The sequence below is a fragment of the Shimia sp. FJ5 genome, assembly GCF_032918335.1.
Classification (GTDB): domain Bacteria; phylum Pseudomonadota; class Alphaproteobacteria; order Rhodobacterales; family Rhodobacteraceae; genus Shimia; species Shimia aestuarii_A.
On the sequence record NZ_JAWJUV010000002.1, the window covers coordinates 452050 to 562519 of the forward strand.

Genomic DNA, 110470 nt, shown 5'->3' on the forward strand with positions numbered 1-110470 from the left:
TGCGTCGAGGGCGGAAAGGATCGTGTCGATCTCGCCTTCCGAAATGGTCAGGGGCGGTGACATCAGGATGTTGTGCATGCCGAGCCGCACCATGGCGCCCGCCTCGTAGGCGGTTTGATGGATGCGGGCCATGGTTGCGCCGTCCATCGGGGTCTTGGCGGGTTTGTCCGAGACGATCTCGATCCCGGTCATCAGCCCGTGGCCACCGCGCACATCGCCGATGATGTCGTGTTTTTCGGCGAGTTTCAGCACGCCTTCGTAAAGCTGGGTGCCGCGGGCGGCGGCGTTGCTCTTGAGGTCGAGGCGCTTGGTCTCGGCGAGGGTGGCGATCACGGCGGCGGCGCCGACCGGGTGGGCCGAATAGGTGTAGCCGTGATAGATGCCCGCTTCGCCGCTATTGTCCTTTTCAAAGACTTCGGCCACGGCCTCGCTGATTAGGCAGGCGCCGACGGGGAAGTAGCCCGAGGTGATGCCCTTGGCGGTTGTCATCAGGTCGGGTTGGACGCCCCAGTGGCGCGCGCCGGACCAGTCGCCTGTGCGGCCAAAGCCGGTGATGACCTCGTCGGAGATCATCAGGATGCCGTGGCGGTCGCAGATTTCGCGCATCAGGCCCATGAAGGAGGCGTCGGGTACGATCACGCCGCCTGCGCCCTGAATCGGTTCCATGATGAAGGCGGCGATGGTGTTCGCGCCTTGGAAGGCGATCTCGTCCTCAAAGGCGGCGGCGATATTCTGGGCAAGCTGCGCCGGGTCGGTCTCGTTGAACGGGTTGCGATAGGTGTAGGGCGAGGGCAGGTGGAAACAGCCCGGCAGGAGCGGTTCGTAGTTGATGCGGAAGCGGTTGTTGCCATTGACCGAGGCACCGCCGAAATGCGTGCCGTGATAGCCCTTCTTGAGCGAGATGAATTTCGTCCGGGTCGGTTCGCCGCGCAGGCGGTGATACTGGCGCGCGAGGCGCAGGGCGGTTTCGACGCTGTCGCTGCCGCCGGAGGTAAAGAAGACCCGGCCCATGCCGTCCTCGGCAAAGAATTCGCGCACCGCATAAGAGGCCTCGATCGCGGGCGGGTTCGAGGTGCCTGCGAAGGCGGAATAATAGGGCAGGTCGTAGAGCTGTTTCGCAATCGCCTCTTTCACCACGTCGTTGGAATAGCCGAGGTTCACGCACCAGAGGCCACCCACGGCGTCGACCGTGCTATGGCCGTCGATGTCGGTGATCGAGACACCGGAGGCACCGGTGATGATTTTTGGCGTGTTGGATTGTAGGTCGCCGGGGGCGCCCATCGGGTGCCAGAGGTGGCGGGCATTGTTTTCCTTGAGGAAGTTTTCGTCTTTCATGGCGTGTCCTGACTCTCGGCCCTGATTCTCGGGATTTGTGAATTTGATCAAATCCTACGCCTCTTGTTTGTCCTGTCCAGAGTGAAGGCGAAAACGCTGCGAAAACGGCGCGGATCGCTGTGGCAGAATCGGGAGTGCGCGTGCTAGGTTTTGGGCTATGCCTCAAACTGACCCCAAGATAAGCGAAAACCGCCCGGTAATTCGGCAATTGGACGATGCTGCGATCAATCGGATCGCGGCGGGCGAAGTCGTGGAGCGTCCGGCCTCTGCGGTCAAGGAACTTGTGGAGAATGCGCTCGACGCAGGCGCGCGGCGGATCGAGGTCGCCTATGGCGATGGTGGCAAGACATTGATCCGGGTGACGGATGACGGTTGCGGCATCGCGCCGGGGGATTTGCCGCTGGCGCTTGCGCGCCATGCCACGTCGAAGATCGATGGCAGCGACCTTCTTGATATTCACACCTTCGGGTTTCGGGGCGAGGCCTTGCCGTCGCTTGGTGCGGTGGGGCGGCTTAGGATCACCTCGCGGGCTGCGGGCGAGGACGCCGCCGAGATCGTGGTCGAAGGCGGCCGCATGGGGGCGGTGAAACCGGCGGCGTTGAGCAAGGGTACGCGGGTCGAGTTGCGGGATCTGTTTTATGCGACGCCGGCGCGGCTCAAGTTCATGCGCTCGGACCGGGCCGAGGCGCAGGCGATCACGGATGTGGTCAAGCGGCTGGCCATGGCAGAGCCGTTCGTGGGCTTCACGTTGCGCGATGTGACGGGCGGCGGCGAGGGGCGCGTGACCTTCCGCACGGAGCCAGAAAGCGGCGATCTTTTCGACGCGCTACACGGGCGGCTTGCAGGCATCATTGGCAAAGAGTTCGCAGAAAACGCGCTCCGGATTGATGCCGAGCGCGAGGGGCTGCACCTTGTGGGCTATGCCGCCCTGCCGACCTATTCGCGGGGATCGGCGGTCGCGCAGTATCTTTTCGTCAACGGGCGGCCTGTGAAGGACAAGCTTCTCGTTGGGGCGCTTCGGGGGGCGTATTTCGATTTCCTCAGCCGCGACCGGCATCCGGCGGCGGCGTTGTTCATTGATTGCGATCCGCATCTTGTCGACGTGAACGTGCATCCGGCGAAATCGGAGGTGCGGTTCCGCGATCCGGGGATGGCGCGGGGGCTGATCGTGTCGGCACTACGCCATGCGTTGGCGGAGGCGGGGCACCGGGCCTCGACCACCGTGGCGGGCGCGACGCTCGGGGCGTTCAGGCCCGAACCTATGGGAGATAGCCCCGCGCGGGTCTATCAGATGGATCGCCCGTCGTTTGGCGCGCGCACGACAGCCTATGCAGCGCAGGCGCCGCACGCCACGCCGGGCTTTGCCGAGTTTTCGGACGCCTATAGCGCGCGGGTCGAGCCGGTTGTCGAAGAGACGGCGCCGGAGGAGGGCGCACCCCGGCTCGAGGCGCTGCCGCTAGGGGCGGCGCGGGCGCAGGTGCATGAGAATTACATCGTCGCCCAGACAGAGACGGGCATGGTCCTTGTCGATCAGCACGCGGCGCATGAACGACTTGTCTATGAAAAGCTGAAACACCAGATGGCCGAGAACGGGGTTGCGGCGCAGGCGTTGCTCATCCCCGAGATTGTCGAATTGTCCGAGGGCGATTGCGCGCGGCTCCTCGCGGTGGCGGAGGAGTTGACGACGCTTGGCCTCACCATTGAGCCGTTTGGCGGCGGGGCGGTCGCGGTGCGCGAGACCCCGGCGATTCTTGGTGAGGTCAATGCGCGGGCGATGGTGCTCGATATTCTTGACGAGTTGGACGATCAGGGCGAGAGCCTGTTGGTGCGGGCCAAGATCGAGGCAATCCTGAGCCGGGTGGCCTGTCACGGGTCGATCCGGTCGGGGCGGCGGATGCGGGCGGATGAGATGAACGCGCTTTTGCGCGAGATGGAAGCGACGCCGCATTCGGGCCAATGCAACCACGGGCGGCCGACTTACGTTGAGTTGAAACTAAGCGATATCGAGAGGCTGTTCGGGCGGACATGATCCAGGTCGGTGAGTATCTTTTGGGGCCGGTGGAAGTAATCGGTCTGGGCGCAGTGGCGCTTGTGATCCTGTTGTTGATCCTCGCGATCCGGGCGGCGGGGCGGTCGGCGCGGGTTGCCGAGCCGCTTGCGCATCAGATCGGGGCGTTGGGGCAGCGGGTCGAAACCCTCTCGGCGGGGCAGCAGCAGTTGTCGGGGGGCCTCACCCATGTGGCCGAGTCGCAGGCGGCGGCGCAGGCGAACCTTTTGCAGCACATGGAAAAGCGGCTTCAGCAGGTGAACCAACAGATGACCGAGAACCTGCAAGGCTCGTCCCGGCGCACGGCGCATAGCTTGGGCGAGTTGCAGGAGCGGCTTAAGACCATCGACAAGGCGCAGGAAAACATCACCAAGCTATCGGGCGATGTGCTGTCGTTGCAGGATATCCTGTCGAACAAGCAGACGCGCGGGGCGTTCGGGGAGATTCAGCTCAACGACATTGTCGGCAAGGCGCTCCCGAAGGATTCCTATGCGCTTCAGCAGACGCTTTCGAACGGGAAGCGGGCGGATTGCCTGATCCATCTGCCGAACCCGCCGGGGCCGATTGTCATCGACTCAAAATTCCCGCTCGAACCTTATGAGGCCTTGCGCCGGGCCGAGACGCAGGGGCAGCTGAACGAGGCGGCGCGGATGCTTCGGACGGCGGTGCGAGCGCATATCAAGGCGATCTCGGAGAAATACATCCTTGAGGGCGAGACGGCGGATGGGGCGTTGATGTTCCTGCCATCAGAGGCCGTCTATGCCGAGCTACACGCGAATTTCCCCGAGCTTGTGCGCGAGGGGTTTGCGGCGCGGGTCTGGATCGTGTCGCCGACGACCTGCATGGCGACACTGAACACGATGCGCGCGATCCTCAAGGACGCACGGATGCGGGAACAGGCGGGCGCGATCCGGCGCGAGCTTGGCCTGCTTTATGCGGATGTGGAGCGGCTTGGGACGCGGGTCGAGAACCTTGATCGGCATTTCGGACAGGCGGCGAAGGACCTTTCGGACATCAAGATCAGCGCCGACAAGGCGGGCCGTCGGGCACGGCGTCTCGACAATTTCGACTTTGAGGAACTGGCGCCCGAAAGCGAAGAAGCGATCCCGCTTGCCAAGCCCGAAGGCTAAAGGCGACTCCGACGTTCAGAAGTGTGCTATCCTGCCCGCCAGTGCGGGACGAGGATATGAGGTTACCCTGAAAACACATTAAGAACGGGAAGGACGGGACATGCGCGGAGTCTCACTTTGGTTTTTCGGGCTGGCGGTTGTCAGCGCACTCTGTGGCATGGTGTGGGGCATCCAGATGTCTGCCAGCCACAATCATTCATTGTCCCCGGCTCATGCTCATCTCAATCTCATCGGTTGGGCCGGGTTTGCGATTATCGGGATCTACTATCACCTCATCCCCTCGGCGGCGGAGTCGATCATGGCGAAGGTGCATTTCGCGGTGGCGGCGGTGGGGCTTGTTCTCATTGTGCCGGGCATTGTTCAGGCGCTGCGCCAGACGGGTGAGACGCTTGCCAAGGCCGGCTCGATCCTGACGCTTTTGGGGATGGTGATCTTTGCAATCACCGTCTGGCGCAACCGGGGTTGAGAAAGACCGCACCGCGATGAATTGATTTGCGTAAGATCAAGGACCGGGTGCATGATAGCCGGGCAAGATGCGGACCAGGACAATGTCAGGAGGCGCCAAAATGCTCGAGATTACACCGTGGAAAGTTGCCCAAGTGGTGCTTATGGGGCGCGAGTTGGACCGCGCCGAAGGCGAGTTGCGCGCGTTCATTGAACGTCTGAACGAGGATGAACAGGCGAGCCTTGTCGCTGTGATGTGGATCGGGCGCGAAAGTTTTACGGCCGATGAGCTTGGCGAGGCGATTGCCACGGCCAAGGCCGAGGCGACGGCGCCAACAGCGGATTACCTGCTCGGTTCGCCGCATATGTCGGATCACCTTGAGAACGGCATGGATGAGCTTGGCATGTCGCTTGCCGACGAGGAAGACGACCTCGTGCGCGGCGGTTAAGCAGCGATCTTCCGGAATTGAAAAAGAGACGGCGGAGGCGACAAACCTCCGCCGTTCTTCGTATCAAGCCAGATGGTCCACGATCTCGAGGTGCTGGGCCAGTGTGTCGATCTCGCCAAGCCAACGGGTGAACAGCTTGGGATCGCTTGGTGCCGCGGAGACGCCCGCGGGAATCTCGCGGTTCAGCACGGATTCGACGGCGAGGGAGACCGGGATCGAGACGAGGCGCGACATGGCGGTGCCGCGGTCGTCGCCCCAAGCGTCCATGACATAGGTCTTGTGCCAGACCTCGGCCCCGTCTTTCTCGGCGGTGAGGCCGACGCAGAGCACGACGCGGTCCGCTTCGCCTTCGTCATAGGCGTTTTCGTCCCAGAACTGGTCCGACATGTCCTTGAGCCGCGCTTCGCCCTCGGGTCCGGAGAGGGTTTCGATTTCCTTGAACACGTGGTCCCAAGCTTCGGTCCAGCCGTTGAGGCGCAGGGTGCCCCGCACAAACTCTTTGACCGACCAGTTGGGATCGAACTTGTAATCCTTCATGAAGGGGATCGAGTCGCGGTTCGGGTAGACCTCGAAGCTTTCCGGGGTCGGTAGCGGCGCGTCGTAGGAGGAGATCGCATCCCAAGGGCGGGCCACGTCGAGCGGCGCGAAATCACGGATCGAGCGGGAGGGCGAGCGCAGGGCCTTCAAGACGCCGAGCGGCGACCAGCTAAACTTGTAGCGGAAGGGGTTCGGCTCTTTCGGGATGCCGCCGCAATAGGAGATGAAGGAGAGCGTATTCCCCGCATCATAGGCCTTTGAGGCGCGATAATCGGCGATCAGCGCATGGGCCATCAGGTGGTCGATGCCCGGATCGAGGCCCACCTCGTTGACGCAGGCGACACCGGCGGCGCGAGCCTTGTCGTCAAGCGCCTTCATCTCGGGCGCGATATAGGAGGAGGAGACGAAATGTGCCTCTTTGGAAATGCAGAGCTCGGCCAGTGGCACATGCCAGTCGCCAGGCAGCATGGAGACCACCACATCGCCCTTGGCCAGTTCGGCGCCGAGCGTGTCGATGTCGAAGGCTTTGATCTTGTCGGTCAGGTCGCCCACAGCCTCGCGGGCCTTGTCGGTCGTCCGGTTCCAGACGGTGATCTCGTGGCCTGCCTCGAGCAGGCGGCGCAGGCCGGGGATGGCGGAGAGGCCGGTGCCACACCAGTGAATCGTCATCGTTTGGGTCCTTTCATCCGTATTTCAGTTTTGCGGTGACGATGGCAATCATCACCAAGGTGCCGACGGTGTTGGCGAGGATAATGGGCCAGTCCATCAGCAGAAGGCCATAGGCGAGCCATAGCATCACGTTCACGAGGAACAGGCCATTGGCGAGGAGCGACAGGTCGCGGGTATCGCCGGTGCGCCAGACGCGTACCGCTTGCGGTGCCCAACTGATCGCGCCCAGCACGGCGGCGGCGTAGCCGATCACCGGGGTCAATGTCGCCGACATGGGTCAGACCTTTGCCACATGGGTTTGGAAATCGGCCTCGGCGCGGGTCCAGACGCCACCCGAGAGGTCATCCACCGAGAGCAAGGTCGGCAGAAGCTGGGCGGCGTAGTCCTCGGAGGATTCCAGCGGCAGGAGAGAGGGCAGGTTGTCGATCGCCATCACATCGAGCGGCGGATTCTCGTGGACGCGCAGGGCCGGGGCATCCCATGTGGTCGCCTCCGCATAGACCGGGACGGGGTTATAGTCGCTGTCGGGATCGCAGGCGACATCGCCGATGGCCGAGAGGGTGCGGGGGGCGGACTTGGCGCTTGCAGGGACGAACACAGGCGTGCCGGGGCGCGCGAAGATGCAGTTCATGAAGATGTCATGGTCGAGAAGCTCTGGGAAAGGGCCGCCCGAGGCGGTCTCGGCCATGTCCCATTTGGTCACCGAGATGCCCATGGTCTCGAGCATGTCAGAGGCCCCGGTGCCGACACGGCCCAGAGCGCCGATGACGATCGCCGTCGGCATGTCGCGGTCGAGTGTGTCGAGTCCGGCGCCGATATCGTCAAGCATGGCGTCCTTGTTGGGATAGCTCGAGACCGGGCCGCAAAGGCCGCCCGCCTGCTGTTCGATCCAGGCCTTGAGGGTCACGGCGGCACCGGCATAGCCCGCCCAATAGCCGAAGGCGGCAACGCGGCGTCCGTCTTCGTCGACGAGATACTCGAGGTCAAAGAGGGTGCCGCCCCCGGCCTTGAAGCGGCGCAGGAGGGCAGCGCCGGAGTGTTGGCCCTTGTAGGCGTGGCCGAACATGATGTGGCGATGCGGCAGGGGCGTGCCGTCTTCGGGGAGTTCCTTCAGACCGAAAATGATCGCGTCCTGCGGGGCGGTGGGCCAGCTATTCTCGGGTGCGATGTCGCAGCCTGCGGCGCGGTAGCCGTCAATCGGGATCGCGCGCACCGAGCTATCCTCGACTGTGACGCGGATGCCCTTGTCCAGAAGCGCTTTTGCGCCCTCCGGTGTCAGCCCGACGCGGTCTTCGTTTGGCCTCTGTTCGGCCCGCACCCAGAGATGTGTCATGTCCGTTCCCTCGCTTTTGTCCGAATGGTAAATCAGCCCTCGCGGGGAATGACAAGCGGTTGGCGTGATCCAGCGGCGCGCCGCCGGGGCGGCGCACAGGATATGCGCCTTTGGCGCGGGGGAGGGGCCAGCCCCTCTTGGCCGCAGGGCGGCCAATTCACCCCGGGATATTGTGAGCAAGAGGAAGAGTGGGGTGGGGGGTTAGCGGCGGCCTTCGCGCAGCCAGCCAAGCAGGATCAGGGAGGCGGACATGAGCAGCGTGAGCCAAGGTGGCAGGAGCGCCGTGCGGGCGATGTCGAGGGTTTCAAAGGCGCCGCGTGGCGTTATCCCCATCCAGCCGCGCCCGGCGGCGGGGCGGCCTTCGCGCACGGCGCGCAGGGTCGGCAGGCCGTCTTCGAGCGCGAAGCTGCCGCCTTGGCGGGTCTCGATCAAGGGGGCGAGCACCGTGTCGGTGACGATGGTGCGTTCGAATTCGCGTGGGGCGGCGGGACCGAGGCCGATCACCGCTTCATGGTCGTCATTGGCGAGGCGGTAGAGGCCGATCTCGGGGCCGGTGTAGCGGGTTTCGAACTGACCGGGGCGTGTCTCCTGCATGGGGCGTGTCTCCGTCGCGCCGGAGGGGGTCGTGATGGTCACGTCGCCCACGGTGTCGGAGAGGGAGCGGCGGATAATGCGCATGGTGCGGCCCGTGGCCTCGGCCCAGAGCGCCTCTTCCTCGAGGTCGGGTTCTCCCATCATCCAATGGGCGAGACGGCGCAGCAATTCGAGCTGTGGCCCGCCGCCCTCATAGCCGCGTGCCCAGAGCCAGGCGTGGTCGGAGGCGAGAAGCGCGACACGGCCTTCGCCAACCCGTTCGAGGACGAGGAGCGGCAGGTCGTCATGGCCGGTCATCAGCACGTTGCCCGCGCCCGGTTCGACCTCGATCTGGCGCAGCCAGCGGCCCCAGTCGCCGTCCTGTGGCAAGTCGTTTGTCACCGGGTGGCGCGCGCCGAGATCGGAGACCTTGGGCGCAAAGGGCGCGTCGATCACCCGCGCGGTGGGGCGGGCGGGGAGCACCTCGCCGAGAGGTGAGCGGAAGATGGAGTCGGCGCTCGCAAAGTCCGGCCCGGCGGCGACCAGCACCGCGCCGCCGGTCTGGACATACATCGCCACGTTCTCGAGGTAGAGCGAGGGCAGGATGCCGCGACGTTGGTAACGGTCGAAGATGATGAGGTCGAAATCCTCGATCTTGTCCATGAACAGTTCGCGCGTCGGAAAGGCGATGAGCGAGAGTTCAGAGACCGGCACGCCGTCCTGTTTCTCGGGTGGGCGCAGGATGGTGAAATGCACGAGGTCCACGGAGGCGTCGGATTTCAGAAGGTTGCGCCATGTGCGGCCGCCGGGATGCGGTTCGCCCGAGACAAGCAGGACGCGCAGGCGGTCGCGCACGCCGTTGATTTGCACCACGGCGCTATTGTTGCGGTCGGTGAGTTCGCCGGGGGCGGTCGGCACGGTGATCTGGATCACGTTGCGCCCGCCATGGGTCAGGGTCAGGGGCAGTTCTGCGGTGACGCCGACACGCAGGTCAAAGCGTTGCGGCGGCGCGCCGTCGATGGAAATCTCGAGCGGGGCGGTGCCGGTCTCGGAGGCAGGCACGGCGCCACTATCCTCGATGCGCAGTGTCAGGCGGATTTCCTCGTCGAGGATAGCGAAGGCGGGGGCGCCGGTGACGGTCAGGCGGCGATCCCAGTCGGTTTCGCGTCCGGTATGGAGGAGGTGCAGGGGCGCTGGAAGGTCGGGCGCGCGGGTCATGTCGTGCACATGGCCATCGCTCAGGGCGAAGATACCAGCAATGCGGGCGCGAGGTTCTTCGGCCAGCGCTTCGGAGAGCGCGGTCATCATTTCGGTGCCTGCGTTCTCTGCGCCGTCGGGCACTGTGATGCGGCGCAGCTCGGTATTGGGGCGCGCGGTGATGCGGGCGGCCAGCGCCTCGGCGGCGGTTTCGGTTGTGGCGGCACGATCGGCGAGGCGTTGGCTCGCGCTTTGGTCCTCGAGCATGAGGACGATATCGCTCAGGGGCGCGCGGTTCTCGCGTTGCAGCACCGGGCCTGCGAGCGCGGCGAGGATGACCAGCGCGGCGAGGCCCCGGAAGGCCCAGCCGGAGAGGCGGCGCCAGAAGGCCCAACCGACAAAGACCAACGCCAGCGCGGCGAGAAGCCCAAGTGCCCAGAGGGGCAGGAGGGGATCGAAGAGCACGTGTCCGGTCATTGGCCGAGCCTGTCGAGAAGGGCGGGGACATGGACCTGATCGGATTTATAGTTGCCGGTCAGCACATGCATCACGAGGTTGACGCCGAAGCGGTAGGCCAATTCGCGCTGGCGTTCGCCGCTGCGGCCCCGGCCCACGGGGTAGAGCGCGTTGCCGTTGCGATCCATGGCCCAAGCGGCGGCCCAGTCGTTGCCGCCGATGACCACAGGCGTCACACCATCGTTGAGATTGCGGAAGGGCATGCCTTCGATCTTTTCGGCATCGGCGGGGGCGGCTTCGACCCAGACATCACGGCTCGTATAGCGGCCGGGGAAGTCCTGAAGGAGGTAGAAGGTCCGGGTCAGCACGTGGTCGCCAGGCACGGGTTCGAGTGGCGGGATGTCGAGCGGTGCGGCGAGGCGTTGGAGCTTGCGCCCATTGGGGCTTGCCGAGCCAAAGCGGGCAACATCGGCGTCGCGGGTGTCAAACAAGATCATGCCGCCCGCGCGCAGGTAAGCGTTGAGCTTGGCATAGGCTTCGTCGGAGGGGATCGGCTGGTCCGGGGTGATGGGCCAGTAGAGGAGCGGGTAGAGGGCGATCTCGTCGGTTTCGAGGTTGATCGCAGCAGGCTCGGTCGGCTCCACCGAGGTTCGGAAGAAGAGGGTTTCCGACAGGCCGAGGAGGCCCGCATGGGCGGTGTCGTCGATCCGGGCGGTGCCGGTCAGGACATGGGCGAGCACCACTTCGCGGGTATCGGCAATGGCGCGGCGTTCGTCGGCACGCGCCTCGGGAATGGGCAGGGCGAGCAGCAGGACAATGCTTGTCGCTGCGCGGGCGCCACGCAGGCGACCGGACACGGCGAGAGAGGCAAGAATGTCGAGCAGCAATAGCGCAAGGGCGCCCGCGAGGAGCGGACCGGCAAGCGGGCGTTCGGGCGCGGCTTCGAAGCCGGTGATGACGGTGCCTGCGGGCCAGTTCGCGGGGAGGAGCTCGGTCTCGCTGGAGATCACGTTGCGGGCGACAAGCCGGGCGCCGGAGCGGTAAAGGCCGGGACGGAGCGCCGGGCCGAGGGGGGCGGTCGCAAGGTCTTCGCCGGAGACGCCCACGAGGGTGGGGTCGTCCTGTAGGCGGCCAAAGCCATCGAGGACGCGCACGGGCTGCCATGTGGTGCCGGCGAGGCGCTCTTCGTCCGAGAGTGTCGTCGCGCTCAGGATAGCGAGGCGGTCGAGCATGCGCACGAAGAGGCCGGAAAGCGGCAGGCCGGACCATTCGGCATTGGCGGTCACGTGGAAGAGGACGACCTGTCCTTCGCCGAGGCGCTTGCGGGTGACGAGGGGCGTGCCGTCGGAGAGCTCGGCGATGACGCGGGAGGCGAGGTTGGGGTCGGGCTGGGCCATGACCTGTGCCTCGATGCGAACCTCGTCAGGGACGGGGAGGCCGTGGAACGGGCTTTCGGCGGGGAAGGGGGCGAGGGCCTTCGGCTCGCCCCAGCTCATTGCGCCACCAACGCTACGGCCTCCGGCGCGCAGGCGCACGGGCAGGAGCGGGTCTTCGGAGGTGCCGCCCGCGCTGGCTGCGGCGAGGCGCGGTCCGGCAAAACGCAGCAGAAGGCCGCCCTCGGCGATCCAGTCGGAGAGATCGGCGGTTTCTCCGTCCGAGAGTGTTGCCACGTCGGCCAACACGATCACATCCGGGTTCGCGGGCAGGACAACGGAGAGCGCGCCTTCGAGGATGTCGGCATTGGGGCTCAAGGCTTGGCGCAGGTAGTGCAGCGGCGACAGGAGTTCGAGCCCTTCGCGGGATTCGCGCCCGGCGATCAGGGCGACTTCGCGGCGGCGCAGGGAGTCATCAGAGAGGGAAACGGCGGCGGCGGAGCGTTGGCCCGCGATCTCAAACCGGGAGATTCGCGCCCGCAATTCGGCAGGCAGGGAGAGGTCGGTTGATGCGGTGGCATCGCCGGGTGCGAAGGAGAGCGGCGCGGTGGCAAGGACACGGGCGGCGCCGGAGGGATCGAGGCCGTGGGCTTCGACGGTGATATCGCGCGCGAGGGGCGTGGCGGCGCGGCGGGCCTCGATGGTCAGGATACCTTCGGAGACCTCGGTCGGGGCGAGGGCGAGAGCCGCGCGGCTGCCTTCGACGATCTCGACCCGGCCCTTGTCTTCGAGCGCGGCAAGCAGCGTGCGGCGTTCGGAGTTCTCAAGGCCGTCGGACATCCAGAGCGTATCGAAACCGGTGTCGGGAAGGGCGTCGGCGAGGGTTGTGAGGGTGTCGGGCAGGGGTTGCCATGGGGATGGCGAAATCCCTGCGAGCTGTGCCTGCCACGTGGCTGCGGGCTGGAAGCGTGGAGTCTCGGCGGCGGTCAGTTGCACCAGCGCAACCTCGCGGCCCGCGCGGTGGGCTTCGTCGAGGCGGGTGTCGAGCATGGCCATTTGCGCACGCCAGTTCGCCGCCGCGCCCCAGCCGCCGTCGAGCAGGACCAAGAGGCGGTCTTGGCGGGCGGTGTCGGTTTGCTCGGGATTGAGGACAGGGCCAGCGAGCCCAAGGATGAGCGCGGCAATGGCAAGTGCACGCAAGAGCAAGAGCCACCACGGGGTGCGGTCGGTGACGGTATCCTCGTCCGTGAGGCCGATAAGAAGGGCGACGCCGGGAAAGCGGCGCACGATCGGCGCGGGCGGGATGGCGCGCAGGAGAATCCACAAAACAGGCAGCGCCAGCAGTGCATAAAGCAGCCAGGGTGTCGTGAAGCCTATGGAAAGCGCCCCCATCATGGGCGACGTTCCAGCGCGCGATAGAGCCAGAGAAGCGCCGATTGCGCCGATTGCGTCGTGTCATGCGGCGCGAATTGCCAGCCCGTTGTTGCCGCAAGCGCCTTGAGCCGGGCGCGGCGTTCGATCAGCCGCTCCATGTAGCGGTCGCGCAGGTCGGAGGCCTTGCGGGTCTCGTGGCTGAGGCTTGCGCCCATACTCTCAAAGACGGCGCGACCGTGGAAGGGAAAGCTCTCTTCGGCGGGGTCGAGCACCTGCATCATGACGCCGCGAATGCCCCGGTCGGCGGCTTTGAAGAGGGCGGCCTCGACGGCGTCGAAATCACCAAGGAAATCCGAGATAAAGAGCGCGCGGGCATGGGGCAGCATGGCGCGAGCTTCGGGAGTTCCGAAATCCTCGCCGCTTGGCCCGAGAAGCATCTCGGTCAGGCGCAGGATCTGGCCTTCGCCCCGGCGCGGGGGCAGGGCGGTGCCTGTGAGGCCGACGCGTTCTCCGGCACGGATCAGGAGGATCGCCACCGCAAGCGCGAGGGTGCGGGCGCGGTCGCCCTTGGTCATGCCTGTCTTGAGGCTGGTGAAGTCCATCGAGGCAGAGCGGTCCACCCAGAGCATCACCGATTGCGCCACCTGCCATTCACGCTGACGCACGAATTGCGCGTCCGAGCGCGCCGAGCGGCGCCAGTCGATCATGCGCAGGGAATCACCGGGTTGGATCGGGCGGTATTGCCAGAAATCATCTCCCAAACCTGCGCGACGCCGCCCGTGTTCACCCAAGAGCACCGTCCCGGCGAGGTGTTCGGCCTCGGCAAGGAGCGGCGGCAGGCGGGCGGCCTCGGTCTCGGCGCGCGTGCGAAGATGGGCGGTGTCCGTCACGCGGCGGCTCCGATCCCGTCCATCCCGGCGAGGGTCTCGGCGATCAGGTCGGACACGGTCTCGCCCCGGGCGCGGGCCGCGAAAGTCAGCGCCATGCGGTGCGACAGGACCGGCACAGCCATCGCGGTCACGTCTTCGGCGGAGGGCACGAGGCGGCCATGTAGGAGCGCCTGCGCGCGTACCGTCAGCATCAGGGCCTGTGCGGCGCGGGGACCGGGCCCCCATGCAACGGTCTCGCGCACCGCTTCGGAGGCGGAGGGATCTTCGGGCCGGAAAGCGCGCACGAGGTCGAGGATCATTTCCACCACGCTTTCGCCGACGGGCATGCGTCGCAGAAGAGTCTGGGCGGCGATGAGGTCGGCGGCGGTAAAGACGGCGTGCGCTTCTTCCTCTTCGACGCCTGTCGTCGCGAGGAGAATGTCGCGTTCGGTGTCGCGGTCGGGATAGGGCACGTCGATCTGCACGAGGAAGCGGTCAAGCTGGGCCTCGGGGAGGGGGTAGGTGCCTTCCTGTTCGATGGGGTTTTGCGTTGCAAGCACGTGGAAGGGCGCATCGAGGGGGCGATCCTCGCCCGCGACGGTTACCTTTTTCTCCTGCATCGCTTGAAGGAGGGCGGATTGGGTTCGGGGGCTGGCGCGGTTGATCTCGTCCGCCATCAGGAGCTGACAGAAGATCGGGCCGGGGACAAAACGAAACTCGCGCGTGCCGCCCTTGCCTTTCTCGAGCACCTCAGAGCCGAGAATGTCGGCAGGCATGAGATCGGGCGTGAACTGCACCCGGTTGCCATTGAGGCCCATCACGGTCGAAAGGGTTTCGACGAGGCGCGTCTTACCAAGGCCGGGAAGGCCGATCAGCAGGGCATGTCCCCCACACAAGAGCGCCGAAAGCGTCAGGTCGACGACGCGCTCCTGACCGATGAACCGCTTGGTGATGGCGGTTTTGGCGGCTGCGAGCTGCCCGGTCAGCGCCTCGATATCCGCGACAAGATCGGCGTCTTGGGCCATGACAAGTCCTCCGCTAGGTTTATATCCTAAGAGAAACCATATCGCGGGGAACGGAAATGGCAAAAGCAATGAGCGGACAAATTCCCGTGACATCCTCGTTTGAGGGGATCGCGGAGGCGGCGCGTGATGCGGGAAAAGGCAAGACGCTCCCGCCTGTGCATCTCTGGAATCCGCCGCTTTCGGGCGATATCGACATTCGGATCGCCAAAGACGGGCGTTGGTATCACGAAGGTGGCGAAATCCGGCGCGCACCGCTGGTGCGGGTGTTCTCGACGATTCTCAAACGGGAGGGCGACGAGACCTTTCTTGTCACGCCGGTTGAGAAATGGCGGATCACGGTCGAGGACGCGGCCTTTGTCGCCGTCGATGTCGAGGCCGAGGGGCGCGGAGAGACGCAAGTCTTGCGGTTTGTGACCAATGTCGGCGACGTCGTCGAGGCTGGTGCGGAGACCCCCATCCGCGTTGAGGGTGGAGAGGAAGATCCCGCGCCTTATGTCATGGTGCGCGGTGGGCTTGAGGCGCGGATCGACCGCAAGAGTTTCTATCGCATGGTTGAGATGGGCGAGGAGGCCGAGATCGATGGCGCGCGCCATTTTGGCATCTGGTCGGGCGGCACGTTCTTTCCGCTTATCGCGGCTGAGGCGTTGGGTTAGGCCGCGACGCGGCGGGTCTCGCCGCGCTGGGCGATGATGACACCGAGGATGACGATGCCTGCGCCACAGGCCTTGGTCCAGTTCCAGCCGTCCCCGAGCGCGAGCATCAGGAGCATGACGTAGAACGGCGCGACGTTGATATGAAACGAGGCGACGGCGATGCCGAGGCGACCGACCGAGGCAATCCACATCACCTGACTGAGTGCGCCGGCGGCGAGGGCATAGATCGCAAGCATGGTGATTTGGTGGGTGTCGATCACCGCGCGGGGCAGCACGTCTGCACCGATCGCATAGGCGACGAGGAAGATCGTCGCGTTGAAGACGAGCCCACCTGCAAGCGTGATCGTCGTGCGTCCGACCGGGGAAAGGTCGGAGAAGTCGCGCACGGTAAAGTGGCTTCCGAGCGCGAAGAGGAAACAGGACCCGAGCGCCGCGAGGACGCCCGCGCCGAGGGTTTCAACGCCTGTGCCGCCTGTGGCGATCACGCCGCCCGCGACGGAGGCGATCATGCCAAGAACGAAGGCCGTGTTGAGGCGTCGCCCACCGCTCCACATTTCGATCAGGGTTGCGGCGATGGGGGTGCCTGTGGCGATGATGGCGACGGTGACGGCGTCGGTCAGGGATTGCGCGAGCAAAAGAAGGTAGGTGCCGAGGCCAAAGGTTAACCCGCCAATGAGCGTGCCGCGCCCCCAACGCGCCGAGGCAACGGCGCGGGGGCCATCAACGAGGAGCCAAAGCACCATCAGCATCGTCACAGCGAGCGCGAAACGTGCGGTGATGAGGGCCAGCGTCGGCCAGGTCTCAAGCAGCACCTCGGCCGCCGGGAAGCCACAGGCCCAGGCGAACATGGAGGCCACGCCAAGGGCGTTTCCGGACAGAGTCCGGCGGGCGCCGCCGGCCGCGATGGGCCGCACGGGATTGGGGCTTGTCGAGGACATGCCACACCTCTCCTGCAAGGTCGAAACTGATTTTGAAATGCCGCCCGGCGTTGCGGGCTGACCCTTCGTCCCTCGCGTGATTCGGGATGGGTTTCTTGTTCATTTTCGACAGTGTGTCGTTTTCGGACCTTGTCTTGGGTGCGGGTCGAGGCAAGGGTGAGAGTCATGATCCGCTCTGCCGCCAATATCAGCATGCTGTTTGATGAGATGCCGTTTCTCGAAAGGTTCACGGCTGCGAAGGCGGCGGGGTTTGATGCGGTCGAGATTTTGTTTCCCTATGAGACGCCGATCGAAAGGCTTTGCGCCGCGAAGGCGGCGGCGGGGCTACCTGTCGTGCTGATCAACACGCCGCCCACGGATTGGGATGCGGGCGCGCGGGGATGGGCCGCCGTGCCGCGGCAGGAGCGGCGGTTCCGCGAGGATTTCGAGCAGGCGCTTCGCTATGCGCGGGCGCTTGATGCGGGGATCATTCACGTGATGTCAGGCGTTGCCGAGGGCGACGCGGCGCGCGCCACTCTGGTTGAGAACCTGCGCTGGGCCACGGCAATGGCACCGGAGCAGAGGCTCAGCATCGAACCGCTCAACCCGGTGAGTATGCCGGGGTATTTCCTCAACGACTATGCGCTTGCGGTCGAGGTTATCGATGCGGTGGGGGCGGAAAACCTGACCCTGCAATACGATGCGTTTCATGCGCAGATGTTGACCGGGGATGCGCTTGCCGTGTGGCGCGCGTATGGGGCGCGGGCCGGGCATGTGCAGGTCTCTGATGTGCCGGGGCGCGTTGCGCCGGGGCTTGGTGGTGCGGTCGATTTCGACGCGCTTTTCGCGGCGTTGCGGGGGGATGGGTATGACGGGTACGTCAGCGCAGAATATCTTCCGGGCGAGGCGGGCACCGTGGCAGAGCTTGGCTGGATGAGCCGTTTTTAGTGGCCGATCCGCGCAGCGTCGGCACAGCTTTCCTCGGCGGTCTCCATCTCGATCATGCCGTGGTGGATGCCGAAACGATCAGAGAGCATCTGGCGCAGGGTCGCGCGCAATTCGGCGGGGGCTTTGCTGCCGTCAATCACCACATGGGCGTCGAGCGAGACCTCGTGTTCCTGCATGCGCCAGAGATGGACGTGGTGGATTGAGGCGACGCCGGGCATGCCTTCAAGCGCGGCGAGCACCTCTTCAAGGGGCGGATCATCAGGGCTTGCCAGCATGAGGATGCGGATCACGGGGCGCAGGCCGGTGGCGGAATGCCAGAGGATATAGCCCGCGATGACGAGGGTCAGGATCGGGTCGATCAGGCGCCAATCGTAGAGCAGGATCAGCACGCCCGCGACGATCACGGCGATGGAGCCGAGTGCGTCGGCGATATTGTGCAGAAAGGCGGCGCGCATGTTCACGCTGTCGCGTGACAGGCGCATGATGAGAAGCGCGGTGACGGCATCGACGACGAAGGCGATCCCGGCGACGATGACGACGATCCAGCCCTCGACTTCGATCGGGTTGAACAGGCGGCCGATGCCTTCTGAGACAAGATAGAGCGCGATGACGATCAGTGTCGTGTAGTTCACCAGCGCCGCCACGACCTCGGCACGACCATAGCCAAAGGTCATGTCGGCATCGGCAGGTCGCCGTGCGATCCGGCGGGCGAAGAAGGCGATGATGAGGGAGAGGGCGTCGGAGAGGTTGTGGATCGCATCGGCGATCATGGCGAGCGAGCCAGAGATCACTCCGGCAACGATCTGCGCCAGCGTCAGTGCGACATTGACGATCACAGCCCAGAGGACGCGTGTGTCTCCGGTATCGGGTAGGGCGTGGTGGTGGTGATCGTGGGGCATCGGCACTCCTTGGACAGAGGGTGCGCCATGGGTGTGAGGGAGGCAAGGGGCTGTGCGCTTAGGTCGCTTGTGCAGGCGTGCACAGGGGGGTGCGCGTTGCGCTATGGCGGCGAAGAAGAGACATAGAGAAAAACATTCAGGAGATTCTATATGTTTCCACCACGGTTTCAGCCCTTTCTCTTTGCCTTCTTCATGTCGGGTATGATGTCCTTCCTGATCATCGGTATCTCGACCCTGCGACTTGCCGGGTTCGTCGAAGGGTTCTTTGGCCTATGGGTCAGCGGCTGGCTCTCGGCCTGGGTCGTGGCGTTTCCGATCGTGCTTTTCGTGGCGCCGCTGGCGCGCAGGATCACGATGCGTCTTGTGAAACAGCCTGCCTAGTGCGCCTCGGCCCAGTTCGCGCCTTGCCCAGCGTCAACGATGAGCGGCACGTTCAGTCTCACCACCGGCTCGGCCGCGCCCTGCATGATGTCGCGGGCGACCGCGATTGTCTCGTCCACGGCGCTGTCTTCGACCTCGAAGATGAGTTCATCGTGCACCTGTAGGAGCATCTTGGCGGGCAGGTCGGCAATCGCCTCGGGCATGCGGATCATGGCGCGGCGAATGATGTCGGCGGCAGTCCCTTGAATCGGCGCGTTGATCGCGGCGCGGTTGGCAAAGCCCGCGCGCGGGCCTTTGGCGTTGATCTCGGGCATGTGGATTTTGCGGCCAAAGAGGGTTTGGACGTATTCGTGCTCTTTCGCAAACGCCTTGGTGTCGTCCATGTAGGCGCGGATACCGGGGAAGCGTTCGAAGTAGCGGTTGATGAAGTCCTGCGCCTCGCCACGTGGGATGCGCAGGTTGCGGGCGAGGCCAAAGCCGGAGATGCCGTAGATCACGCCGAAGTTGATCGCCTTGGCGCGCCGACGCACTTCGGGCGTCATCTCGTCCAGCGGCACGTCGAACATCTCGGACGCGGTCATGGCGTGAATGTCGAGACCGTCATGGAACGCCTGTTTCAGCGCGTCGATATCGGCGATATGGGCGAGGATGCGCAGTTCGATCTGGCTATAGTCGAGGGAGATCAGGGTCTTGCCCTCTTCGGCCACGAAAGCCTCGCGGATGCGGCGGCCCTCTTCGCTCCGGACAGGGATATTTTGCAGGTTGGGATCGGTTGAGGCGAGACGGCCCGTGTTGGCCCCGGTCTGCACATAGGAGGTATGGACGCGGCCCGTGTCGGGGTTGATGTGGTCTTGCAACGCGTCGGTGTAGGTTGATTTGAGCTTTGAAAGCTGCCGCCAGTCGAGGATACGGGCGGGCAGGTCGTGTTCCGTTGCGAGATCTTCGAGGACATCGGCGGGTGTTGAATACTTGCCGGTCTTGCCCTTCTTGCCCCCCGGAAGCGCCATTTTCTCAAACAGGATTTCACCAACTTGCGCGGGCGAGCCGACGTTGAAGCTTTCTCCGGCGAGTTCGTGAATCTCGGCCTCAAGGCCGGCCATCTTTTGGGCGAAGGCGTTGGACATGCGCGAAAGCGTGTCGCGGTCGACCTTGACCCCGTGGCGTTCCATCTGGGCCAGCACGGGCGAGAGGGGGCGTTCAAGGGTCTCGTAGACCGTTGTCACCTGTTTCTGGTGCAGTTGCGGTTTGAAGAGCTGCCAGAGGCGGAGGGTAATGTCGGCATCCTCAGCGGCGTATTTCACCGCCTCCTCAAGCGGCACCTTGTCGAAGGTGATCGCGGATTTGCCAGAACCGAGCAGGGATTTGATCGGGATCGGCGTATGCGAGAGATAGCGTTCGGCAAGCGTATCCATGCCGTGACCGTGCAGGCCCGCATGAAGCGCGTAGCTCAGGAGCATGGTGTCGTCGATGGGGGCGACGGCAATGCCATAGCGCGAGAGGATCTTGGCGTCATACTTGGCGTTCTGGAAGATCTTGAGGATCGCGGGGCTTTCCAGCACGGGCTTGAGCGCGTCGATCACCTCGTTCAGGGGCAATTGCCCCTCGGCGAGTTCGTCGCTGGCAAAGAGATCGTCCGTTCCGGCCTCTTTTTTGTGGCCAACGGGGATATAGCAGGCTTCGCCCGGCTCGACGGACAGGCAGATGCCGACGAGATCGACGACCATTTCGTCAAGCCCGGTGGTCTCGGTATCGACGGCGATATAGCCCCGCGCATGGGCCTTGGCGATCCACGCATCAAGGGCGGCGCGGTCCTTGACCCATTCATAGGCGTCCACGTCAAACGGCTTGTCCTCGGGCGCATCCGCGGCGCCGCCTTGTGCGGGACCGGTGGCGGCGGGGGCTTCGGGGATGACAGGGGCCTCGACGCCGAGATTGTCGGCGACGCGCTTGGAGAGGGTGCGGAACTCCATCTCGGAGAGGAATCCAAGGAGGGTCTCGGGTTCCGGGTCGCGCACCTCGAGATCCTCGATGGTGAAGTCGAGCGTCATGTCGCAGTCGAGCTGCACCAGCCGTTTCGACATCTCGATCTGCTCGCGTTTCTCGATCAGGGTCTGGCGGCGCTTGGGTTGCTTGATCTCTTCGGCGCGGTCGAGAAGCTCTTCGAGAGAGCCGAATTCATTGATGAGAAGCGCGGCGGTCTTGACGCCGATGCCGGGCGCGCCGGGGACGTTGTCGACGCTATCGCCTGCGAGCGCCTGCACATCGACGACGCGGTTCGGGCCGACGCCGAATTTCTCTTCGACGCCTTCGCTATCAATGCGTTTGTTTTTCATTGCGTCGAGCATTTCGACACCGCCGCCGACAAGCTGCATCAAGTCCTTGTCCGAAGAGATGATGGTCACGCGACCCCCGGCCTCGCGGGCGCGGCAAGCGAGCGTCGCGATGATGTCGTCGGCCTCGAAGCCTTCGACTTCCTTACAGGCGATGTTGAACGCTTCGGTCGCTTTGCGGGTCAGGGGGAATTGCGGCACGAGGTCTTCGGGTGCGGGGGGGCGATTGGCCTTATACAGATCGTAGAGATCGTTGCGGAAGCTCTTGCCGGAATGGTCGAAGATCACGGCGACATGGGTCGGCGCGTCGGGGCCGGTATTGGCCTCAACATAGCGGTAGAGCATGTTGCAGAAGCCCGCGACCGCCCCAATGGGAAGCCCGTCGGATTTGCGCGTCAGTGGCGGCAGGGCATGGTAGGCGCGGAAGATGAAGGCCGAGCCGTCGATCAGGTGCAAATGGCAGCCCTTGCCGAATCCGGTGTCCATGTCGCGCTCCCTTGGTGTCTTGCTATGGCCCTTGTTGTGCCATGCGGGGCAGGGGCGCGCCAGATGGAAATCGGGGCAGCAGGCGCATGGGCGGGGATCGGCAGGAAAGGGGCAAATGGTGGCAGTCAGGGAGAAAGCGGTTCACGCGGGGGGCGGCAAGGGGTAGAAGGCGCTGCAAAGAGAGATGGAGCCGTCCGATATGACCACACCGAAACCTGTCGTGCTTTGTATTCTCGACGGCTGGGGACTTAGCGAGACCACGAAGGCGAACGCGCCTGCACTGGCCAACACCCCGGTCTTCGATACGATGATGGCAGAGTGTCCCAATGCGACGTTGATCACGCACGGGCCGGATGTGGGCCTGCCGAGCGGGCAGATGGGCAATTCAGAAGTTGGCCACACCAATATCGGCGCGGGCCGCGTGGTGGCGATGGATCTTGGGCAGATTGATCTTGCGATCGAGGATGGGTCGTTCTTCGAGAACGCGGCGATCAAGGATTTCTGCGCCACGCTCAAGGCGAGCGGTGGCACGGCGCATTTCATGGGCATGATCTCGGATGGTGGCGTGCACGGCCATATCGAGCATATCCTCGCGGCGATGAAGGCAGTGACCGATGCGGGCGTGCCGGTTGCCCTGCACGCGATCACGGATGGGCGCGATGTGGCGCCGAAATCGGCCTATACCTATCTTGAGACGATGGCCGAGCGGATGCCGGAGGGGGCAAAGATCGTCACGATTTCGGGTCGCTACTTTGCGATGGACCGCGACAACCGCTGGGGCCGGGTCTCGGAAGCCTATAACGCCTGGGTCAAAGGCGAGGGCAATCATGCGGCGACAGCGGTCACGGCGGTCAGCAATGCGTATAACCGCTCGGAAAGCGACGAGTTCATCACGCCGACAGTGATCGGCGACTATGCCGGGGCACTGGATGGGGATGGGTTCTTCTGTCTCAATTTCCGGGCCGACCGGGCGCGGGAAATCCTTGCCGCCATCGGGCAGCCGGATTTCGACGGGTTCGACACTGGCAAGCGCCCGAATTGGGCCGCGCTTCTGGGTATGGTGGATTACTCGGAGGAGCACAGCACCTACATGACCACCGCCTACCCGAAACAGGAGATCGTCAACACGCTTGGCGAATGGGTGGCCAAGAAGGGGCTGCGTCAGTTCCACCTTGCCGAGACGGAGAAATATCCGCACGTCACTTTTTTCCTCAACGGCGGCAAGGAAGACCCGGAGCCGGGCGAGGATCGCTATATGGCGGCCTCGCCCAAGGTTGCGACCTATGACCTTCAGCCGGAGATGTCGGCAGAAGAAGTCACCGAGCATTTCGTGGGCGCGATCGAAGAGGGCTATGACCTTATCGTGACCAACTATGCCAACCCGGATATGGTCGGCCATACCGGCGATCTCAAGGCGGCGATGGCGGCGTGCGAAGCCGTGGATCAAGGGCTTGGCAAGGTGCGCGCGGCGCTTGAAAAGGCGGGCGGTGCGATGATCGTGACCGCCGATCACGGCAATTGCGAAACCATGGTGGACCCGGTGACGGGTGGGCCGCACACGGCGCATACGACGAACCCCGTGCCGGTGATCCTCGTGGGAGGACCGGAAGGCGCGACCTTGCGCAAGGGGCGGCTTGCCGACCTCGCGCCGTCGCTGCTTGACCTGATGGGGATCGACAAGCCCGCGGAGATGACCGGGGAGAGCCTGATCCTGCGATGAAACATCTCGCCGCCGCAGCTCTGATCGCCTTCGGGTTTGCAGGCTCTGCCACGGCAGAGGGTGGGGCGAGTCCGGCAGACGCAGCACGGGCGGCCGCGCAGAAGATCGAGACCGCATCGCTTGCCTTGCAAGAGGCGGGGGATGCACGCGATCGGGTCGCAGCCCTGACCGAGACGGTGCAGGGGTTCGAGGCCGGGTTGCAGGCAATGCGCGAAGGGTTGCGCCGGGCGGCGGCACGCGAGGCCCGGCTGCGTCGTGATCTCAAGCGCCGCGAGGGGGAGACGGCGCGTCTTCTTGGTGTGCTGCAATCGGTCGGGCGTGGCATGGGGCCGGGCGGTGGCCCGGTCATGCTTCTCCATCCGGATGGTCCGACGGGAACGGCACGGGCGGGAATGATCCTTGCCGACGTGACCCCGGCGCTCGAGGCAGGGGCGGCGCGCATTCGGGCTGACCTCGAAGAGATCGAGATTTTGCGCGCCTTGCAGGAAGACGCGGTGGAGGCCCTGCAGGATGGCCTGAGCGGTATTCAGACAGCGCGCACCGAGCTTTCGCAGGCCATCGCGGATCGCACCGATCTGCCACAGCGCTTTGCCGATGATCCGGTCAAAATCGCGCTTCTCATTGCATCGACGGAAACGCTCAATGGTTTTGCCAGCGGTCTCGTCGATATTCAGGAAACCGGAGAGAGCGCCGTGGTGCTTCCCGATCTGGATGCCCGCAAGGGCGAGCTTCCCTTGCCGGCGGAGGCGCAGGTGCTGCGCCGCGCGGGCGAAGCGGATGCGGCGGGCGTGCGCCGTCCGGGGCTTGTGCTCGCGACACGGCCCAGTGCGCTCGTGGTATCGCCGACTGCGGCGACGATCCGCTATCGCGGGCCGCTTCTCGACTATGGCAACGTGGTGATCCTCGAAGCGGAGCCGGGGCTGTTGTTCGTGCTTGCGGGCATGGAGGCGGTCTATGGCAATGCCGGTCAGGTGATCCCCGAGGGCACGCCCGTGGGTCTTATGGGCGGAAATGACCCGGAAATCGGGGCAATCCTTTCACAGGTCAGTGATGGCTCTGGTCAAGAACGGACAGAAACGCTCTATATAGAAGTCAGACAAGGCAAGACCACCGTGGACCCGGAAACGTGGTTCCGGACAGACAAGGATGAACTATAGATGAAGAAATTTGTCATTGCCGCGCTGGGTGGCACTCTCACGGGCGCGCTCTTTGCCATGCAGGTGGCCGGGCCGCTTCTTGCGCAGGAGAGCGCAAAGACCAGCAACGTCTATGAGCAGCTTGACCTGTTCGGCGATATTTTCGAGCGCATCCGTGCGCAATATGTTGAAGAGGTCGACGAAGCGGACCTGATCGAAGCGGCGATCAACGGCATGCTGACCTCGCTTGATCCGCATTCCTCCTACCTGTCGCCGGAAGATGCCGCGGATATGCGGGTGCAAACCCGTGGCGAGTTCGGCGGGCTTGGCATTGAGGTCACGCAGGAAGACGGGTTCGTGAAGGTCGTCTCTCCGATTGATGGCACCCCGGCGGATGCCGCGGGGATCGAGGCGGGAGATTTCATCACCCATGTGGATGGGGAAAGCGTTTTGGGGATGAACCTTGACGAGGCCGTCGAGTTGATGCGTGGCCCGGTGGGATCGGAGATCGTCATCACCGTTGTGCGCGAAGGCGAGGCAGAGCCGTTCGATGTGTCGATCATCCGCGACACGATCAAGCTGACCGCTGTGCGGTCGCGCACCGAGGGCGATTCGGTGGTGCTTCGGATTACCACCTTCAACGACCAGACCACGCCGAACCTCGAGTCGGGCTTTGCCGAACAGGTCGAGGCGCTTGGTGGGATGGACAACGTCAACGGCATTGTGCTCGACCTTCGCAACAACCCCGGTGGTTTGCTGACCGAGGCGATCAAGGTCTCGGATGCCTTCCTCGAGAAGGGCGAGATCGTGTCGACCCGTGGTCGCAACCCCGCCGATGGCGACCGGTTCAACGCGACGCCGGGCGATCTTTCGGATGGCAAGCCGATCGTGGTTCTCATCAATGGCGGTTCGGCCTCGGCCTCGGAGATCGTTGCCGGTGCGCTTCAGGATCATCGTCGTGCGATCGTGGTCGGGACGAAATCTTTCGGCAAGGGCTCGGTCCAGACGGTGATGCCGCTTCGGGGTGATGGGGCGATGCGCCTGACCACGGCGCGCTATTACACGCCTTCGGGCCGGTCGATCCAGGCGCTTGGCGTGTCGCCCGATATCGTCGTTGCGCAGCCGCGCCGCAAGGACGCGAGCGAGGAAGAAGAGGATACGACCAAGCGGCGTTTCCGGTCGGAAGCGGACCTGCGGGGCAGCCTCGACAATGACAGCCTGACCGAAGACCAAATCCGCCAGATCGAGGCCGACCGCGCCAAGGCCGAGAAGGCCGCGAAGCTGCGCGAAGAGGACTATCAGCTCGCCTATGCGATCGACATCCTCAAAGGCCTTTCGAAGCTCGGCCCGGAGCAGTAAGCCCTGGCCAAATTACAGGGAGAGGGCGGGGATTTCCCCGCCCTTTTCATATGGTGCAGGGGCGCTGCCCCTCTTGCCTGCCACGGCAGGCAATTCACCCCGGGATATTTTTGGCAAGAGAAAGAGAGCGTGGCGGAAAGGCGAATTGCCTGACGGGCGCGGCTTGGGTAGGTGTTGGGCTGTGCCAACCCGGAGATGTGCCATGACCCCTGAAGAGATCGCCAAACTGCCCTATCGCCGCAACGTGGGCGTGATGCTCGTCAATGCCGAGGGGCATGCCTTTGTCGGCCAGCGGCTCGATAGCGAGGTGCCGGCCTGGCAAATGCCGCAGGGTGGGATCGATAAGGGCGAAAGCCCGAAGGAGGCGGCGCTGCGCGAGTTGGAGGAAGAGACCGGGGTGTCGGCGTCGTTGGTCACGGTTGAAGGGGAAACCGAGGGGTGGATTTCCTATGACCTGCCTGCCGATATCGTGCCGCGCATCTGGAAGGGGCGCTACAAGGGGCAGGAGCAGAAATGGTTCTTGCTGCGCTTTCACGGGACGGATCAGGACGTCAATATCGAGGTCGAGCATCCCGAGTTCTCGGAGTGGCGCTGGCTCCCGGTGGACGAGTTGATCGACAATATCGTGCCGTTCAAACGTGGCGTCTATGAGCAGGTCGTGGCGGCCTTTGCAGGCCGCCTCTAGGTTTTACGCCGCAAAGAGCCGGGTCTGGTAGCACGTGTCATGCGGCACCGCGAGCCATTGCGCCTCGGGGTTGCGGGCGGCCTGTGCGGCGGAAATCTCCACATCATCAAAGCCCGCGCGCAGGGCGGCGCGGAATTGATCGACAAGGACATGGCCGCGGGCGCGGACATGCCCTTTGAAGCCGAGCGTGCGCAGGGCGGCGGCGTGGGAAAAGCCGCGCCCATCTGCTGAGCTTGCGAAGGGGATGACCACAAGCGCGAGCGTCGAGAGATGGGGCTCGAGCGCGGACGGGTTGGCATCGACAGGCAACAGCACTGCGCCGCCGCCTGTATACTCCTCAAGCGTCGGGATGTTCGTTCCGGCAAAGCGGTCTTCGACAAAGCCTTCGCGGGTGATGATCTGGGTGGTCTCGGTCATCCGGCTTTCCTTTCGATACGTCCGTCCGGGGTGATGTGAATGCCGCATTCCTGGCGGTCTTCCTGACGCCAGCGCCCGGCGCGGGAGTCTTCGCCCGGTGCCACGGGAGTGGTGCAGGGGGCGCAGCCGATGGAGGGGAAGCCCTTGGCGACAAGCGGGTGACGCGGCAGGTCGTGGCGGTCGAGATAGGCGGCGATGTCCGCCGGGGTCCAAGCCGCGAGCGGGTTCACCTTGATCAGACCGTCTGTATCCACCTCGAAGGCGCGCATGGCGGCGCGCTGGCCGGTCTGGAACCGTTTGCGGCCAGAGATCGACGCGGTGAAAGGGCCGAGCGCGTCGCGCAGCGGTACGACCTTGCGCAGGTCGCAGCAGGCGGTGCTATCGCTCTTGTTGAGCGTACCGTCAGGATCGGCCGCGGCGACGGCTTCCGGCGCTGGGGTGATCCGGCGCACATCCGTCAGGCCGAGATGCTCGGAGAGATCTTGTTGATAGGCGATGGTCTCGGGGAAGAGCATCAGCGTATCGAGCATCAGGACCGGCACGGAAGGGTCGAGTGCGGACAGCATGTGCAAGAGCACAGCGGAATCCGCCCCGAAGGAGGACACCATTGCGATCTCTCCGTCGAAGCGATCCAGCGCCACGGCGAGGATCGTTTCGGCAGAGGCGTCACCAAAGCGCGTGTTGAGCCGCGCGGTGGGCAGGGCGTCATGCGGCCTTGGCATGTGCATCTCCATAAAGGGCGTCCTTAAACGGTGCGAGACCGAGACGGCGGTAGGCAGCGAGGAAGGTTTCCTCGGGCGAGAGGCGCTGGTCGAGATAGGCCTCGATCAGGCGCTCTACGGCGGGCACGATCTCGTCATAGGCAAATCCGGGGCCGGTGCGCGTTCCGACGGCCGCCTCTTCGGTTCCGTCTCCGCCGAGCGTGATCTGGTAGTTCTCCACGCCGGCCCGGTCGAGGCCGAGAATGCCGATATGTCCGACATGGTGATGGCCACAGGCGTTGATGCAGCCCGAGATCTTGATCTTGAGCGGACCGATATCATGCTGGGCGTCGAGGTCTGAAAAGGCCTCGCCGATTTGCTGGGCGATGGGGATCGAGCGCGCGGTTGCGAGCGCGCAGTAATCCATGCCCGGGCAGGCGATGATATCCGAGATCAGCCCGACATTGGCCGTTGCCAGCCCTGCGGCGCGCAGGGCGTCATAGACGGCGGGCAGGTCGGCGCGGTGCACATGTGGCAGGATCACGTTTTGCTCGTGGCTGATGCGCAATTCGTCATAGCCGTAGGCTTCAGCGATATCCGCCAGCGCGCGCATCTGGTCCGAGGTCGCATCGCCGGGCGTGCCGCCGATGGGTTTGATCGAAACCGTGACGCTCGCATGATCGGCGCGCGCGTGGTCGCGGGCGTTGGTGTCTAGGAAGGCGCGCAAAGCGGGCGATTGCGCTTTGTTAGGGTCGAAATCAGTGTCTTTGAACGCCGGTGTCACAAAGCTCGCGCGGACGTTGGCAACGACCTCGGGGTTGAGGTCGGGTAGCAGGCGCTTCTGGGTTGCGAACTCGGTCTCGATCCGGGACTTCAGCTCTTCCAGCCCGGTCTCGTGGACGAGGATCTTGATCCGCGCTTTATACTTGTTATCGCGGCGGCCCGAGAGGTTATAGACCTTCAGGATCGCCTCGAGATAGGCGAAGAGATCGGCGCGCGGCAGGAACTCGCGCACCACCTTGCCGATCATCGGCGTGCGGCCAAGTCCACCGCCAATCACGATCTGATAGCCGACTTCGCCATCTTGTTCGCGCACGCGGATGCCGATGTCGTGAAAGCGGATCACGGCGCGGTCTTCCTCGGTGCCGGTCACGGCGAGTTTGAATTTGCGCGGGAGATAGGCGAACTCCGGGTGATCGGTCGACCATTGGCGGATCAGTTCGGCGGTGATGCGCGGATCTTCGACCTCGTCCGGCGTCGCGCCGGCGAAGTGATCGGCGGTCACGTTGCGAATGCAGTTCCCCGAGGTTTGGATTGCGTGCATATTCACATCGGCCAGCGCGTCGAGCATGTCCGGCACATCCGAAAGCTTGGGCCAGTTGAACTGAATGTTCTGGCGGGTGGTGAAGTGGCCATAGCCCTTGTCCCAACGATCTGCGATCTCGGCGAGCTTGCGCATTTGCGCCGAACGCAGGGAGCCATAGGGGATCGCCACACGCAGCATGTAAGCGTGAAGCTGCAGGTAGAGGCCGTTCATCAGGCGCAGCGGTTTGAATTCATCCTCGGTCAGAGAGCCATCTATGCGGCGCTCGACCTGATCGCGGAACTCGGCGACGCGGGCGCGCAGGAAATTGCGGTCGAAATCGGTATAGATATACATCAGTCTGCCTGCTTTCCGTGGAAGTAGTTGGAGGGGCCGCGGGTGCGGAATTCCTCGCGGAAGTGGGTTGGGATCGGGCGGCCGTCGACAAGCGCGGCGTCAGCGAGATAGACGCCAACGGTCAGGTGGGGTTCCTGCGAGGCACGCTCGAGAAGCGCGTTGGCCTCCTCCTCTGTCGTGGCGACTGCGGCATCCGTGTGTTCACGGCTCCAGCCGGGATCGGTGAAGTAGATCACGTCCCCTTCGATCAGGTGATTTGTGGTGGCGACTTTGGGGCTAAAGGGACGGGGCATCAGAGGGCCTCCTTCAAAGCGATGGCGGTGGCGTCGCGCGGGGCGAGGCCGAGCATGAGAACCGCAGGGCCGGTCACGGCGTCGAGTGCTTCGGGCAGCGACAGGAGCGTCGTCGGCAGGATGCGTTGATCCGGGCGCGAGGCGTTCTCGACGATGGTCACAGGTGTTGCGTCTTCGGCGCCGTGCATGAGCAGTCGGCCCCGGAGGTAGGTGGCGGCGGATTTGCCCATGTAGATTGCGGCAACGGCGCCGGGTTCGGCCAGCGTGCGCCAGTCCTGATCCGCATATCCCTCGGTGTCATGACCGGTGATGATGCGCAGACCGGTGTTGCGTCCGCGTTTGGTCAGGCTTGCCTTGAGGGTTGCAGCGGCGGCGACAGAAGCCGTGATGCCGGGGGTGATGGTAAACGCGATGCCCGCGGCGTCGAGCGCGTCCATCTCTTCGTCGAGGCGGCCGAAGATGCCGCTATCGCCGGACTTGAGGCGCACGACACGCGCGTTCTTGCCGCGGGCGACAAGGAGGGCGTTGATGTCCTCTTGTTTCCACGAGGGGCCAAAGGCGGTCTTGCCGGTCTCGATGATCTCGGCCGCCGGGTTGGCGAGCGCGATGATCGGCGCGGGCACGAGGCGGTCATGAATGACGACCTCGGCTTCGCTCAGGAGCGTATGGGCGCGCATGGTCAGCAGTTCGGGATCACCGGGGCCAGCGCCGATGAAGAAGACATGGCCCTGTTTGGCGTTCTGCTCGGTGCCCTGCGTGACGTCCGTGCCGATCCCGGCATCTGCGCCAATGCGTGCAGCGGCAGCGTCTCCGGCGGGATTGCCGGTTGCAAGGATCAGCCCGGCGGCCCGATTTGCGTCGGCGCGGGTCAGGGCGCGGGGGATATGCGACAGCGCACCCGCCTCGGCCCAAGCGACAATCTGCGGTGCCGGGTTGGGGCCGAAGACGCGCAGGCGCGGACCGGTGCCGACACGACCGCGCAGCGCCTTGACGGCACAGTCACCGGCCCCGGCAACGAGGATGGTCTGACCGGGGATGCCGGTGCGGTTCTGGGACTCGGTCATGGCGGGCTCCGTGGGTTGAGAATTGGAAATTCGCTCGCTTTGAAGGAAAATGTGGACGGATGTTCCGGATTTGCAATTCCGGATCCTGCTGGTATGAACAGTATTCCAAATGCCGCCTCGAGGCGGAGTGCTGTTCAGGGGGTGCCATGAGCCGGGGAACGCCAGACATCGACGATGACGACCGGAAAATCCTGCGCGAAGTGCAAAAGGATACCAACCGCTCGCTCGAGCGAATCGCGACGAAGGTCGGATTGTCCAAAACCACCGTTTGGAACCGGCTTCAGCGGATGATGCAGAACGGCACGATCCTGCGCCAGGCGGCGATCTTGGACCCGCGGAAAATCGGGCTTCGGGAGACGTTTTTCGTCAGTATCCGAACCTCGGCACATGACGCGGCGTGGCTTGATGCGTTCCGCGCTGCAATCGAAGAAATGCCCGAAATTACAGAGGCTCACAGGCTTGCCGGGACGACGGATTACATCCTCAAGGTGCAGGTCGAATCCACCGAGGCGTTCGATGCGTTTTACAAGACCTTGGTGTCGCGCGTGGCGATCTATGACGTGTCCTCGAGCCTGTCGATGGAAGAGATGAAACACGCGCTCGAACTCAAGGTCTGAGCCGCACCGCGCGCCTTTCGGAATCAATGAAAATCCCGGCTCGGGAAGAGGCGTTTGGCCTGTTCGCGGGGGTGTCTTGCGGTGGGTTTCTGGCGCGGTCTCGGGGCGTCATCGGCCTGCGGCTGGGTCAGGCCGATTGCGTCATCGAGCGGGTGGCCAAGCTCGGACAATTTGCGGGATAAATCCTCGATATGGTCGGCGATGAGATGCACGACGATGCCTTCGCGTTCGAGATGTCCCGTCACGCGCAGGAGCCGCCCGCCCATGACGCTGCGACGGAAACGCTCGTAAACCTTGGGCCAGACCACGACATTGGAGACGCCGGTTTCATCCTCGAGCGTGAGGAAGATCACGCCCGAGGCCGTGCCGGGGCGTTGCCGGGTGATGACGAGGCCGCAGACCGTGGTGCGCCGGAGCGGCGCGGTGGGCAGGCGATCATGTGGCGTCAGGCCCGGAATCGAAGGGCGCAAAAGCTCCATCGGGTGGGCGCGCAGCGTGAGGCGCAGGGCGACGTAATCCTCGACCACCTCTTCGCCCAGATGCATGCCGGGCAGGTGCATGTCCGGCTCGTGGATGCCCTCGCCATCCATCGGATCGGAGAAGAGCGGCAGCGGTTTCGGGGCGCGGATCGCACGCACCTGCCAGAGTGCGTCGCGCCGGGTCAGGCCCATGCCGATGAAGGCATCGGCCTCGGCCAGACGTTCGAGGACGGAGGGAGATACGCCCGCGCGCAGCCAGACGCTCTCGGGGTCTTGATAGCCATTGCCGCGCGCCGCGCTGATCCATCCGGCGTCTTCTTCGCGAAAGCCCTTGATCTGGCGAAAGCCGAGCCGGAGGACGAGTGCGCCATCGGCGCGGCGTTCGAGGGCATTGTCCCAGTCGGAGCGGTTGACGCAGACGGGACGCACCTCGACTCCGTGGTCACGCAGGTCGCGCACGATCTGGGCCGGGGCATAAAAACCCATCGGCTGGGAGTTCAGCAGGGCGCAGGCAAAGATCGCCGGGTGATGGCATTTGAGCCATGAGGAGACATAGGTCAGCATGGCAAAGGCGGCGGCATGGCTTTCGGGAAAGCCGTAATCGGCAAAACCTTCGATCTGGGAAAAGCAGGCCTCGGCCACGTCCCTTGCGTAGCCGTTGTCCATCATGCCCCGCACGAAACGGTCGCGGTGTTCGCCGATGGTTCCCATGCGCCGGAACGAGGCCAGAGAGCGGCGCAGCTTGTCGGCCTCTTCTGCGGTATAACCCGCGCCCACGACAGCGATCTGCATCGCTTGTTCCTGAAACAGGGGCACGCCGAGGGTCTTGCGCGTCACCTCTTCGAGAGCGGGGCCGAAGGGTTCGGGCGCCTCTAACCCCTGTCGCCGTCGGATATAGGGTTTGACCATGCCGCCTTGGATCGGGCCGGGGCGGACGATGGCGACCTCGATCACGAGGTCATAGAAGGTCGCGGGTTTCATGCGGGGCAGGAAATTCATCTGGGCCCGACTTTCGACCTGAAACACGCCCACGGCGTCGGCGCGTTGCAGCATGTCATAGGTCGCCTTGTCCTCTTGCGGCACGGTGTCGAGGGAGAGCGCGGTCTGTTCGTGCTCGGCCAGAAGCGCAAAGCTCTTGCGCAGACAGGTCAGCATCCCGAGCGAGAGGATGTCGACCTTGAGGATGCCGAGGGCGTCGATATCGTCCTTGTCCCATTCGATCACGGTGCGCCCCTCCATCGCGGCGTTCTCAATCGGGCAAAGCTCGTCGAGCCGTCCGCGGGTGATGATGAAGCCGCCGACATGCTGGCTCAGGTGGCGGGGAAAGCCGATGATCTCGCCGATGAGGGCGATGGTCTGGGCAAGGCGCTTGTCCTTGGGGTCGAGGCCAAGCTCGCGGGCGCGTTCCATGTCGGCGCCGGAATTGGTCAGCCCCCAGATATCCGCCGAAAGCCGCGCGGTGAGGTCCTGCGAGAGGCCCATGACCTTGCCGACCTCGCGGATCGCGGCGCGGGTGCGAAAATGGATCACCGTGGCGCAAAGTCCGGCGCGTTCGCGACCATATTTCTCGTAAATCCACTGGATCACCTCTTCGCGGCGTTCATGTTCGAAATCCACGTCGATATCGGGCGGCTCTCCCCGGTGGCGCGAGATGAAACGCTCGAAAACCATGCCGATTACGTCGGGGCCGACATCGGTAATGCCGAGGAGGTAGCAGAGGATGGAATTGGCCGCAGAGCCGCGCCCCTGACAGAGGATGCCGCGCGCGCGGGCCTCGGCCACGATGTCATGGACGGTGAGGAAATAGGGGGCGTAGCCAAGCTCCGCGACGAGGTTTAGTTCCTTCGTCATCAAGGCGTGGACCCGCGCCGAAGCCCCGTCCGGGTAGCGTCGCCGCAGCCCCTCGCCGGTCAGCCGCTCGAGCCGGGCCTGTGGGGTTTCGCCCTCGGACATCTCGTCGGGATATTCATAGCTCAATTCCGAGAGGTCAAAGCCACAGCGCGCCGCGATCTCAAGGCTGCGCCGGAGGGCGGCCGGGTGGCGATGGTAGAGGCGGGTCATGTCGGGCGCGCCCTTGAGGCGGCGTTCGGCATTGGGCAGGGCGCGCGTGCCGATGCGGTCGATGGTCAGCCCCTCACGCAGGCAGGTCAGCACATCGGCGAGCTTGCGGCGCTTGCCGTGATGCATCAGCACGTCGCCCACGGCCACCATTGGTGTCGAACAGCGCAAGGCGAGGGCAGCACAGGCATCGAACCACGCCTGATCCGAGCCGTCATAGCGCGGAGGGGCCCCAAGAAAGACCTGACCCGGATAGCGCCGTTGCAGCCGCTCGAGCGGGGCGCGGGCCTCGCGCAGCCTGCGCGGTGGCAGGGCGATCAGGATCATCCCGGCACAGCCCGCCTCAAGATCGGCAAGGTCGAGGTGGCACTCGGCCTTTTCCGCCCGCCGCTTGCCAAGGGTCAGGAGGCGCGAGAGGCGATGATAGGCGGCGCGGTCCGTGGGCAGGGCGATCCACTCCACCGAGCAATCGCGCAGGGCAAGACGCGCGCCGACAATGAGTTTCGGCAGGCGGGGCGTGGCCGGGGCGGGCAGGTCTTGCGGTTGCCCGTAGGCCTGACGCGAGGAGGGGTCGATCTGATGCGAGGAGCGCACGCGCAAGGATTCGGCGGCCTCGTCGCGCAGAGTCTTGAGCGCGGAATAGGCCCGCACCACCCCGGCCAGCGAATTGCGGTCGGTGATGGCAAGCGCCTCAAGTCCGAGTTCCGCCGCGCGCAGCACCAATTCCTCGGGATGGGATGCGCCGGTGAGGAAGGTAAAATTCGAGGTGATGCAAAGCTCGGCATAGCTCATGCGAATTCCCCCTGCACAAACCAGCCGGGGTTCTGCGGCGTGTAAAAGAGCCAGAGGCGACGGCCCTCGCGCGTGTCGATCTTCCAGTAATCGCGCAGCCCCGAGCGCCACGCCTCGTCCGACATCCACCATTCGGGCGCGATCCGTTCCGGCCCGATGGCGCGCCCCGTGGTGAGCGTCATGCGCCGCCAGCGAAACCGCGCGGGTGGGCGGGGGCCGGTGGCGGCAATCGCTTCCGGGGGAAAGTGGCGCAAGGGGCGTGGACGCGGTGCGGACCAGCCGTTTTGTGGCGCGCTGAAGGCGGCGGGGGCGATGGAGAAGGCGCGCTCGGGGATATGGCTATCGGCGGGGAGGTAGCGTTGGACATTCTCCAGCCCGATGCGGGTTCCGATCCGCGTGATGAGATCGTTGAGTTGGTCGGGGGCGGCTTGGGCGCTGCCGATCTGCTGCACGGCGAGGGGTTCGACCTGCGTCGCCTCGAGGCGGATCTGGTCAATGCCAAAGCCCGCGTCGACCGCGTCCACGCCACGCCGGAACAGGGGCAATATCCGGTTTGGATCGCGCATCGGGGCGGCGAGGTGCAGTTCGACCTGCTGGCTCCCCTGATCGACGCGGCGCAGGGTCAGGCAGAGTTGGCGCGCGCCGGTCTCTTGGGTCATGAGCTTGTCGCAGAGCGGGGCGAGCAGGCGGGCGCAGACCCCCATGACATCTTCGGCAAGGCCGATCGGTTCGGGCAGGCTCATGCGGACGGCGTAATGCGGCGGCTCTTTCTCGGGGGTAACGGGTTCGGGGAGGAGCCCTGTCGCTTGGTCCAGCCGCTCCATCAGGGCGGGGCCAAAGCGCCGGGCAAGCGGGGCGCGGGCGGCGGTGGTCAGGTCGCCGATGCGGCGCAGGCCGAGGCGTTGCAGGCCGGTCACCGTTTTGTCGTCAAGGCGCAGGGCGGCGACGGGCAGGTCTTCGAGCCTGTCCTGCCCCGTGCCGAAATGCGCGAATGCCCATGCTGCGCCACGGTTGTCTGCGATCCCGAGGCGCAGGGTCAGCCCCGCACGGGTTGCGCGTGCCTGCATATCCGCGAGCATCTCCTCCTCGCCGCCCCAAAGATGGGTCGCGCCGGTGACGTCGAGGGCCAATCCGTCCACCCCTTCATGTCCGACCCATGGGCAATAGCGCAGCGCCCATCGGCGCAGGGCGGTGAGGAACTGCGCGTCGAGGTCGGGGCGCGCCGGTTGGCTTAGCAGGTCGGGACAGAAGGCGCGGGCATCGGCGAGGCTCATGCCGCGGGCAAGGTCGAGCCGTTCCGCCGCTGCGTTGAGGCAATAGAGACGGTCCGTATTGCTTTCCCTCAGGGTGAGGACGAAGGGGCCATCAACCGGGCGGGCGCGCAGAACCCGGTCGCTCGCCAGCCGGGGAAACCACATGCAGACGATGCGTTTCCTGATCCCATCGAACATTCCAGGCTCCATTTGTTCCCGATTTGTTCTTGATAATTTCCCAGCGCATCAGAGTCGAGTCTTCCCTGTGCGGATCGAAGCTCGGTGTCGCCTTCCAGCGGGTTTCGGAGGCGTTCGAACCCATGCCTTCGGGGATCAGGCAAAGCCCCGTGGCCCCGCCTGCTTTGGCCGCCAGTTGCAGCCGCCGTCCTTCGCGCAGGTCCAATGGCCGGGTGATCTCGATCACAACAAAGGGCAGCGCGCCGTCCTTTAGCGCCTCTTCTGCGACGGCGAGGCCATCGGTTTGATCCTTGGGGCGGGCAAGGAGCAGGCGAGAAGGGGCGAGGAAAGGCATCAGGCCGAGCGGGTGCAGAGTCTCGGGCAGCCAGCTCTCGCGGATCCAAAGCACCGTCCCGCGCGCGGCAATCGCCGCAAAGCTCACTGCCGCCGCGCCGCAGACCTCATGGACGCGGGCAGGACGGAGGGGAAAGGCACTGTTCAGATCGACTCGCATGGGCAAGAACGTAGAGCGAACACGCCAAAATTCCAATGACGGCACGAGACCCGTATGGACCGGTCGCAATTGTTTCAGAATGTCGAGGGAAGTTTGGTGGAGCCTAGGGGAGTCGAACCCCTGACCTCTTGCATGCCATGCAAGCGCTCTCCCAACTGAGCTAAGGCCCCAAACTTGCAGGCCTATTGGCCTGTGCGCGCTTCTTTAGGCGTATGTCGGAGCGGGATCAAGCGAAAAAACCCGCTCCGAAAAATTTAAAGCGCCGTGCATGTTTCGCCTTTATCCGGTGTTCCGGCACAAAGGCGAAATGCGTTAGCTGTCGTCGTCTTCGGAGGCGACGTCGGCGATTTCGTCGAGAGAGACGTTATCGTCATCATCGTCATCGTCGAGCACGTCATCACCGAGATCGAGATCAACCGAGTCGTCATCCTCGAGCACTTCGGCATCCTCAGCGGTGGCCGCTTTGGCCTTGAGGGTTGCGGCGTCTTCGGAGTCGGCCTCGATCATCCGGCTTTTGCCGGCTTCGATTTCAACCTTCTCGCCGGTGTAGGGCGACACGATCGGGTCTTTGTTCAGGTCGTAAAAGCGTTTACCAGTGGTCGGGCATACGCGCTTAACGCCCCATTCTTCCTTGGGCATGGGATATCCCCTTCAGTATCTCATAGTCTTGTCGACGGTTCGGGCCACCTGCCATAACAATCGCGGCGTGTCAAAGGGTATAAGCGCGCGAATCTTCAGGGAGCGTATATGACGCAACATTTCCTACCCGGACTACCGGATATCCCGGTGGTTATGCGTCGGTCGTCGCGCGCGCGGCGCATTTCTCTTCGGGTGTCGCGGCTGGATGGTCGGGTAACGTTGACTTTGCCGAAGGGCGTGCGCGAACGCGAGGGGCTCGAGTTCGTGCTCGAGAAGGCGGATTGGCTGCGCAAACAGCTTGCGGATCGCCCGGATCAGGTCCGGGTCGGGCTTGGCAGCGAGGTGCTGCTCGAGGGGCGGCGGTTGCAGGTCGTGGCCGGTACGGGGCGACAGGTCCGCGTTTCGGGCGGAGAGATTGCGGTGCCGGGCGATCCGGCCCGTGTTGGTGCGCGGGTGCAGGGTTTTCTCAAGGAGCAGGCGCGCGCGCGGCTCGTGGCGGCGTCGGATCGCTATGCAGCCCGTCTTGGGCGGCCCTATGCGCGGCTGACTTTGCGCGATACGCGGTCGCGCTGGGGGTCGTGTTCGTCCAAGGGGGCGCTGATGTATAGTTGGCGGCTGATCATGGCTCCGGCTTCGGTCCTCGAATATGTTGCTGGCCACGAGGTCGCGCATTTGCAGGAGATGAACCACAGTGATCGCTTTTGGGATCTGGTGGAAGAGATCCATGGCCCCTATGCCGCGCCGCGCCGATGGCTGCGCGATCATGGTGAAGAATTGCATCGGTATCGTTTTGCAGATTGACCAGATTGTATTTTGTGATCACATTTAAATCATGCTGACTCAGTCTCGCTCTCAAGATATCTCAAGCTCGGCCCATGACAGGGTCTACCGACGTTTGCGCACCCGGATCATGCATGGCGAGATCGGCCCCGGCGAGGCGCTTACACTGCGCGGGATCGGGCGAGAATACGAGGTCTCCATGACGCCTGCGCGCGAAGCGGTGCGGCGGCTGGTGGCAGAAGGGGCATTGTTCCTGTCAAGTTCGGGGCGTGTCTCGACGCCGGAACTGACCAGTGAGCGGATCGAGGAACTGGCCGCGCTGCGGGCGTTGATCGAGGTGGAGCTTGCGAGCCGGGCGTTGCCACGGGCGCATATGGCGCTGATAGAACGGCTTCAGACGATCAACGGCAATGTTGCCAAGGCGGTCGAGAACCGCGATGCCGTGAGCTATATCCGGCGCAACCTTGAATTCCACCGCACGCTCTATTTGCGGGCGCAGGCGCCAGCGATGCTCGCCATGGCGGAAACGGTCTGGCTTCAGCTTGGGCCGACGATGCGGGCGCTCTACGGTAAGCTCCGCAAAACAGAGCCGCCGCACTATCATCGGCTCATCATTGCGGCGTTGCGCGCCGGCGACGAGCCGGGCTTGCGGCTTGCGGTGCGGTCGGACGTGACGCAGGGCCTGAAGCTTTTGGCGCGATAGGCCTGCCGACTTAAGCGGCGAGGCCCTTGTTGCCGAGATCGAGGAACTTCTCACGACGCATGGAAACGAGCTTTTTCGGGCTCTTGCCGTCGAGGTCTTTGAGCATGGCGTTGATCGCCTTGCCGACGGCCTCGATCGTGGCCTTGCTGTCGCGATGGGCACCGCCGCGGGGTTCGTCAACGATGCGGTCCGCGACGCCGAGCTTGTAGAGGTCCTGCGCAGTCAGGCGCAGCGCCTCGGCAGCTTCGCGCATCTTGTCGGAATCCTTCCACAGGATCGACGCGCAGCCCTCGGGCGAGATCACGGAATAGACGGAATGTTCGAGCATCGCGACACGGTTCGCGGTCGCAAAGGCCACAGCCCCGCCAGAGCCGCCCTCACCGATCACGACAGAGACCAGCGGCACGCCGATCTGCAGGCATTTCTCGGTCGAGCGCGCGATGGCCTCGGACTGGCCACGTTCTTCGGCGCCCTTGCCGGGATAAGCGCCGGGGGTATCGACGAGGGTCACCACCGGGAGGCCGAACTTGTCGGCCATTTCCATCAAGCGGATCGCCTTGCGGTAGCCTTCGGGGCGGGCCATGCCGAAATTGCGCTCGATGCGGCTCTTGGTGTCGTCGCCCTTTTCGTGGCCGATCACCATCACGGCGCGTCCGTCAAGGCGCGCAAGGCCGCCCATGACCGCATGGTCATCAGCAAAGTTCCGGTCGCCTGCGAGCGGGGTATATTCGGTAAAAAGCGCGTCGATATAGTCTTTGCAATGCGGGCGCTGGGGGTGACGTGCCACCTGACATTTACGCCAGGGGGTCAGGTTGCCATAGAGTTCGTCCAGCATCTCGGACGCTTTGCGGTCCAGAGCGGCGGCCTCGTCGGCGATATCCATTTCCTCGTTTTGCCGCGCAAGGGCGCGGAGTTCTTCGGCTTTGCCTTCGATTTCGGCGAGCGGTTTTTCGAAGTCGAGGTAGTTGGTCATGGGGGTCTCCGGTCCACGTCGTCACGTCGCTATATGACGCCGGGGCACGGCAATTGCAACAATAGGGACGCGTTCGGATTGGTCTGATATGATCGGGTGGCGCGTAGTCATTGGGTTGGAGCATGGACAAGCTTGATTTCAAAAAGGTCGACAAGGCGTTCTATGGCGGCAAGCAGGGGCGGTGGGACCGGATCACGCTTCCCCAGATGACGTTCCTCGCGATTGACGGGCAGGGCGATCCGAACGGGCCGGGCTATGCGGCGGCGCTCGGGGTGCTTTATCCGCTGGCCTATGGGGTCAAGTTCGCCTGCAAGTCCGAGGGCGCGGACTACGTCGTGCCGCCGCTTGAGGCGCTCTGGTGGGCCGAGGATCCGGCGGCTTTTGTCGCGGGGAATCGGGCGGCGTGGCAATGGCGGGCGATGCTTCGGATGCCGGACCGTGTCAGCGATGAGATCGTCGAGGAGGTGCGTGAGAGCGTGCGGGTCAAGCTCTTGAAAAAAGGCGTAGATATTGAGCCGTTGGCGCAGGCTGCGCGGCGCGTTTTCGAAGAGGGCGCATGCCTTCAGACTCTCCATGTCGGCCCCTACACGGCGGAAGCACCGGTTCTTGCAGACCTGCATGAGCGGGTGATGCCGGAGGCCGGGCTGGCTTTCAACGGAGCGCATCACGAGATCTATCTCTCAGACCCAAGGCGGGTCGCGCCGGAGAAGCTCCGCACGATCCTGCGTCAGCCGGTAAAGAGCACCGGATAGAGCGAGGCGACAAGAAGCGCGGCCATGGTCCAGTTGAATGCCGTGAGGCGGGTGGGTGTGCTTAGGACATGGCGCATTTGCTGGCCGAGGAGGGTCCAGCTACTGACGCAGGGCAGGTTCACCGCGCCGAAGATCGCGGCGACGAGGAGCACGGCCATCAGGGACCGATCCGGCGCATAAAGAGCGATGGCGGTGAGCGCCATGGACCAGGCCTTGGGGTTCACCCATTGGAACAGCGCGGCCTGCAAGAAGGTCAGCGGGCGGCCCTCTCCACCGCTCTCGGAGGGGGCGCTTGCATGGGCAATTTTCCAAGCAAGATAAAGGAGATAGGCGGCGCTCAGGACTTTGAGGATGGTGTGGGCGATGGGGAAGGTATCGAAGACCTGCATGAGGCCAATGCCGACAAGGATCACCATGACCACAAAGCCGACGCCGATCCCGAGCATGTGGGGGATGCTGCGCCAGAGGCCGAAATTGGCGCCGGAGGCCATCAGCATGAGGTTGTTCGGCCCCGGCGTGATCGAGGAGACGAAGGCGAAAAGCGCGAAGGCGGCGAGAAGGTCTGGTGTCATGGGGAGAGTTTGCCGCGAAATCCGCGCTATGAAATTGCCTTTTTGTGCGGAGATGGGCTATTTTTGCAATTAATGGCGAGGATGGATCATATCGACGAGCATATATTGCGCGAACTTGGCCGCGATGGGCGGGTGAGCAACCTCGAGCTTGCCGAGCGTGTCGGGCTATCGCCCTCGGCCTGCCTGCGCCGGGTGCAGGAACTTGAGCGCAGTGGAATTATCAAGGGATACCGGGCGGTTACGGATCGTGCGGCGCTTGGCGTCGGGTTCGTGGCCTATATCACGGTGGGGCTTAACGAGCATACGAAGGCGGCGCAGGAAGGGTTCGAGCGGGCGATGCAGCGGGCGCCGGAAGTGCGCGAATGCCATAATATCACGGGGTCGGTGGAGTATCTTCTTCGGGTCGAGGCGGCGGATCTTGTGGCCTATAAACGGTTCCACACGGAGGTTCTTGGGACCGTGCCGCATGTGAACGCGATCACCTCATATGTGGTCATGGGAAGCCCGAAGGACGAGCGCGCCTGAGGCAAAAGTTAACGGCGAAAATCAACGTCGGTATTACGTCGGTATTGGGTCTGTATCGCGGTGGTGTGGATTCTTGCGCGTGGGGTTTTGTTAAGGGTTGAGGGGCGCTGCCCCTCTTGAGCCTACGGCTCAATTCACCCCGGGATATTTCGGGCAAGAGGAAGAGTGGGCGTCAGCGCGCGAGCGCGGCGCGCAGTGCGGTTTCCGGCGTGGTCAATACGGGGGTGTCGAGATCGGAGAGAAGCGCGGCGGCGGGGGCCATGCTTGCCTGTGCGAGAAGGATGCAGGCGGGCCTGGCCGTGGGCAGGGCATCGCGGATCGCCCCGGCGATGCAGGCGGCGAAGGCGTCGCGCTCATCCGATTCGAAGAGCGGCCAGAATTGCGGCAGCGGCAGGGGGATGACATCTTCGGTTTTGTCCGCTCGGGCCAAGGCCCGTTCGAGTGCGGCGCGCGAGGGGGCGGCGGTGCTCTCAAGCGCATAGGCCATGAGGATCGGCCCGCCGATCCGGGCGGCCTCGGTCATGGCGGGGCGGTCGATCACCAGCGCGCCCGCCGTCTCGGCCATGTCGCCGATGGTGGTGCAGGTGCAGAGCGCGGTGCCTTGCGCCGATTGGATGGCCTGCGTGATCTCTTTCGTCAGCGCCTCGGTCGGGCCGGAGGCGCGGGCGGTTGCGAGCCAGTCGGGGCGCACCACGTGATGCAGCACCGCGCCGGGGGCAATGCGGTCGCGCAGGGCGTCGAAGGTCGCGACATGGGCGTCGGCGGTGTGCAGGAGGGTGATTTGGGTCATGAGGGGGAGGGTAAGGGAAGGGAGGGGGGAGTGCAAAGTGGAGCGCGGCCCTTTGCGGACCCTCAAGACCACTGCGACGAAGGGCTGCTCCGAGCCCATTGCTGCATTGATTTTGGTCCTATAGCCTTCAAATTTTAACATATCGAGGTCGTGCGATGGAAAACTTGGCTATGGCTCTTGCACTTGCAGTGAAACACATTGAGACGCGCGAAGTTGAATCGGATTATGACAACGATATTAGCGTCTTGGAAGACATTGCGGCTCATCTACAGATAGCTGGCCGTAACTCACAGATTGCTGTCGCAGATGCGTTTAAGAAGCTTAAAGTGCCAGAGCTTATTGAAGGAATTGGCCTACAAATGAACGACGGCTAAGTCCACATAGCAGACCTCGGTGCAGAAATTGCCAAAGGTCAGCTTTCCATCCCCTCTACTCTTTCCGATCAGCTTCGGCTGCCTAAGGCCGAAAACCGAGGTCGGCCTGCGCAATCCGTTCCAGATCCCCCGCAACACAAAAACGCCCCCGCAGTCTCCTGCGGGGGCGTTTGTTTTCTCGCTATTCGCCGGGGTCAGCCGTTGGCGGCGATCAGTTCGGCTTGGGCGACGATGACTTCGGCTTGTTTGATCGAGGCGATGTCGACGAGGCGGCCTTTGTAGACGGTGGCGCCTTCGCCGTTGGCTTTGGCCTGTTCCATGGCGGCGAGGATTTCGCGGGCCTCGGAGACGGCTTCTTCCGACGGGGTGAAGACCTCGTTGGCCAGCGCGATTTGTTTCGGGTGAATCGCCCATTTGCCGACCATGCCGAGGGTTGCGGAGCGTTTGGCCTGGGCGATGTAGCCTTCGTCATCGGAGAAGTCGCCGAAGGGGCCATCAACGGGCAGGACGCCGTGGGTGCGGCAGGCGGCGACGATGGCGGTCTGGGCCCAGTGCCACGGGTCGGACCAGTATTTCGCGCCGTCATGCAGCATGTAATAGGCTTCCTGCGTGCCGCCGATGCCGGTCGTTTGCATGCCCATGGAGGCGGCGAAGTCGGCCGCACCCAGCGACATGGCCTGAAGGCGGGGCGAGGAGGCGGCGATGGCTTCGACATGGGCGATGCCGGCGGCCGATTCGATGATGACCTCAAACGAGATCGGCTTGGCGCGGCCCTTGGCGGCCTCGATCGCGGTCACGAGGGCGTCGACGGCATAAACGTCTTCGGCACAGCCGACCTTGGGGATCATGATCTGGTCGAGGCGGTCACCGGCCTGTTCGAGAAGGTCCACAACGTCTCGATACCAATAGGGGGTGTCGAGGCCGTTGATACGGACGGACATATACTTGTTGCCCCAATCGACGGTGTTGAGGGCCTCGATGACGTTGGCGCGGGCCATGTCCTTGTCGGTCGGCGCGACGGAATCCTCGAGGTCGAGGTTGATGACGTCGGCGGCAGAGGCGGCCATCTTGGCGAAGAGCTTGGTGTTGGAACCCGGGCCGAACAGCTGGCAGCGGTTGGGACGGGCGGGGGCGGCAGGCTGAATGCGGAAGCTCATGTCGATCCTCTCGGGTAAGGAAGTTTCGATTTTTTCACGCCATTCGGTAGAATATTGCGCATGTCTTCGCAAGCGTTGTTTTGCAGGTGCAGCAATGCGAGACTGTCCCGGCGCGCGACAGGGGCCGGAGGCTGTGGTTGGATTCGGAGTGATCTGGCCTGGAGGCGTCAAGATTTTCGCGTAGAGAGCGCTTTTTGCGGGAGGATTTCTCAAACTGTTCCGAAAAGAGCGCAGCATTTGCAAAGCATTCGTGGGGCGGCTGGGGCAAGGTGAAGGAGAAAAAGACAGGATTACTGCCATGATTCAGACACCGTATCTTCTCTTCCTGGGCGACGCGCCCGACCAACTTGCCGCGAAAGTGGCGCAAGGGATCAAGGACTGGCGTCCGGAAAACGCCGTGGGCCAGTTCCGCATGGAAGGCTGCAAGGCCGATCTTGGCCTGACCGACATGACGCTTGCCGAAGCCAAGGCGGCGGGGGCGAAAACGCTCGTCATTGGCGTGGCCAACCGGGGCGGCGTCATTTCCAAGGCGTGGAAAAAGGTCCTCGTGGCAGCGCTCGAGGAAGGGTTTGACCTGGCTTCGGGGCTGCACAACCTGTTGCGCGACGAGCCGGACCTTGTGGCCGTGGCCGAGGCGACGGGGCAGAGCTTGCATGATGTGCGTATCCCGGAGGTGGATTACCCGATCGCCAACGGCAAGAAGCGCAGCGGCAAGCGGTGCCTTGCGGTGGGCACGGATTGCTCGGTCGGCAAGATGTACACGGCGCTCGCCATGGACGCGGAGATGCGCGAGCGGGGGATGAAATCAAGCTTCCGGGCGACCGGGCAGACGGGCATTCTGATCACTGGCGACGGTGTGCCGCTTGATGCGGTGATCGCGGATTTCATGGCCGGGTCGGTGGAATGGCTCACGCCGGACAATGACGACGACCACTGGGACCTGATTGAGGGGCAGGGGAGCCTGTTCCATGTGTCCTATTCGGGCGTCACCATGGCGCTTATCCATGGCGGGCAGCCGGATGCGCTTATCCTCAGCCACGAGCCGACGCGCGAACATATGCGGGGCCTGCCGGACTATCAGCAGCCGAGCCTTGAAGAGCTGCGTGACATGGCGCTGGCGCTTGCGAAAGTGGCGAACCCGGCGTGCAAGGTTGTCGGAATCTCGGTCAACACCCAGCACATGGGTGAGGAGGAGGCGAAAGCCTACCTCGGTGGCCTCGAGGAAAGCATGGGGCTTCCGGCGACGGACCCGTATCGCTTTGGCGCGGGCAAGCTGGTGGATGCGCTGGCGGCGATGTAAGTTCGCCCGAGCAACGGGCAGGAGCGGGGGCCAGCCCCCGCACCCCCGGAGGTATTTCTACAGAGAAGAAGGAGCGGGGCATGCAGGTTTCCGTCACGCGGGACGTTTTCAAGCTGGCGCAGGTGTTCACCATTTCGCGGGGGTCACGGACCGAGGCGAAGGTGCTCACGGTGCGGATCGAGGAGAACGGTGTCACGGGATGGGGCGAATGCGTGCCCTATGCGCGTTACGATGAGACGCTCGAGAGTGTGACCGCGGAGATCGAGGGCTTGCCCGCGACGTTCGACCGGGCGGCGCTTTATGATCTTCTGCCTGCGGGCGCGGCGCGCAACGCGGTTGATTGCGCGCTTTGGGATCTCGAGGCGAAGCGTGCGGGCAAGCGCGTTTGGGAGCTTGCGGGTCTGCCAAAGCCGGGGCCGGAGATCACGGCCTATACGCTCTCGCTCGACACACCCGAAAAGATGCAGGCGCAGGCGGCGGAAAACGCGTTTCGCCCGCTCCTCAAGATCAAGCTCGGCACGCCCGATGACATGCCGCGCCTTGAGGCGGTGCGCGCGGGCGCGCCGAAATCGACCATTATTGTCGATGCCAACGAGGGGTGGAGCGCCGAGGTCTATGCCGATCTCGCGCCGCATCTTGTGCGGCTAGGTGTGGCGCTTGTGGAGCAGCCCTTGCCCGCGGGAGAGGATGACGCGCTATTGGGCATGGAGCGGCCGGTGCCGGTTTGTGCCGATGAGAGCTGTCACGACCGGGGGAGCCTTGCGTCGCTCAAGGGCAAGTATGACGTTGTGAACATCAAGCTCGACAAGACGGGCGGCCTCACCGAGGCGCTTGCGCTGCGCGCGGCGGCGCTTGCCGAGGGCTATAAGGTTATGGTCGGATGCATGGTGGGATCGTCGCTTGCGATGGCGCCGGCGACGCTTGTGGCGCAAGGCGCGATGGTGACGGACCTTGACGGGCCGCTTCTTCTCGCAGAAGACCGTCCGCAACCTTTGATTTTTGACGATTCCGGGGTGCACCCGCCTGTGGCGACGCTCTGGGGCTAAGGAGACGGAAATGACCCGCACTGTATATGTAAACGGAGAGTACCTGCCCGAGGGTGAGGCAACGGTGTCGATCTTTGACCGGGGCTTCCTCATGGCGGATGCGGTTTATGAGGTCACCTCGGTTCTTGGTGGCAAGCTCATCGACTTTGACGGCCATGCGGTGCGGCTTGAGCGGTCGCTCAAGGAGCTCGACATGCAGGCGCCGTGCTCGAAGGAGGAGCTTCTCGAGATTCACCGCAAGCTTGTTGAGTTGAACGGGATCGAAGAGGGGATGATCTATCTTCAGGTCACGCGCGGATCGGATGGCGACCGGGATTTTGTCTTCCCGTCGGAAGACACCAAGCCGACCCTCGTTCTTTTCACCCAGAACAAGCCGGGCCTTGCCAATGCGCCAGCGGCGCAGGAAGGGATCAAGGTTATCTCGATCGAGGATATCCGCTGGGGTCGTCGCGACATCAAGACGGTGCAGCTTCTTTATCCGTCGATGGGCAAGATGATGGCCAAGAAGGCGGGTGCGGATGACGCGTGGATGGTCGAGGATGGCTATGTCACGGAAGGCACGTCCAACAACGCCTATTTCGTCAAGGACGGCAAGATCGTGACCCGCCCGCTTTCGAACGACATTCTGCACGGGATCACCCGCAAGGCGGTTCTGCGGATGGCGGAAGAGGCGCAGATGGAAATCGAAGAGCGTCTATTCACTATCGAAGAGGCGAAGGACGCGGACGAGGCTTTCGTGACCTCTGCGAGTGCCTTCGTGATGCCGGTTGTGGAGATCGACGGGGCAACGGTTGGCGACGGGGTGCCGGGGCGGATCGCCAAGCGCCTGCGCGAGATTTACCTCGACGAGAGCATGAAGGCCGCGATCTAACAGGGTCGGCAAGACGGATTGGAAAGGCGCGACCGGGAAGGCCGCGCCTTTTTTCGTGTCAGTCGTCGAAGTCGATGGCGAGGCGGTAGAGGTGCCATGTGCCATGCCCAAGGACCGGAAGCACCACGATCAGCCCGAGGAAGAGCGGCAGGCTTCCCAAAAGGAGGAGCGCCGCGACCACGATGCCCCATGCGATGACGGCAAGCGGGTTCTTGCGGGCGACGCGCAGGGATGCGGCGACCGCGACGGGCAGGCCAACGGGGCGGTCGATCAGCATCGGCAGGCTTGTGAGCGTGGTCACAAGGACGATTAGGGCGAAAAGGCCACCGACGCCGATGCCGAGCCATGCGAGGGTCCAGCCTTCTGGGGTTGTCAGCACGTCCCGGGCGAAACCCATCACGCTCGTTGGCATGGCGGGGCCGAGGGTCACGTTGTAGATCGCAAGGGCCGAGGCGACCCAGAGCGTAAACAGCGCCAATAGGTAGAGGCCCATCGTCAGCACCGGGCCGATCATGTGACCGTCCAATGAGGCGAACGCGGTGCCCCAGCGCGGGGCGGGATCGGTTTCAGCGTGTCGGCTCATGGCATAGAGGCCGATGGCGGCGATGGGGCCAAGCAGCGCAAAGCCCGAAACCAGCGGGAAGAGAAGCGGCAGAAGCGCGGCGTGAAAGGCAAAGCCCGCCAGAAGCAGCCCCACGATGGGGTAGATCACCACGAGCATCAGCACGTCGCTTCGCAGGTGCAGGAAATCGCGCCAGCCGAGGCGCAGAGCAAGTCCGACCTCTCGTAGGCCGATTGTGTTCACGCGGGGCGACACGTTGGGGTCGCTGCGCATCCCCGAGGTGGCATCGGCAAGCGCGTGGCCTGTGCCGACCGCTGCCTGAGCGCCCCAACTGAGCGGGTTACCGATTGTCTGAACCATGGCGTCCTCCCTAATGGTCTAGGGCAGGCGCGTGGCACATGGGACATGAACGTGCAGAGCCCTGTGCCGAAGGCGGCGGCCTGCCGTGTCCCTTGAGAGTATCACAAATGCGCCGTCCGCGCCCTCACGATTGCGAGATGGGGGCGAGGAAGGTCACATGAGTGTCGCCGTATTTGCGGCAATCGAGAAGGTCGAAGCCCTCGGGCGCGGGCTGGGGCGCGTTTTCTTCCCAGACGATGAGGGCGTCGGGCGCGATCCAGTTTCCCGCCCGTGCGGCGGCGAGCGCGGTGGTGCCGAGGCCCTTGCTATAGGGCGGATCAAGGAAGATCAGATCATAGGGCGCGCCGGTGTTGGCGGGCAGGCGTGTGGCGTCGCGGGCAATGAGGGTCGTCGCATCCTTGCTGCGCGTCAGGCGGATGTTCTCGCGGATGAGGCTTTGGGATTTACGACCGTCATCGACGAAGGTTGTGCAGGTTGCGCCACGCGACAGCGCCTCGAGGCCAAGCGCGCCGGTGCCTGCGAAAAGGTCGAGGGTGCGCGCGCCGGTGATGGGGTCGCCGAACTTGCCGCCCATCAGGACGTTGAACAGGCTTTCGCGGACGCGGTCCGTTGTCGGGCGCAGATGCGCGCCCGCGTCGCCCTTGCCGACACTGGCCAGCGCCGTGCCGCGACATGTTCCGGCGATGATCCTCACAGCTTCATCAGGGCCTTCATGTCGGTTTCCGGGTCAGCGATGAGCGAGGGCGCAGGCGATTTGCCGCCTTCGATCAGGCGTTTGCCGATCATGTAGTCGCGGGGGGCGTTCATGGCATCGACGGCGAGGAGCGTGTCGCCCGCGTAATACCAGAAGGAAACGGAATCGCCGTCGCCCGCGCGGGTTACGACGCTGTCATAGCCGGTGTTGAGGCCCGCGATCTGGAGCTTGATGTCGTATTGATCGGACCAGAACCACGGCTTGGCGACATAGTCCTTGCCCGCGCCCATGATGTTTTCGGCAACGCATTCGGCCTGATCAATGGCGTTGGGCACGCTTTCAAGGCGGATGCGCCCCCCCTTGTAGGGGAAGGAGGCGCAATCACCCGCGGCCCAGACATGGGGGGTTGAGGTGCGGCCCTGTGCGTCGGTCTTGATGCCGTTTTCGATCTCGATCCCGGCCTCTTCGGCGAGGGTCGTGGCGGGGGTGATGCCGACGCCGACAATGACGAAATCCACGTCGATCTCGCGCCCATCGCTTAGGCGCGCACCGGTGACGCGGGTGTCGCCCACGAGGGTTTCGAGGCCCACGCCTTCGATGATCTCGACCCCATGGCGGGCGTGCATCTCGCGGAAGTAGGCGGAGGTTTCGGGCGCGGCGACCCTTTGCAGGATGCGGTCGGCCATTTCAACCAGCGTGACTTTGAGACCTCGTGAGGCGGCGACGGCGGCGGCTTCGAGGCCGATATATCCCCCGCCCACGATGAGCGCGTGGCGGCCTTCGACGAAGTCCGGCGCCATGGTGTCCACGTCGCGCAGGTCACGCACCACATGGACGCCTTCGAGCAGGCCGCCGATGGCGGGCGGCAGGCGGCGGGGGACAGAGCCGGTCGTCAAGACCAGCTCGTCATAGTCGATCCGGTGCCCGCCCGCGATCACGGCCTTGTCGGCAGTGTCGATGGATTGCACGGTTTCGTTCAGGTGCAGGTCGATGCCGTTCTCGGAATAGAAGCTTTCGGGGCGCAGATAGAGCCGTTCGAGCTCCATCTCGCCAAGCAGGTATTTCTTGGACAGTGGCGGGCGTTGATAGGGGGGCACAGGTTCCTCACCGATCAGCGTCACCTTGCCGTCGAACCCGCTATTGCGCAGCTTTGCGACGAGGGCCGAACCCGCCTGTCCTGCACCGATCACCACGACATGCGTCATGTCCTCACCTCGATATCACCTGTTTCCTTTTCAGGGATGGAGCCTATATCTGGGACTTGGGAAAACGCAATTGAACAAAGGACAAGAGATGACGATTTCTGTGGGCGATAAGCTACCCGAAGGCAACTTGATGCGTCTTGGCGAAGGCGGACCCGAGCCGGTCGCCCTTGAAGGGCTGGTGAAGGGGCGCAAGATCGCGCTTTTTGGCCTGCCGGGGGCGTTCACCTCGACCTGTTCCAACGCGCATTTGCCGAGCTTTACGCGCAATGTCGAGGCGATCAAAGCCAAGGGCGTGGACGAGATCATTTGTATTTCGGTGAATGACCCGTGGGTCGTGAAGGCGTGGGACGATGTCACGGGAGCAAGCGGCGATGGCGTCACGCTCCTGAGCGATGCGGACGCGTCGATCACGCTTGCCATGGGTCTTGAGTTCTCGGCGCCACCGGTCGGCTTCGTCAACCGCACCCGCCGCTTTGCCGCCATCGTCGAGGACGGTGAGGTCACCTGGATTCAGGAAGAAGAGAAAGCCGGCGTGTTCGAACGCACCTCCGGCGAGGAGCTGCTCGCGGCGCTTTGAGGGCGATCCGCGAGACGAAAAAACGGGCCGGTTACGGCCCGTTTTGCCTTTGTGAGAGCCTGTTTTAGAGACTATCCATCTTCCGCGCGAGTTTGGCGTCGAGGGCGCTTAGCCCGTCGACATCGTGAGTTGTCAGGGTGACGTCGACGCGGTTGTAGGTGTTGCTCCATTCCGGGTGATGGTCCCATTTCTCGGCCCAGAGCGCGGCGCGGGTCATCCAGCCGAAGGCGTCTGTGAAGCTCTCGAATTTGAACTGTTTATGGATCGCGTCGCGGCCCTCAACGAGGGTCCAGCCGGAGGCGAGAAGCGGGGCCAGAAGGGCCTCGCGGGCGGTGTCGCTTAATCTTTCGCTCATTCGTGATCCTCTCGTGTGTCTTGTCGGAACGGACCCCAGGAGGTCAGCACCTCTATTTCCTCGCTCACGGCGCGGCGTTCGGCCTCAAGATACTCTTCCACCGCGCGGGCGAAACCCTGATCCGCGATCCAGTGCAGGGAATGAGTCTCGACCGGCAGGTATCCGCGCGCGAGTTTGTGTTCGCCCTGTGCGCCCGCTTCGACGCGGGACAGGCCATGCGTGAGCGCCCAGTCCATCGCCTGATAATAGCACAGTTCGAAATGCAGGCAGGCATGGTCCTCGATGCAGCCCCAGTAGCGCCCGAAGAGCGTGTCGCGGCCGATCAGGTTCATCGCGCCGGCGATGGGCTGGCCATCTCGCTCGGCGAAGATCAGGAGGATGTCGTCGCGCATCGTCTCGTGCAGGAGGTCGAAGAAAGCGCGGGTGAGGTAGGGCGTGCCCCATTTGCGGGCGCCCGTGTCCTGATAGAACATCCACATGGCATCCCAGTGTTCGGGGCGGATTTGGTCGCCTGTGAGGGTCACGATCTCGCCGCCGAAACCTTGCGCGCGGGCGCGTTCCTTGCGGATGTTTTTGCGTTTGCGCGAGGAGAGCGAGGCGAGGAAGCCGTCGAAGGTCTCGTAGCCTTGGTCGATCCAATGGAACTGTTGCCCGGTGCGGTGCTGGAGGCCCATTTGCCGCCCGGCCTCGGCCTCTGCTTCGGTGCAGAAGGTCAGGTGGAGGGAGGAGAGGCCGTTGTCGGCGCTGATCTGCACCGCGCCCTGGATGAGGGCAGACGCGCCCGTGGTCTCAAAGCCCGGACGGGTCAGGAGGCGGCGGCCCGTGACCGGAGTAAAGGGCACGGCGATTTGCAGTTTCGGGTAGTAGCGCCCGCCCGCGCCCTCGTAGGCATGGGCCCAGCTATGGTCAAAGACGTATTCGCCCTGGCTATGGGATTTGACGTAGAGCGGGGCGCAGGCGATGACCTCGCCGTCGCGCCGGGCGGTGAGGTAACGGGGCCCCCAGCCGGTGCCGGGGCCGACCGAGCCGCTTTGTTCGAGAGCGGAAAGGAAGCGGTAGGTCGTAAAGGGATCAGCGGGGCGGGTGCCATCCGCGGCCTCAGGGCAGGCGCAGGCGTCCCAGTCGGCTTGGCCGATGCTGGAAATCGTCTCGGATAGGCTGATCTCGATCTGTGCGCCGTCCATGTGCGGCTCTCCCTCGTTCGCCTTTTGACTATGTGGGGCGCGGCGGGGGCGGATCAAGCGGGGATCGGTGCGGCGTAGCCTTCGAATGTGATGTTGTCGGCGACGCGGCGGGCTTCTGCCTCCTCGGCGGGCGAGCGCACGGTCCAGCACAGCACAGGCGTGCCGCTGGCCTTGATCTCGGCGACGCGGGGGCGGGAGAGGTCGGCTGCGCGGTGGCTTATGAAGCTTGCGCCGGTGCGGTCGAAATCGGGGATGGCGCGCAACTCGTCGCGGCGCGCGGGTGGCACGAGGGGCCAGCCCGTCTCGTCATAGGCATCCGTCACGAGGCCACGTGGCACGTGGGGCGCGAGGGAGGCCAGTGCGGCGACGGAATGGGGATTGAAGGACATGAAGGCGAGCGGGCCATCATAACCCGCGACATCGCGCGCCGCGGCCTCTTCAAGCGCGCCAATATTGGGGCCGAGTACGCCGTCCTGATCCTTGATCTCGACCAGAAGCGGCACCCGGCCCGCAACGAGGGCGAGCACCTCGGCGAATGTCGGGATGCCCTCGTCGCCGCCAAGGAGGGCGATCCCGCCGAGGGTTTTGGCGGGTTGGGTGCTTATCGTGCCCTCCTGGCCGGTTAGGCGTTTCAGGGCGTAGTCGTGAAACACCATGGCACGCCCGTCCGAGGAGGGCTGAAGGTCGATCTCGATGCCATAGCCGGCCTCAATCGCGGCACGGATGGCGGCGCGGCTGTTTTCCGGGCGGCCATCGGCCAGATCATGCAGGGCACGGTGGGCGATGGGCGCGGCGAGGAAGGCCGGGGGCAGCGGGGTCATTTGATTTCGAAGATGCCTTCGATTTCGACGGCCACGCCAAGCGGCAGCGCGGCGGCGGAGACGGCGGAACGCGCATGGCGGCCGGCCTCGCCGAGGGCTTCCACGAAGAAGTCGGAGGCTCCGTTGATGACCTTGGGTTGGTCGGTGTAATCGCTGGTCGAATTTACAAAGCCGGTCAGTTTGACCACCCGTACCAGGCGCTCGAGGTCGCCATCGCACGCTTTCTTCACTTGGGCGAGGAGGCCGATGGCACAGGTCTTGGCGGCGGCGGCACCCGCCTCGGTGTCCATGTTATCACCAAGTTTGCCAAGGATGAGACCGTCTTCGTTCATGGAAATCTGACCCGAGACATAGACGGTATTGCCGGTCTGGACATAAGGCACGTAGTTGGCGGCCGGGGCCGGGGCGTCGGGCAGCGTCACGCCGAGGTCGGCGAGGCGGGTTTCGATTGTGCTCATGGGGTCATCCTTTCCTGTGCGACTTGCCGCGACGCTAGACCGGGCCGGGCGGCAAGGAAAGGCTAAAATCGGCGTGCCGGAGGACAGGACCGGCACGCGTTTGACCAAGGGTCTTATTCGCGGAACGCCTTGACGAAATAGTCGGTCAGCGGCTTCAGCAGATAGGCGATCGGGGCATGGTCGCCGGTGCGCAGATAGGTTTCGGCGGGCATGCCGGGGACGAGGCGCGCGTTGTCCGGTAGTTTCTCGATTTCGCCATCCTGCAGGACGATCTCGGTCCGGTAATAGGAGATGCCGGTCTGTTCGTCGGTGAAGGCGTCGGCAGAGACTTTGGTCACCGCGCCGAAGAGTTCGGGGGTGTTGCGCTGATCGAGGGCGGAGAAGCGCAGGATGACCTCTTGTCCGGTAAAGACCTTATCGACGTGGATCGTCGGCACTTGGGCGGCGATCACGAGGGGGCGGTCCTGCGGCACGATGAACAGCACCGGATCGGCAGCACGGATCACAGAGCGCGGCGTAAAGACCCGCAGCCCGTAGACGATTCCGGACACGGGCGCGGTGATGTCGAGGCGGGCGAGTTGTTCGCGCAGGGCGCGGCGTTGCTCGGCCAGTTCAAGCTCGCGGTATTGCAGGTCGCGCAGGCGGGTGATGGCCTCTTCGCGGCGGCGGGTCGAGAGCTTGATAATCTCGATTTCGATCTCGGTGATGCGGCCCAAGGCCTGTGCGCGGGTCGCGGCGAGTTCTCCGACGCGACCGCTTAGCGAGGCTTCTTCGCGTTGCAAGGACAGGACGCGGCTTGCCTGTGCGAGCCCTTTGGCGAGGAGGCTACGCTGATCCACGAGTTCTTCGACGATGAGCGCAAGCTGCACTTCGAGGGCTTCCTGCTGGGCCTCGATGCCGCGCACCTGATCGGCGATCTGACCGCGGCGTTTGCCGAGTTGATCGACTTCGCGATCCATTGAGTCGAGCCGGGCGCGGAACAGACGGCGCTGGCCATCGAGGATATCCTGCACGTTGGGATTGTTGCGGGCGATCTCGAGAAGTTCGTGGTCAAAGACCACCTCAGCACTCTCGTCGCGTTCGGCGGTGAGACGTCCGCGGCGCGCCATCAGCTCATAGAGCTGTCCCTCGACGATGGCGAGGTTGGAGGCGAGAAGGGTCGAATCCAGCCGGATCAGGGTCTGTCCTGCCTCGATCAAGTCGCCTTCATCGACGAGGATCTCTTCGACCACGCCGCCATCCGGGTGTTGCACCACCTGCCGGTTCTGATCGACCTCGATGCGCCCGCTTGCGATCACCGCGCCAGAGAGTTCGGAAAACACCGACCAAGAGCCGAAGCCCCCGACCAGGATCAGGAGCGCAAGGAATCCGATGGTCAGCGGGGTGCGGGCGGACCAGGTTGTCTTGGGGTCGCTCATTGGACACCGCCTCCCTTACCGGTCGCTTGCTGAATCTGTTGATGATTGACGACCATGTTGCGCAGTACCTCATCCTTGGGTCCGAAGGCCGTGCGCAGGCCTCCGTCGATGACGAGCAAAAGATCGCATTCCTGGATCGCGGCGGGGCGGTGCGCCATGATGAGCACCGATTTGCCCGCGGCCTTCATGGCCTTGATCGCGCCGTTGAGCGCAACAGAGCCTTCGTTGTCGAGGTTGGAATTCGGTTCGTCCAGCACGAGGATCACCGGATCGGCGTAGAGGGCGCGGGCGAGGCCGATGCGCTGAATTTGACCGCCGGAGAGGCGCCCACCACCCTGCGAAATGCGGGTGTCATAGCCATCGGGAAGACGCACGATCATGTCATGTGCTGCGGCTTTCTTCGCGGCGGCGACCACCTTCTCGGCATCGGGCGTGCCCGAGAGGCGGGCGATGTTCTCGGCGATGCTACCTTCGAAGAGCTGCACGCGCTGGGGCAGGTAACCGATATATTCGCCGAGACGGTCGGGATCATACTGATCGAGCGTCGCGCCATCGAGGCGGATCTTCCCTGCGGCCGGAGGCCAGACCCCGGTCAGGGCGCGGGCCAGCGTCGATTTGCCAGCGCCGGAGGGGCCGATCACGCCAAGCGCCTGTCCGGGTTGCAGCGCGAAGGTCACGCCGCGCAAGGCCGCCTGTTTCTCGCCGGGGGGGAAGACCGTGAGCTGATGCACGTCGAGATGTGCTTTGGGGGCAGGCAGTTCGGTGCGCGCGCCTTCCGGAGGCACGGCAGACAGCAATTCGGAAAGGTTGTTCCAGCCCTGTCGTGCGCGTTGCACCGTTTGCCATTGCGCAATGGCCAGTTCGATGGGCGCCAAAGCGCGTCCGAGCAGGATTGAGCCTGCGATCATCGCGCCGGGGGTCAGTTCACCGAGAAGAACAAGATAGGCCCCGAGGCCGAGCATCGCGGATTGCAGGAAAAGGCGGAATGTCTTGGTTGTGGAGGTGAAGCCACCGCTCAGGTCGGAGGCGGCCACCTGTGCCTTGAGCGAGGCATCGCGCGCGCTCTGCCAGCGGTCAAAGGCGGCGGTGCGCATCCCCATGGCCTGCACCATTTCGGATTCAGTCCGAATCTGTTCGCCGAGCATTTCGGCCCGATGCGTGCGTGTGCTGGCTTTGAGCAGCGGAGAGCGCGTCACCGACTGGTTCAGGTAGGTCGCAGCAATCAGCAGCCCCCCGCCACCGATCGCAAGCAGGCCAAGCCAGGGGTGAAACAGGGCGATCCCGGCGAGGAAGAACGGGGTCCACGGGATGTCGAAGGCCGAGATCAGGACCGGAGAGGACATCAGCCGCTGAATCGATTCGAGATCGCGCAGGCCGGTTTGGGCGTTGGCATCGGGCGCAACGGCGGATTTGCGCAGCACTGCATCGAACACGCGTCGATCTAGGCGGGTTTGAAAGCGGGCGCCGACGCGGGCCAGAATCCGGCCGCGTGAGAAATCGAGAAGCCCCATGACCCCATAAAGAAAGGCCACCAACACCGAAAGCGCGAGCAGTGTCGCCTCGGAGCGGCTTCCGAGGACGCGATCATAGACCTGCAACATGTAAAGCGGCCCGGTGAGCATCAGAAGGTTGGCAAAGAAGCTAAACACCCCGACACCCCAGTAGAGTCGGCGGCTCTCGCGGCGCGCGGCGCGGAGTTCTTCGAGGCCTTTCTGGTTGGAGGTTTGCTTCATGGATGTTTTACCTGCCGTCTAAATCGCTTTAGTCTCGACCTGATCGCCGGGAAATGCCCGATTCTGTCGCTCCTGCGCCACAGGTGGTGATGAAAGAGGGCGAAAACGTTTCGACCCGCGCCCTGATTGGTCTAAATGACCTGATACGAAGTTCAAAGATAGAATACCAATAATAACTGGTGCCTTAATGTCTCGCCTGACTTACATCATTCGCGCGTCTTTCCTGGGGGTAGGGCTGCTGCTATCGGCCTGTGCCACGGTTGATCCGGAGGTTTCGACTCAAGGGGTCAGCGACCCGCGTGAAGCCGAGAACCGTCAAATGCACGCCTTCAACAAGGACGTGGACCGGGTGCTCTTTTCTCCGGTCGCGGACGGCTACGGGATGATCGTTCCGAAACCCGTGCGCAACAGCGTGAGTCGGTTTGCCGATCACCTGTCGCTTCCCAATGACGTGATGAACAACCTTTTGCAGGCCGATATCGGCGGTGCGATGCACAATACCTTCCGGTTCGCGGTCAACACGATCGTCGGGCTTGGCGGGTTCTTCGATCCGGCCACGGCGATGGGCGTGCAGCGCGCAGACACCGATTTCGGCGAAACGCTTCACAAGTGGGGCGCACCGGAAGGCAACTATGTCGAATTGCCGTTGTTCGGCCCGTCGACAACCCGCGATACGGTCGGGCTCGTGGTTGACCTCGTGACCGATCCGGTGACGGTCGCGCTTGAGGCGCCGGAGCGGTATCTTGGCACTGGGGCCTATGTGCTGAACAAGCTTGGCAACCGCTATGACTATGACGCGACCATCGACTCGCTCCTATATGAGAGCGCCGACAGCTATGCGCAGGCGCGCAGCATCTACATTCAGAACCGGCGCTTCGACCTCGGGATCACCTCGGGCGATGCGTATGCCGACCCCTATCTCGAACCCTAAGGAGACCCTTATGCAGAGTGAGACGACACGGCGCATGTTTCTTGGGGGCGTTGCGGCCAGCGGCCTTGTGGCCCTGACCCCCGCACGGGCCCTCGCGCTGAGCGATGCGCAGGCGACGCAGCTTGTCGACCGCGTGGTCGCCGACATTAACAAAGTCATCGCGAGCGGCGGATCCCTGTCGCAGATGATCAGCCAGTTCGAGCGTATTTTCGCCCGCTACGCTGATGTGCCGATCATTGCGCGTTCGGCGCTGGGCGTGGATGCGCGGCGGGCCTCGTCGGGCCAGCTTCGGGCCTATACCTCGGCTTTCCAAGGCTATATCGCGCGCAAATACGGCAAGCGCTTTGAGGAGTTCGTGGGCGGCGAGATCACAGTTCAGGGCACCCGCCAGGTCAAGAGCTTTCATGAGGTGCGTGCTTCGGTGAAGCTGCGCGGGCAGTCGCCTTTTCAGGTCAACTTCCTTGTTTCGGACAAGTCGGGCAAGCCGCGCTTCTTCGACATGATCATCGAAGGGATTTCGCTGCGCCTGAGCGAGAAGGAAGAGATCGGCGCGATGCTCGACCGTCGCAAGGGCAATATCGACCAGCTTGTTGCGGATCTGAAATCCGCCGGGTGAGACCCGCAGGTGTTTGGATTTGAAGGCGCGTCCCGAGCGGGGCGCGCTTTTTTCGTGGTCGGAGCTATTCAGCGGTGCGCGCCTTCGGGCGCGCGCAGGACATGCGCCCCGAGGGGCGCGGATCAGGGGCGCTGCCCCTCTTGGCCGCAGGCGGCCCATTCACCCCGGAGTATTTCCACAAAGGTGAAGGTTTGGGGGGCAGTCAGCGGCCGCCGAAGATGTCCCGGATGATCCCGTCGAGCACCCCTTCGATACCGCCACCGGGGCGACGCTTGGGGGTGTCGGGCTTGGGTTTGGGGACAAAGGCCGGGAGCGGTGTTGGGGCGATCCCGTCGTGCACGCGCACCATCGCCTCGTGCCAGATTTCGGCGGGCAGGCCGCTTCCGGTCACGCCGGTGAGGGGCGTGTTGTCATCGTAGCCCATCCAGACCCCGGCAACATATTCCGCGGTGAAGCCGATGAACCAGGCATCGCGGGCGGCCTGAGTGGTGCCGGTCTTGCCTGCCACCTGCCAGCCGTTGAGGGCGGCGCGGCGGCCTGTGCCTTCGCTCACCACCTTGGACATCATGTAGGTCAGTTCGCGCGCGGCGCTTTCTGTGATGACGCGTTCACCGATGCCGCCGCCAGTGCCCATGAGGGGATCGCTCTCGCCCTGAAGGCGCAGTTCGATGAGGCCGTAGGGTGTCACGGAGGAGCCGCCGTTGAGGATACCGGCATAGGCGCCTGTCATCTCGAGAAGCGAGCTTTCGGAAGCACCGAGGGCCAGTGCCGGGCCAGCGGCGAGATCGCTTTCGATGCCAAAGCCGCTTGCCACGGCGCGCACGTTTTCACGGCCCACCGCCTCTGAGATTTTCACCGCAGGGATGTTGAGCGAGTTCTTCAGCGCGAAGGTCAGGGGCACCTGGCCGTAGTGTTTGCCGGTATAGTTCTTCGGACACCATTCGCCAGAGCCAGGGATATTGAGACAATAGGGGGCGTCTTCGACCAGATCGTCATAGGCATAGCCGAGGTCGAGCGCGGCGGCGTAGACGAAGGGTTTGAAGGCCGAGCCGGTTTGGCGCTTGGCCTGAACGGCGCGGTTGAAAGCGCCGCTTGCCTCGACATCGCGGCCACCGACCATGGCGCGCACGGCGCCGTCGGCGCTCATCACGACGATGGCCGCCTGTGCCTTGGATCCGTCGCGGACCTTATTCTCGAAGATCTCGCGCAGACCGTCTTCGGCGGCTTTCTGGATCCGGGGATCGAGCGTGGTGCGTAGGATCACGTCCTCTGTGGTGTTGCGGGTGAAGAATTCGGGGCCGGAGGCCATGACCCAATCGGCGAAATAGCCGCCCGTGCTTGCCTTGGCGGCTTGGCTCAGGGTTGCGGGGTGTTCCTGCCAATAGGCCGTTTCTTCGTCGCTGAGGTAGTCCTGTTCATTCATCAGGCGCAGCACGGTGGCAGCGCGGTCCTGCGACCGTTTGAGGTTCGATGTCGGGGCGAGAGAGGAAGGTGCGGTCAGCAGGCCGGCGAGCATGGCGCTCTCGGCGGCGTTGACCACGGCGGCGTGTTTGCCGAAATAGCGTTGGGCTGCTGCCTCGGCGCCATAGGCCCCGCCGCCCATATAGGCCCGGTTGAGGTAGATCGAGAGGATCTCGTCCTTGGTATACTTGACCTCCATCGACAGCGCGAAGACCGCTTCCTTGGCTTTGCGCCAGAGTGTGGTGCGGCGGCAATCGCGCACGTAGTCGGCCTCGCTCTCCCATTGTTCGGGGTCATAGGCAACGCCGAGGCAGAGGAGCTTGGCGGTTTGCTGGGTGATGGTTGAGCCGCCGTGGCCGGACAGGGGGCCGCGTCCTTCGCTCAGATTGATGCGCACGGCGCTGGCGATGCCTCGGGGGCTTATGCCGAAATGGCGGTAGAAGCGTTTGTCTTCAGTGGCGACCACGGCATTGCGCAGGTCGGGCGAGACGCTTTCGGCGGTGACCACGCCGCCGAACTGATCGCCGCGCCAGGCAAAGACATCGCCGTTGCGGTCGAGGAGTGTCACCGAGCCGCGGGCCCGTCCGTCCAAGAGCTCGGCCGGGTCGGGCAGTGTCGAATAGAGATATCCGATGGCGATCGCGAGAATGAGAGCGCAGACCATGCCCGTGCGCCATGTCACGGCCCAGATCAGGCGTCCGATCCAGCGTAGAAGAGACAGCACGAGCCGGGCCAGACGGGCGAAGGGGCCGCCACTTGGGCGTTTGCCACCACGCCGGGCCTTGGGTTTCGAGCGGGACTTGGCCGCGGCTTTGCGTGTCGGCTTGGGTTTGGCCCGCGGTTTGGGTGCGGGTTTGGGTTTCCGCCCATAGCGGTTCTCCGCCACGAGGGGCGGTTTCTTACGACCTGAATCACTCATCTGCTGCTCTGCCCGGCATTCTCTGTTGCGGTCACTTTAACCGGGTTCGGTGCGAATGTTGAGCCGATCAGTCCGGGTGACGCGTTTTTGATTTGCCTAAATTTTATGCGGCAACCCTGTGATGATTAAAATTTGTGCACCAAGGACGATTTAAGCGGCGAAATCTTAGGCGGAGTCTTCGTTTTGGACCTGATTCAGGGGTTTTCTGCATCTGCACAGACGCAGGGACAAACCCTGTACCAAGAAAGGGGAAAACGGTGAAACTGATTATTGCAACGATCAAACCGTTCAAGCTCGAGGAGGTCCGCGAGGCGCTGACCGGAATCGGCGTGCGCGGCATGATGGTCACGGAAATTAAGGGCTTCGGCTCTCAGTCGGGCCACACAGAAATCTATCGCGGCGCGGAATACGCTGTGAATTTCGTGCCCAAGATCAAACTCGAAATCGTCGTTCCGGCCTCCATGGCCGATCAGGTCGCGGAAACCATCACCAAGACGGCCCAGACCGGCAAAATCGGCGACGGCAAAATCTTCGTGCTCGACGTGCAGCAAGCGATCCGCGTGCGCACCGGCGAAACAGACGCAGACGCACTCTAATCGGTGCAGGAGGACAAAAGAAATGACGAAACTTACGAAATTTGCCCTGCCCATCGCGCTTAGCGCGATGCCGGTGATGGGTCTTGCCCAGGAAGGTCCGGCTGCGGGTGTGAACCCGTCGACCGATACCGTGTTTATCCTGAACTCGCTGCTGTTCCTTGTGGGCGGCTTCCTCGTGTTCTTCATGGCAGCCGGTTTTGCCATGCTCGAAGCGGGCCTCGTGCGCTCCAAGAACGTCACCATGCAGCTCACCAAGAACATGGCGCTGTTCGGTCTCGCGTCGATCTTCTACTACCTGATCGGCTATAACCTGATGTACCCGCTCGGCACCTGGTCGGTCGAAGGCGTGCTGTCGGGTGTCTGGGGCCCCGGTGTTCTCGAAGCCGTTGGCGTGACCGCCGATGCGGCAGACGACTATTCCTATGCCTCGACTGGTTCGGACTTTTTCTTCCAGCTGATGTTCTGCGCGGCAACCGCGTCGATCGTCTCTGGTACGCTTGCTGAGCGTATCAAGCTGTGGCCGTTCCTTGTCTTCACGATCCTGCTTACCGGTATCATCTATCCGCTGACCGCGTCGTGGACCTGGGGTGGTGGCTTCGTGGGCGAAGCTGGCTTCTCGGACTTCGCTGGCTCGACCATCGTGCACTCCGTGGGTGGCTGGGCCGCTCTGACCGGCGCGATCATCCTTGGCCCGCGTATCGGCAAGTACAAAGACGGCAAGACCATCCCGATGCCGGGTTCGAACCTGACCCTCGCAACGCTGGGTACGTTCATCCTGTGGCTCGGCTGGTTCGGCTTCAACGGTGGCTCGCAGCTCGCAATGGGCTCGGTCGGTGATGTGGCTGACGTGTCGCGTATCTTCTCGAACACCAACACCGCAGCAGCAGGCGGCGCCATCGCGGCCCTGATCCTGACGCAGATCTTGTACAAGAAGCCGGACCTCACCATGGTTCTCAACGGCGCCCTGGCTGGTCTCGTGTCGATCACCGCTGAGCCGCTCACCCCGACCCTCGGCGCAGCGACGCTGATCGGTGCAGTTGGTGGTGTGATCGTGGTCTTCGCGGTTCCGTTCCTCGACAAGCTCAAGATCGACGACGTTGTCGGCGCGATCCCGGTTCACCTCATCGCAGGTATCTGGGGCACCATCGCGGTTGTCTTCACCAACGGCGACGCCTCCATCGGCACCCAGCTTTACGGTATCGTGGTCATCGGCGGCGCAACCGTGATCCTCTCGGGCATCTGCTGGTTCGTCCTCAAGGCCATCATGGGTCTGCGGGTCGATGAAGAAACCGAGATCAACGGTCTCGACATGGCAGAGCTCGGCATGGAAGCCTACCCCGAGTTCACCAACGGCTAAGCCGCTGGCACATCGAAGAAAAACAGGCCTGGGCGGAGACGCCCGGGCTTTTCTTTTGGGTCCTTGAAAAACCCGCTTGATTAATCTGACTAAAAAAGTCAGATTAAGCGCAGCCACGCCAGCGTCCCGGCCAGCCATTCGTCACATCATCGATTCGACCGCATGACCCGAAGAGGGGACCTGACATGACTATTCAAACGCCCATGACTGCCGACTCGCTGCGCAGCCTGCCCTTGCATGATGCCGAGCGCCTGACCGGTGAAAACGGCCTTGCGCATATCCGGCTGAACGATCAGCTTTACACGCTGCGCATTACGCGCGCGGGCAAGCTCATCCTGACGAAATGACCCGGCATACCGTCATTGCGCAGCGCGGCGCACGGCGGGTGGGAATCCTTGCCGATCTTAGCCCGGTGGAGCAACTTGCCGTGTCCTGTCTGCGCATCTGGTCGCTGGACCCGGCAAGTCAGACGCGCCTTCTTGCGATCTTGGCACATGGGCTTGGTGCGGTGCGTGCGCGTGCGGCGCTCGAGGTCATGAACGAGATGATGCATATCGCGAGTCGGTATGGCCGCCGTCCGTTCATACGCCACGCGCCGGATTGCGATTGCCTTGGTGCCGATGAGGCCGTGTTCGCGGGGTTGATCGAGGCAGCACTCGACGATGATCCGGATGAGGCCGGGCTTTTTGCGGCCTTGGTCGTGCGTCCGGACGTGGCGCGGCCTTTCGCCGGACTCGCTATGGAACTCGCGGTCGCCTTGTCCAGCTTGCTGCGAGACGCACCGCAGATGATGAGGCGTCAAACCCACCCGGAACCACAAACGGCGATGCACTAGATGGATTTCCCCCATCTGGGGTGATTCCGATTATTTGAAGCGGCGTTGGGCGTTGCGGTTCCATTGATCGCCGGACTTGCCGATCTCGAAGCCGAGGTCGAACAGCTTCCCCATGAATTCCGGATCAAAGACCTCTTCGGGTTCCGCGTCGAACCGCGCGGGAATGGCGAGGGTGTGGGCGTTGAAACCGTCGCGCGCGGCGAGCGAGAGGATAAAGTCCTCGTCGCCGATGCTCTGGCTCTGCAGTAGAAGATCATAGGTCCGCTTGCCCATCCTGGCGATGCCAACGCTCTGGGCCTCGAAGCGGCGTTTGATTCGTTGGTTTTGCAGAAGCCAGATTTCGTTGCGTTTGCCAGACGCGCCCATCTCGCGGAGCAGGCGGCGCATGTCGAGATTGCCGGGGTAGACGAAGATTTGGCGCGTGAGGCCGCCATCGACATGCAATTCCTCGCGTAAGAGGGTGCCATCGGTGACGGGGATGCGGACGGGTTCAAAGGCGATCGGGATTGCGGCGGAGGCGAGCAGCACGCGGCGGATCATGGCGTGGGCCTCGGGGGTGTCGACCTGCGCCATGGCACCGATATCCCAGATCACCGGGCGCTCGGCGTCGATATTCGTCGTCCCGATCAGGAGAGACCGCCCGGAGCGGGCTTCGCGGGCGATGGCGCGGATCAGGTCAGCGTCTAGTTCGCGTTCAATGGCGGCGGCGAGAGGCGCGGTCGAGGCGACGGCTCCGCGCCCTCCGAACAGGCCCGCGATATTGATCGAGAGAATGTCCTTGGTGGAGGTCTGGGTATAGAACCGCTTGAGGCGGTCGTCATAGTCGGGGCCGAGAAAGGCGAAGGGCGCGATCAGGGCGCCGGTTGAGACACCGGTGACCATGTCGAACCGGGGGCGGGTGCCGGCCTCGGTCCAGCCTGCAAGCACGCCTGCGCCGAAGGCGCCGTACTGGCCGCCGCCGGAGAGGGCGAGGATGTCGAGACCACGGCGCGACCCCGGCCAATGCGCGGCCCAGTCGCGATAAGAGCCGAGCAGGGCTTCGAGATCTTCGCCGCGGGCGTCATCATACATGCGGATCGGGCGATCAAAGCCAACCGGCTGAAATTCTTCATAGCGATCTGCCGGGGGGACGACGGCGCTACGGTCATAGAGAGCGGCGCAGCCGGAAAGGGCGAAGACCGCCGAAAGGCAGAGTGCCAGAATGGGTCTCAACATGACCGTTACCCTTGTGCCGCGCGTGTCGTTGCCGCGACCCTATACCAAGCGCGTGTCGCGCCAAAGACAAAGGCCGCCCATGTCGAGATGCGCGGCCTTCGTGTGTGTGGCTTGCCGGATCAGATGCCGGTGTCGACGATGGCCTGTGCGAGGATCGGCACCGTGGTCTTGTTCAGACCCGCAATGTTGAGGCGGCTGTCAGAGACCATGTAGATCGCATGTTCGGCGCGCAGGCGCTCGACCATATCGGGTGTGGTGCCAAGCTGTGAGAACATGCCGCGATGCTGGGCAAGGAAGCCGAAACGATCCGAGCCGGAGAGGCGCTGAAGTTCGCTCGCGAGTTGTTCTCGCAGGGCGAGCATGCCGAGGCGGGTATCCTCAAGCTCCGCCGCCCAATCCGCACGCAGGGCGGGATCGGTCAGGATCGTCGTCACGACCCGCGCGCCGTGGTCCGGCGGGAAGGAATAGTTCTGACGGTTGAGGAAGTTGAGGTTGCCTTGGGTCACGGGGGTGCCTTCGGCGGTCTTGGAGATCGCCATCAGGATGCCCGTGCGCTCGCGGTAGACGCCGAAGTTCTTGGAGCAGCTACCGGCGATGAGGCATTCGGGCACCTTCGACGCCACGAGGCGCGTGGCGGCGGCGTCCGATTCAAGGCCATCGCCAAAGCCTTGATAGGCAATGTCGATCATCGGCAGGAGGCCCTTCTCGTTCAGGAGGTCCACCACGGCCTGCCATTCGGTCAAGTTCAGGTTGGCGCCGGTCGGGTTGTGACAGCAGCCATGCAGGAGCACCACATCGCCCGGCTTGGCCTCGGCGAGATCTTCCATCATGCCGTTGAAATCGACGCTTCGGGTTTCGGCATCGAAATAACGGTAGGCGGTGTGATTCATCCCGAGGTAGTTCAGGATCGACACGTGGTTCGGCCAGGTCGGGTTCGAAACCCAGACGGTGGCGTCGGGGCTCGTGTTGCGGATCAGTTCGAATGCCTGACGCACGGCACCCGTGCCGCCCGGGGTCGCGATGGCGGCGATGCGCTCGCGCTCGACGGTCTCAGAGAGCACGAGGTCGATCATGGCGTCGGCAAAGGCCGGATCGCCGGGCAGGCCGACATAGGATTTCGTCGTCTGTTCCGCGACGAGGCGGCGCTCGGCTTCCTTGACCGCGCGCATGACGGGGGTCACGCCTTCGGCGTTCTTGTAGACGCCAACGCCAAGGTCGATCTTGGTCGGGCGCGGGTCTTCGCGATACATCGCCATGAGGGCGAGGATCTTGTCGGCGGGTTGAGCTTTGAGTTTGTCGAACATCATGCGTCTCCGGTCGCGATGGGAAGGGTCGGGAAGGCGCCCCATTCGGCCCAAGAGCCGTCGTAGAGGGCGTGATCGGTCTTGCCGATACGCTCCATGGCCATGCAGAGAATGGGCGCGGTGCCGCCCGAACCGCAGGTCGTAATGGCGGGTTTGGTGAGGTCGATCCCGGCGGCCTCGAACAGGCTGCGCAGGGTGTCGGGATCTTTCATGGTGCCGTCTTCGTTCAGGAGGTCATTCCACGGCAGGTTCTTGGAGCCGGGGATATGCCCCTTGCGCAGGCCGGGGCGGGGTTCGTCATCTTCGCCGATGAACCGGCCACGGGCGCGCACGTCGATGATCTCGTAATCGCCGAGCTTGGAGGCGGCAGCGACCTGCGTCACATCCTTCACGAGGTGGTTCTGACGGCGCACGGTCATGTGACGGTCGCGCACGATCGGGGGCATGTCCTCGGTCGGGCGGCCTTCGGCCTGCCATTTGGGGAGGCCACCGTCGAGCACGGCAATGTCGTTGAAACCCATGAGGCGGAAGGTCCACCAGACGCGGGTCGCCACTGTGGTGCCGCCGCTGTCGTAAACCACAACCTGATGGCCATCGCCGACGCCCATGGCGCGCATGCGACTCATGAACTTCTCGACCGGTGGCGCCATGTGGGGCAGATCACTGCGCAGGTCGGCGATTTCATCAATGTCGAAGAAGCGCGCGCCGGGAATGTGGGCCGCCTCGTATTCGGCCTTTGGGTCGCGATCCACCGTCGGCAGGTGCCATGACCCATCAAGAATCCGAAGATCCGGGTCTTTCATATGGGCCGCGAGCCATTCCGTCGAAACCAGCGTCTTGGGATCATCCATGCGCCAACACCCCCTTTAATTCTGCGTTCTCTGCCTACTATCGGCCTGCGGGCGACGCAATCCCCGGCCGCTGTTCAGGAGAGTGTAAATCAGTATTCCGGGGAAAAATACCACCGAGCGGCAGAGAATGGCCGGTGTGGCGCGGTCAGTCCCGGTCGCGGGGCTCGGGGACGGGATCGTAGCCTTCGCTTCCGAGAGGGTGGCATTTGCCGAGACGGCGCAGGGTCAAGAGCGTGCCCCGGATCGCCCCGTGTTTCTCGAGCGCCTCGAGCGCATAGGCCGAGCATGTCGGTTGAAAGCGGCAGTTGTGGCCGACCCAGGGCGAAAAGATCAGACGGTAGGCGCGCACGGGCAGGGCAACGATATGGGCGAGCGGCGTCATTTCTGGGCGTGGAGTTTGCGCAGGGCGTAGACGAGATCACCCTGAAGCGTCTCGAAGGGCCGCGCGGCGGTCTCGGTCGCGCGGCCGATCAGCACGTAATCCCAGCCCGGTTGGCCATGGGTCGGCAGGATCAGGCGGGCGACTTCGCGCAGGCGGCGCTTGGCGCGGTTGCGCGCCACGGCGTTGCCGACCTTCTTGGAACAGGTAAACCCGACGCGGATAGCCTCCGGCGCCGGGTTCTCACCCTCACGGCGTTTGCGAGCCTGCACCATCATCGCCTTGGTGCCCTGTTTGCGGGCGCGGGCGGCGGCTAGGAACTCGCTTCGGTTTTTCAGAACCTCAAGACAAACGGACACCGCCGGGGGCGTATCCCCTTGGGCGGCGTTGCCATCCTTGGGGGCCTCCGGCGGTGTCATGTCCGTCAGAACGGTCGCTACGCTTTATGCGCTCAGCGACTTGCGGCCGCGTGCGCGGCGTGCGTTCAGGATCTTGCGGCCAGCTTTGGTGGCCATACGCGCACGGAAGCCGTGGCGGCGCTTGCGAACCAGGTTCGAGGGTTGGTAGGTGCGTTTCATCGCTCCGTCTCCGTATCTGTCAGGGCGCCAAGCGCGGAATCGCTGGCCCATGTGCTATTCGAAGCCCGGTCTATAGGGGGGTGTTTCACATAAGTCAAACGCGGGATCGCGGTTTTGCAACAAAACCTGCGCCCGAGTGGGGCGGAAATGCCCCTCCGGCGCGGAATGTTTCAAAACAGGCCCCGGAACGGGCTGATCTTCACGGGAATCACCTGCAAGATCAAGCGCCCGTGAAGCCCCTGTTGTTTGCAGAGCACGTGGCGCATGTTGAAAGGCATGAGCACGCAAGAAGAGGACATGGGCCAGATGGCAGACCAAGAGCGCAAATCGGGGGTGGGGCGGTTCCTTCCCATCATCGCGATCCTTGTCGTGGCAGGGGTTGGGGCGCTCACGCTTGGGGATCAATTGAGCTTTGAGACGCTGCGCGAAAACCGTGAGGCGCTACTGGCGTTCCGCGATTCCCATTATGGCGCGGCGGTGCTTGTCTTCATGGCGGCCTATGTGGTGATCGTCGCCTTCTCGCTTCCGGGGGCGACGGTGGCGACGCTGACCGGCGGGTTTCTTTTCGGGATCTTTCCCGGTGCGGTGTTCAATATCACCGCCGCCACCATCGGCGCGACGGCCATTTTCCTTGCCGCGCGCTGGGGTTTTGGCGAGCGGTTGTCGGCACGTATGGACGCGTCGGAAGGCCGAGTGAAACGGATCAAGGCGGCGCTCGATGAAAACCAATGGTCGATGTTGTTCTTGATCCGCCTTGTGCCTGCGGTGCCGTTCTTTGTTGCGAACTTGTTGCCGGCTTTTGTCGGGGTGCCGTTGATGCGTTTTGTCCTGTCGACCTTTATCGGCATCATTCCCGGCGGTGTGGTCTATACATCGGTGGGCGCGGGGCTAGGTGAGGTGTTTGAACGCGGCGAAGCGCCGGATCTCGGTGTGATCTTCGAACCGCAGATTCTCTTGCCGCTTCTCGGGCTTTGCGCGCTGGCGGCGCTGCCGATTGTCATCAAGGCGCTGCGCGGCGGGAAGGAGATTTGAGCATGGAACAGATCAAGACGGATATTCTTGTCATCGGGGCCGGGTCTGGCGGGCTTTCGGTCGCAGCCGGGGCGGTGCAGATGGGGGCGGATGTTGTGCTTCTTGAAGGGCACAAGATGGGCGGCGATTGCCTCAACTATGGATGCGTCCCCTCCAAGGCTCTGCTGGCAAGCGGCAAGGCCGCCTATGCACAGGCCCATGCAGGCGGGATGGGCGTTGCGGATCATGCGCCCGAGATCGACTATGCTGCCGCCAAGGCACATGTGGCCGATGTCATCGCCCAGATTGCGCCGCATGATTCCGTAGAGAGATTCGAAGGTTTGGGCGTGCGGGTCATCTCGGAGTTCGGGCGCTTTGTGGCGCCGCGCGAGGTTGAGGCGGGCGGCTATCGCATCAAAGCGCGGCGAATCGTAATCGCGACCGGGTCGTCGCCCTTCGTGCCGCCGATTCCGGGGTTGGCGGTTGTGCCGTATCTCACCAATGAGACGCTGTTTGATCTCACCGAGCGGCCCGAGCATCTTCTCATCATCGGCGGCGGTCCCATCGGGATGGAAATGGCGCAGGCGCATTTGCGGCTTGGCTGCAAAGTTACCGTGATCGAGGGCGACAAGGTGTTCGGGCGCGACGATCCGGAAATGGCTGCGTTCGTGATCGATCAGCTGCGCGCGGAAGGGTTGCAGATCGAGGAAGGCGCGCTTGCCGAAAAGATCAGCGGCAAGGCGGGCGCAATCCGGGTCGAGGCAAAGGACGGGCGGGTGTTTGATGGGTCGCATCTTCTTGTCGCGGTGGGGCGCAAGGCGAATATCGAGCGGCTCAACCTTGAGGCGGCGGGAATCAAGACGACGAAAACGGGAATCAAGGTTGATTCGAGCCTGAAGACCAGCAATCGCAGGGTCTATGCCATTGGTGATGTGGCGGGCGGCAAGCAGTTCACCCATGTCGCGGGATATCATGCTGGTATCGTCATTCGCTCGGCCCTTTTCGGCCTTCCGGCCAAGGCGCGGGAGGATCATATCCCGCACGCGACCTATACCGACCCCGAGCTTGCACAGGTCGGCCAGACCGAGGCAGAGGCGCGCGACCTCCATGGCGAAAAGCTTGAAGTCGTGCGGTTTGACCTTGATGGCAATGACCGGCTCGTGGCCGAGCGCAAGGCACGTGGGCGGATCAAGATCATGGTGGTGAAGGGGCGCCCTGTCGGGGCCTCGATCGTCGGGCCACAAGCGGGCGAACATATCGCGCTTTGGTCGATGGCGATCGCCAATCAGCTCAAAATGAGCCAGGTCGCAGGCATGATTGCGCCATATCCGACCGTGGCGGAGATTGGCAAACGCGCCGCGGGCGCTTATTTCTCTCCTAGATTGTTTGACAATCCTCGGGTCAAGGGGATTGTCAGGCTGGTGCAGCGGTGGCTGCCCTGACAGGGGACAGATATGTTCAACACGCTCTCAGGACGCTTTCTTGTTCTGACCATTATCTTTGTGATGTTGGCAGAGGTGTTGATCTTTGTGCCTTCGGTGGCGCGATTCCGTGAAGACTATCTGCTGTCGCGGCTAGAGCGGGCGCAGATCGCGTCGCTGTCGCTTTTGGCAGATGAGGTGATTGATTCGGAGCTCGAGGCAGAGCTTCTGCGCACAGCCGAGGTTTTTAACGTCGTGCTGCGTCGCGATGAGATGCGCCAGCTTGTGCTGTCGGCGCCGATGCCGCAACCCATCGACGGGAGCTTTGATCTCCGCGATGCGGGGGCGGGCGAGTTGATCCGGGACGCGATGCTACGTCTGTTCGATAGTGAGGATCGGGTGATCCGCGTGATCGGCGCACCGGTTCTCGAGGCGGGACTCCTGATCGAGATCACCATGGAGACCGGTAGCTTGCGGAGCGCGATGATTGACTACGGGCTCAACATCCTTTGGCTGTCGCTCGTCATCTCGGCGGTGACGGCCTCGCTTTTGTTCCTCGCGGTGCGGGGGTTTCTTGTGCGGCCGATCAAGGGCGTGGTCGGATACATGCAGGCCTATGCCGCCGCGCCGGAAGATGCGCGCCGGATCATCACCCCACGCGCAAGTGTGGCCGAGTTGCGCGAAGCGGAAGAGGCGCTGCAATCGCTTCAGACCGAACTCACCGCCGCGTTGCGCCAGAAAGAACACCTTGCCCAGCTTGGCGGGGCGGTGGCGAAGGTCAGCCATGATCTTCGGAACATCCTGACGACCGCGCAGCTTTTCACCGACAGGCTCGAGCGGAGCGAAGACCCCGGTGTGCGGCGTATGGCGCCAAAGCTCGTCAATTCAATCACCCGGGCGGTCAATCTCTGCGAAAGCACGCTCGCGTTCGGGCGTGCCGAAGAACCGCCACCGCGGCTCACCCAAGTGTCCTTGGCGGAAATCGTATCGGATGTGATCGCAGGCGAACGCCTTGCGGTGGGCGAGGAAGATGTGAGCTATGGCGAGGATGTCCCGGCAGGTCTCATGCTTCGCGCAGACCCGGAACAGATTTACCGCGTGCTTTCTAACCTCTTGCGCAATGCGCGGCAGGCGATCTCGGCAAGCGGGAAACCGGGCGAGATTCTTGTCGCGGGGATCGAAGAAGATGAGGCGTGGGTCATCACTGTGTCGGACACGGGGCCGGGCCTGCCCGAGAAAGCGCGCGAACATCTCTTTACCCCGTTTCAGGGCGGTGCGCGCAAGGGTGGTTCGGGGCTCGGACTTGCGATTGCGGCGGAATTGATCCGCGGGCATGGCGGGCGATTGTCTCTCGTGCAGACAGACATGAACGGCACGCGCTTTGAAATCAGCCTGCCAAAAGGCGATTTGGCTTAGGGTCCTGACCCTCGCGCAAAAATTCTCGTTTTTTGCCCTTGCAAACCCCCGGCGCTCTCTTTAGATCACGCTTCACCGCGCTCTGGTAGCTCAGCTGGATAGAGTACTTGACTACGAATCAAGGGGTCGGGGGTTCGAATCCTCCCCAGAGCGCCATTTTCCACAATAAGCACTTGTTTTTCCTCGCAAATCTCATGCGGGAGCAAGTATTTTGTCACACATTCAGTACACAATCTGTCGTAACGGTCAGCTCTTCTACAATCGTAGAACGCCCAAAGATGCCGTTGATAGCTATGGTGCTTACATCAGAATCAAACTGCATTCCGACCATTTTGTCGCTGGTTCTCAGGCCCAGCGCCTTACAACTCTCCTAGACGATAGTTTCCGGTCTGGCCGTAAGCTTGATCTACAAACAGCCATAGATTCCATGATCCCTAAAAGGCTTAGGCTATCTGACGTGGTTGAAGAGTATCTTGACCTAAAGCCGATTGATCCGAAACCTACCAGACTCGCAGTTGAAGCGTTCTTCTCTGTCGCTGGGGACCGTGAGATTGCAGACTACACCAGAGAAGACGCCAAAGCCTTTCTTTTCCTCTTGGAGCAACGTGGGAACTCTACGGGTACCATTCGTAGGAGGATCAACAGCATCTCAGCCATTTTGAACTATGGGTTTGCTGAGCTTGATATCGACAAGAGGAATCCGTTCTCAAGGCTCGTTATCAAGGCGGAAGGGCTGGACCGAAAGAAGAGGGGCACTTTCACAACACAACAGCTACAAGAGGGCTATCAAGAGGCGCTGGGCGGTAAGAGTTCTGTCAGATTGCTCATGCCTATCCTAGGGGAGACTGGTTGCCGACTTGCTGAAATTGTAGGACTTCGTGTTGAAGACGTAGACCTAGAGGCAAAGGTTCTGCGCATACGCCCTAACGCCATGAGGAGGCTCAAGACGGCTGGGAGTGAGCGAGACTTACCCATTGTAGGCTGTGCGGAGGAGGCTCTCAGGAAGGCTCTGAGCGGCTCTGAGGATGGTTGGGTGTTTCCCAGATATATTCATGATGATGGTTGTAGGGCCACACACGCCTCCAATGCTCTGAACAAGTGGCTGAAGGGAAGGTTTGGAGGTCTGACTGCCCATAGCCTCAGGCATACTATGAGAGACCGTCTAAGAGCTGTAGAAGCGCCTCTGGAGTTGATTGACCAAGTTGGCGGTTGGTCCTCAGTTAACAATATCGGGAGCCGATACGGGCAGGGCTACAAGATAGATCAGCTGGCCGCTTGGCTGGACAGCATCAAGGTTTGTGGTGACTAAGCCGAAGAATATTTTTCCCTTGGATTCTGAGAGGACAATCGGGCGCTGGGCTGGGTTGTCTGGATTTTCTGAGGGTCCCACGAGGTGAGGACAGATGATGTAGCTGGGAAAGCGAGTGCGAAGATACCAGCGCATGATGTCTAGGTTAGATACTGACTTGAAAGCTTGTTCTGAACTTGCTCTATTTCTCGCTGAAATTGAACGTATTCTTTCGAAATAGAAAAAGAAGGAAGTCAGTCTGGGTTGTGTAGTGGCGCTATAGACGACTGACTGAAACGATGAAGAATGAGAACACTGCCGATTTAATCGAGAGCCTACTGCCAGAACTCAACACGACACTGTACTCGCCTCTAGCTTTGACGAAAGGTTACAAAGCGATTGTAGACAACATCTATCTTGAGCAAATTATGCAATTTAGCTGGTTTGCAGTAGTAGGGCGCAGTGGGACAGTTTACGCCAGAACCACTCAAGCGATGAAGGGCAAGCAAGTGACGTTGCAGTCCTATGTTTGGGGGTTGCACAGTCAAGGTCACTACAATTCATCGACTGAACAGCTGACTTTCAAGAATAAGATCACACTAGACTGTAGGTTTAGGAACATCTTACGCTACACTGGTCGCCAAAATGTAATGCGATATAGGGGGAAGCGGCCATCCGCTTCAAAATTCAAAGGCGTGAAACCTTCTCAAAGCGGTAAATTTTCTGCAAATATCTACGATGGAAATCTGCATATTAGTTTAGGTACGTATGACAGTGAGGAATTCGCAGGAAAGGTCTACGATGAAGCGGCGAGAATACTCTTTGGGGGGGCTGGTTATCTTAACTTTCCGGATAGTCCGGTAGAATTGTCGGCTATGGAAGTTGCTGCTCTTCGTATTCAAAGAGCTAGGGTCAGATCGAGACAAAAGCCATCTAACTCTTAGATAGAGGTGGTGCTTAGAGAAGCTAGGTAGCGACTGACATGAGGAATTTTGTAAACTTGCAAAGCGAATACTCAGTAGCTCGACAAGGTATGCTGTTTTCTGGCGGCAGCCAGTGTGATGCGAGAAGCTCATGGACTATCTGGCCACCAAGTTAGAGTATTCTGGAAGGGCCACAACGGAGGCGGGCAGAAGAGAAAATGACAAATCTACAGGCCATAATCATAGCCGTTGGCATCATTGTAGCTGGACTACTTAACGGCGGATTTTACGAGTTTCGAAGTGACGGAACTCAGTTTAATAAGTTCACGGGAGCCTGCAAAGGTTGCTATGAATTTTAGATATCTCGCTGCTGGCACGAGGCGCAAGCGGACTACTTCAGAGTGAGGGCTTAGACTTTCGCTTCAGATTGAGAGAGTATCCTATAAAGGCTAGCCCTTGAGATACCGACTTGCTCACAGACTTTCGTTTTCGACATGCCAGATTGAAGAAGGGACAACACTGCATCTTTCTTAAGCATAGCGCTGGGCTTTCTGCCAGTGTATTTCCCTGCTTTCTTGGCTTTGGCTATGCCCTCCTTTTGGCGTTCTAGCATCATCTCCCTCTCAAATTGCGCAACAGAGGACATGACGTTGAGCATGAGTTTCCCTGTGGCGGTCGAGGTGTCGATTTGTTGACCACCCATAGAGAGGATCACTAGCCCAGCGCCCTTGCTCTCAAGCTTCTCTAAAAGTTCGCCAAGATGCTTCACAGATCGGGCGAGGCGGTCCAGTTTGGTAACAACCAGTTTATCCCCTTTACGAAGGGACCGGATAGCAGCGTCAAGCTGTGGCCTTTCACCTATTGAAGAGACCTGCTCCGAATAGATGTTCTCAGGATCAACACCATAAGCCACAAGGTCCCGCACCTGAGCTTCTAGCCCTGCCTCTTGTTCGATTGTCGAGGTTCTCGCTACACCAACCAGCATTATATCAGCCCCTTTTCTCAATAGCCTTTAAGGATATTCTGACTATTGCCTCAATAGGGTGTGATTCGCAAGATTTTGAGACATTTTTCTCATATCTCACTGAACCGAGGTCTAACGAGACATTCGAGCCATGCTCAGTTAACATGTAGCTCGTAAATGAGGTCCTAATGTTCCGCCTGTTGATGTTGTTCATGCTGAAGAACTCGCTCACAATAGTTATTGTTGTGGGGGTTCTTATTCTCTTGAAGGGCTAGGTCCCCCTCAGTGGAAATTTAGGCACGAGAGGGCGGTTCCCGCCTCTAGAACGCCCACTCTGATTCAGGGTGAACTAAGTCAGCGCTTATAACTTAGCCAACGCTAAAATGCCTGTCATGTTAATGAAAAATCACGATAAGTCTGTTGGTTATCTGTTGTTTAAGCACACACCGGGGAAACCCCGAAATCCTGGGGCGGGAAGAGATTTCTTGACAAAAACAGTTTCTGTGGTAGAGATGGCTCTCCGTAGTTAAATCTCGGACCGTTAGCCTGTGGCTGGCAACATCAAGCTAAAATCTTAATACGCATTCCCGGCAAATCGTCGGCTCCCGCCCCTATTGTGGGCTTTTTTGCGTTCCACAACATTCAAAGAAAGGAAATTCATGCTCCAGAGCAATTTTTCGTGCTGCCCTAACAAAAGGGAAAACGAACAACATAACGCAAGCAACCTTTCCCAATGGCAAAGAGGGGCTGCCAGCCTTGTTTCAGAGGCGATTGTTCGAAAAGGAGAGGGGGAGTTCCCCGGTCCTCGGTATATTTCAATGCCTGTCGGCTCAGGTAAGACCACAGGGGCAATTGAAGGTGTAATTTCGCTCTGTGAGCAACATCCTGAGAAGACCGTGGTCTTTCTTTCGCCCTATGTGATTGGGGTCGAAAAGGTGAAGGAGCAGCTTTGCCAATCTCTGGGTAAGGATCATGTCGGGTTCTACCATGCGAAAGCTAATGTCTCGAAACTCGATGAGGTTAAGAAACAGGTTTTTGTCGGGACGCATGAGTTCGCAGCCCACAACCATTTGCCTCTTGAGGACCGGGATTTGGTGGTTGTCGATGAAGCTTTGTACGGGACCAAAGATGCGAATCTGACCACAACTCAGATTTATGCAGTTTCAGCATGAGCACGACGCAACGGTATTCTCCCTGATGAATTTCGAGCAGTGTTTGTATGTGTAGATTCCATGGCAAACAACAGGAAAGAAGGGCTGCGTTTCGAGCCGATTGGTATTGCTGGGATTGAGAGTGCCGTTGAACGGATTTCTGACTACGATTTTTCTGCACACTCCCAAACTATTGGACGGACTGAGCCTGTTCATGAGGTGCAGGTCTTGTGTCAGGGGATGTTGGCAGGGAAAGCCATTGTAGACCATGACGGCACTGATGAGACCACGTTTATGGCAGGGACCTTGAATATCCCTGCAAAGCAAAACGCTGTCATTTTAACAGCTACCGGAGGAATGGTTTACAAGGTCTCTGGTGGGTTCAAAGAAATTGACTCTGTTAAGCTTCAGTTTGTTCCCCCCAGCTATCAGAATTTGGAATTGGTTCAGCTATCAGGACCGGAGATCAAGGGAAGCTACCACACTTGGGGGGGCACACATAAGAAGGCGAAAGTTGTTGATTATGTCGAATGGGTTTTGGGTCAGGTTCCGGAGCGAAAAATCTACGTGTCGATGCCCAAGAAGGTTATCGACAAATGTTTGAAGGGTTGGTGTGGCCTTTCCGCAAGAGGCGATATCGACCTGCCCACAAAGCTTAATTGGAATGGGAAGACTGTCCATCTGTCACATCACCAAATTGGCATTGGCTCGAACGACTTTCGAAACTGTGAGGCTGTAGTTTACCTTTGGGATAACCACCTTCCCAAGGGTGTCTCTCTTATACGCAATCATGTGTTGTCGGACCAAGCAGTTGCAAAAGAGGCATTGGCACAAGCGAACTTCGGAGATTTAAAGGGCGATTACAAAGAAATCAGAGACGCCTTCTTGGTTGAGAATGTAATCCAACAAATAGGGAGGGGTAGCATTCGAAACATCGGACCCGATGGAGCTGTAGCACCAATGAAAGCTTACCTGTTTGTGAAGGAAAAGACCCGTGCAGGTGTGCTCCGTTCCCTGAGCGGTTGCTCAACTTCTACTCTTGAAGGGTATGATAAACTGCTCAAACCAACGGGCAGAATGGATAAGGTCTATCTGTATCTGGATTCAATTAAGGGTCGGAATGTTTTTGGTAGCGAGATCAAAGAGCAAACCGGTGTAACGCTTTCAAAGATTGCGGATAAACTGGAAGCTACGAAGCTTGAACAGTACGGTTACAAGTTTGTGCGTGGTCGTAGGGGGGGCGAACAACATAGCTTTGTTTGGGTTGGGCTACCTGAAGAAGTGAAGTTGTTTGAGTATGATTCAGCGGCCTGAACATGAATCCTTAGTTGGAACAACATATGCCAAATATACTAAGTATAAATATATTACTTATAGTAAATTGGTATATTTAAGATTCTTAAGATGTGTCTTAGGTTTGGATGGTTTTAATTATTATAAAAATAACCATCCAATTCTTAAGCTGAGTCTTAAGTCTTCTTCTTTATGCTGTTTAACTTCTAATTTTTCCTTGTTGCAACTGCACTAAAGGTTTGAATCTTCTCGAGCCGCAAAAGTCTTAATCTTGTTGTTTCGTGTGCAGATTATGCAAGAAATAGATTGGGTGTAGGTAGCATTGTTACTTGTTATTCCAGCTAGGAAGAACGACTTTGAAGACTTCGTGACAGATTGGGTTGGTGTAAGCTGTCACTGGGTCTGTCTCCTCCAGTTCGAAACAGGCTTCTGTCGTCCGTCGTGCTAGCTCGTTGGCGTGTTGGCTTTTTCGATTGGCTTCAGCTTCTTGTTGTTCTGTCTCAATGTCTTCGCCTAGACGCTCACTGTATTTGTTACCAGTAAGGTATTGGCCATACTCGGACCTGTAACGCATGTAGCGAGCTTCAGAGGCGTCAGGGTTGGAGCTGTTCATGCAATCTGTAGCTGGACCCTCTAGAGTACTCTTGAAAGGCTCCTCGGTGTCGTATCCGTGCTTGTGAGCCTCTTCAGCCCAACTCGTAATGCCGTTTCGTGCAGCGGTTCTGTCGAATATGTCAGTGCTGTCGCATCTATCGATTAGTTGTAGGAGGTTGTCGTGTCGCTCGTCAGCGTAGGCGTTTCCGGCACAGACGATGGTAATCGCTAGGATCAATTTCTTCATGAGATCACACCAATTCGTTAAGCTCTTGGACTTCAGTCCAATTTGGAAAAATTGAGCTATGGGGCTTGTTAGCTCTTCGTGTTGTCTCGGATTTCGGTCAGTAGCTGGAGTACTCCCGCCATGAACCAGAAAGCGATAGCACTCCCGACAACGGGCACGACGAATGCGCTAAACAATGAGGATTCTAAAGGGTCGAGAGATAGAAAGGAAACTACCACCGAGAACACGCCAAGAGTGAATAAAAGCAGGCTCAAAATCTTAAATACAAAAGCTGTACCGCTCATTCTTGCTCTCTCCGTAAAGTTCTTCCGAATTACACTGAACCACACTCAAGGGAATTGCGCCACAGTCAGGATAGATCAACCGTGCCGATAGCTACGCCAGTCCTTTTTGTGCACCAAACGGCTAGTTGAAAAATGTGTACACATTCCGTCAACACTCCCAAAGCTGGAAAGTTTTTTCCGGGTTTTTGAAGATTTTTCGACTTGAACGTGACACGGACCTTTGTTCTAATTTTGTTGTCCGTGAGGATCATAAGTTCTTGTTTTGTTGTAATAAATGGTGCGTTTCTAGCTCTAAAGCTGGTAGCTCAGCTGGATAGAGTACTTGACTACGAATCAAGGGGTCGGGGGTTCGAATCCTCCCCAGAGCGCCATTTTCCTTCCCATCCAGCTTTCAGACGTTCGGTTCGCTTGAACCGGTGTGAAACTCACCCGCCTTGCAAGATCGCGGGCGCGTCCCTATTTTTCGGATAGCGCATGACAGGAGACGCAACCGCCATGGACAAGACACTCGCCGCCTTCACCAATCTGGTTCCCCTGCGAGACGTCCTGACCCATGCCTGCATCCCTAACCCTGTCCGAGCTGTCCTTTTCCACGACTGACGGCACCCCGCTTTTCAAAGACATCAGCCTGAGTTTCGGTGCCGAGCGCACTGCTCTTGTCGGACGCAATGGCGCCGGCAAGAGCACGTTGTTGCACCTGTTGTCGGGCGACCTAAACCCAACCTCCGGACAAGTGCGTGCAACAGGCTCTGTCGCGATGATGCGTCAGGAGGCGATGGCACACGCGGACGCGACGATCGCCGATCTGTTCGGTGTGCGAGAGGCGACCGATCTCTTGGCGCGGGCCGAGGCGGGGCGGGCCTCAGTCGAGGATATGGCCGAGGCAGATTGGACCTTGCCGATGCGGCTTGAGGCGGCGCTGGTGCGCGTGGGGCTTGCGGTTCTGCCGCAGACCCCGCTCAGGGCGCTTTCCGGCGGACAGCAAAGCCGCGCGGCGCTTGCGGCGCTTCTCTTTGCCGAGCCGGATATACTTCTTCTGGATGAGCCGACAAACAACCTCGACCGGGAGGGGCGTCAGGCGGTGATGGATGTGCTTCGGGGCTGGACCGGGGGCGCGATCATCGCAAGCCATGATCGCGCGCTTCTTGAAGAGATGGATGCGATTGTCGAACTCTCCTCGCTTGGTGCGGCGCGCTATGGCGGCGGCTATTCGGCATATCGCGCTTCAAAGGCGTTGGAACTTGAGGCGGCGGCGCGAGACCTCGCTCATGCAGAGCAGGCACAAAGCGAGGCCGCGCGACGGGCACAACAGGCGACAGAGCGCAAGGCGCGCACGGATCGCATGGGGCAGAGGGCCCGCGCCAAGGGGACTCAGCCTAAGATCGTTATGGACGCGGCAAAAGAGCGGTCCGAAGCCTCGGGCGGGGCTGGGAAACGCTTGCGCGAGGCGCGCCGCGAAGCAGCAGATGAGGCCGTGGAGGCAGCGCGCGCGGCGATCGAGGTTTTGCAGCCGATCCATATGGAGATCGCATCGACGGGCTTGCCTTTGGGGCGGACAGTCTTGCGGGTCGATCAGGTTTCGGGCGGATACGAGACCCAGCGCCCTGTAATCCGGGGGCTGTCGCTGACTGTCACTGGGCCGGAGCGGATCGCGATCGAAGGCGCGAATGGCAGCGGGAAGACAACTCTCCTGAAGCTCATCACCGGGGCGCTTGCGCCGAGTGCGGGCGCGGTGGACCTCCGGGTGCCTTACGCACTCCTTGATCAACATGTGGGGATGCTCGCGCCGCACGAAAGCCTGCGGGATGGGTTCTTGCGGCGTAACCCGACGGCAGACCGACATATGGCGCATGAGGCGTTGGCGCGGTTTGGGTTTCGCGCAGAAGAGGCCTTGCGTCAGGTGCGCTCTTTGAGTGGAGGTGAGCGCCTGCGAGCGGGGCTTGCCTGCACGCTTGGAGGGAAGCCGCCGCCGTCGCTTCTGATCCTTGATGAACCGACCAACCACCTTGATCTTGAGGGCGTCGAAGCCTTGGAGACGGCGCTTGCCGCGTATGATGGTGCGGTGCTCGTGGTGAGCCATGATCGTGCATTCCTGCGCGCGTTGTCGCCTGACAGGGTGCTTCGCCTCGGGGCGTAGGAGCCCGCACTCAGAGTCTCCGATGGCCAGTGTGGCGGTGCCGGAACAATGGACAAACGCGCCGGACTGCGTAAACATTTGAGTATGAAGGATATTGAGCCAGAGGTCAGCCTGGAAGCCTTGCTTGAGGCGGCGGCCCGAAAGTGGGCGGAGTGGCCTGAGAAGGTGGCGTTGACAGATGGGGCGCTCTGCCTCACCTATGCGCAATTGGACGCGCGCGCCAACCATATGGCGCGCAAGCTTGTCACGCAGGGCGCGCAGGTCGGGGATTTCGTGGGGTATCTCGGCGTGACTGGCGCGCCGTTTGTCGTCACGTTTCTGGCCTGTCTCAAGGCGGGGTTGGTGTTTCTTCCGATCAGCCCCAAGTTTCCACCGCTCAGCGTTGCCAAGATCCTTCGCACAGCGCAGGCGAAGTGCTTTGTCTCGCACCTACCCTTGCCGGACAATGTGCCCGGAGCAGTCGCGATGGAGCTGCCGCAGGGCGACATGGACGAGGTGCCGTTTGAAATCCCACCAGTGCCGGGGTCTGTGCTCTGCTTTGCAAGCAGCACCTCGGGCAGCACTGGCACCCCAAAGATCGTTGGTCACACACGCGAGTCCTTTGGTCGCGTGGCGATGCTTGATGCCGCGCAATTCGGGTTGGATGAGACTTCGGTCTTTGCGAATGCGGGCACAACATGGGCCGTCTATATCCTGGCTGCCATTGCGATCGGTGCGCGCGTGGCCTGTTATGACGTAAACGAAGGTACGCCACAGGATCTCTTGGATTGGCTGGCGGCGGAGAAGGCGACATTCTGGTATGTGTATCCGGCCTTGTTCCGCACGCTTGAGGATGCCAAGGGCGTGCTGCCCGATCTCGAGACGCTTCTGCTTTGTGGTGAGGCTGTGTTCCGACGCGACTTTGAGCTCTTTGAGCGCGTCACATGTCCGGGGGCGACTTTTCTCAATGTCTATGGCCAGCAAGAGACCTTTACAGCCGCTGTCTTTAGACTCCGCAACGGTGAGACACTGACATATGAACGCGTGCCTGCGGGCGCGCCGGGCCTTGAAAACGATCTTGTCATCATCGGCGAAGACGGGCGGCCCGCCGGGTCCGAAAGCATCGGGGAGATCGTGAACCGCTCACCACGGGTCGCGCCGGGATATGTCGGCGATCCCGCGCGCACCGCGAAGGCGTTCACGCTTGGCGAAAATGGCACGTGGAGTTTCTTGACCGGGGATCTTGGCTATATCGATGGTCAGGGCGTGCTCCACTATGTCGGCCGCAGGGATGACCAGATCAAGATTCGCAATGTGATCGTCCAGCCTTCAGATATCGAACAGGAGCTCGCACCGCATCCGGGCGTCGATACGGCGGCGGTCACGGTCAGCTATTGCGCCCGAGGACTGCCGCGTCTTGCGTGTTTCTACGAGGGAACGGTTGCGCCGGAGGCACTCAAGGCATGGCTCGCCGAGCGTATTCCGGCGTTTATGCTGCCGCAGTTCTTCCTGTCGGTCGATGCGTTGCCGCGCACACCCACCGGGAAGCTTCAGCGGAGCAAGCTCGAGCTGCCCCAGGACCTTTCCGGGGCCCATCGCATTGCGCCGCGCACGAAGAATGAGGCGATCCTGACAGAAGTCTGGCAGCAGGTTCTCGGACATTCCGATTTCGGCACCACCGACAATTTCTTTGATGTCGGGGGCGACAGCCTTCGGGCGATGGAGCTCTTGATGCTTATCAATCAACGGCTAGGACGTCAGTTCACACTTGATCGGGTCATCCTTGCCGGGGGCACGATCGAGGCGCTCGCGGGGTTGCTTGAGCGCCCGGCGGAGCGATCACAGCTTCGGACGCTCAAACCCGGCACCGGCGAGACTCATATTGTGGCCGGGCATGTCTATGGTGGAGGCGTGACCGACTACCTCGAGATTGCGCGGGCGATGGGCGAGGGGGTGCAGGTGTCCGGTATCTGTGCCGACTATTCCCAACGTAGCCGGTCCTTTCCGGTGCGGGAAAAGGCGCAGGAAGCGGTGCAGCAAGTGCCGACAACACCGCCACCTGTTCTCATGGGGTATAGTTTCGGTGGGCGCGTGGCGTTCGAGATTGCGCACCTGCTTGGCATGGAAAGCAAGATCGTCCTCATCGACCCGATTGGGCCGTTTTCCGAAGGCTGGTATCGACGGTTTCGGGCGTGGCAGCAGGCGCGCCGAGGCGCTCCGCCCGCCCTTGGGTTCGAAGGGTTCTACAAGGGGGACTATGATTACCGCCCCGCCCGCCTCAAGACCAAGGGCGCGCTTCTGATCACCTGCAAAACGTCGCGCAAGGCGGATATCAAGGGGTGGTCGGCGGCGATTGACGGTCCGTTGGAGCATTTTGTGATGTCCGGGGACCATTGGGATATTGTGCGCCAGGCCAATGCCATCGAGATCGCGCACAAGATACAGAGGTGGCTGGCCGGCGCGGGCTGAGCGCAACGTCACACGATCTTCCTCTGGGGTGTCGGCGGATTTCCTGACAGTCTTGGTGCAACACGCAGTTGGCAAGACAGGGGAGGAGATTGCCATGGCACATGTATCCTATGAAAAAGACGGGCGCATCGGACGTATCACGCTCAACCGGCCCGAGGTGATGAACGCGATCTCGCTTGAGATGCCGGGACAGATCGCGGCGGCGGTGGCCGAGGCAGAGGCTGATCCGGAAGTGCATGTTATGGTGCTTTCCGGCGCGGGGGATGCGTTTTGCGCGGGTTACGATCTCACCGCCTTTGCCGAGGCGAAGGGGACCAACCCCGGTGTGCAAGAGATGCCTTGGGATCCGATGCAGGATTACAAATTCATGTGGCAGTTCACGCAGGATTTCATGTCTCTGTTCCGAGCAATGAAACCGGTGGTCTGCAAGGTGCACGGCTTTGCGGTTGCCGGGGGATCGGATATCGCGCTTTGCGCCGATCTCACGGTGATGAGCGAGGAGGCCGAGATCGGCTATATGCCGGCGCGGGTTTGGGGGTCGCCGACGACGCAGATGTGGGTCTATCGGCTCGGCATGGAGAAAGCCAAGCGCATGATGCTCACCGGCGATAAGATTACAGGGCGCGAGGCGGCGGATATGGGGCTTGTCCTCAAGGCGGTGCCGGAGGCCGATCTCGACGATGAGGTCGAGCGCCTTGCATCGCGTATGGCCAGCGTGCCGATCAACCAGTTGGCAATGCAGAAGATGGTTATCAACCAAGCGATCGAAGCGATGGGCCTTAACGAGACGCAGCGCCTTGCAACGCTGTTCGATGGCATCACGCGGCATTCGCCCGAGGGCATGAATTTCAAGGCGCGTTCGGAAGCTGTGGGTTGGAAACAGGCCGTGCGCGAACGCGACGAGGGCACGTTCGATTGGACGCGCAACGAGGAGATCCCCAAGAGCAACCGCTAGGTCGTGACGTGGGGGCAGCGCAAATTCGCACAGGCGACCCTCTCAAAATACTCCTTTGCGCCGCCGCACTTGTTGTTATCTAAGGGGGGCGAACTGGAGGGCTTTATCTATGGGCATTGTCGAGATTGAGAACCTACGCAAGACCTATGCAGGCGGGTTCGAGGCGCTGAAAGGGGTTTCACTCAGCATTGAAGAAGGTGAGATTCTTGCGCTTCTCGGGCCGAACGGCGCGGGCAAGACGACGCTGATCTCGACGATCTGTGGTATCACGATGCCGGGCGATGGCACGGTGCGCGTCGGGGGGCATGATGTCGTCCGCGACTTCCGCGAAGCGCGGCGCATGATCGGCCTCGTGCCGCAGGAAATCCATCTTGAGCCCTTTACCAAGGTGATCGATACGGTGCGCTTCACGCGTGGTCTTTTCGGCAAGCCGAAAGACGACGCCTATATCGAGAAAATCCTGCGCCAGCTCTCGCTCTGGGATAAGCGCGATGCGCGCACACGGGAGCTTTCGGGCGGGATGAAACGGCGGGTTCTCATTGCCAAGGCCCTCGCGCATGAGCCGCGGGTTCTTTTCCTTGATGAGCCGACGGCGGGCGTAGATGTCGAGCTTCGCAAGGACATGTGGGGCGTGGTGGCCGAATTGAAATCCAGCGGTGTCACGATCATCCTTACCACGCACTACATCGAAGAGGCCGAGGCGATCGCGGATCGTGTCGGGGTCATCAACGGCGGCGAGCTTCTTCTGGTGGAAGGGAAGGACGCACTCATGAAGCGGTTCGGGCAGAAAGACCTGCATATCGAACTGACCGAGCCGATTGAGACCCTGCCTGCACCGCTCGCGGATCGGGGTTTGCGTCTGAGCGCGGATGGGCGTGTCCTAAGCTACACGTTCATTTCGACAGGCGAGCGCACAGGCATCACCTCGCTTCTCAATGACATCGCGGAGGCGGGTCTGGTGATGCGCGATATGCGCACCGAGGAGAGCAGTCTCGAAGAGATCTTCGTCTCGCTGGTCAAGGAGGGCGCGGCATGAACTGGAAAGCGATCTGGGCAATCTACACCTCTGAAATGATGCGATTTTTCCGCACGCTGGCGCAGAGCTTTCTGTCGCCGGTGCTTTCGACCTCGCTTTACTTCATCGTTTTCGGCGCCGCCATTGGGAGCCGCATCGATCAGGTCGAGGGGGTCAGCTATGGCGCCTTCATCGTGCCGGGGCTTGTCATGCTTTCGGTTATCACGCAGTCAATAACCAACGGCGCGTTTGGCATCTATTTCCCGAAGTTCATCGGCACGATCTATGAGCTTCTGTCGGCGCCGGTCAACTTCCTTGAGATCGTTATCGGCTTTGTCGGGGCTGCGGCGACCAAAGCGCTTTTCATTGGGGCGGTGATCCTTGGGACATCAACGTTTTTCGTCGATCTCACCGTGCAGCATCCGGTCGCCATGGTGGCATTCCTCGTCCTGACCTGCCTGAGCTTCGCGCTCTTGGGCTTTATCATCGGGATCTGGGCGCAGAACTTTGAACAGCTGCAACTTGTGCCGCTCCTGATCGTGACGCCGCTCGTTTTTCTTGGCGGCTCGTTCTATTCGATCTCGATGCTGCCGCCGTTCTGGCAGACGGTCACCATGTTCAACCCGGTGGTCTACCTGATCTCAGGTTTCCGTTGGGCGTTTTTTGGCATGGCCGATGTGCCGGTCGGGTTCAGTCTTCTTGCCATCGGGGCGTTCACGGCGATCTGTCTCGCGGCGGTTTGGTGGATATTCCGCACCGGCTGGCGCATCCGCAGCTAAAGCGCAAAGACGCGGCGTCAGCGGCCGTTTGGCGGGTTATTTCGGCCACGGGGCATCTTTCCTCGTGGCCGTGCCTTGTCCTTGTGGGGGTGCGCTTATAAATGCCATGGCATGAGACGTTGGATCCCTTTCATGAAATCGCCGCCGACGGTGGCCGTTGTGCGCCTCTCGGGCACGATTGGTAGCGGAACGCGCGCGCCCCTAAGTGACGCCGCGCTTGCCCCGCTCCTTGAGAAAGCGTTTAGCCGCGGCAAACCGGCGGCTGTCGCGCTCGAGATCAATTCGCCCGGTGGGAGCCCTGTGCAATCCTCGATGATCGGCGCGCGCATTCGGCGCCTGTCGGAAGAGAAGGGCATTCCCGTGATTGCCTTTGTCGAGGACGTAGCGGCGTCTGGGGGCTATTGGCTCGCGGCGGCGGCGGATGAGATCTTTGCCGACGATAGCTCGGTCGTGGGGTCTATCGGCGTCATCTCTGCTGGGTTCGGCGCGCATATCTTCCTGAGCCGCCAAGGGATCGAACGTCGGGTGCACACGGCGGGCAGTTCCAAATCCATGATGGACCCGTTCCAGCCAGAGAAACCCGAGGACGTCAAACGCCTCAAGGGCATGCTCGAACAGATTCACGCCAATTTCATTCATCACGTCAAAACCCGTCGCGCGGGCAAGCTCGACACGGTGCCGGAACTCTTCACCGGAGAGATCTGGATCGGGCGCCACGCGCAGGAGGTTGGCCTCATCGACGGGATCGGTCATCTTGTGCCGATGATGAAAGAGCGTTTCGGAGACAAGGTGCGCCTGCGCCGCTACGGAATGCGTCGCCCGCTCTTGCAGCGGTTCGGCGCACAGGTGGCGAGCGATGCCATCGCAGCGGTCGAAGAGCGGGCCGAGTTCGCCCGGTTCGGGCTCTGACATGATTTTCAAGATCGTCACTCTTTTCCTTGTGGGCATGGGCGTTCTCGCCATGTTTGGCAAACTCACCTACCCGGGAAAAAAGCGGCTGCAATCTGCGAAATGCCCCAAGTGCGGGCGTTACAGGATTGGAAAGGGGCCATGCCCCTGCACACAGGGGAAGGGATAGACCATGGAATGGCTTTATGCCGGTTTGGGTCTCGTCATTCTGCTTCTGGCAGGGGACACGCTGGTGCGCGGGGCGGTGAACCTTGCGCTGCGTCTTGGTATTCCGGCGTTGATCGTGAGCCTTACCATCGTTGCCTTCGGCACCTCGGCGCCAGAGCTTCTTATTTCGGTGCAGGCGGTTCTAAAGGACGTGCCCGGCATTGCGATCGGTAACGTGGTCGGCTCCAACACAGCCAATATCCTTCTGGTGCTAGGCTTCCCTGCGATGCTCACGGTGCTGCATACCTCGCATTGTGACTCGCGCGCGACCTTTATTCAGATGATTGTGTCCTCGCTGATCTTCATCGGGCTGGCCTTTCGCGGCGTGTTCGATGCGACGGCGGGGTTCGTCCTCCTCGCCGTGTTGGCCTATATCCTCTTCGTTGCATTCCGCGCCGCGCAGGCGCATCGCCGTGCCGGTATGGAAGAAGAACTTGAGGAACCGGAAGGGGCGGACCCGGATATGCCGTGGTGGAAAATCCTTGTTTTCCTTGGTCTCGGTCTGATCGGGCTGCCGCTTGGGGCGGATTTGTTGATCGACAGCGCAGAAGTGATCGCACGCGAATTCGGCATCAGCGAAGCGGCGATCGGCCTTACCCTCGTGGCGCTTGGCACCTCCCTGCCAGAGCTCGCCACCACGACCATGGCGGCACTGCGCAAGCAGGCGGATGTGGCGCTTGGCAACGTGATCGGCTCGAACATGTTTAACCTCTTGGCCATCATCGGGATCGCCTCGATGGTCGGTCCGCTGCCGGTCGCACCCGAGTTCCTGCGCTTTGATCTTTGGGTGATGCTTGGGGCGTCCTTGCTCCTGATCCCCTTCGTATTCTTCAAGTGGGATATCAACCGCCCGCTCGGCGTGGTCTTGACTCTGCTCTACCTGCTCTATGTCGTAGTCGTGTTCACCTACTAGGAGAGATGGCATGACACGGGCGCTTGTGACCGGGGCGGGAAAGCGGATCGGACGGGCGCTTGCGCTCGGCCTGGCGACGCGCGGCTATGACGTTGCTGTGCACTACGCCGGATCGGTAGAGGATGCCGAGGACACAGCCGCGGAAATTCGTGCCCTCGGGCGGACTGCTGCGACATTGCGAGCCGATCTCATGCAGGAAGACGAGACGCAGGCGCTTCTCCCGGCGGCGGCGGCGGCGCTGGGCGGTCCCGTGACGGTTCTGGTCAACAACGCCTCGATCTTTGAGCGCGACCAGATCGCCGATGTGAGCCGCGATAGCTGGGACCGACATATGGAAAGCAACCTGCGCGCGCCCTTCGTGCTTATGCAGGCCATGGCCGCGCAGGGGCTTCGGGCCGAACCGGACGCGGCCGGAGAGCCGATTGCCGCGGGTCTGGTGATCAATATGATCGATCAGCGCGTGCGCAAGCTCACCCCGGATTTCACCTCCTACACCCTTTCCAAGGCGGCTCTTTGGACCCTGACACAGACGGCGGCGCAAGCGCTGGCGCCTGACCTGCGGGTCAATGCCATTGGGCCGGGGCCAACCCTTCAGGGGCCGCGCCAAACAGAGGCCGATTTCGCAGCGCAACGGGCCGCAACGGTGCTTGGTCGGGGCGCCTCACCCGAAGAGATCGTCGCCGCGCTCTGCTATTTTCTGGAAGCAAAAAGCGTCACCGGGCAACTCCTGTGCGTCGATGGCGGGCAGCATCTTGGTTGGCAGACGCCGGATGCTCTCGGGGTTGAATAAAGCTGCCGTTGCGACAAGTTGTGCACGTGTGAAATGACCGTCGGAAAAGTGTTACATTTTCTTTAATGTTTTCAGTCGTTTGCAAGGGGTTGAAAAATTTTCTGTTTTAATTCAATAAGTTAAAGTTACGCCTATTTTTTAGGCACTTCACGGAAGCGGGCTGAAAACAACAGAAAATTCCACCTCACGGAAAGTTATCGGCAGAGTTATCCACAGAAACCGTGGACATGTTTTCTCTTGCCCTTGAGGGCCGGAGATTGCAGCGGGCAGGAAAGAATCATAACCATGGACAGCATGGAACCTGGCAACGAGACCGGACAGCCTGAAGAGACCGGGCATGCGCTTATTCGAAGCTACCTGAAGACGCTGGACTCGTCTCCCGGTGTCTACCGGATGCTCGATGCGCAGGCGCGGGTGCTCTATGTCGGCAAGGCGCGGAACCTCAAGGCGCGGGTGTCGAACTATGCCCGCCCGACCGGGCATTCGCCGCGCATTTCGCGGATGATTTCGGAAACGGCGTCGATGATGTTCCTCACGACGAAGACCGAGACAGAGGCGCTGCTTCTTGAGCAGAACCTCATCAAACAGCTCAAGCCCAAATACAACGTGCTTCTGCGCGACGATAAGAGCTTTCCCAATATCCTTGTCAGCCGCACGCATGCGTTTCCGCAGATCAAGAAGCATCGCGGCGCGAAGAAGGAGAAGGGGAGTTACTATGGCCCTTTCGCGAGCGCGGGGGCGGTCAATCGGACGCTGAGCCAGTTGCAGAAAGTGTTCTTGCTGCGCAACTGTTCGGACTCGATGTTCGAGAGCCGGACGCGGCCCTGCCTTCTCTATCAGATCAAGCGCTGTTCGGGGCCGTGCGTCGGCAAGATCAGTGAGGCGGATTACGCCGAGAGCGTGCGCGATGCGGAGCGGTTCCTTGCCGGACGATCGACGCAGATTCAGGAGACGCTCGCCAAGCAGATGCAGGCGGCGTCGGATGCGATGGAGTTCGAGCGCGCCGCCGCGTTGCGGGACCGGATTCGCGCGCTGACGCAGGTGCAGACGGTGCAGGGGATCAACCCGCGTGGTGTCACCGAGGCGGATGTGATCGCGCTTCACCTCGAGAGCGGGCAGGCCTGTGTGCAGGTGTTCTTTATCCGGGCGAACCAGAATTGGGGCAATAAGGACTACTACCCGAGGGTTGGGGAAGGGATCGAGACGGCGGAGGTGCTCGAGGCGTTTCTCGGGCAGTTCTATGACACCAAGGAGCCGCCAAGACAGGTCTTGCTCTCGCATCCGATTGAGCATGAAGATCTCATGGTCGAGGCGCTTTCGCAGAAGGCAGGGCGAAAGGTTGAGGTTCTTGTGCCGCAGCGGGGCGAGAAGGCGGAGCTCATTGCCGGAGCGGCGCGCAATGCGCGTGAGAGTCTTGCGCGAAAGATGAGCGAGACGGCGACGCAGGCGAAACTCCTGCGCGGCATTGCGGAGGCGTTCGACCTTGATGCGCCGCCGCAACGAATCGAGGTCTACGACAACAGCCATATCCAGGGCACGAATGCCGTTGGCGGGATGATCGTCGCGGGGCCGGATGGGTTCATGAAGAACCAGTATCGCAAGTTCAATATCAAGGGCGAAAGCCTCACGCCCGGCGACGATTTCGGGATGATGAAAGAGGTGCTGACGCGGCGGTTCAAACGTCTCCTGAAAGAAGACCCGGACCGGACGCAGGGCATGTGGCCTGACCTCCTCTTGATCGATGGGGGCGCGGGGCAGGTCTCGGCTGTGGCCGAGATCATGGCCGAGCACGGGGTGGAGGATATTCCGATGGTGGGCGTCGCCAAGGGCGTCGATCGCGATCACGGCAAGGAGGAGTTCCACCGGATCGGCCAGCGGCCTTTTGCGCTCAGGCGCAATGACCCGGTGCTCTATTTCATCCAGCGGATGCGCGACGAGGCGCACCGGTTCGCCATCGGCACCCATCGCGCGAAACGATCCAAGGCCGTTGGCGCGACGCCGCTTGACGATGTGCCGGGCGTCGGCGCAACGCGCAAGCGCGCGCTTCTGGCGCATTTCGGATCGGCCAAGGCCGTGGGCCGCGCCAATCTCGCCGATCTCAAGGCCGTCGAGGGAATCTCCAGCGCGCTCGCGGAGACAATCTACGACTACTTTCACGAAAAAGGGTAAACGCCCCGCACGCGCGGCGTTTGAGAGCCCAAGCCGGGGCAGGGGCGCTGCCCCTCTGCCCGCCTCATGAGGCGGGCATTCACCCCGGGATATTTATGGCAAGAGGAAGCCTTGGGCCGCGCTTAGGATTTGTGGCGTTTGGGGGCAGCATTGCCGCCCTTGCCTTTCATCGCCTTAGCAGCGGCGGCGCGGGCCTTGTTCTTCTTGCTGTTGGGTTTGCCCTTGGGCGGCGGTGGGCCTTTGGGCTTGTCGCTGCTTTTGGATTTGTGGCGCGGCTTGGCCGGGGTGACGACGCCCTCGGGGCGGGTCTGTTCCGGTTTCGGCGGACGCTTGGTGCGCGGCTTGTCGTCGTGGCGCGGGGCGTCGCCCTTGCGATGACCACCTCCCGCGTAGGGTTTGCGCGGCTTGGGCTTGCCGCCAAAGGGGCGTTCGGCGGGCAGGTCGGGCGCGCCCTCAAGGCGGGCAAGGCGCGCGCCATGTTCGACGGTCATGTCCGGGCCGATCTCGGCGAGGAAGGCATCGACGCTTGTCGCGAGGATCTGGACATAGGTTTTGTCCTGCGCGACGCGGATCGCACCGATGTCATCTTTGCTCAGGCCGCCGGCTTTGCACAGCATTGGCAACACGCGGCGGGGTTCGGCCCCGGCGGCGCGGCCACCATCGACCGAGAACCAGACGCTTGCGCCGAACTCAGAACGGGGGCGTGGCTTGGTGCGCTCCTGTGTTGGTTCGCTCAGCTCTTCCGGGGCGGAATGGCGATCCTTGTAGAGACGCAGGTAAGCGGCGGCGACCTGTTCGGGCGAGAAGGCGGCGAGCAGCTTGTCGATGCTCGGCTTTTCGCTTTCGGTCACGGCATCGGACCAGACGCTCTCGGCCATCATGCGCTCTTCGTCGCGGGCGTTGACCTCATCCGCCGAAGGCGCGGCGCAATGTTCCGGCGTGAGCTTGGCGCTTTTCAGAAGGCGCTCGGCCTTGCGGCGGGCCTTGGGCGGCACGATCAGAGCGCTCACACCCTTGCGACCTGCGCGGCCGGTGCGGCCGGAGCGGTGCAACAGGGTTTCATGGCTGTTGGGAAGCTCGGCGTGCACCACGAGATCGAGGTTCGGCAGGTCGATGCCGCGCGCGGCGACATCGGTCGCGACACAGACGCGGGCGCGCCCGTCGCGCATCGCCTGAAGCGCGTGGGTGCGTTCGGCCTGGCTCAACTCGCCCGAAAGCGAAACGACGGAAAATCCCCGGTTAGAGAGGCGCGTCGTCAGGCGGTTCACCATGGCGCGGGTGTTGGCAAAAACGATGGCGTTGGGCGCCTCGTAGTAGCGCAGCACATTGATGATCGCATTTTCGGTATCGCGAGGAGAGACTTCCATCGCGCGATAGGCGATGTCGGCGTGCTGCGAGGCACCAGAGGTCGTCTGGATACGCTCCGCGTCACGCTGGTAGCTCTTGGCGAGGGTGGCGATTTCGCGCGGCACGGTGGCCGAGAACAGCAGCGTCTGACGGGTTTCGGGCGCTTCGCCGAGGATGAACTCGAGGTCTTCTCGGAAGCCGAGGTCGAGCATCTCGTCGGCCTCGTCAAGGACCACGGCGCGGATCGCAGACAGGTCGATGGAGCCGCGCATGATATGGTCGCGCAGGCGGCCCGGCGTGGCAATGACAAAATGCGCCCCGCGCTCGAGGGCGCGGCGTTCGTCGCGCATGTCCATGCCGCCCACACAGGAGGCGACAACCGCGCCCGCCTTGGCATAGAGCCAGGCGAATTCGCGTTTGACCTGAAGCGCGAGCTCGCGAGTCGGGGCGATGACGAGCGCGAGGGGCGCGGCGGCACCCGGCAGCGTCTCGTCGTCGCCAAGCACGGTCGGCGCAATGGCGAGGCCGAAGCCAACGGTTTTGCCCGAGCCGGTCTGGGCCGAGACAAGGAGATCGCGGCCAATGAGATCAGGGTTGGAGACCGCCTCTTGAACGGGGGTCAGGGTATCGTATCCACGATGCGAAAGCGCATCGGCGAGAGCTTGTTTCAAGGTATTGATCACTTCGTGTTGCGGCCATCTGGGCCGGTCAGCCGCCTTGGGCCACTTACAGGGGGAGATCCATGCGCAGCAATGCGGTGCAAGGCTCTGCACCTAGACTGATCGGGCGAGGATGTATAGCGGTTCTGTCGTAAACAGCGGATAGATGCTGAAAATACACAGCCCGATGCGGTGCGATTGCGAAAACGTGTTCAGCATCGGCGCGAAAGCGATTAGGAAGAGACATGACTTGGAATATCCCGAATATCCTCTCCGTGCTTCGCCTCCTCGCCGCGCCGATGGTGGCGGTGATGTTTCTTTATTTTGAAAGGCTTTATGCGGATTGGTTTGCGCTTGGTCTTTTTGTTCTCGCCTCGGTGACGGACTGGTTCGATGGTTACCTTGCCCGTGCCTGGGGGCAGGAGACAAAGATGGGCGCGATGATCGACCCGATTGCAGACAAGGCGATGGTGGTGATCGCGCTCATGGTGATCGTGGGGTATTCCTCGATGTCGCCGTGGCTTGTCCTGCCGGCGACGGTCATCATGTTCCGCGAGGTGTTTGTTTCTGGCCTGCGCGAGTTCCTTGGCGACGTGGCGGGAACGCTCAAGGTCACGAAGCTTGCCAAGTGGAAAACGGCGACGCAAATGGTTGCGATCACGTGCCTTTTTGGACAGGGCGTTTTTGAGCACCACATGGGGCCGGGCACGATTGGAGATGTCTGGACCGGCTGGGCCGGGATGATCCTGCTCTGGATCGCGGCGGTGCTTACGGGGATCACGGGCGTGGATTACTTCCTCAAGGCGCGCGCCCATCTGGAGGACTGAAGCGATGACGATCACGGTGCTTTACTTTGCATGGGTCCGCGAACGGATCGGTTTGCCGCGCGAGACGGTGGACACCGAAGCGGCGACAGTGGCCGATCTCGTTGCTGAGCTTTGCACAGGCGAAGAGCGCTATGCTGCTGCTTTTGCTGATCTTTCTGCGTTGCGGGTGGCTTTGGATCAGGAGCTTTCCGATTTTGATGCGCCGCTGGAAGGTGTGCGGGAAGTGGCGTTTTTCCCACCGATGACGGGGGGCTGACCCATGCGGATCGTGGTGCAGGAGGCGCCGTTCGACTTTGGGGCCGAGGCGCAGGATTTTGCCAGCGGCCATACCGACATGGGCGCTATTGTGACCTTTACCGGCGTGGTGCGCGATATCGCGGGCGACCGGCTTGATCGGATGGTCATCGAACACTATCCGGGGATGACGGAAAAGGCGCTCGAGGGGATCGCCGAAGAGGCGCTAAGCCGTTGGAATCTCGGCGATGCTCTGGTGATTCACCGCTATGGCGACCTACGTCCTGGCGACATGATCATGATGGTTGCCACCGCCGCGCCGCACCGCAAGGATGCGTTTGAAGCGGCGGAATATCTCATGGATTACCTGAAGTCCCGCGCGCCGTTCTGGAAGCAGGAATTCACCTCGGATGGGGGGAAATGGGTTGCCGCGAAGGACGAGGACGAGGACGCGCTCAGCCGCTGGTAGGCGGGCGCCTTAAGACTCTCCCCGAATCACCCTCAAATCCCTTGGTTAACGGCCAAAAGGGCGGTCTGTAACGCGTCGGTATCACGTCGGTATTGCGTCTGTCTGAGGGGTGGAACGGCCATGTGTTGACGGGGCGTGCGTCGGTTAAGGCACCGTGCACCGTTACCAATAGGTTAAACCGCGCGCCGCCCAAAAAGCGGCGCGCGGATTGGTTAGGCGGCCGAGGTGACGGCGCGGGCGGCCATGACCCGGATCAGGTTGGCACGGTAGCCTGCGGCGCCGTGGATATCGGACATCAGGCCCTCGGCGGGCACGTCAGCGCCCTTGGCCGAAGCTTCGGAGAAGTCTGCGGCCAGCGCGGCTTCGAGCGCCTCACTCCGGAACACGCCGTCTTCGCCTGCGCCTGTCACGGTGACACGGACGCCATCCGCCGTCTTGGCCACGAAGACCCCGACCAGCGCATAGAGCGAGGCCGGTTGCGGGAACTTGCTATAGCCCGCGGCCTCGACCTTGGGGAATTTGACGGCGGTGATGATCTCATCCTCGTCAAGCACCGTGGCAAAGAGCCCGTCGAAGAAGTCGTCCGCCGCGATCTCGCGTTTGGAGGTCACGACCGTCGCCCCGAGGGCCAGAAGCGCAGCGGGATAGTCGGCGGCGGGATCGTTGTTGGCGACCGAGCCTCCGATGGTGCCTGCGTGGCGCACGGCGGGATCGCCGATCCCTGCGGCCAGACAGGCCAGCGCGGGCGAATGTTTCTGCACATCGGCGCTACTGGCCACTTCGGCGTGGGTTGTGGCCGCGCCGATGGTGAGCGTGTTGCCGTCGACAGACACACCCACCATGCCGTCGATCGCGCGAATGTCCACGAGATCGGAGGGCGCGGCGAGGTGCTGCTTCATCGTTGGCAGAAGGGTTTGCCCCCCTGCCAAGACCTTGGCCTCGTCGGAGGCTCCGAGTGCTTTGACGGCCTCGTCGATACTTGCGGCCTTGAGATATTTTGTCGGATACATGCCTTGGTCCTCCCTTACTCTGCCGCCTGAGCAGCCGAGACTGCCTGAAGCGCGTTCCAGACGTTTTGCGGCGTCGCTGGCATGGCCAGATCGTTGTTGCCGATCGCGTCGGTGATGGCGTTGATGACGGCAGGTGGCGAGCCGATGGCCCCTGCCTCGCCGCAGCCCTTCATACCGAGCGGGTTGCCGGGGCAAACCGTCGAAGCATGATGCACCGAGAAGTTCGGCAGGTCTGCCGCGCGCGGCATGGTGTAGTCCATGTAGGATCCAGTGATGAGCTGGCCGTCGTCATCATAGATCACCTGTTCCAGCATGGCCTGACCGATGCCCTGGGCGAGACCGCCGTGCACCTGTCCTTCGACGATCATCGGGTTGATGATGGTGCCGAAATCGTCGGAGGCCGTGAACTGAACCACCTCCGTGACGCCGGTCTCGGGATCCACTTCGACCTCGCAGATATATGTCCCTGCGGGGAAGGTGAAGTTGGAGGGGTCGTAGAAGGCGCTTTCCTTCAGACCCGGCTCCATATCTGGCGGCAGGTTGTGGGCCGTGTAGGCGGCCAAGCCAATCTCGTGCCAGCCCAAGGCCTTGTCCGTGCCAGCCACTTTGACCTCGCCACCTTCGATGACGATATCGTCTTCGGAGGCTTCGAGCTGGTGCGCTGCGATCTTGCGGACCTTGGCCTCGACCTTGTCCATCGCCTTGACGATGGCCGACATGCCGACCGCGCCCGAACGCGAGCCATAGGTGCCCATGCCGAACTGGACCTTGTCGGTGTCGCCATGGACGATCGAGACATTGTCGATTGGAAGGTCAAAGCGTTCGGCAACGATCTGGGCGAAGGTTGTCTCGTGGCCTTGGCCGTGGCTGTGCGAGCCTGTCAGGATCTCGATGGTGCCGACCGGGTTCACGCGCACTTCGGCGCTTTCCCAAAGGCCGACGCCCGCCCCGAGACCGCCCACCGCCGCCGAGGGCGCGATGCCGCAGGCTTCGATGTAGCAAGAATAGCCAAGCCCACGCAGTTTGCCGCGTTTGGCCGCCTCTTCCTTGCGCTTGGCAAAGCCGGCAACGTCTGCGGCGGCTTCGGCCTGGGCGAGGTTGGCGTCAAAGTCACCCGAGTCGTAGGTCATGATCACGGGCGTTTCGTGCGGGAATTCCTTGACGAAGTTCTTTGCGCGGAGCTCTGCCGGTTTCATGCCCATCTCGCGTGCGGCCGTCTCCATCATCCGTTCGATGAGGTAACAGGCCTCGGGACGTCCGGCGCCGCGATAGGCATCTACCGGGACCGTGTTGGTATAGACCGCCCGCACATTGGCGTGCAGGTTCTGGATGTCATACTGTCCCGAAAGCAGCGTGGCATAGAGATAGGTCGGCACCGAGCTTGAGAAGAGCGACATGTAGGCACCAAGGTTGGCGATCGTGTCGACCTTGAAGCCGGTGATTTTGCCATTCTCGTCAAAGCCCATCTTGGCCGTCGAGATATGATCGCGCCCGTGTGCGTCGGTGATGAAGGCTTCGGAACGGTCGGCTGTCCATTTGACCGAGCGGTTCGTCTTCATTGAGGCCCAGAGGCAGGTGATCTCTTCGGGGTAGATATAGATCTTGGCCCCGAAACCACCGCCCACATCCGGCGCAATGACGCGCAGCTTGTGTTCGGGGGCGACGTTGTAGAACGCGCTCAGAACGAGGCGGGCCACGTGCGGGTTCTGCGAGGTGGTGTAGAGCGTGTAATGCTCCTCGGCCTCGTCATAGGTCGCCACCGCCGAGCGCGGTTCCATCGGGTTGGGCGAGAGGCGATTGTTGGTGATCTCCATCTCGGTGATGTGTTTGGCCGCCGCGAGGCCTGCGTCGGCCTTGGCCGCGTCGCCGATCTCCCAGTCGTAGATCAGGTTGCCCTCGGCTTCGTCGTGAATTTGCGGTGCGCCCTCGGCGAGCGCCTTGTCTGCAAAGGCCACGACGGGCAGTTCTTCATACTCGACCTCGACAGCCTCGGCGGCGAGGCGCGCTTGCTGTTGCGTATCGGCGATGACAACGGCCACTGCGTCGCCGACATAGCGGACCTTCTGGGTTGCCAGAGCCGACCAGGCGCCCATCTTCATCGGGGTGCCGTCCTTGGACGTCACGGCCCAGCCGCAGATGATATTGCCGATGCCATCGCCAGTAAGCTGATGGCCGTCGAGCACATCGACAACGCCTTCCATCGCGAGCGCGGCGGATTTGTCGATGCTTTTTACATTCGCATGCGCAACAGGGCTGCGCACAAAGGCCGCGTAGGCCTGATTTTCCATCCGCACATCATCGGTATATTTGCCTTTGCCGGTGATGAAACGCTTGTCTTCCTTGCGTTTGACGCGGGCACCAATTCCAGTTGTCATGTCGTGGTCCTCCCTTGCCAGTTACATTTTCGAGGCTGCGTCTTCGACAGCCTTGACGATATTGTGGTAGCCCGTGCAGCGGCAGATATTGCCTTCGAGCTCGTGGCGGATGGCCTCTTGGGTCAACTCGCGGCCCTCGGCCTTGTAGCGGTTGACCATGTCGACACCCGTCATGATCATTCCCGGCGTGCAGAAGCCGCATTGCAGACCGTGGTGTTCGTTGAAGGCCTCTTGCATCGGGTGCAGCCCGCCGTTCGCGAGCCCCTCGATGGTTGTTACGTCGGCGCCGTCAGTGGCCGCCGCGAGTGTGGTGCAGGATTTCACGGCCTTGCCGTTGACATGCACGACGCAGGCGCCGCACTGGGACGTGTCACAGCCGATATGCGTGCCTGTCAGACGCAGGTTTTCGCGCAGGAACTCGGACAAGAGCGTCTCGTCCGATACCTCGCGCGAGACGGCCTTGCCGTTCACGGTCATCTTTACTTTGGTCATTTGGTCCTCCCTTTTGAACGGCCTCCCAACCGTTCTCAATCGTTATAGACTCCGCCTAGCCCTCCTCTGGCTCTGCAGGCCCGTTTAAGTGTTCTTGGAAATTGTCGAAAAACTTGCCGGCCAGCTTCTTGGCGGTCGCATCAATCAGGCGGCTGCCGAGGCGGGCAAGCTTGCCGCCGACCTGGGCATGGGCCTCATAGCGCAGAAGCGTGCCTTCGGGCACGTCCTCGAGCGTGACATTGGCCCCGCCCTTGGCAAAGCCCGCAACGCCGCCCTGGCCTTCGCCCTGAATGGTGTAGCTTTTGGGCGCGTCGATGTTCTGCAACTCGACCGCGCCTTTGAACGTCGCTTTCACCGGGCCGATCTTTTGCTTCACCACCGCCTCCATGGTGGTGTCAGAGGTCTGTTCCAGCTCTTCGCATCCGGGGATGCAGGCCCGCAGCACATCAACATCGTTGAGCGCGGCCCAAACATCGTCTCGGGACGCGGCAATCGTGTGTTCACCCGTCATATCCATGGGGAAGTCCGCAGCCTTTCTGTTCGCATGTCATGAGTGTTAGACGCAGAACGATTCGAGGCAAGCTTTTGTTTTCGTGTCAAAGTTGCGAGAGAAATAAGGGCTTCTGCGAGGGTCCGCCAAGCGCAGCGGTCAGATCTTCGAGGCTGTCGAGGTTGTGACAGGCATGAAAACTGCTCACCAAGGGCAGCAGGGTTCGCACCCCCGCCGCCTTTGGCGCGAAGCCATCAAATCGCAAAAGAGGGTTGAGCCAGACAAGCCGTTTGCAGGAAAGCGCGAGGCGTTCAGCTTCCTTGGCAAGGGTCTCGGTGCCGCCGGTTTCAAGCCCGTCCGTGATCAACAGAACCACCGCGCCCTGTCCCAAGACACGGCGAGACCAATGCTTGTTGAAGGCGTGCAGCGCATCGCCAAGGCGGGTGCCACCCTGCCAGTCGGGCGCGTCATGGCCCACAGCCTTCAGGGCATCATCGACGTCGCGCTGATGCAGGGCGCGGCTGATGTTGGTGAGTTGGGTGCCCATGGTGAACCCGTGCACATGGCCCCAGCCCGCGTTCGGCGCCCAGACGAGGCTATGCAGGAAGTGCATCATCATCCGCGCATAGGCCGACATCGATCCCGAGATATCGCAGAGCACCACGAGGTTCAGCGGGCGGCTGCGCGGCGCCTTTTTGGGTAGGGCGGTGAATTCCCCGCCCTTGCGCAACGCATCACGCAACATGGCGCGGGCATCGGGCCTGTGGCCGAGGTGCGACGGGGCCATGCGGCGAGTCTTGAGCGGCGGGGCCGGCAGGCGCAGCTTGGCAATCGCGGCGGCGGCTTCGGCCTCTTCGGCGGTGCTCATCTGCTCGAAATCGAGGCTGCGAAGCACCTCGGTCCGCGAAAGGCTCATCTGGGCATCAAGCTCGAGCATGTCCCGTTCGGGCGCATCTTCGGGGGGCTCGTCGGCCCCTTCGTTTAACGCCTCTTCGGCGCGGCGCTGGGCAGCTTTGGCTTCTGGGGTATCCTGTCCCATGGTCTGTAGGAGCGGCAGCATGGAGCGCACCATCTTTTGCAGGAACTCGGGATCGCGCCAGAACATGGTAAAGACCTGATGGAAGGTCTCGAGTTCATTGGGGCGGACGGTGAGCGTCGCTTTCAACGTGTTGTAGAAATCGTCCCGCCGGGTAAATCCCGCCGCTTCCACGGCTTCGATGGCAGAGAGCACCTGTGCCGGGCCAACCTTGAGCCCCGCTTTGCGCAGGGCGCGGGCGAAATGGATCACGTTTTCCGCCAGCTTGCCTTCGGTGTCGGGCAGCGCGTGCATGGATTATTCGGCAGCCAGCGTGGCGCGTGCCTCGTCGAGAAGCCGCGCCGTCTCGGAGCCGGTGATCTTGGCGATGTCGTCTTGATACTTGAGCAAGGCGCCAAGCGTGTCCGAGACCACATCAGGCGTGATCGAAACCGCATCCAACGCGATGAGGCAGCGCGCCCAGTCGATCGCTTCGGCAACGCCGGGTGTCTTGAACATGTCTTCGCCGCGCAGCGCGTGTACGAAGGCGACCACCTCGCGGGTCAGGCGCTCGGAACATTCCGGCAGGCGCGCCTTGAGGATTTCGACCTCGCGTTCGAACGCGGGATAGTCGACCCAGTGATAGAGGCAGCGGCGCTTTAGCGCGTCATGCACTTCGCGGGTGCGGTTCGACGTGAGGATGACAATCGGCGGCTCTGCGGCCTTGATCGTGCCAAGCTCGGGGATCGTCACCTGAAAGTCAGACAGCGCCTCGAGGAGGAAGGCTTCGAACGGTTCGTCGGTGCGGTCCAATTCGTCGATAAGCAAGACGGGCGGGCCGTCTTGCTGTGGTTCAAGTGCTTCGAGAAGCGGGCGCTTGATCAGATAGTCTTCGGAGAACAGTTCGGTTTGCAGGGCCTTGCGGTCAGCGGTGCCTGCTGCTTCGGCGGTGCGGATGGCGACCATCTGGGCCGAGAAATTCCATTCATAGAGCGCCGAGGCGGCATCAAGCCCCTCGTAGCATTGCAGCCGGATAAGGCGCCGCCCCAGCGCCGAAGCCAGCGCCTTGGCGATCTCCGTCTTGCCGGTGCCGGCCTCGCCCTCGAGAAAGAGCGGCTTGCCAAGCTTGAGCGAAAGATAGGCCACCGTGCCCAAGGCGCGGCCGCAGACATAGTTCTCCTCGGCGAGAAGGGCGATGGTGTCGTCGATTGAGGCGGGGAGTGCGGCCATGTGGGATTTTCTATTGCTTCAGGTCCGCGCTCATTAGAACAGCCGAGCGCGCTCGTGTCTATCTTGCACCGGGGGCGGCACATGCTAGGCTGTCACGTCACTACGTTGGAGAGGTCCATGAGCGTTCCCGGCCTTGATGCAAGTTCGGTGATCGAGCCGATCCGGTCGCTGAGTGAGGCGCGCGGTGTCTTGGCCGTGGTGACGCGGATCGACGGGCCGTCTTATCGCCCTCTGGGTGCCATGATGGCCGTCTTGGACGATGGCCGTCGTGTCGGCACGCTGTCCTCGGGATGTGTCGAAGCCGATATTGCGCTTCATGCGATGAAAGCCCTTGAGAAGGGGACGCCGGTCTCGGTTGTCTATGGCAAGGGATCGCCCTTTGCCGATATCACCTTGCCCTGTGGCGGGGGGCTGGAGATCTTGCTGGTGCCCGAGCCGGAGACCGATGTTCTGAGCGCGCTGATCGCGCAGCACTCGGCCCGTCAGCATACCGCGCTCGAGATCGACGCGCGGCGCGGGACTGTCGCGATTGTGCCATCCGGCGAGACCGGTTGGCGCGGCGAGATGTTCACCGTCGCCATCGACCCCGAGCTGGCCTTCTACGTCTTCGGCAAGGGGCCCGAGGCGATCACCTTTGCGGGGCTTGTGCATGCGGCGGGGTATCCGAGCGTTTTGCTTTCGCCGGAGGAGGAGACGCTGGAGATTGCGCGGGCGGCGGGGTGTGAGACGCGGCATCTGACGGCGGCGAAATTCCCTGCGGACCTTCACCCTGACGAGATGTCGGCGGTCTTGCTGTTCTTCCACGACCACGATTGGGAACCGCCGATCCTTGCCTCGGCGCTGGAAACCGAGGCGTTCTATATCGGCGCGCAAGGCAGCCAGCGCGCCGCCGAGATGCGGCGTAACGAATTGACATTGCTTGGTGTTTCCGCAGACGCACTGGGCCGGGTGCGGGGGCCGATCGGCCTAATCCCCTCTGTGCGCGATGCCCGCAAACTGGCCGTGAGCGTCCTCGCGGATGTGCTGAACGAAGCCTGACGCCACCCCGACCCACCCCGTCGCAGGCCGCGTGCGCCCGCCGTTAAGACTTGCCCCGAATCACCCTGAAATCCCTTGGTTAACGGCCAAGATGGGGGTCTGTATCGCGTCGGTATTACGTCGGTATTGCGTCGGTGTGGGGGGGTGAAATGGCCATGTGTTGACGGGGCGTGCGGTGGTTACCGCAGCGTGCAGGGTGAACGGGAGGTTAAGGGCCGTTTCGCCCGGAATAGCAACAAAGTTGCCCGGGCCTGCGCCGGACCGTCCCGGCGGTCAGGCGCATCTGCACCCGCGCGCTTCGCTCTGATCTTTGCCGGATTTGGCGACCCTAAAGTGCCAGGTTCAGAACTCGCAGCGCCTGCCAACGGCCCGGCGCACGCCCTGCGGTATTGGGAGGGTTGTGGGGGTTGGGGCGGGGTTTGATGCAGAGCACGGCGAATGTCTGCTTTGAGCCCATTTTACCGGATGCTGCGGGATGCACGAATGGCCGCTTCATTGCGAGTCATGCACACAATCAATGCAAGTTGTTGTCACAAATGACCGCAGTGGCCTTCCTCGAAATCCCACGCGCCTTTTTGCTCTCCGCGTTCCAAAAACGCATACGCGATTTCGATGTCTACTTTCTCGGGAACGTCTACCGCGTACAGTTGGTATCCAAAGTCTCCGTGTTCGTATGAGCATCCAAGGCGCTCGAGTGGTTCCCAAAGTTCGGCAAACAGCGTTGGATTATGTTTGCCGTGCGAAACAAGAATTCGGTACGTGGAATGCCCAGATTTTGGACCGAGGCCGACAACTTTTATTTGGCCTTCAACCTGGCTCGTCATGACAGCGTCCCTTAAGCTGATGCCTTTTGCAAAGAACGGCGAATTCTCAAGCTGATGGACACCGGAACCAAGATTGGTTGCCCAAACACTTTCAGTTGAAAAACCATGCCAAGTGTCTGAGCCGAGATCAAATATGACCTTCTGCATTTGATTGTTTGTTGCGTTCATATGTGTACGTTAGGTTGTGCCTGACGTTGTGTCACTACCTTGGACAAACCCTGAAGCCGCCATTGGCACCATCGCAGCGAAAGGTCACGTTGTCCCGCCATTTCCGCGCACAATACAGCCTCCCACTCTCCCCCCATAGCCTTCCCCCACCTTCCCCCGATACCCTCGCCCCAAACACCCCAACCAATGGACCCGGCCCCATGGACAGTTTTCCGCATATCTTTCTTGCGCTCACCGTTGTGGCGACGGCTGTGATGGCGGCGTCGGCGGCGATACAGGCGCGGCGGTTTGAGTTGGACCTGTTCGGGGCGACGGTGCTTGGCGTGGTGACGGCGGTCGGGGGCGGGACGTTGCGCGACCTGTTGGTCGGGCGGGTGCCTGTGTTCTGGGTCGAGGATACGACGTTTCTTTTCGTTGCGGTGCCGGTGGCCATCGCGAGTTATTTCGTGGCGCGGGGGATGCCCGGCGGGAATGGGCAGAGGCTCCGGCTTTTGATGTATCTCGATGCGATCGGGCTGGCGCTCTTCACGCTGACGGGGGTGCAGGTGGCGCTTGAGGCGGGGGTGTCGCCGGTGATCGCGGTGGTGATCGGCTGTGTCACCGGGACGGCCGGCGGCATGATCCGCGATCTGTTGTGCAACATCACGCCGAGCGTGCTGCGCGAAGACCTATACGCGACGCTCTCGCTCGCCGGTGGCGCGGTCTATCTCGGGCTGGTGGAGTGGCTTGGCGATCCGGCGGCGACGCTGGTGGGGTTCGGCCTCATCCTCGTGGCGCGGCTTGTGCTTTTGTGGGCGCGGCCGGTTTCGGAGTGAGGCGGGACCGGGGCGCGGATTAGCCCGCGTTCATCCGTTCGATATAGCTTCGCAGTTCCTCGGCCTCGTAGCGGGCGTCGCGCAACCCGTCCATGGCGGCGGTCAGTTCGGCCTCGGTCTGGGCGAGTTGGTTGGTGAGTTCGGCCTCACGCTGTTGCAGGTAGGTGATCGCTTGGTCGCGGGTTTCCTCGGCCTCGTGGAGTTCCTGACTCATGCGTTCGAGTTGGTCGACATCGGCCTGACTCACGCGGGAGAAGCGATGCACCAGCCAATTGGCGAACCAACCGACGCAGAAGGCGACGAAAAGGATGACGGCGGTGGCGATGATGAAATCAGTTCTGGTCATCTTGGTCTGTCTCCTGCGGTGCGCTATCGGCGCTTTCTTGGTCTTCTTGGGCCGCGTCTTCGGGGGCGGTCTCTTCAGGGGTCTCGGCCGCGGCGGCCTCGGTCTCGGTGTCCTCGGCCGGGCGGATGAGGACGAATTCAATCCGGCGGTTGGCTTCGCGGCCTTCCTCGGTGTCGTTATCGGCGATGGGCGTGGTTTCGCCATAGCCGACGGCGGTAAAGCCCGAGGTCAGGATGCGGCGGTCATGCAGGGCGTTGAGGACCGATTGGGCGCGGGTCTGGCTTAGGGCCTGGTTCATTTCCTCGCGGCCCTGACTATCGGTGTGGCCCTGGATCTCGAGCTTGAGGCTGATCGCTTCGCAGGCGCGCAGGATCTCGGCGATGCTGTCGAGGACGGGCTCGGCCTCGGCGTCGAGCGTGCCTGAGCCGGGTTCAAAGGTGACCTGCTGGGCGTCGAGGACGGATTTGACCTTGCCGACGCATTCCTCGGGGGTGGGCAGTTGCGCGATCGGGTCGAGCTCTTCGAGGTAGGTCACGTCGATGGCGAAATGATCGGTCTTGTCGAGCTTGTCGGCGAGGAGGCGGGAGATATCGTCATTGGCGCGGGCGTCGCCGGTAAAGCCGGTGACGGAGACGGATTCGCCGGTCACCGTCAGCACGCCATTGTTGACATGCGAGAGCGCGTCGAGCCCGGCCATGACGCGCAGGCTCCATGTCGCGGGGAGGGTTTCGTCGAGGCGGGCGGCCATGTGGATACCACCGCTGCCAAAGCGCGAGGCGGCGTAGCTTTCGGTCATGGTGCGGGTGAGTTCGTTGGGCAGGCGGCCGCGCATCTGCAAGAGGCCTTCGGGACTCAGCGTGGCGGTGAACTCGGGGGCTTCGCTGTCCTCTTCGACCGGGGTCGGCAGGGTGGAGTGCAGCGCGAAGACCTCGGGAAGGGAGGTTTCCAGCTCGCCCACGACGCGGTCGAACTGATCCGGGTCGGTGCCCATGAGGGCGACGAGGGTGATGTCGGCGTCGGAGAAGGTCACCGAGCCGCCGCCAAGCCGGTCAATGCCGTCGAGGGCGATTTCCACGGCATCGGCCCAACGCGGGGTCGGCACGCCAAGGCCGATGGTGCAGGTCGCGTCGGTCTGCAGCCCGGCGGTTTGGGCCGCGGCGAGGATGCGGTCGCGGGCTTCGTCGCTATCGGCCGAGCAGGCATCAAAGCGCGCGCCGCCTGCGTCTGCGATGAAGCGCAGGGTAAAGGGCGTGATGACGGGGCGGGGCGCGGAGATATCGAGCACGAGTTCGAGCGTCGGCGGCGCCATGCGGCGCAGCGTTTGTTCGATCTCGCGGCGCTCTTCGGGGCTATCGGACATGCCGGTGATGGCGACGCGCCCGGTCTCGACGGAGATCTTCGAGCGCGGAAGCTCTTCCAGCGCGGAGAGCGCGTAGTTGAGCGCGGTCTGCCAGCCGTCGGGCATGTCATAGGCCGCGGTCTCGAGGAAATCGGTGACTTCGGGGTCGCCGTCGAGGCGGCCGAGTTCTCGCAGGAGGCGGTCCCGGTCGGAGGCTTCGGGGATCAGGCCGATGAGCTGAATCCCGGCCTCGTTGCGCAGGATTTCGACCGAGAAGCGCGGCGGGGCAATGCCCGCGGTGGCCTCGATCTGCATGTTGTCGATGACGCGGGCGGCATCGACCACGCGCCCGGCGGCGGAGATCGCCTTGAAACGTTCAGCCTCGGTCGGGGCGATGCCGGTCAGGAAGACCTGAAGCCCTTCGGCGTGGACATCGGCCCACGTCATCCCGTCCCGTGCCAATTCGGATTGCACCCCGCGTTGGGAGGCATCCTCGATCATGTCCGCCGAAAGCACGGCGGCGACGATGGAGAGGAAGGCGGCAGCCACAAAGGCGGCGAAGGGAATCAGAACGGACGAAAGGCGCATGCGAAAGTGGTCTACTCTCTTGTGATACCGGGTAGATACGACGCCGGAGAGGCAAGGGCAATCAAAGGAAACAGGCAGCGGCGAAAAACAGCAAGGGGATCAGGCCGGTGTCGCGGTTGGCCCGGAACAACATCAGAAGCGTTGGGTTGTCGTCCGGGTTGAAGCGGCGCAGTTGCCATTGCATGTGCCAGCCCATCGCCCACGGCCCGGCCAGTGCCACGACAAGCGCCAGCGGGCTTTGATCGCGTGCGGCGAGGTAGGTGGCGATGCTCATCAGGGTGACGGTGCCGATCAGGAACCCCTGAAGCCATTGCGGGGTCTTGTCGGCAAAGAGCCGGGCGGTCGATTTGACCCCGATCAGGGCGTCGTCTTCGGTATCCTGATGGGCGTAGATCGTATCGTAGAACAGGGTCCAGCAGATGCCCGCGACGTAGAGCACCACGGGCGGCCATGCGAGGCTCCCGGTGTGGGCGGTCCAGGCCAGAAGCGCGCCCCAGTTGAAGGCGAGGCCAAGGAAGATTTGTGGCCACCATGTAAAGCGTTTGGCGAAGGGGTAGATCGCCACCGGGCCAAGAGAGAGCACGCCAAGCAGGATCGCCATCGGATGAAACGTCAGCAGGATGGCAAAGGCGATGAGCGCCTGTGCGGCCATATAGGCGACGGCCTGACGGGTGGTGACTTGGCCCGAGGGAATCGGGCGCGAGCGGGTGCGCTCGACGCTGCCGTCGATGTCGCGGTCGGTGATGTCGTTCCACGTACAGCCCGCACCGCGCATCAGCCATGCTCCCATACCGCAGCCAATGGCGATCCAGAGATCTTCCCAGCGCGCCTGTCCATCCGAGAGCATGGCGAGCAGGAGGCTCATCCAGCAGGGCAGCAGCAGCAGCCATGTGCCAATGGGACGGTCGGCGCGCGACAGGCGCAGGTAGGGGCGCGTCGGGGCGGGGGCCAAATGGTCGACCCAGTTGCCGCGCACGGCGTCGGAAACCTGACCTTGAGGCTCTGGCGTTGACGGGGTGTTGGCCATAAGAAGGGTCCATGAAACAAGCAAAAGTCAGGCTTTATGTAGAGCACCCGCTGGGGGAAGGGCAAACGGTTCCTCTCGACCGGGATCAGGCGCATTACCTTTTCGGGGTGATGCGGATGGCGGTCGGTGATCCTGTGTTGCTGTTCAACGGGCGGGACGGGGAATGGCGGGCCGAGGTTGCTGAGGCGGGCAAGCGCGGCGGCGTGTTGACCTGTGCGGCGCAGACCAAGCCGTTGCAGATGCCGCCCGATCTTTGGCTTTTGTTCGCACCGATCAAGAAGGCGCGCACCGATTTCATCGTCGAGAAGGCGGCGGAGATGGGGGCGGCAAAGATCATGCCAGTGCAGACCGCCTTTACCAACTCCGAGCGTATCCGGCAGGACCGTCTTCAGGCCCATGCCGTCGAGGCGGCAGAGCAATGCGGCGGCACGTTCGTGCCGGAGGTGTGCGACCTGCAAAAGCTCGACCGGCTATTGGCCGATTGGCCCGAGGGGCGACAGCTCATGTTCTGCGATGAGGCCGAGGTCGGCGCGGCGAAGACGCTTGGCGCGGCCGGCGCCGGGCCTTGGGCGATCCTGATCGGACCCGAGGGCGGGTTTTCCGAGGAGGAGCGGGCGCGGCTTCAGGCCTTGCCCTTTGCCCATGTGGTCAGCCTTGGGCCGCGTATCTTGCGCGCCGATACGGCGGCGGTCGCGGCGATGACGGTCTGGCAGCAGGCGTTGGGGGATTGGGGATGATCCGAAAGGCGGAAGACAAAGACATTCCGGCGATGATGGCCTTCCTTGAGGGGCGCATCGAAAGCTCGATGTTCCTATTGGGCAATCTCGAACAGTTCGGGGTCGACAATCGCACCCATCCGCATGGCACGGCGTTTTTCCTGCGCGAGACGGGTGACGGGATCACCGGGATTTTCGGCGCGACGAATGGCGGGATGCTCTTGTCTCAGCTGCCGGGGATCGGCGCGACGGAGGCACAGACCTATGCGCATCTGTTGCAGGGCTATGTGCTGCGCGGCATGACGGGCGAGGCCGAACAGGTGGCGACGATCCTTGAGGCCTTGCCGTTCGAGGCGGATGCGCTCGGCGTGAATGATGTCGATCCGCTTTATACGATCGACCTCGCGCAGGTGGGCGAGAGCGATGCGGTGGTGCGTGCGCCACAGGAGAGCGACAAGGCGCTTCTCATGACGTGGTTCCAGCAGTTGGACGAGGATAACGGGCTTGGCGAGGGCGGCGATATGCGGCCGCTCGATCTGCGCGCCGATGAGGCGATTGCGGCCGAAACGGTTTGGCTTCTTGAAGGCGAGGACGGGCCGGTTGCGATGAGCGCGGTCAATGCCCATGCGGGGCTTGCGGTACAGATTGGGGGCGTTTTCGTGCGCCGCGATCGGCGCGGAGAGGGGCTTGCGGCGACGGTTGTTGCGGCGCAACTGGCCGAGTTGCGGGGCGAGGGGATCGCGCGGGCAATCCTTTTCGCCGGATCGGAGCGGGCTGCACGGATTTATGAAGGGATCGGCTTTCAGAGAGCGGGCGATTACCGCGTCGCGCTTCTTGATCCGCCGGTGCAACTCGGGTCGCCGCGATGAGTTTCGTGCGACCAGAAGCGCAGGCCTTGATCCTGCGTTGGCGCGAGGTGCTTGTCGGCGCTGCGGTGCTTCTGCTTGGCGTCTGGATGGCGAGCGGGTTCGGCGTTCTACGCTGGGTCGGGTATGGCGTGTTTCTTATCGGCGCGCTCGTGATCTTTACCGGCGTGCAGCGGGCACGGTTTCGCACCGGTAAGGGCGGGCCGGGCGTTGTGCAGGTCGATGAAGGCGAGGTCATGTACTATGGGCCGTGGTGGGGCGGGTCGGTTGCGCTCCGGGATGTGAGGCGGATCGAGCTTGCCGGGGGCGGCGACACGTCGGTCTGGCGGCTGCATCAGCCGGGACAGGCGGCGCTTGTCATTCCCACCAATGCGGAAGGGGCCGAGGCGCTTTTCGATGCTTTCGCGACCTTGCCGGGGATGCGCACAGGCGCGATGCTTCACGCACTCAACAACCGGGAAGGGGCCGCAGATCACCCTGTCGTGATCTGGTCCTCCGGTGCCGCAAGGTTACATTGACACCGGCGTAAATTGATCGCAGGAGTGGTCAGACATGCGCGAAGACACAGGACCGGAGACCAGCGATGTCCATCCCCCAATCCGGCGGCGGGCCGATTGAACACTATTCCCAGCTTGCCGAATATCTGGAATCCGGCTGCAAACCGCGAGACGCGTGGAAGATCGGGACCGAGCACGAGAAGTTCGGCTATTGCAAGGATACGCTGAAGCCGTTGCCGTTTGAGGGCGAACGCTCGATCCTTGCGGTTCTCGAGGGGCTGCGCGACGGGCACGGATGGTCGCCCGTGGAAGAAGCGGGCAAGCTCATCGGGTTGGAAAAGGACGGGGCGAATGTCTCGCTCGAGCCGGGCGGACAGCTTGAGCTTTCGGGTGCGCCGCTCGACAATATCCACCAGACCTGTGACGAGGTGAACCGCCACCTTGCCGACGTGAAAGACATTTCCGATAAGATCGGCGTCGGGTTCATCGGTCTTGGTGCCGCGCCGATCTGGAGCCATGAGCAGATGCCGCAGATGCCCAAAGGGCGCTACCGGCTGATGACGGATTACATGGACAAGGTCGGGACCATGGGCAAATCCATGATGTACCGGACCTGCACCGTGCAGGTGAACCTCGATTTTGCCAGCGAGGCGGACATGGTGCAGAAGCTGCGCGTGGCGCTTGCGCTTCAGCCCGTCGCCACCGCGCTTTTCGCCAACTCGCCGTTCTTTGACGGCAAGGTCAACGGGCATAAGAGCTGGCGCTCGCGGATCTGGCGCGATCTTGATCCGGCGCGCACGGGCATGTTGCCCTTTGTGTTTGACGAGGGGTTCGGGTTCGAGGCCTGGGTAGACTACGCGCTCGATGTGCCGATGTATTTTGTCTATCGCGACGGCGAGTATATCGACGCGCTGGGCCAGTCCTTCCGCGATTTCCTCAAGGGCGAATTGCCTGCGTTGCCGGGAGAGACACCGACCCTCAGCGACTGGGCGGACCACCTGACGACGGCCTTCCCCGAGGCACGGATCAAGAAATACATGGAGATGCGCGGAGCCGATGGCGGCCCATGGCGGCGTCTCTGTGCGCTGCCAGCGTTTTGGGTCGGTCTCATGTATGACCAGTCCTCGCTTGATGCGGCATGGGATCTCGTCAAGGGCTGGGACGCGGAGACGCGCGAGATGCTGCGCGTTTCGGCCAGCGTTGACGGGCTTCAGGCGCAGGCGGGCAAGGTGCGGATGCAGGAGCTTGCGCAGGAGGTGCTTGGCATTGCCGAGGCGGGCCTCAAGGCGCGCGGCCGGGTCGGGGCCGGGGGCCTCGTGCCGGACGAGACGCATTTCCTTGATGCGCTCAAGGAAAGCGTCGAGAGCGGCAAGGTCCCGGCGGACGAGCTTCTTGACCAGTACTATGGTGACTGGGATGGAGATCTCAGCCGGATTTACAAAGAGTATAGCTACTGAGCGACAACGGGCGGGGATATCCCCGCCCTTGGTCTTTTCAGGCCTGCGGTGCGGGGCCGAAGCGGTTGGAGCCAGCGGTGCCGGGCTGGATGAACCAGTAGATTAGCACAAGCGCGCCGAGGATCGGGATCAGGCCGATCAGCAACCACCATCCCGATTTGTCGAGATCGTGCAGAGCCTTTGACGTTCTGGACCTTGGGTCTATGCCGCACTACGCTCGTGCGGCGCAGTCGCTGCGCATGGGGCAAGGGATTGAATGCGAGGGACAATTTATGGGCGACAGGGTCGTGTTCATATTTTCCGGCTTTAGCGGAAAGCTGGTCGGGTATCCGAAAGAGAAGATCATGCGAAACCTACGGGCGCGGGGGTATGACATTCATTTCCTGACCAACACCTGTAAGGATCTTTTCATCACGGGCGGGGATGATTTCCTGTCGGCAGAGGCGCTTGCAGAGTTCCTGCGCGAGGAGCGGGCCAAGTATGCAG

At 62.3% G+C, this 110470-nt stretch carries 107 protein-coding genes and 2 tRNA genes (2 of these 109 running past the window's edge); 54 read left to right on the top strand and 55 right to left on the bottom strand.

Annotated elements, in window-relative coordinates:
• Nucleotides 1-1335 carry the 5' portion of an aminotransferase class III-fold pyridoxal phosphate-dependent enzyme gene (locus R1W01_RS08665; protein ID WP_297754185.1) on the bottom strand. The gene continues 18 nt to the left of window position 1, outside the view, so 1335 of the gene's 1353 nt are visible here — the first part of the coding sequence; it begins with the start codon at nt 1333-1335; its stop codon lies beyond the left edge, outside the window.
• 157 nt (nt 1336-1492) lie between these two features.
• On the opposite strand from R1W01_RS08665, the gene mutL reads away from it, so the two are divergent.
• The 4 genes from mutL (at nt 1493) to R1W01_RS08685 (ending at nt 5405) form a co-directional block, all read left to right on the top strand.
• Nucleotides 1493-3364: a DNA mismatch repair endonuclease MutL gene (gene mutL / locus R1W01_RS08670; RefSeq protein ID WP_297754182.1), complete on the top strand. Its 1872-nt coding sequence runs from the start codon at nt 1493-1495 to the stop codon at nt 3362-3364.
• Nucleotides 3361-4512: a DNA recombination protein RmuC gene (locus R1W01_RS08675; RefSeq protein WP_317275196.1), complete on the top strand. Its 1152-nt coding sequence runs from the start codon at nt 3361-3363 to the stop codon at nt 4510-4512. Before mutL ends, R1W01_RS08675 begins: the two co-directional genes overlap by 4 nt.
• 100 nt (nt 4513-4612) lie before the next feature.
• Entirely contained in the window at nt 4613-4978 is a 366-nt protein-coding gene (locus R1W01_RS08680; RefSeq protein WP_297754176.1) for a hypothetical protein, read from the top strand.
• 100 nt (nt 4979-5078) lie between these two features.
• Nucleotides 5079-5405, top strand: a complete 327-nt coding sequence (locus R1W01_RS08685; RefSeq protein ID WP_243611869.1) for a DUF3775 domain-containing protein — start codon at nt 5079-5081, stop codon at nt 5403-5405.
• 63 nt (nt 5406-5468) lie between these two features.
• Here R1W01_RS08685 and R1W01_RS08690 read toward each other — a convergent pair whose 3' ends face one another.
• From R1W01_RS08690 to R1W01_RS08720, 7 genes are all read right to left on the bottom strand, one after another.
• Nucleotides 5469-6611, bottom strand: a complete 1143-nt coding sequence (locus R1W01_RS08690) for a saccharopine dehydrogenase family protein (protein WP_297754172.1) — start codon at nt 6609-6611, stop codon at nt 5469-5471.
• A gap of 13 nt (nt 6612-6624) precedes the next feature.
• Nucleotides 6625-6885 (bottom strand): SemiSWEET family sugar transporter, encoded by a 261-nt coding sequence (locus R1W01_RS08695; protein WP_243611871.1) that lies wholly within the window; start codon nt 6883-6885, stop codon nt 6625-6627.
• Between the two features lie 3 nt (nt 6886-6888).
• A complete protein-coding gene (locus R1W01_RS08700; protein WP_297754169.1) occupies nt 6889-7944 on the bottom strand; it encodes a saccharopine dehydrogenase in 1056 nt (351 codons plus the stop codon).
• Between the two features lie 201 nt (nt 7945-8145).
• On the bottom strand, nt 8146-10191 hold the full coding sequence (locus R1W01_RS08705; RefSeq protein ID WP_297754166.1) for a hypothetical protein: 2046 nt from the start codon (nt 10189-10191) through the stop codon (nt 8146-8148).
• A complete protein-coding gene (locus tag R1W01_RS08710) occupies nt 10188-12938 on the bottom strand; it encodes a DUF4159 domain-containing protein (RefSeq protein ID WP_297754163.1) in 2751 nt (916 codons plus the stop codon). Before R1W01_RS08710 ends, R1W01_RS08705 begins: the two co-directional genes overlap by 4 nt.
• Nucleotides 12935-13807 carry a DUF58 domain-containing protein gene (locus R1W01_RS08715; RefSeq protein ID WP_243611875.1) on the bottom strand — a complete coding sequence of 291 codons (873 nt, stop codon included), beginning with the start codon at nt 13805-13807 and terminating at the stop codon, nt 12935-12937. The genes R1W01_RS08710 and R1W01_RS08715 overlap by 4 nt, the downstream gene beginning before the upstream one ends.
• The gene (locus R1W01_RS08720) at nt 13804-14811 is read right to left on the bottom strand and encodes an AAA family ATPase (protein WP_243611876.1); all 1008 of its coding nucleotides are present in this window, start codon (nt 14809-14811) and stop codon (nt 13804-13806) included. The genes R1W01_RS08715 and R1W01_RS08720 overlap by 4 nt, the downstream gene beginning before the upstream one ends.
• 68 nt (nt 14812-14879) lie before the next feature.
• Here R1W01_RS08720 and R1W01_RS08725 point away from each other — a divergent pair, with 68 nt between their 5' ends.
• On the top strand, nt 14880-15464 hold the full coding sequence (locus R1W01_RS08725; protein WP_297754158.1) for a DUF1285 domain-containing protein: 585 nt from the start codon (nt 14880-14882) through the stop codon (nt 15462-15464).
• On the opposite strand, the gene R1W01_RS08730 is transcribed toward R1W01_RS08725, so the two are convergent.
• Complete coding sequence (locus R1W01_RS08730) at nt 15461-16402, bottom strand: DMT family transporter (protein ID WP_297754153.1); 942 nt, start codon at nt 16400-16402, stop codon at nt 15461-15463. The two genes, R1W01_RS08725 and R1W01_RS08730, sit on opposite strands and share 4 nt — an antisense overlap.
• Before the next feature lie 165 nt (nt 16403-16567).
• Between R1W01_RS08730 and R1W01_RS08735 the strand changes: the two genes are divergently transcribed.
• On the top strand, nt 16568-17329 hold the full coding sequence (locus R1W01_RS08735) for a hydroxypyruvate isomerase family protein (RefSeq protein ID WP_297754150.1): 762 nt from the start codon (nt 16568-16570) through the stop codon (nt 17327-17329).
• On the opposite strand, the gene R1W01_RS08740 is transcribed toward R1W01_RS08735, so the two are convergent.
• Nucleotides 17326-18228, bottom strand: coding sequence for a cation diffusion facilitator family transporter (locus R1W01_RS08740; RefSeq protein WP_297754147.1), 903 nt, complete (start codon nt 18226-18228; stop codon nt 17326-17328). The two genes, R1W01_RS08735 and R1W01_RS08740, sit on opposite strands and share 4 nt — an antisense overlap.
• Nucleotides 18229-18378: 150 nt before the next feature.
• On the opposite strand from R1W01_RS08740, the gene R1W01_RS08745 reads away from it, so the two are divergent.
• Complete coding sequence (locus tag R1W01_RS08745; protein ID WP_243611881.1) at nt 18379-18609, top strand: DUF2798 domain-containing protein; 231 nt, start codon at nt 18379-18381, stop codon at nt 18607-18609.
• On the opposite strand, the gene polA is transcribed toward R1W01_RS08745, so the two are convergent.
• Nucleotides 18606-21425, bottom strand: coding sequence for a DNA polymerase I (gene polA, locus R1W01_RS08750; protein WP_297754144.1), 2820 nt, complete (start codon nt 21423-21425; stop codon nt 18606-18608). The two genes, R1W01_RS08745 and polA, sit on opposite strands and share 4 nt — an antisense overlap.
• Nucleotides 21426-21624: 199 nt before the next feature.
• Between polA and gpmI the strand changes: the two genes are divergently transcribed.
• The 4 genes from gpmI to R1W01_RS08770 all read left to right on the top strand — a co-directional run bounded on the left by gpmI (nt 21625) and on the right by R1W01_RS08770 (nt 26325).
• On the top strand, nt 21625-23145 hold the full coding sequence (gene gpmI, locus R1W01_RS08755; protein ID WP_317275197.1) for a 2,3-bisphosphoglycerate-independent phosphoglycerate mutase: 1521 nt from the start codon (nt 21625-21627) through the stop codon (nt 23143-23145).
• Nucleotides 23142-24302 (top strand): murein hydrolase activator EnvC family protein, encoded by a 1161-nt coding sequence (locus R1W01_RS08760; protein ID WP_297754139.1) that lies wholly within the window; start codon nt 23142-23144, stop codon nt 24300-24302. The genes gpmI and R1W01_RS08760 overlap by 4 nt, the downstream gene beginning before the upstream one ends.
• Nucleotides 24303-25640, top strand: a complete 1338-nt coding sequence (locus R1W01_RS08765; RefSeq protein ID WP_243611885.1) for a S41 family peptidase — start codon at nt 24303-24305, stop codon at nt 25638-25640. It abuts the gene before it with no gap.
• A 202-nt stretch (nt 25641-25842) separates the two neighbouring features.
• On the top strand, nt 25843-26325 hold the full coding sequence (locus tag R1W01_RS08770) for an RNA pyrophosphohydrolase (RefSeq protein ID WP_243611886.1): 483 nt from the start codon (nt 25843-25845) through the stop codon (nt 26323-26325).
• Nucleotides 26326-26328: 3 nt separating this feature from the next.
• On the opposite strand, the gene R1W01_RS08775 is transcribed toward R1W01_RS08770, so the two are convergent.
• The 5 genes from R1W01_RS08775 to cobA are packed head-to-tail and all read right to left on the bottom strand — an operon-like array spanning nt 26329 to nt 30460.
• Nucleotides 26329-26742 carry a DUF934 domain-containing protein gene (locus tag R1W01_RS08775; protein ID WP_297754134.1) on the bottom strand — a complete coding sequence of 138 codons (414 nt, stop codon included), beginning with the start codon at nt 26740-26742 and terminating at the stop codon, nt 26329-26331.
• Nucleotides 26739-27464, bottom strand: a complete 726-nt coding sequence (locus tag R1W01_RS08780) for a phosphoadenylyl-sulfate reductase (RefSeq protein ID WP_243611888.1) — start codon at nt 27462-27464, stop codon at nt 26739-26741. The genes R1W01_RS08775 and R1W01_RS08780 overlap by 4 nt, the downstream gene beginning before the upstream one ends.
• A complete protein-coding gene (locus R1W01_RS08785; RefSeq protein WP_243611889.1) occupies nt 27448-29103 on the bottom strand; it encodes a nitrite/sulfite reductase in 1656 nt (551 codons plus the stop codon). Before R1W01_RS08785 ends, R1W01_RS08780 begins: the two co-directional genes overlap by 17 nt.
• On the bottom strand, nt 29103-29396 hold the full coding sequence (locus tag R1W01_RS08790) for a DUF2849 domain-containing protein (RefSeq protein ID WP_243611890.1): 294 nt from the start codon (nt 29394-29396) through the stop codon (nt 29103-29105). The genes R1W01_RS08785 and R1W01_RS08790 overlap by 1 nt, the downstream gene beginning before the upstream one ends.
• Nucleotides 29396-30460 carry a uroporphyrinogen-III C-methyltransferase gene (cobA, locus tag R1W01_RS08795; RefSeq protein WP_243611891.1) on the bottom strand — a complete coding sequence of 355 codons (1065 nt, stop codon included), beginning with the start codon at nt 30458-30460 and terminating at the stop codon, nt 29396-29398. Before cobA ends, R1W01_RS08790 begins: the two co-directional genes overlap by 1 nt.
• A gap of 146 nt (nt 30461-30606) precedes the next feature.
• On the opposite strand from cobA, the gene R1W01_RS08800 reads away from it, so the two are divergent.
• Nucleotides 30607-31077, top strand: coding sequence for an Lrp/AsnC family transcriptional regulator (locus R1W01_RS08800; RefSeq protein WP_243611892.1), 471 nt, complete (start codon nt 30607-30609; stop codon nt 31075-31077).
• Nucleotides 31078-31100: 23 nt separating this feature from the next.
• Here R1W01_RS08800 and R1W01_RS08805 read toward each other — a convergent pair whose 3' ends face one another.
• The 5 genes from R1W01_RS08805 to R1W01_RS08825 all read right to left on the bottom strand — a co-directional run bounded on the left by R1W01_RS08805 (nt 31101) and on the right by R1W01_RS08825 (nt 36989).
• Nucleotides 31101-34406, bottom strand: a complete 3306-nt coding sequence (locus tag R1W01_RS08805) for an error-prone DNA polymerase (protein WP_297754124.1) — start codon at nt 34404-34406, stop codon at nt 31101-31103.
• Nucleotides 34403-35857, bottom strand: a complete 1455-nt coding sequence (locus R1W01_RS08810; RefSeq protein WP_297754121.1) for a Y-family DNA polymerase — start codon at nt 35855-35857, stop codon at nt 34403-34405. Before R1W01_RS08810 ends, R1W01_RS08805 begins: the two co-directional genes overlap by 4 nt.
• Nucleotides 35772-36350 carry an ImuA family protein gene (locus R1W01_RS08815; RefSeq protein WP_243611895.1) on the bottom strand — a complete coding sequence of 193 codons (579 nt, stop codon included), beginning with the start codon at nt 36348-36350 and terminating at the stop codon, nt 35772-35774. The genes R1W01_RS08810 and R1W01_RS08815 overlap by 86 nt, the downstream gene beginning before the upstream one ends.
• A 94-nt stretch (nt 36351-36444) precedes the next feature.
• Nucleotides 36445-36520: transfer RNA gene (locus R1W01_RS08820), tRNA-Ala, on the bottom strand.
• A gap of 142 nt (nt 36521-36662) precedes the next feature.
• On the bottom strand, nt 36663-36989 hold the full coding sequence (locus R1W01_RS08825; protein WP_243611896.1) for a TIGR02300 family protein: 327 nt from the start codon (nt 36987-36989) through the stop codon (nt 36663-36665).
• Nucleotides 36990-37097: 108 nt separating this feature from the next.
• Here R1W01_RS08825 and R1W01_RS08830 point away from each other — a divergent pair, with 108 nt between their 5' ends.
• Both R1W01_RS08830 and R1W01_RS08835 read left to right on the top strand, forming a co-directional pair.
• Nucleotides 37098-37790: a SprT family zinc-dependent metalloprotease gene (locus tag R1W01_RS08830; protein WP_317275198.1), complete on the top strand. Its 693-nt coding sequence runs from the start codon at nt 37098-37100 to the stop codon at nt 37788-37790.
• Nucleotides 37791-37821: 31 nt separating this feature from the next.
• Nucleotides 37822-38472, top strand: a complete 651-nt coding sequence (locus R1W01_RS08835) for a GntR family transcriptional regulator (RefSeq protein WP_243611898.1) — start codon at nt 37822-37824, stop codon at nt 38470-38472.
• 10 nt (nt 38473-38482) lie between these two features.
• On the opposite strand, the gene R1W01_RS08840 is transcribed toward R1W01_RS08835, so the two are convergent.
• Nucleotides 38483-39445, bottom strand: coding sequence for an acetyl-CoA carboxylase carboxyltransferase subunit alpha (locus R1W01_RS08840; RefSeq protein ID WP_243611899.1), 963 nt, complete (start codon nt 39443-39445; stop codon nt 38483-38485).
• A gap of 122 nt (nt 39446-39567) precedes the next feature.
• Here R1W01_RS08840 and R1W01_RS08845 point away from each other — a divergent pair, with 122 nt between their 5' ends.
• Nucleotides 39568-40197: a GyrI-like domain-containing protein gene (locus R1W01_RS08845; RefSeq protein WP_297754111.1), complete on the top strand. Its 630-nt coding sequence runs from the start codon at nt 39568-39570 to the stop codon at nt 40195-40197.
• On the opposite strand, the gene R1W01_RS08850 is transcribed toward R1W01_RS08845, so the two are convergent.
• Entirely contained in the window at nt 40173-40769 is a 597-nt protein-coding gene (locus R1W01_RS08850; RefSeq protein WP_297754108.1) for a LysE family translocator, read from the bottom strand. The two genes, R1W01_RS08845 and R1W01_RS08850, sit on opposite strands and share 25 nt — an antisense overlap.
• A gap of 72 nt (nt 40770-40841) precedes the next feature.
• Between R1W01_RS08850 and R1W01_RS08855 the strand changes: the two genes are divergently transcribed.
• Entirely contained in the window at nt 40842-41294 is a 453-nt protein-coding gene (locus tag R1W01_RS08855; protein WP_243611902.1) for an Lrp/AsnC family transcriptional regulator, read from the top strand.
• Between the two features lie 172 nt (nt 41295-41466).
• Here R1W01_RS08855 and R1W01_RS08860 read toward each other — a convergent pair whose 3' ends face one another.
• Nucleotides 41467-42084 carry a hypothetical protein gene (locus R1W01_RS08860; protein ID WP_297754105.1) on the bottom strand — a complete coding sequence of 206 codons (618 nt, stop codon included), beginning with the start codon at nt 42082-42084 and terminating at the stop codon, nt 41467-41469.
• 170 nt (nt 42085-42254) lie between these two features.
• On the opposite strand from R1W01_RS08860, the gene R1W01_RS08865 reads away from it, so the two are divergent.
• Nucleotides 42255-42458 (top strand): hypothetical protein, encoded by a 204-nt coding sequence (locus R1W01_RS08865; RefSeq protein WP_317275199.1) that lies wholly within the window; start codon nt 42255-42257, stop codon nt 42456-42458.
• Between the two features lie 194 nt (nt 42459-42652).
• On the opposite strand, the gene R1W01_RS08870 is transcribed toward R1W01_RS08865, so the two are convergent.
• Nucleotides 42653-43615, bottom strand: a complete 963-nt coding sequence (locus R1W01_RS08870) for an L-malyl-CoA/beta-methylmalyl-CoA lyase (RefSeq protein WP_297753895.1) — start codon at nt 43613-43615, stop codon at nt 42653-42655.
• 298 nt (nt 43616-43913) lie between these two features.
• Between R1W01_RS08870 and dgcN the strand changes: the two genes are divergently transcribed.
• The 3 genes from dgcN (at nt 43914) to R1W01_RS08885 (ending at nt 46832) form a co-directional block, all read left to right on the top strand.
• Complete coding sequence (dgcN, locus tag R1W01_RS08875) at nt 43914-44915, top strand: N-acetyltransferase DgcN (RefSeq protein ID WP_243611906.1); 1002 nt, start codon at nt 43914-43916, stop codon at nt 44913-44915.
• 80 nt (nt 44916-44995) lie between these two features.
• Nucleotides 44996-45961, top strand: coding sequence for an N-acetyl-D-Glu racemase DgcA (dgcA, locus tag R1W01_RS08880; protein WP_297753892.1), 966 nt, complete (start codon nt 44996-44998; stop codon nt 45959-45961).
• A gap of 10 nt (nt 45962-45971) precedes the next feature.
• A complete protein-coding gene (locus R1W01_RS08885; RefSeq protein ID WP_297753889.1) occupies nt 45972-46832 on the top strand; it encodes a D-amino-acid transaminase in 861 nt (286 codons plus the stop codon).
• Nucleotides 46833-46890: 58 nt separating this feature from the next.
• On the opposite strand, the gene R1W01_RS08890 is transcribed toward R1W01_RS08885, so the two are convergent.
• The 3 genes from R1W01_RS08890 to R1W01_RS08900 all read right to left on the bottom strand — a co-directional run bounded on the left by R1W01_RS08890 (nt 46891) and on the right by R1W01_RS08900 (nt 49653).
• Nucleotides 46891-47754, bottom strand: a complete 864-nt coding sequence (locus R1W01_RS08890) for a DUF2189 domain-containing protein (protein WP_297753886.1) — start codon at nt 47752-47754, stop codon at nt 46891-46893.
• Between the two features lie 124 nt (nt 47755-47878).
• Nucleotides 47879-48448: a 16S rRNA (guanine(966)-N(2))-methyltransferase RsmD gene (rsmD, locus tag R1W01_RS08895; protein ID WP_297753883.1), complete on the bottom strand. Its 570-nt coding sequence runs from the start codon at nt 48446-48448 to the stop codon at nt 47879-47881.
• The gene (locus R1W01_RS08900; protein ID WP_297753880.1) at nt 48445-49653 is read right to left on the bottom strand and encodes an NAD(P)/FAD-dependent oxidoreductase; all 1209 of its coding nucleotides are present in this window, start codon (nt 49651-49653) and stop codon (nt 48445-48447) included. Before R1W01_RS08900 ends, rsmD begins: the two co-directional genes overlap by 4 nt.
• 88 nt (nt 49654-49741) lie before the next feature.
• On the opposite strand from R1W01_RS08900, the gene R1W01_RS08905 reads away from it, so the two are divergent.
• Nucleotides 49742-50230, top strand: a complete 489-nt coding sequence (locus tag R1W01_RS08905) for a peroxiredoxin (protein ID WP_297753878.1) — start codon at nt 49742-49744, stop codon at nt 50228-50230.
• Nucleotides 50231-50294: 64 nt separating this feature from the next.
• Here R1W01_RS08905 and R1W01_RS08910 read toward each other — a convergent pair whose 3' ends face one another.
• From R1W01_RS08910 to R1W01_RS08935, 6 genes are all read right to left on the bottom strand, one after another.
• Nucleotides 50295-50585, bottom strand: a complete 291-nt coding sequence (locus R1W01_RS08910; RefSeq protein WP_317275200.1) for a 4a-hydroxytetrahydrobiopterin dehydratase — start codon at nt 50583-50585, stop codon at nt 50295-50297.
• Nucleotides 50582-51769: a GNAT family N-acetyltransferase gene (locus R1W01_RS08915; RefSeq protein ID WP_297753872.1), complete on the bottom strand. Its 1188-nt coding sequence runs from the start codon at nt 51767-51769 to the stop codon at nt 50582-50584. Before R1W01_RS08915 ends, R1W01_RS08910 begins: the two co-directional genes overlap by 4 nt.
• 53 nt (nt 51770-51822) lie before the next feature.
• Entirely contained in the window at nt 51823-52590 is a 768-nt protein-coding gene (locus R1W01_RS08920; protein WP_297753869.1) for a glycerophosphodiester phosphodiesterase family protein, read from the bottom strand.
• Nucleotides 52587-53048, bottom strand: a complete 462-nt coding sequence (locus R1W01_RS08925) for a RidA family protein (protein ID WP_297753866.1) — start codon at nt 53046-53048, stop codon at nt 52587-52589. Before R1W01_RS08925 ends, R1W01_RS08920 begins: the two co-directional genes overlap by 4 nt.
• A gap of 113 nt (nt 53049-53161) precedes the next feature.
• A complete protein-coding gene (locus R1W01_RS08930) occupies nt 53162-54466 on the bottom strand; it encodes an HlyD family type I secretion periplasmic adaptor subunit (protein ID WP_297753863.1) in 1305 nt (434 codons plus the stop codon).
• Complete coding sequence (locus tag R1W01_RS08935; RefSeq protein ID WP_297753860.1) at nt 54463-56199, bottom strand: type I secretion system permease/ATPase; 1737 nt, start codon at nt 56197-56199, stop codon at nt 54463-54465. The genes R1W01_RS08930 and R1W01_RS08935 overlap by 4 nt, the downstream gene beginning before the upstream one ends.
• A 187-nt stretch (nt 56200-56386) precedes the next feature.
• On the opposite strand from R1W01_RS08935, the gene R1W01_RS08940 reads away from it, so the two are divergent.
• Nucleotides 56387-57130, top strand: a complete 744-nt coding sequence (locus tag R1W01_RS08940; RefSeq protein ID WP_243611919.1) for a VacJ family lipoprotein — start codon at nt 56387-56389, stop codon at nt 57128-57130.
• A 10-nt stretch (nt 57131-57140) separates the two neighbouring features.
• Entirely contained in the window at nt 57141-57746 is a 606-nt protein-coding gene (locus tag R1W01_RS08945) for a phospholipid-binding protein MlaC (protein WP_243611920.1), read from the top strand.
• A 202-nt stretch (nt 57747-57948) separates the two neighbouring features.
• Here R1W01_RS08945 and R1W01_RS08950 read toward each other — a convergent pair whose 3' ends face one another.
• The gene (locus R1W01_RS08950; RefSeq protein WP_297753854.1) at nt 57949-60126 is read right to left on the bottom strand and encodes a transglycosylase domain-containing protein; all 2178 of its coding nucleotides are present in this window, start codon (nt 60124-60126) and stop codon (nt 57949-57951) included.
• Nucleotides 60127-60383: 257 nt separating this feature from the next.
• Between R1W01_RS08950 and R1W01_RS08955 the strand changes: the two genes are divergently transcribed.
• From R1W01_RS08955 to R1W01_RS08970, 4 genes are all read left to right on the top strand, one after another.
• The gene (locus tag R1W01_RS08955; RefSeq protein WP_243611922.1) at nt 60384-60722 is read left to right on the top strand and encodes a P-II family nitrogen regulator; all 339 of its coding nucleotides are present in this window, start codon (nt 60384-60386) and stop codon (nt 60720-60722) included.
• 22 nt (nt 60723-60744) lie between these two features.
• Nucleotides 60745-62079 carry an ammonium transporter gene (locus R1W01_RS08960; protein WP_297753850.1) on the top strand — a complete coding sequence of 445 codons (1335 nt, stop codon included), beginning with the start codon at nt 60745-60747 and terminating at the stop codon, nt 62077-62079.
• Nucleotides 62080-62264: 185 nt separating this feature from the next.
• A complete protein-coding gene (gene hemP / locus R1W01_RS08965; RefSeq protein ID WP_243611924.1) occupies nt 62265-62426 on the top strand; it encodes a hemin uptake protein HemP in 162 nt (53 codons plus the stop codon).
• Nucleotides 62423-62914: a hypothetical protein gene (locus R1W01_RS08970; protein ID WP_297753845.1), complete on the top strand. Its 492-nt coding sequence runs from the start codon at nt 62423-62425 to the stop codon at nt 62912-62914. The genes hemP and R1W01_RS08970 overlap by 4 nt, the downstream gene beginning before the upstream one ends.
• Before the next feature lie 30 nt (nt 62915-62944).
• On the opposite strand, the gene R1W01_RS08975 is transcribed toward R1W01_RS08970, so the two are convergent.
• From R1W01_RS08975 to rpmH, 6 genes are all read right to left on the bottom strand, one after another.
• Entirely contained in the window at nt 62945-64129 is a 1185-nt protein-coding gene (locus R1W01_RS08975) for a patatin-like phospholipase family protein (RefSeq protein WP_243611926.1), read from the bottom strand.
• A gap of 119 nt (nt 64130-64248) precedes the next feature.
• A complete protein-coding gene (locus R1W01_RS08980) occupies nt 64249-65433 on the bottom strand; it encodes an aromatic amino acid transaminase (protein WP_297753842.1) in 1185 nt (394 codons plus the stop codon).
• Nucleotides 65433-66284, bottom strand: a complete 852-nt coding sequence (gene sseA / locus R1W01_RS08985) for a 3-mercaptopyruvate sulfurtransferase (RefSeq protein WP_243611928.1) — start codon at nt 66282-66284, stop codon at nt 65433-65435. The genes R1W01_RS08980 and sseA overlap by 1 nt, the downstream gene beginning before the upstream one ends.
• 145 nt (nt 66285-66429) lie before the next feature.
• Entirely contained in the window at nt 66430-66666 is a 237-nt protein-coding gene (yidD, locus tag R1W01_RS08990) for a membrane protein insertion efficiency factor YidD (protein ID WP_243611929.1), read from the bottom strand.
• Nucleotides 66663-67082: a ribonuclease P protein component gene (rnpA, locus tag R1W01_RS08995; protein ID WP_243611930.1), complete on the bottom strand. Its 420-nt coding sequence runs from the start codon at nt 67080-67082 to the stop codon at nt 66663-66665. Before rnpA ends, yidD begins: the two co-directional genes overlap by 4 nt.
• A 24-nt stretch (nt 67083-67106) precedes the next feature.
• Nucleotides 67107-67241 carry a 50S ribosomal protein L34 gene (gene rpmH / locus R1W01_RS09000; RefSeq protein WP_005980833.1) on the bottom strand — a complete coding sequence of 45 codons (135 nt, stop codon included), beginning with the start codon at nt 67239-67241 and terminating at the stop codon, nt 67107-67109.
• A gap of 306 nt (nt 67242-67547) precedes the next feature.
• Between rpmH and R1W01_RS09005 the strand changes: the two genes are divergently transcribed.
• The 6 genes from R1W01_RS09005 (at nt 67548) to R1W01_RS09030 (ending at nt 73321) form a co-directional block, all read left to right on the top strand.
• Entirely contained in the window at nt 67548-68273 is a 726-nt protein-coding gene (locus tag R1W01_RS09005; protein WP_297753898.1) for a TVP38/TMEM64 family protein, read from the top strand.
• Between the two features lie 2 nt (nt 68274-68275).
• Entirely contained in the window at nt 68276-69694 is a 1419-nt protein-coding gene (locus R1W01_RS09010) for a dihydrolipoyl dehydrogenase family protein (RefSeq protein ID WP_297753836.1), read from the top strand.
• A 12-nt stretch (nt 69695-69706) separates the two neighbouring features.
• The gene (locus tag R1W01_RS09015; protein ID WP_243611932.1) at nt 69707-71089 is read left to right on the top strand and encodes a sensor histidine kinase; all 1383 of its coding nucleotides are present in this window, start codon (nt 69707-69709) and stop codon (nt 71087-71089) included.
• A gap of 79 nt (nt 71090-71168) precedes the next feature.
• Nucleotides 71169-71245: transfer RNA gene (locus tag R1W01_RS09020), tRNA-Arg, on the top strand.
• A 301-nt stretch (nt 71246-71546) separates the two neighbouring features.
• Nucleotides 71547-72398, top strand: coding sequence for a tyrosine-type recombinase/integrase (locus R1W01_RS09025; RefSeq protein WP_317275201.1), 852 nt, complete (start codon nt 71547-71549; stop codon nt 72396-72398).
• A gap of 278 nt (nt 72399-72676) precedes the next feature.
• Nucleotides 72677-73321 (top strand): AP2/ERF family transcription factor, encoded by a 645-nt coding sequence (locus R1W01_RS09030; RefSeq protein WP_297753827.1) that lies wholly within the window; start codon nt 72677-72679, stop codon nt 73319-73321.
• A gap of 388 nt (nt 73322-73709) precedes the next feature.
• On the opposite strand, the gene R1W01_RS09035 is transcribed toward R1W01_RS09030, so the two are convergent.
• Entirely contained in the window at nt 73710-74285 is a 576-nt protein-coding gene (locus tag R1W01_RS09035; protein ID WP_317275202.1) for a recombinase family protein, read from the bottom strand.
• A gap of 638 nt (nt 74286-74923) precedes the next feature.
• On the opposite strand from R1W01_RS09035, the gene R1W01_RS09040 reads away from it, so the two are divergent.
• Nucleotides 74924-75436, top strand: coding sequence for a DEAD/DEAH box helicase family protein (locus R1W01_RS09040; RefSeq protein ID WP_317275203.1), 513 nt, complete (start codon nt 74924-74926; stop codon nt 75434-75436).
• Nucleotides 75437-75496: 60 nt separating this feature from the next.
• Nucleotides 75497-76729: a hypothetical protein gene (locus R1W01_RS09045; RefSeq protein ID WP_317275204.1), complete on the top strand. Its 1233-nt coding sequence runs from the start codon at nt 75497-75499 to the stop codon at nt 76727-76729.
• 304 nt (nt 76730-77033) lie between these two features.
• Here R1W01_RS09045 and R1W01_RS09050 read toward each other — a convergent pair whose 3' ends face one another.
• Nucleotides 77034-77549 (bottom strand): hypothetical protein, encoded by a 516-nt coding sequence (locus R1W01_RS09050; RefSeq protein WP_317275205.1) that lies wholly within the window; start codon nt 77547-77549, stop codon nt 77034-77036.
• 837 nt (nt 77550-78386) lie between these two features.
• Between R1W01_RS09050 and R1W01_RS09055 the strand changes: the two genes are divergently transcribed.
• The 9 genes from R1W01_RS09055 to uvrC all read left to right on the top strand — a co-directional run bounded on the left by R1W01_RS09055 (nt 78387) and on the right by uvrC (nt 90155).
• Nucleotides 78387-79970, top strand: a complete 1584-nt coding sequence (locus R1W01_RS09055; protein WP_297758312.1) for an ABC-F family ATP-binding cassette domain-containing protein — start codon at nt 78387-78389, stop codon at nt 79968-79970.
• 84 nt (nt 79971-80054) lie between these two features.
• Entirely contained in the window at nt 80055-82418 is a 2364-nt protein-coding gene (locus R1W01_RS09060; RefSeq protein WP_297758315.1) for an alpha/beta fold hydrolase, read from the top strand.
• A 94-nt stretch (nt 82419-82512) separates the two neighbouring features.
• The gene (locus tag R1W01_RS09065) at nt 82513-83373 is read left to right on the top strand and encodes a crotonase/enoyl-CoA hydratase family protein (protein ID WP_243611935.1); all 861 of its coding nucleotides are present in this window, start codon (nt 82513-82515) and stop codon (nt 83371-83373) included.
• Nucleotides 83374-83482: 109 nt separating this feature from the next.
• Nucleotides 83483-84409 (top strand): ABC transporter ATP-binding protein, encoded by a 927-nt coding sequence (locus tag R1W01_RS09070; protein WP_243611936.1) that lies wholly within the window; start codon nt 83483-83485, stop codon nt 84407-84409.
• Nucleotides 84406-85167 (top strand): ABC transporter permease, encoded by a 762-nt coding sequence (locus R1W01_RS09075; RefSeq protein ID WP_243611937.1) that lies wholly within the window; start codon nt 84406-84408, stop codon nt 85165-85167. Before R1W01_RS09070 ends, R1W01_RS09075 begins: the two co-directional genes overlap by 4 nt.
• 111 nt (nt 85168-85278) lie before the next feature.
• Entirely contained in the window at nt 85279-86076 is a 798-nt protein-coding gene (locus R1W01_RS09080) for a S49 family peptidase (RefSeq protein ID WP_297758320.1), read from the top strand.
• A 172-nt stretch (nt 86077-86248) separates the two neighbouring features.
• Nucleotides 86249-87196 (top strand): calcium/sodium antiporter, encoded by a 948-nt coding sequence (locus R1W01_RS09085; protein ID WP_297758323.1) that lies wholly within the window; start codon nt 86249-86251, stop codon nt 87194-87196.
• 10 nt (nt 87197-87206) lie between these two features.
• Nucleotides 87207-87986 carry an SDR family oxidoreductase gene (locus R1W01_RS09090; RefSeq protein ID WP_297758326.1) on the top strand — a complete coding sequence of 260 codons (780 nt, stop codon included), beginning with the start codon at nt 87207-87209 and terminating at the stop codon, nt 87984-87986.
• A gap of 294 nt (nt 87987-88280) precedes the next feature.
• Nucleotides 88281-90155, top strand: coding sequence for an excinuclease ABC subunit UvrC (gene uvrC / locus R1W01_RS09095; RefSeq protein WP_297758329.1), 1875 nt, complete (start codon nt 88281-88283; stop codon nt 90153-90155).
• A 122-nt stretch (nt 90156-90277) separates the two neighbouring features.
• Here the strand turns inward: uvrC and R1W01_RS09100 are convergent, their stop codons facing one another.
• Entirely contained in the window at nt 90278-92173 is a 1896-nt protein-coding gene (locus R1W01_RS09100; protein ID WP_297758332.1) for a DEAD/DEAH box helicase, read from the bottom strand.
• 233 nt (nt 92174-92406) lie between these two features.
• Between R1W01_RS09100 and pgsA the strand changes: the two genes are divergently transcribed.
• Genes pgsA through R1W01_RS09115 form a run of 3 tightly spaced genes read left to right on the top strand, consistent with a single transcriptional unit; the run spans nt 92407 to nt 93691 of the window.
• On the top strand, nt 92407-92988 hold the full coding sequence (pgsA, locus tag R1W01_RS09105; RefSeq protein ID WP_243611942.1) for a CDP-diacylglycerol--glycerol-3-phosphate 3-phosphatidyltransferase: 582 nt from the start codon (nt 92407-92409) through the stop codon (nt 92986-92988).
• Nucleotides 92989-92998: 10 nt separating this feature from the next.
• Entirely contained in the window at nt 92999-93244 is a 246-nt protein-coding gene (moaD, locus tag R1W01_RS09110) for a molybdopterin converting factor subunit 1 (RefSeq protein ID WP_297758762.1), read from the top strand.
• Between the two features lie 3 nt (nt 93245-93247).
• Nucleotides 93248-93691, top strand: a complete 444-nt coding sequence (locus R1W01_RS09115) for a molybdenum cofactor biosynthesis protein MoaE (protein ID WP_297758335.1) — start codon at nt 93248-93250, stop codon at nt 93689-93691.
• 212 nt (nt 93692-93903) lie between these two features.
• Here the strand turns inward: R1W01_RS09115 and R1W01_RS09120 are convergent, their stop codons facing one another.
• The 6 genes from R1W01_RS09120 to R1W01_RS09145 all read right to left on the bottom strand — a co-directional run bounded on the left by R1W01_RS09120 (nt 93904) and on the right by R1W01_RS09145 (nt 100303).
• Nucleotides 93904-94701, bottom strand: a complete 798-nt coding sequence (locus R1W01_RS09120; protein WP_297758338.1) for an FAD binding domain-containing protein — start codon at nt 94699-94701, stop codon at nt 93904-93906.
• 14 nt (nt 94702-94715) lie between these two features.
• A complete protein-coding gene (locus R1W01_RS09125) occupies nt 94716-97076 on the bottom strand; it encodes a xanthine dehydrogenase family protein molybdopterin-binding subunit (RefSeq protein ID WP_297758341.1) in 2361 nt (786 codons plus the stop codon).
• 21 nt (nt 97077-97097) lie between these two features.
• Nucleotides 97098-97568: a (2Fe-2S)-binding protein gene (locus R1W01_RS09130; protein ID WP_243611946.1), complete on the bottom strand. Its 471-nt coding sequence runs from the start codon at nt 97566-97568 to the stop codon at nt 97098-97100.
• A 55-nt stretch (nt 97569-97623) separates the two neighbouring features.
• The gene (locus tag R1W01_RS09135; RefSeq protein ID WP_243611947.1) at nt 97624-98085 is read right to left on the bottom strand and encodes a CoxG family protein; all 462 of its coding nucleotides are present in this window, start codon (nt 98083-98085) and stop codon (nt 97624-97626) included.
• Between the two features lie 79 nt (nt 98086-98164).
• Nucleotides 98165-99388 carry a vWA domain-containing protein gene (locus tag R1W01_RS09140; RefSeq protein WP_297758344.1) on the bottom strand — a complete coding sequence of 408 codons (1224 nt, stop codon included), beginning with the start codon at nt 99386-99388 and terminating at the stop codon, nt 98165-98167.
• A 3-nt stretch (nt 99389-99391) separates the two neighbouring features.
• Nucleotides 99392-100303 (bottom strand): AAA family ATPase, encoded by a 912-nt coding sequence (locus R1W01_RS09145; RefSeq protein ID WP_243611949.1) that lies wholly within the window; start codon nt 100301-100303, stop codon nt 99392-99394.
• Between the two features lie 117 nt (nt 100304-100420).
• Between R1W01_RS09145 and R1W01_RS09150 the strand changes: the two genes are divergently transcribed.
• Nucleotides 100421-101341 (top strand): XdhC family protein, encoded by a 921-nt coding sequence (locus R1W01_RS09150; protein ID WP_297758347.1) that lies wholly within the window; start codon nt 100421-100423, stop codon nt 101339-101341.
• 530 nt (nt 101342-101871) lie between these two features.
• Here R1W01_RS09150 and R1W01_RS09155 read toward each other — a convergent pair.
• Nucleotides 101872-102333: a DUF4265 domain-containing protein gene (locus R1W01_RS09155; RefSeq protein ID WP_297758349.1), complete on the bottom strand. Its 462-nt coding sequence runs from the start codon at nt 102331-102333 to the stop codon at nt 101872-101874.
• Nucleotides 102334-102533: 200 nt separating this feature from the next.
• On the opposite strand from R1W01_RS09155, the gene R1W01_RS09160 reads away from it, so the two are divergent.
• Nucleotides 102534-103148 (top strand): trimeric intracellular cation channel family protein, encoded by a 615-nt coding sequence (locus R1W01_RS09160; protein ID WP_243614550.1) that lies wholly within the window; start codon nt 102534-102536, stop codon nt 103146-103148.
• Between the two features lie 19 nt (nt 103149-103167).
• On the opposite strand, the gene R1W01_RS09165 is transcribed toward R1W01_RS09160, so the two are convergent.
• The 3 genes from R1W01_RS09165 to ubiA all read right to left on the bottom strand — a co-directional run bounded on the left by R1W01_RS09165 (nt 103168) and on the right by ubiA (nt 106448).
• Complete coding sequence (locus R1W01_RS09165) at nt 103168-103494, bottom strand: hypothetical protein (RefSeq protein WP_243614545.1); 327 nt, start codon at nt 103492-103494, stop codon at nt 103168-103170.
• The gene (locus R1W01_RS09170; protein ID WP_297758353.1) at nt 103481-105421 is read right to left on the bottom strand and encodes an OmpA family protein; all 1941 of its coding nucleotides are present in this window, start codon (nt 105419-105421) and stop codon (nt 103481-103483) included. The genes R1W01_RS09165 and R1W01_RS09170 overlap by 14 nt, the downstream gene beginning before the upstream one ends.
• 61 nt (nt 105422-105482) lie before the next feature.
• Nucleotides 105483-106448: a 4-hydroxybenzoate octaprenyltransferase gene (ubiA, locus tag R1W01_RS09175; protein ID WP_297758356.1), complete on the bottom strand. Its 966-nt coding sequence runs from the start codon at nt 106446-106448 to the stop codon at nt 105483-105485.
• Nucleotides 106449-106459: 11 nt separating this feature from the next.
• Here ubiA and R1W01_RS09180 point away from each other — a divergent pair, with 11 nt between their 5' ends.
• The 4 genes from R1W01_RS09180 (at nt 106460) to R1W01_RS09195 (ending at nt 109984) form a co-directional block, all read left to right on the top strand.
• Entirely contained in the window at nt 106460-107185 is a 726-nt protein-coding gene (locus R1W01_RS09180; protein ID WP_297758359.1) for a 16S rRNA (uracil(1498)-N(3))-methyltransferase, read from the top strand.
• Nucleotides 107182-108033 (top strand): GNAT family N-acetyltransferase, encoded by an 852-nt coding sequence (locus tag R1W01_RS09185; RefSeq protein WP_297758362.1) that lies wholly within the window; start codon nt 107182-107184, stop codon nt 108031-108033. Before R1W01_RS09180 ends, R1W01_RS09185 begins: the two co-directional genes overlap by 4 nt.
• On the top strand, nt 108030-108548 hold the full coding sequence (locus R1W01_RS09190; RefSeq protein WP_297758365.1) for a hypothetical protein: 519 nt from the start codon (nt 108030-108032) through the stop codon (nt 108546-108548). The genes R1W01_RS09185 and R1W01_RS09190 overlap by 4 nt, the downstream gene beginning before the upstream one ends.
• Before the next feature lie 65 nt (nt 108549-108613).
• Nucleotides 108614-109984 (top strand): glutamate--cysteine ligase, encoded by a 1371-nt coding sequence (locus R1W01_RS09195; protein WP_297758368.1) that lies wholly within the window; start codon nt 108614-108616, stop codon nt 109982-109984.
• Nucleotides 109985-110021: 37 nt separating this feature from the next.
• Here R1W01_RS09195 and R1W01_RS09200 read toward each other — a convergent pair whose 3' ends face one another.
• On the bottom strand, nt 110022-110189 hold the full coding sequence (locus R1W01_RS09200; protein ID WP_317275228.1) for a DUF805 domain-containing protein: 168 nt from the start codon (nt 110187-110189) through the stop codon (nt 110022-110024).
• A gap of 139 nt (nt 110190-110328) precedes the next feature.
• On the opposite strand from R1W01_RS09200, the gene R1W01_RS09205 reads away from it, so the two are divergent.
• A protein-coding gene (locus tag R1W01_RS09205; RefSeq protein WP_243614537.1) for a hypothetical protein crosses the window boundary here: on the top strand, nt 110329-110470 show its 5' end (the start). Its footprint extends 416 nt past the window's final position; the window shows 142 of its 558 coding nt (coding positions 1-142); its start codon is at nt 110329-110331; the stop codon falls past the right edge of the window.

What these genes read in the sequence shown, in the direction of transcription:
- R1W01_RS08825 (WP_243611896.1), bottom strand. Translation starts at nt 36,989, where the DNA reads ATGCCCAAGGAAGAATGGGGCGTTAAGCGCGTATGCCCGACCACTGGT.
- R1W01_RS08710 (WP_297754163.1), bottom strand. Translation starts at nt 12,938, where the DNA reads ATGATGGGGGCGCTTTCCATAGGCTTCACGACACCCTGGCTGCTTTAT.
- R1W01_RS09185 (WP_297758362.1), top strand. Translation starts at nt 107,182, where the DNA reads ATGATCCGAAAGGCGGAAGACAAAGACATTCCGGCGATGATGGCCTTC.
- R1W01_RS08960 (WP_297753850.1), top strand. Translation starts at nt 60,745, where the DNA reads ATGACGAAACTTACGAAATTTGCCCTGCCCATCGCGCTTAGCGCGATG.
- R1W01_RS09135 (WP_243611947.1), bottom strand. Translation starts at nt 98,085, where the DNA reads ATGGATATGACGGGTGAACACACGATTGCCGCGTCCCGAGACGATGTT.
- R1W01_RS09010 (WP_297753836.1), top strand. Translation starts at nt 68,276, where the DNA reads ATGGAACAGATCAAGACGGATATTCTTGTCATCGGGGCCGGGTCTGGC.
- R1W01_RS09055 (WP_297758312.1), top strand. Translation starts at nt 78,387, where the DNA reads ATGCCTGCATCCCTAACCCTGTCCGAGCTGTCCTTTTCCACGACTGAC.
- R1W01_RS08705 (WP_297754166.1), bottom strand. Translation starts at nt 10,191, where the DNA reads ATGACCGGACACGTGCTCTTCGATCCCCTCCTGCCCCTCTGGGCACTT.
- R1W01_RS09060 (WP_297758315.1), top strand. Translation starts at nt 80,055, where the DNA reads ATGAAGGATATTGAGCCAGAGGTCAGCCTGGAAGCCTTGCTTGAGGCG.
- R1W01_RS08980 (WP_297753842.1), bottom strand. Translation starts at nt 65,433, where the DNA reads ATGTTCGACAAACTCAAAGCTCAACCCGCCGACAAGATCCTCGCCCTC.
- R1W01_RS08860 (WP_297754105.1), bottom strand. Translation starts at nt 42,084, where the DNA reads ATGACCCAAATCACCCTCCTGCACACCGCCGACGCCCATGTCGCGACC.
- R1W01_RS08790 (WP_243611890.1), bottom strand. Translation starts at nt 29,396, where the DNA reads ATGCCCCGTCCCTTTAGCCCCAAAGTCGCCACCACAAATCACCTGATC.
- R1W01_RS08865 (WP_317275199.1), top strand. Translation starts at nt 42,255, where the DNA reads ATGGCTCTTGCACTTGCAGTGAAACACATTGAGACGCGCGAAGTTGAA.
- R1W01_RS08850 (WP_297754108.1), bottom strand. Translation starts at nt 40,769, where the DNA reads ATGACACCAGACCTTCTCGCCGCCTTCGCGCTTTTCGCCTTCGTCTCC.
- R1W01_RS08925 (WP_297753866.1), bottom strand. Translation starts at nt 53,048, where the DNA reads ATGAGCACAATCGAAACCCGCCTCGCCGACCTCGGCGTGACGCTGCCC.
- R1W01_RS09140 (WP_297758344.1), bottom strand. Translation starts at nt 99,388, where the DNA reads ATGCACGCGCTGCCCGACACCGAAGGCAAGCTGGCGGAAAACGTGATC.
- R1W01_RS09160 (WP_243614550.1), top strand. Translation starts at nt 102,534, where the DNA reads ATGGACAGTTTTCCGCATATCTTTCTTGCGCTCACCGTTGTGGCGACG.
- R1W01_RS08870 (WP_297753895.1), bottom strand. Translation starts at nt 43,615, where the DNA reads ATGAGCTTCCGCATTCAGCCTGCCGCCCCCGCCCGTCCCAACCGCTGC.
- R1W01_RS09030 (WP_297753827.1), top strand. Translation starts at nt 72,677, where the DNA reads ATGAAGAATGAGAACACTGCCGATTTAATCGAGAGCCTACTGCCAGAA.
- R1W01_RS09130 (WP_243611946.1), bottom strand. Translation starts at nt 97,568, where the DNA reads ATGACCAAAGTAAAGATGACCGTGAACGGCAAGGCCGTCTCGCGCGAG.
- gpmI (WP_317275197.1), top strand. Translation starts at nt 21,625, where the DNA reads ATGACCACACCGAAACCTGTCGTGCTTTGTATTCTCGACGGCTGGGGA.
- R1W01_RS08920 (WP_297753869.1), bottom strand. Translation starts at nt 52,590, where the DNA reads ATGACCCCGCTGCCCCCGGCCTTCCTCGCCGCGCCCATCGCCCACCGT.
- R1W01_RS08770 (WP_243611886.1), top strand. Translation starts at nt 25,843, where the DNA reads ATGACCCCTGAAGAGATCGCCAAACTGCCCTATCGCCGCAACGTGGGC.
- sseA (WP_243611928.1), bottom strand. Translation starts at nt 66,284, where the DNA reads ATGGATGATCCCAAGACGCTGGTTTCGACGGAATGGCTCGCGGCCCAT.
- R1W01_RS09150 (WP_297758347.1), top strand. Translation starts at nt 100,421, where the DNA reads ATGAGCGTTCCCGGCCTTGATGCAAGTTCGGTGATCGAGCCGATCCGG.
- R1W01_RS08675 (WP_317275196.1), top strand. Translation starts at nt 3,361, where the DNA reads ATGATCCAGGTCGGTGAGTATCTTTTGGGGCCGGTGGAAGTAATCGGT.
- dgcA (WP_297753892.1), top strand. Translation starts at nt 44,996, where the DNA reads ATGCAGGTTTCCGTCACGCGGGACGTTTTCAAGCTGGCGCAGGTGTTC.
- R1W01_RS08935 (WP_297753860.1), bottom strand. Translation starts at nt 56,199, where the DNA reads ATGAAGCAAACCTCCAACCAGAAAGGCCTCGAAGAACTCCGCGCCGCG.
- R1W01_RS08740 (WP_297754147.1), bottom strand. Translation starts at nt 18,228, where the DNA reads ATGCCCCACGATCACCACCACCACGCCCTACCCGATACCGGAGACACA.
- R1W01_RS09165 (WP_243614545.1), bottom strand. Translation starts at nt 103,494, where the DNA reads ATGACCAGAACTGATTTCATCATCGCCACCGCCGTCATCCTTTTCGTC.
- R1W01_RS08690 (WP_297754172.1), bottom strand. Translation starts at nt 6,611, where the DNA reads ATGACGATTCACTGGTGTGGCACCGGCCTCTCCGCCATCCCCGGCCTG.
- R1W01_RS08765 (WP_243611885.1), top strand. Translation starts at nt 24,303, where the DNA reads ATGAAGAAATTTGTCATTGCCGCGCTGGGTGGCACTCTCACGGGCGCG.
- R1W01_RS08930 (WP_297753863.1), bottom strand. Translation starts at nt 54,466, where the DNA reads ATGAGCGACCCCAAGACAACCTGGTCCGCCCGCACCCCGCTGACCATC.
- R1W01_RS08890 (WP_297753886.1), bottom strand. Translation starts at nt 47,754, where the DNA reads ATGGTTCAGACAATCGGTAACCCGCTCAGTTGGGGCGCTCAGGCAGCG.
- hemP (WP_243611924.1), top strand. Translation starts at nt 62,265, where the DNA reads ATGACTATTCAAACGCCCATGACTGCCGACTCGCTGCGCAGCCTGCCC.
- R1W01_RS08940 (WP_243611919.1), top strand. Translation starts at nt 56,387, where the DNA reads ATGTCTCGCCTGACTTACATCATTCGCGCGTCTTTCCTGGGGGTAGGG.
- R1W01_RS08695 (WP_243611871.1), bottom strand. Translation starts at nt 6,885, where the DNA reads ATGTCGGCGACATTGACCCCGGTGATCGGCTACGCCGCCGCCGTGCTG.
- R1W01_RS09015 (WP_243611932.1), top strand. Translation starts at nt 69,707, where the DNA reads ATGTTCAACACGCTCTCAGGACGCTTTCTTGTTCTGACCATTATCTTT.
- R1W01_RS08840 (WP_243611899.1), bottom strand. Translation starts at nt 39,445, where the DNA reads ATGACCAACTACCTCGACTTCGAAAAACCGCTCGCCGAAATCGAAGGC.
- mutL (WP_297754182.1), top strand. Translation starts at nt 1,493, where the DNA reads ATGCCTCAAACTGACCCCAAGATAAGCGAAAACCGCCCGGTAATTCGG.
- R1W01_RS09155 (WP_297758349.1), bottom strand. Translation starts at nt 102,333, where the DNA reads ATGAACGCAACAAACAATCAAATGCAGAAGGTCATATTTGATCTCGGC.
- R1W01_RS09050 (WP_317275205.1), bottom strand. Translation starts at nt 77,549, where the DNA reads ATGAAGAAATTGATCCTAGCGATTACCATCGTCTGTGCCGGAAACGCC.
- R1W01_RS09040 (WP_317275203.1), top strand. Translation starts at nt 74,924, where the DNA reads ATGCTCCAGAGCAATTTTTCGTGCTGCCCTAACAAAAGGGAAAACGAA.
- R1W01_RS08950 (WP_297753854.1), bottom strand. Translation starts at nt 60,126, where the DNA reads ATGAGTGATTCAGGTCGTAAGAAACCGCCCCTCGTGGCGGAGAACCGC.
- R1W01_RS09085 (WP_297758323.1), top strand. Translation starts at nt 86,249, where the DNA reads ATGGAATGGCTTTATGCCGGTTTGGGTCTCGTCATTCTGCTTCTGGCA.
- R1W01_RS08785 (WP_243611889.1), bottom strand. Translation starts at nt 29,103, where the DNA reads ATGTATATCTATACCGATTTCGACCGCAATTTCCTGCGCGCCCGCGTC.
- R1W01_RS08700 (WP_297754169.1), bottom strand. Translation starts at nt 7,944, where the DNA reads ATGACACATCTCTGGGTGCGGGCCGAACAGAGGCCAAACGAAGACCGC.
- R1W01_RS08900 (WP_297753880.1), bottom strand. Translation starts at nt 49,653, where the DNA reads ATGACGCATGTCGTGGTGATCGGTGCAGGACAGGCGGGTTCGGCCCTC.
- R1W01_RS08730 (WP_297754153.1), bottom strand. Translation starts at nt 16,402, where the DNA reads ATGTCCTCGACAAGCCCCAATCCCGTGCGGCCCATCGCGGCCGGCGGC.
- R1W01_RS08915 (WP_297753872.1), bottom strand. Translation starts at nt 51,769, where the DNA reads ATGGACGGCGCACAGATCGAGATCAGCCTATCCGAGACGATTTCCAGC.
- R1W01_RS09125 (WP_297758341.1), bottom strand. Translation starts at nt 97,076, where the DNA reads ATGACAACTGGAATTGGTGCCCGCGTCAAACGCAAGGAAGACAAGCGT.
- pgsA (WP_243611942.1), top strand. Translation starts at nt 92,407, where the DNA reads ATGACTTGGAATATCCCGAATATCCTCTCCGTGCTTCGCCTCCTCGCC.
- R1W01_RS09035 (WP_317275202.1), bottom strand. Translation starts at nt 74,285, where the DNA reads ATGCTGGTTGGTGTAGCGAGAACCTCGACAATCGAACAAGAGGCAGGG.
- rnpA (WP_243611930.1), bottom strand. Translation starts at nt 67,082, where the DNA reads ATGACACCGCCGGAGGCCCCCAAGGATGGCAACGCCGCCCAAGGGGAT.
- R1W01_RS08805 (WP_297754124.1), bottom strand. Translation starts at nt 34,406, where the DNA reads ATGAGCTATGCCGAGCTTTGCATCACCTCGAATTTTACCTTCCTCACC.
- R1W01_RS09080 (WP_297758320.1), top strand. Translation starts at nt 85,279, where the DNA reads ATGAGACGTTGGATCCCTTTCATGAAATCGCCGCCGACGGTGGCCGTT.
- R1W01_RS08885 (WP_297753889.1), top strand. Translation starts at nt 45,972, where the DNA reads ATGACCCGCACTGTATATGTAAACGGAGAGTACCTGCCCGAGGGTGAG.
- R1W01_RS09180 (WP_297758359.1), top strand. Translation starts at nt 106,460, where the DNA reads ATGAAACAAGCAAAAGTCAGGCTTTATGTAGAGCACCCGCTGGGGGAA.
- R1W01_RS08810 (WP_297754121.1), bottom strand. Translation starts at nt 35,857, where the DNA reads ATGTTCGATGGGATCAGGAAACGCATCGTCTGCATGTGGTTTCCCCGG.
- R1W01_RS08720 (WP_243611876.1), bottom strand. Translation starts at nt 14,811, where the DNA reads ATGGCCCAAGACGCCGATCTTGTCGCGGATATCGAGGCGCTGACCGGG.
- R1W01_RS08725 (WP_297754158.1), top strand. Translation starts at nt 14,880, where the DNA reads ATGAGCGGACAAATTCCCGTGACATCCTCGTTTGAGGGGATCGCGGAG.
- R1W01_RS09065 (WP_243611935.1), top strand. Translation starts at nt 82,513, where the DNA reads ATGGCACATGTATCCTATGAAAAAGACGGGCGCATCGGACGTATCACG.
- R1W01_RS08775 (WP_297754134.1), bottom strand. Translation starts at nt 26,742, where the DNA reads ATGACCGAGACCACCCAGATCATCACCCGCGAAGGCTTTGTCGAAGAC.
- R1W01_RS08800 (WP_243611892.1), top strand. Translation starts at nt 30,607, where the DNA reads ATGAGCCGGGGAACGCCAGACATCGACGATGACGACCGGAAAATCCTG.
- R1W01_RS08680 (WP_297754176.1), top strand. Translation starts at nt 4,613, where the DNA reads ATGCGCGGAGTCTCACTTTGGTTTTTCGGGCTGGCGGTTGTCAGCGCA.
- R1W01_RS09145 (WP_243611949.1), bottom strand. Translation starts at nt 100,303, where the DNA reads ATGGCCGCACTCCCCGCCTCAATCGACGACACCATCGCCCTTCTCGCC.
- R1W01_RS08745 (WP_243611881.1), top strand. Translation starts at nt 18,379, where the DNA reads ATGTTTCCACCACGGTTTCAGCCCTTTCTCTTTGCCTTCTTCATGTCG.
- uvrC (WP_297758329.1), top strand. Translation starts at nt 88,281, where the DNA reads ATGGAACCTGGCAACGAGACCGGACAGCCTGAAGAGACCGGGCATGCG.
- R1W01_RS08760 (WP_297754139.1), top strand. Translation starts at nt 23,142, where the DNA reads ATGAAACATCTCGCCGCCGCAGCTCTGATCGCCTTCGGGTTTGCAGGC.
- R1W01_RS08815 (WP_243611895.1), bottom strand. Translation starts at nt 36,350, where the DNA reads ATGCGAGTCGATCTGAACAGTGCCTTTCCCCTCCGTCCTGCCCGCGTC.
- R1W01_RS09075 (WP_243611937.1), top strand. Translation starts at nt 84,406, where the DNA reads ATGAACTGGAAAGCGATCTGGGCAATCTACACCTCTGAAATGATGCGA.
- R1W01_RS08835 (WP_243611898.1), top strand. Translation starts at nt 37,822, where the DNA reads ATGCTGACTCAGTCTCGCTCTCAAGATATCTCAAGCTCGGCCCATGAC.
- R1W01_RS08975 (WP_243611926.1), bottom strand. Translation starts at nt 64,129, where the DNA reads ATGTTGAGACCCATTCTGGCACTCTGCCTTTCGGCGGTCTTCGCCCTT.
- R1W01_RS08910 (WP_317275200.1), bottom strand. Translation starts at nt 50,585, where the DNA reads ATGAGCGAAAGATTAAGCGACACCGCCCGCGAGGCCCTTCTGGCCCCG.
- R1W01_RS09120 (WP_297758338.1), bottom strand. Translation starts at nt 94,701, where the DNA reads ATGTATCCGACAAAATATCTCAAGGCCGCAAGTATCGACGAGGCCGTC.
- cobA (WP_243611891.1), bottom strand. Translation starts at nt 30,460, where the DNA reads ATGACCGAGTCCCAGAACCGCACCGGCATCCCCGGTCAGACCATCCTC.
- R1W01_RS09045 (WP_317275204.1), top strand. Translation starts at nt 75,497, where the DNA reads ATGGCAAACAACAGGAAAGAAGGGCTGCGTTTCGAGCCGATTGGTATT.
- R1W01_RS08905 (WP_297753878.1), top strand. Translation starts at nt 49,742, where the DNA reads ATGACGATTTCTGTGGGCGATAAGCTACCCGAAGGCAACTTGATGCGT.
- R1W01_RS08830 (WP_317275198.1), top strand. Translation starts at nt 37,098, where the DNA reads ATGACGCAACATTTCCTACCCGGACTACCGGATATCCCGGTGGTTATG.
- R1W01_RS09195 (WP_297758368.1), top strand. Translation starts at nt 108,614, where the DNA reads ATGTCCATCCCCCAATCCGGCGGCGGGCCGATTGAACACTATTCCCAG.
- R1W01_RS08945 (WP_243611920.1), top strand. Translation starts at nt 57,141, where the DNA reads ATGCAGAGTGAGACGACACGGCGCATGTTTCTTGGGGGCGTTGCGGCC.
- R1W01_RS08685 (WP_243611869.1), top strand. Translation starts at nt 5,079, where the DNA reads ATGCTCGAGATTACACCGTGGAAAGTTGCCCAAGTGGTGCTTATGGGG.
- dgcN (WP_243611906.1), top strand. Translation starts at nt 43,914, where the DNA reads ATGATTCAGACACCGTATCTTCTCTTCCTGGGCGACGCGCCCGACCAA.
- R1W01_RS08780 (WP_243611888.1), bottom strand. Translation starts at nt 27,464, where the DNA reads ATGCCAAGGCCGCATGACGCCCTGCCCACCGCGCGGCTCAACACGCGC.
- R1W01_RS08855 (WP_243611902.1), top strand. Translation starts at nt 40,842, where the DNA reads ATGGCGAGGATGGATCATATCGACGAGCATATATTGCGCGAACTTGGC.
- rpmH (WP_005980833.1), bottom strand. Translation starts at nt 67,241, where the DNA reads ATGAAACGCACCTACCAACCCTCGAACCTGGTTCGCAAGCGCCGCCAC.
- R1W01_RS09070 (WP_243611936.1), top strand. Translation starts at nt 83,483, where the DNA reads ATGGGCATTGTCGAGATTGAGAACCTACGCAAGACCTATGCAGGCGGG.
- ubiA (WP_297758356.1), bottom strand. Translation starts at nt 106,448, where the DNA reads ATGGCCAACACCCCGTCAACGCCAGAGCCTCAAGGTCAGGTTTCCGAC.
- R1W01_RS09190 (WP_297758365.1), top strand. Translation starts at nt 108,030, where the DNA reads ATGAGTTTCGTGCGACCAGAAGCGCAGGCCTTGATCCTGCGTTGGCGC.
- R1W01_RS09090 (WP_297758326.1), top strand. Translation starts at nt 87,207, where the DNA reads ATGACACGGGCGCTTGTGACCGGGGCGGGAAAGCGGATCGGACGGGCG.
- R1W01_RS09005 (WP_297753898.1), top strand. Translation starts at nt 67,548, where the DNA reads ATGGCAGACCAAGAGCGCAAATCGGGGGTGGGGCGGTTCCTTCCCATC.
- R1W01_RS09115 (WP_297758335.1), top strand. Translation starts at nt 93,248, where the DNA reads ATGCGGATCGTGGTGCAGGAGGCGCCGTTCGACTTTGGGGCCGAGGCG.
- R1W01_RS08845 (WP_297754111.1), top strand. Translation starts at nt 39,568, where the DNA reads ATGGACAAGCTTGATTTCAAAAAGGTCGACAAGGCGTTCTATGGCGGC.
- polA (WP_297754144.1), bottom strand. Translation starts at nt 21,425, where the DNA reads ATGGACACCGGATTCGGCAAGGGCTGCCATTTGCACCTGATCGACGGC.
- yidD (WP_243611929.1), bottom strand. Translation starts at nt 66,666, where the DNA reads ATGACGCCGCTCGCCCATATCGTTGCCCTGCCCGTGCGCGCCTACCGT.
- R1W01_RS08735 (WP_297754150.1), top strand. Translation starts at nt 16,568, where the DNA reads ATGATCCGCTCTGCCGCCAATATCAGCATGCTGTTTGATGAGATGCCG.
- R1W01_RS08970 (WP_297753845.1), top strand. Translation starts at nt 62,423, where the DNA reads ATGACCCGGCATACCGTCATTGCGCAGCGCGGCGCACGGCGGGTGGGA.
- R1W01_RS09170 (WP_297758353.1), bottom strand. Translation starts at nt 105,421, where the DNA reads ATGCGCCTTTCGTCCGTTCTGATTCCCTTCGCCGCCTTTGTGGCTGCC.